Source organism: Streptomyces sp. NPDC003034 (genome assembly GCF_053591375.1).
Genome location: NZ_JBSFTS010000006.1, coordinates 1 through 113,220 on the forward strand (window position 1 = coordinate 1; position 113,220 = coordinate 113,220).

A 113,220-nucleotide genomic window follows, 5' to 3' on the forward strand; every position below is an offset into this window, starting at 1 on the left:
CGGCAGCCTCACCAGGACGCAATAGCCGACCGAGCACCGTGACAGCCTGCCCCAGCCTCACCCGGAAATGGACATCAACTCACGAACCGCCCTCTCACATTCAGATCTTGGCCCTGAGGCCCCTGAACGGAGTCAGAACTGACCTACCGCTGGAGTGAGTTGTCACTGACGCAGCCATGCGGTCGTAGTAGGCACGTGACTCGGGCTGGGACAACGAGGCGAACGCGGCGAGGTAGAAGGCCCGTTTGAGCTGTTTGTTGCCTCGCCTGGAAGGATGTTCGCCGGGGACGGACGAGCCCGAGGCTCTGGTCACGGGTGCCAGGCCGGCGTAGGCGGCGAGGTGGCCGGCGGTGGCGAAGCTGCTGCCGTCACCGACGTCGACGAGGATGCGGGCGGCGGCCTGCCTGGCGGCGTGAGCGTGCGGCTGGCGCGAGGAGGCCTATCGTCCATCGCCACAGGCGCCGCCCTCCTCGTGATTGCGGTACTGAGGCTCGTCACGGCGGGAGTTGCCGGTGTGTCAGGTCAGCCCCAGCGCGTCGGCGATGCCAGCGGCTACCTCGGGGTGGGCCAGGTAGCGCTCGATGGCATGGGGCTCTTCTTTGTTGTCGACCTCGATCTCCTCGAGCGGCTGTCCCCAGCGGGGTGTCAGGGGATGGCCGGTGGCGACGAAGTCGTTGACGTCGAAGGTGTCCAGCCAGGGGGTACCCGGATGCGTCCGCTCGTCGGCTGGGAGGTTCCTGACGACAGCGTCCAGGCCCAGCGGCGAGCCCGCGGTGATCCAGAGCTTGGTACGGGCACGAAGGCCGTCGTCGGCGAGGAGGTCTCGCGCGACGACCGAGCCGAGGCTGTGCGATACGAGGACCACCGGTCCTGTCGCCGGGACGAACGTCCGTACCTCTGCCAACACCGGGGCGCGGCCATGTGTCAGGTAGACGGCGACGTCGCGCAGGAACAGTTCGATGATCCCCGTGTCAAACTTGGTGTTGTCGGCGAACCAGCGCAGGACCCGGCGGGCGCCGCGCCACGAGAGCAGATCCTGCAAGCCTTCGCCTTGCGTCTCCCGCTGCACGAGGGTGGCACCTTCGTCGCTCCTCGCGGACGCCAGGTCCTGCAAGAGCTCGCGCTCGACTCGGCCGACCTTGGTGCCGAGTTCCGGGTGGAACGGGTCGGCGCCGTCGGTCCGGTCGCGGCGCAGGCTTTCGAGGTCGATGTCCGTGTCGCTCACGGCCAGTTCGCCCTCAAGCTGCTTCAAGAGATCGCCGTAGAAGGGGAACGCGACCGGCACTTGGTTGGCGGGGGGGCGCCCGGCCAGGACGAGGCCCGCGGCCAGCCCAGCCGACCACTTGCGTTGCAGCTTGCCGGGATCCTTGCCGTGCTGGCAGCGGCCGTGCACGAACAGCAAGGTCGGCGTCATGAATTGCCTGCGTCGTTCCTCGTGAGCGCCTCGTCGACGAGGGCGCGCATGTCGGGGTTGAGAGCGGCCCTCGCCTCCTTGAGGCGCTTGACGATGCGGTTGACTCTCAACCCCTCGTTGGCCAGGTAATGGATGGCTTCCTCACCCATGTCGCGCGTCCAGATCTCGCCGGTACGGGTGAGGAATCTGTCGCCCTTCATGGCCGCGAAGCCTCGACAGTGCAGGGCGACCATTTCCCATTGGTCGTTGAACACCGGTGATCCCGAGGAGCCGTCGCGGGTGTCGCTCGTGTAGCGCAGCCACTGGACGTCCTTTGACACCACCCGGTTCTCGCGGATGCTCACGCGCTTGCGCTCGCCGTCGGGGTGGTGGATGACGTTGACCGCTTCGCCGTTGAGGCATTTGCCCTGTTGGCCGATCAGGCGTACCCAGCCCTGCCTTTCGCCGGGCGGCGCACCGTCGAGGTCCTTGAGGGCGACAAGGGAGAAGTCCAGTTCCTCGTCGGTGAACCAGAACGTCCGGCGGTCGAACGGGACGCTTGTGAACGGCTTGTCCGTGCCGTCGTCGCTGTGCTCGTAGTCGAACTCCGCCGCGCCTTGCGACGGAGGGAAGTCGTTGGGCGTGACATGGTTATTCGTCATGAACAGGCGGGGCGAGACCAGCACTCCGGACCCGTATGCGACAGCCGGCTGACCCGGCTCCTTGTGCACCACACGCCCGACCGCCCGGGAGACGACGAGGCCGCGGCTGAGGAATGTGACCCACAGAGAGTCATCCGCACCGATGTGCACCTCGTTGCGGGGGTCGTGCGCCTTGCGACGCTTGCGCCTGCGCTCGACGGCGCTCTTGTCGTTGGCGATAGTGGGGTCGTTGGCGGCGATGGCCGCGTAGGACCTGGAGATCTGGTCGGTGTCGGCCGCCCACCGCGCCGCGGCGCCGTCGGTCTCGTCGGGCATGTCTCCCCCAAGGGCAGGAATAGACCCAGGTTGCATCAGGGACGTCGTCACCCACGGAGGCGCGCGCGGGCAAACGGGTGATGCTCGGCTGACGCTCTTACCAGTGCGGTCTGCAGCGGCGAGCCGCGCCCCGCGGACCTCGTCCGTGCGGCCTTCGGCGCCCAGGAGCTGCGCGGCTTGGAGCGCGGTGTCGGTGACGTCCACGCATACGACCTGGTAGGGGGCACAAATTCCCCTGTCGATGGTCTCCGAGAGCGTCAACGTGAACGCCCTGCTGCCGAAGGGCCCTTCGGGGTCGTCTTCCATGCTCGCGACCAGCTCGCCCGGTGCGCCCTCGTCCCCGAGTTGCCACAGCCGCCGTACCGACACGCCTTCCTGCTCGTTCTCGACGGCGGCCTGCTACGTCCGGGCATGTACGGGCGCATCCCCGTGATCCGTGACCTCGCCCGTGCGAACTCCCTGCTGTACCGGCAGAGCACTGCCCTGCGGACCCGAGCGGTCGTCGAGCGCTTCCAGCGGGGCCGGGCGGCCGGGCCCGACGGGGAGACGCCACTCGGTGCACGCCGGGGAATCCTGGTGGGATTGTCCACCCACTTCTCGCCGGACGCCCTGGGGACGCTCGACCGGTGGCGTGGCGCCTTCGAGGAAAAGCGGAGCTTCGAGAATCGAGACCTGTCGCTCGTGCCGACCGTCTTCGACCGGCTGGACGTACGCCTGTGCCGGGCCCTGGTGTACCGCGGTTGGTGGCTCGCGGGTGCCGCACTCTGCGCCTATCACCCGGAGCTGCTCCCCGATGCCGCATCACTGACACCGCCGCCGACACCCTGACGTGCGAAAGTCCGCGCCTCATCTCGGTCTCGAGGTGCAAGCGCACCGTCATCCCCCTAGTGTGGTTTTTGGGGCATTTTTTCTCGTATGCCCGGGGGCTAGTCGTGGCCGCAGAAGCCGCTCTGCACTCCAGGGAGACACCATGGCCAAGCAACGCCCGGCCCGCCGTCCGGCCTCGGTCTACGCACTGGCCGGCATCCGGCTCTTCAACGGCGTCACCGGACTGCTGACGCCCACCCTGCTCATCCGGCGCCTCGACCCGGACCGTGACCTCAGTCCGGCGGCCGTCTACGCTTTCCGGCTCTTCGGGATCCGTACGATCCTGCTCGGTCTCGATCTGCTCACCAACCGCGGCCGGCGGCTCCAGGAAGACCTTCGCGAGGGCGTCCTGATCCACGGCAGCGACACCGCGACTGCCGCCCTGCTCGGCATCCGCGGCCAACTGCCGCCCCGTACCGCGGCCCTGACGACGCTCATCTCGGCCGTCAATACGACCCTGGCCGCCAGCGCGGCCGACTTCGGGAAGAGGAAGGGGAAGTGACCACGGAATCCGGTGCCCCGTCGGCCGAGACGGGCTTCGACTACGTCGTCGTCGGCGCGGGCGCCGGCGGTGGACCGCTGGCGGCCAACCTCGCCGAGGCGGGCATGCGCGTCCTGCTGCTCGACGCGGGTGGTGCCGAGGAGAACGACAACTACCTGGTGCCCGCCTTCCACGCCGATGCTTCCGAGGACCCCGTCCAGCGCTGGGACTACTTCGTACGGCACTACGCGGACGAGCAGCAGCACCAGCGCGACAGCAAGCTCGTGCCCGAGGGCATCCTCTATCCGCGGGCCGGGACGGTCGGCGGCTGCACCGCGCATCACGCGCTGATCACCGTCTATCCGTACAACCACGACTGGGACGACATCGCGCGGGAGACGGGCGACGCATCCTGGCGCGGCACTGCCATGCGCCGGTACTTCGAGCGGCTGGAGCGCTGTACGTACCGGCCCCGGCCCAAGAAGCCGCCCGGCAATCGGCTGCTGGCCGCCTTGTTGGAACTTCTCCCCTTCGCCGCGGCCCGGTACCGCAACGACTCGCGGCACGGGTTCGACGGCTGGCTGCCGACCGACCTCGCCGACCCCGAACTGATCATCCAGGACAAGCAGTTGTTGTCGGTCATCTTGTCCGCCGCGCAGGACACGCTCGCCGGCTTCATCGGCCGGCCGCTCTCCCCTCTGGAGGGGCTCGGATCCTTCGTCGATCCCAATGACTGGCGCGTGCAGACCGAGGGCCTGCAAGGGCTGTGGCAGATCCCGATCTCCACAGCCGACGGGCGGCGCAGCGCCGCCCGGGAACGTGTGCGGGCCGTACAGCGCAGCCACCCGGACAACCTGGTCGTCCGGACGAACGCCTTGGTGACGCGCGTCGTGCTGGACGAGGAGGGAGCGGCGACCGGCGTCGCCTACCTGGACCAGCCGCACGCCTACCGGGCCGACCCCGGCCACCACAACGGTCCCGCGTCGCCGGTCCCGCGCAGGGTGCTCGCCTCCCGTGAGGTGGTCCTCGCCGCGGGGGCTTTCAACACGCCTCAGCTGCTGATGCTCTCGGGCATCGGCCCACCTGAGGAGCTGGAACGGCACGGCATTCCGGTACGCGTCCCTCTCCAGGGCGTGGGCGCGAACCTCCAGGACCGGTACGAGATCGGCGTGGTGAGCCAGATGGACCGCGAGTTCCCGGTCATCAAGGACTGTGACTTCCACGCACCGAAGCCGGGAGCCGAACCGGACCGCTGCTACCGGGCCTGGCAGCTGGGCGAGGGCCTGTACACGACCAACGGTGCCGTCGTCGGCATCACCCGCAAGTCCCGCCCGTCGCTGGACGCCCCCGACCTGTTCATCTTCGGCGGCCCCTTCGACTTCCGCGGCTACTACCCCGGCTACTCGCGCGACCTGACACGCCACCGGGACCGCTTCACGTGGGCCATCCTCAAGAGCCGGACCCACAACACCAACGGCCGGGTGCGACTGCGCTCCGCCGACCCCCGGGACACCCCGCTGGTGAACTTCCACTACTTCACCGAGGGCACGGACGACGAGGCTCGGGACCTCAACGCGATGGCCTCCGCCGTGGAGTTCGTACGCAGCATGAACCGCAGTGCCGACTCCGTGATCCGCGAGGAGCTCTGGCCCGGCGAAGAGGTCGGCGACACCGAGAGCGTCCGCCGCTTCGTACAGGACGAGGCATGGGGCCATCACGCGTCCTGCAGTTGCAGGATGGGCCGGGCCGACGATCCCTCGGCCGTCGTGGACAGCCGCTTCCGGGTACGCGGTGTGGACCGCCTGCGGATCGTCGACGCCTCGGTCTTCCCCCGCATTCCCGGATTCTTCATCGCCGTTCCGATCTACATGATCAGCGAGAAGGCGAGCGACGTGATCCTCGGCGATGCGTCGCGCACGCGCAGCCCTGTGGCCGCATCGCGACACCCGACCTGACCGGGAACCGATCCTAGGAGACCACGATGAGCACGCAACGACGCACCGCCCCCCGGCGATCCCGCTCCGGGTACCGCTCATCCCTACCCTGGCGGATCATCACCCGTATCGCCGAGTTCGTCGACCGACGCACCGGCTGGAACAACCTGGCGGTCACGCCCGGCCTGCTGGCCCTTCTCGGCCTGCGCGTCAAGCTCCGTCAAAAGAACCTCCACGACACCTCCCGACTGCCTTCCGCCAACCTTCCCGATCCCGCGCCGCCCTCCCCGAGTCACCGGGTCAACCGGACTGCCGACGGCAGCCACAACGACCTCGACGAGCCGCGGATGGGCATGGCGGGGACCCGCTTCGGCCGCAACATCCCGCTGGACAAGATCGCCCCGGCCACGCCCGAGAACGTCCTGTCGCGGCCGAACCCGCGCGAGGTCAGCCGCGCCCTCCTCACCCGCCACGAGCTGATCCCGGCCGAGTCGGTCAACTCCCTGGTCGCCGCCTGGCTGCAGTTCATGGTCCGCGACTGGTTCAGTCACGGAACAAGCCCCATGGAACGGCCCTGGGAAGTGCCACTCATGGACGACGATCCGTGGCCGGAACGCCCTATGCGGATCATGCGGACACCGGACGACCCGACCCGGGACCCCCAGTCGCCCGCCGGCACTCCCGACACCCGCGTCAACGTCTCGTCCCACTGGTGGGACGCGTCCCAGATCTACGGGACGAACGAGGCGGAACAGCTCCAGGTGCGCACGGGCAAGACGGGCAAGCTGCACCTCTTCGGCGACGGGTCGGCCCCGCTTCCGTCCGACCCTTCTCGCGATCCCTCGCGCGTTCCCGGCTTCTGGCTGGGCCTCGTCCTGATGCAGAACCTGTTCACCCAGGAGCACAACGCGATCTGCGACCACCTGCACGCCGCCTACCCGTCCTGGGACGACGAGGAGCTGTTCCAGCGGGCTCGGCTCGTCAATGCCGCACTCCTCGCCAAGATCCACACGGTGGAGTGGACGCCGGCAGTGATCAGCCACCCCACGACCGTCAAGGCCCTGCGGGCCAACTGGTGGGGCCTCGCGGGCGAGCGCGTCCACAACCTCTTCGGCCGGATCTCGGAGAGCGAGACCGTCAGTGGCATCCCCGGCAGCAAGACGGACCACTACGGCGTCCCGTACGCCCTCACGGAGGAATTCGTGGCCGTCTACCGCATGCACCCGCTCGTCCGCGACGACTGGCACCTGCGCTCCGTCACCGACGACTCCACCCTCAGCGACTGCACCTTCCGCGACATCGCGGGACCCGAGGCGCTCAACATGCTGAAGACCAAGGGGATGGCCAACCTGCTCTACAGCTTCGGCACCCTCCACCCGGGACTGGTGACCCTGCACAACTTTCCCAAGTTCCTCCAGGACTTCGAGCGCCCTGACGGACAACGGCAGGACCTCGCCGCCACGGACATCCTGCGCAACCGGGAACTGGGCGTCCCCCGCTACAACGAATTCCGGCGACTGCTGCGGCTGAAGCCCGCGGCGAGCTTCGAGGACCTCACGGACAACCCCGTGTGGGCCAAGGAGATCCAGCGGCTCTACGACGACGACATCGAGAAGGTCGACCTGATGGTCGGGATGTACGCGGAGAAGCTTCCGACCGGATTCGCGTTCAGCGACACGGCCTTCCGCATCTTCATCCTGATGGCCTCGCGCCGACTGAACAGCGACCGCTTCTTCACCGACTACTACACGCCCGAGGTGTACTCCAAGGCCGGCATGGCCTGGATCGACGACAACAGCATGATCACCGTGCTGCTGCGCCACTACCCGGAGCTGCGCACAGCCCTCGCGGGGCTGAAGAACGCGTTCGTGCCTTGGCACACCGCCCGCGGCGGCACTCATTCCTGACGGGTGGTGACGCACCCGCTCCACGGGGTTCGACACTCCGTGGCACGCCGGCGTACTGAGCCAGGAGAGGCTTGGCCTGCGTAGCGGCCGTCCCGTCGGTCCAGGGGCGCGCCGGCCTCGGCATGCGCTGGCAGGAACTGATCGAACGCCGTGGGCGGGCTGTTGTACTGCGCGTATGCCAGATCAGAAGCAGTGCACGGTGGTGCGGACCGGTCAGTACGAGGGCGTGCAGGGTGGCACGTTCGGCGCGGGCATCAGCGCCCAGTCGGCGGGAGCGGAGCGACTGTGTCTCCACCGCCTGGTGATGCCTGCCGGGACCCGGGGGCGTCCTCACCTGCACGAGGGGCACGAGTCGGCCATTTTCATCCAGCCCGGAGAGGTCGAGGTCTGGCACGGGGAGGGACTGACCGAGCATGTGGTGCTGCGGGCGGGCGATTACCTCCACATCCCCGCGGACACCCCGCACATGCCGGTGAACACCGGTGCCGAGGACATGGTGTGCCTGGTAGCGCGGACCGATCCCGATGAGCAGGAGGGCGTCCGGCTGCTGGACCTGCCGGGGTGGCTGGAGTCCAGGGTCAGTCCGCTACGCGTCGGGGCCGGCTGAGTTGCGGGCGGCCAGGTTGAACCCGCGGTCGTAGACGTTCACCGTCTCCGGTTTCCGCCGCCGGTCGGCCCGCATGATCTCCTCGGTGCTCGCGCCGTTCAGACTTGCTTGAATGGCATGACCACCTCGCAGACGGTGGAAGCCGTATGCCGAAGGATCGATCCCGGCCTCTCCCATGCGCCTGTGTTGCGTCGAGTGCAGCGCGGCGCCGCTCGCACCGGCCTTGTGGATCTGCGCGTCCCTTGAGTGAGGTGCTTCGCCCGTAGCCAGGAGCGGACGACGAGGTCCGCGCTGCTGATCAGCACCGTGTGGCTGGCGCTGCCGTAGGCAGGCGCGTGAATTGGTGCCCGTACAGCTGCCGCATGATCGTCCGCCGACGTGCACGGGCGTCTTTTGTCGTAGACGCCGCCACCATTGCCTCCCCATCGGTGAACCGTGCGCGGAGCGCAGGTTGATGGCGTCGGCTCGAATGGCGTGACAGCGGCGTCGAGCAGCTCATTTGTCCTGGTTGACCTTCGGCTGACTGCGGGCCCGTAGATCCGTCGATCGGATGTAGCTCCCGGCTGTGCAGCCACAGGGTCGCAGTGTCCCGCATCGCCGATGCACTCGAGCGGTGCAGATAGGCTCGTAGGTATGGGAATTGACTGGGAGAACATGCTCGGTACAAGCGGGAACGGCCTCGACGATGCATACGACGAGGCTGTCTCCTCGGTCATTTACAGCGAGACCCCGAGGGACGACCATCGGCCACTCCCAGTCGGCGAAGAGTGCGACGACACAGATGGCCTGCGTTGACCTGAGGACAAGCGCAGACTGCCCCATGGGCGGGGGGTTTGCCGGGCTTGGTCGGCGCTTTGACAGGCATTGGAGCTTGAGGCCTTGGCCCCGGAGCGAATCGGTGGTCAACCGTGACATCAGCAACTCCGCCTCGCTGTGCTCGGATGAGCGCGCCATGGGTAGCGATCGGAGACTCGCTATTCGTGACCGTGGTAGCCGAAGGGTGGTGCCCTCGCCACCAGTTCTTCCTTGGCTGTCTGTGCTGACGGCTGGGCAACGCCGTGCGCACGTTTCCGGACGATGCCTGAAGTGAGGCTGGGCGCGCTGACCGACGAGTCAACGTCGACCGGAGAAGCATGGGTCTGCAACTGGGCGGCACACACCCGAGCCCTGGTTCGTACCCCTGGGTCCTGCGACTACGAGGACTGGTGCCACTCGCGGGGTCGGGCCAGCGCACCAAGGTGATCAACTCGGCGTCAACATCACCAGTTCAACTTCAGTAGGATTCGCCCAGTCGAGGAGTTCGCGGGCCGCGTCCCGGTCGGTCATGTCGGCCGGGGTCACCATGATCATGACGGGCATCCCTTTGGTGTCGACCACGATCTGTCTCTTGCGGCCGAGCCTGTAGCTGGGGCCGTTGATGGAGATCACGTCGCAGTGGTGCAGGAGGCGGTCGAGGATGGCGGTGGCGAGGACCTCGTCGCCGAACACCTGTCCCCATTCGCTGAAGGTCTTGTTCGAGGTCAGGATGATGGGGCCCTTTTCGTAGCGTTGCTGCACATGCGGGTGCGGCACCGCCTACTTCGAACTCGACACCAGCGAGGTAGAGCCCGCACCCACCGGACCCAGCACGGTCGTGGCGGCCGAAGCGCAGCTCGTCACCGAAGCTGGCGAGTGCCCAGGCGAGGTCCTGGTCTTCACGCAGGACGGCTACCTGTCGTGGCTGGAAGTCTGTTCATGGAGCGACGACATCGAAGTGACACTCGCCGCCGCGCGTCACTGGTTGCAGACACGCTCTTGATCTCGAACGACCAGCGTCCAGCGGCCTCCGCGACACCACCGACATCACAAGTTCAAGTTCAGTAGCTGCGGCTCCCCGAAGCTACGGGGTGTTTACGACTTGGAGACGGAGCACACCGGACGGGGCGAACGCCCCGTTTGACGGCGACGACCAGGGCGCCGGCTGGGACGAGTAGCAGCACCGACCGCGTCATCAGCGCCATCGATGGCTACCGCGCGTCCTACGCGACTTCGCCGCCTATAGGAGGTCAATCACGCCTACGCCCGCGCACGCACAGCCGCGCGACGAAGCCGATCATGAGCGCTGCCGCTTCGACGTTCCGCGCGGGCCGCGTCAGACTCCGGGCGTGGGCGAGGCTGAGAATGCCCGACGGATGGGGCGACGGTAGCCCTGCAGTCTGGTGCGGCGGTTATCGCAGGACTGTCCTGTCACACAACCGGACTCGATGGCCCACTTGCAGCTGTCCGATGGGGCGTGGTCGTGCAGCCTGCCTGTCGGAGAGACGGGGTCAGGGCGGCAGCTGGCGCAGTTGCGCTTGTAAGCGTTTCCCGCGGCGCAGCTCACCTCTGACGGCGCACCCGGCCTGGCTCAGTTCGAGGTTACCGTGACTCGCATGGGCAAACCGCCATCTGGTCAAACTAAATGGGGTGCTTCCCCGCCGAAGCGAAGAAGCACCCATTGGGCAACTTTAGGCTGTGGTGTACACCCAGCTGGTGCAGGTGCTGCTCGGTATCGCGTGGTCCGTGTGGTCTCCGAGGCACAGCTTAAACCTGAGCTGAAGGCCGTCGGTGAACGACTTGTTCTGCCATCCTAGTTCGTTGGCGCCCATGCTATGCCAGATGTAGCCAAACCGGACTCGATCCGTAAAATCGCCCGCATAGTCCCGGTCGTACAGCTCCCACATTACGACCGGAGACTTACCGTCTGCCGCGTAATCGTCCACCGAGAACCACTCCCCATATTCGGCGAAGCAGCCCTGCCCATACGACGCGACTCGGCATGCGTCAAATCCGTGACTGCCACCGCTGTCGACGTCGGTGTGATCGTGTTCAGCACTTACTGCAGCTGCGGGCAAAACTGCGACTGCCCATGCGGCGGCGGCGGCCGCTACGACAGCCATGAACTGTGATCGGCGTTTCATACGTTCTCCCAGTGTTCGCTTAGGACGAGAGATCCCGCCGGAACCATATCGGGACCTACCTCTTGTGGAATGCTTCGCGATTACACGTGTGCCATGCGCTTGCGTGTCACCATTGCGCCGGTTTCATCCGGGCAGGATCAGGCTTGTGGCGTCGGCCCTGATGTACGGGTAGCGGAGTTCCCGCCGGTCCTCGCAACGCCATCCCTGCTAGGGGTAGAGCCACCGCATGGTTCTCATCCGGTGGGGATTCCTGCAGGCGCTGCACCTTATCGAGTGCGGCAGTTCGCGGCAAACCATCGAGTGGTAGGACAGGCAACAGCGAGTGCCTCGGCCCGGATCCACCGATGACCATGGGGGGCAATCTGCGTCTTCCCAGGTCAACGTCGCTCACTGCGGCCTGGACCTGCTGGAGCAGGCGCTCCCGGGTCCCGTCGGCCGACCATAGGCGATGGCGTTCATAGACCGTTTTCCATGGGCCGAACCGTTCGGGCAGGTCACGCCACTGCCGGTCCGCACCTGTGCAGAATCCCGTCGATCCCCTGCCGATGATCCCGCCACCTGCCACAACGCCCGTTGCTGACCGGGAGGAACGGCCACAGCCGTTCCTACTCCGCGTCACGCAGATCACCCCGCCCCATGTCCACATCAACGACACGACTGTGGAGTAGCCACATGATCGGCCGGACAAAGTCCTAGACGGGTGTCAGGGCGGTGAGGGCTTGGCGTAGTTCGCGGACGGCGGGTCTGCGTGCGTGCGGGCGCAGGTGTCCTACGGTGCGGCGGATTTCTCCGAGGGCCTGGCCGAATCCGGGTCCGGCGGCGAGCCGGAGGGCGGTCAGGCCGGTTGCGGCGGCCTGGTCGGGTTCGCCTGCTGCGGCCAGAGCGCCGGCCAGGTGTGCGCTGAAGAACGCACGGTCTCTGGGTGCGAAGACCCCACGGGCCAGGTGCTGGCGCAGCAGGTCCACGGCTTGGGTGGACTGGCCGGCTTCCGGTAGCTGATGGCGCTTTGGGCCATGAGCCGGTCGGTGTTGTACCCGGCGCACAGGGGACCGGTGCAGGTTGACGGTTCGGCTGGTCCGGCCTCGCCGAGTGCGTCGTGTGCCTGGTCGAGGCTCTGAGCGACGGTGTCCGGGCGAGCGCCGGTCACAGCGAGGGCCCGCGCGTGCTGCTGGAGGGCTTCGGCGCGGGCTCGGGGCGGCAGTTTCCAGGGGCCGTGAGCGGCTGCGCGGGTGAGGTCGAGCATGCGGGCGGCGTCGCGGCGGTCGGTGGCCTGCGCCTTGCGCAGGAGTACGTAGGCCTGCATGGGGCCGTCGCCGGTGAGGGTCGCCCATTCCGCGGCGCGGTCGTAGAAGTACAGGGCGACGTGGGGCGGGGCTCCGGCGTCGCGGTGGAGGAAGGCCGTGAACTCCGCCGCCCGGGCGCCGATAGCCAGCAAATCCTTGCGCACCGCCTCGGATGCGTTGTGTGCAAGCGCGTCGATGACACAGAGGATGTCCGTCGCCTTCGGCAGGGCGTTGCGCGGCCCGGTGCTTCCGTCGGCGCGGGCGGCCTCGTCGAGGGCGGTGCGCAGGTGGTCGACCAGGGCGCGGTCATTGTAGCGGCCGGCATCGGCGAGAGCCGCCGTCAGTTGACCCCTACCGGCGGTGCTCACGACGGGTGTGGCACCGGCGAGTACGCCGTGCAGAAATGAGCGTCGCCGCACCGCGGCTTCCCCTTCCTCGATAGCGGATTGTGCCTGGCCGCGGTGCGGGGTGAAGCCCAGTTCTTGCAGGGGGACGCCGAACATCGTGCGCAGCACACGCCTGGCCGACCGGGTCGGCCAGCCCGGTCGCGCGGACTCCCAGCGGCGCACTTGCCGCACGTCGATGCTGGTCGGCTCGCCCAGCGCCGCGGCGTGCCGAGCGTAGGCCTCGGCGACGTCGGCCTGGCTGTGCCAGCCCCGTTCCAGGCGGGCCGTACGAAAAGCCGGGTTTCCTGGGATCTGCGACATGGCTACCCCCGGCCAGGACGGTGCAGCGAAGGTCGGCCGTCGACTGCGGCCGCGACCAGTGTCCCGCTGACGGTACTCCCGTGGGATGTCCTCCAACATGTCCTCGCTGCCTTCCACGGCCACTCGTACGGTCCTTGGGCGAGGCCTGGTTCCGCCAAGCGTCCAGCCCTCCGCTTGTTGACCACTGCCAGGAGGGACGCGCATGGCCGTATCCACACAGTCCACCGGCTTCTTCGTGGCGCCGGAGGGTGAAAACCACGATGACGCGCTTCTGGACATCACCGTCATCAGCGAGTCCGTCGCCATCGTCCTCGAACCCCGCGACACTCCTCCGCCCGCTGCGTTGCCTGTGGTTCGCATGGCTCAGCGGCCACCTCAACCTTCTGCTGGACGTCATCGGCACCGGCCCGGCCGCAGACCCCGCAGTGGCCGGGGACGACCAGCTGGTGGCCGAAGCCGTAGCCGATACCCGCCGCGTGCTGGAAGCCGGACTCCCTACCGGTGCGGACCAGGCCTACGTCCGGTTGCAGGAGCTGGCCCGCACCTGCCGATTCCTGCTGGGACTGGCCCACGACCGCGCTGTTAACGGCCGACCCCACACGCAGCCTCACTGAACCGATCAACGGCGCCGTCCGCGCCATCCACGGCAAAACGCACCTACACCGCGTGTCTCGGCCCGATCCCGTGCCGAGTGATCAGCCAGCCCGTGTAGAGGGCCAGACCTGGAGCTCCTTTTGACCACCACCCCGTCCAGCCCCGCCGTCGAACTCCTCGACGCACGCCACATCCATTTCGTGGAAACGGCGCCGCCCCAGCTGAACGCCGCCCAGAGCGCGGCGATGAACCGCAGGTGGGAGGCGATGACCGGAGACAACCCCTCACTCTTCGACGGACCGGTCGTCGTGTGCACCGGGGTGGAGTGGAAGGACCCCCTGACGATGGTGCTGTCGTGGTGCCGCGCCACCTATCGTCTCCTCACCTTGCGCCTGGACACCGAACACGCTGCCCCGGCGCCGTCCGTCTTCGTCACGGTTGGCCAGCCCACCAGCGACGGGGCTCTGCTCGTGGGACGGATGGCGGCCTCCACCGTCGCCTCCGGGCGGTGGCAGCTGCCCGGAGGCACGATCGAGCCGCCCACCGCAACCGGCAGGCTCGACCAGGACGCGCTGGCCCGGCATGCCGGCCGGGAACTCGCCGAAGAAGTCGGCTTCACGGTTGCGCATGAGAAGTTGACGCTGTGGGCGGTGACACGCGGAAACTGGGGGAACATCGGCCTGCACTTCCGCGCGCCCGCCCAGCCGGCCGCCACACTTGAAGACGCCTACCGCAGGCTCAGCACCCGTCCGCGGGCACAGGGCTTCATCCCGGAACTGGACCGGATCGCCTTCATCCGCTCACGAGCCGACCTCGCCGGGCTCGGCGGCCCCACGGCCGACTTCCTCGCCCTACTCGCCGCACTGCACGCGCAGGCAGGCCAGCAAGGGATCGGGGGATAGACTCTGGCGGCCAGCGGCACTGAATGGGTCAGGCGAGCCAGTAGGCGCGTGACCCACGTCTCACTGGCTAACAGTGCCGGTGATCCGTTGTCACCCGGCCGCCTCTTGTCCTGGGGCCGGTCCATGAGCTGAACAACTGGCCGCTATAGGTGATGAGAGGTGTAGGACACCATCGCTGGTGAGGCGGCGGAGTTGATTGCGGGGGCGATGGGGCCCGGTACGGTCCACCTGCCTCCGTTTTGGGCGGAGGACCAGACTTTCTGATCCCCGAGTCCCTTCCAGGAAAGCCTCGGCACCCCGTCCTGTGTACCGATGGCTGGCCCGTGGCTGGTATGGATGGCCCCGTCGGTCGGGACGGCCGGACGGGGCGCCGACCAGCTACTTCCCGGCTGAAAGTCCGACAGCCAGATGCGCGCATCGCTTTGGGTACCTTTGTAGGCCATGGTCAGGCCGGTCAATGACGGGATGAGGGCCGGAGTGTCGCTGAGCAGCACGGTGCCTGCGGCGACCGGTAGCGGTTTGATGGCTGACCAACTGCTGCCGTTGAACTGCACCCAGTACGGGGACTCGTCGCCGATCGCCTTCCACACCATGAAGACGGTGTTGCCGAACGTTGCCATGGCGGGGCCGTGGCTCGTTTGGGCTCCGATCTGCCGGGGCTGGGACCATCCCGGGCTGCCGTTGGTCGACCACATCAACGCATTGTTGTTGGGCTCACGCCAGGCAATCACCTCACGGCCGCTGAGGATCGCAATGCCTGGCCGACCCGTAGTCTGGAACGGACCGGACTGCGTGCGCACGACGTAGTGCACTCCGAGACGGCTGTGATAGATGCGCTGGTCAGTTCCGGACCCCTTGTGGACCATGTGCACGTCGCTCGACGCCTTGGCGACGGCCAGTGAGGGTGCGTGGGTGCTGCTGAACCCTCCGCCAAGCTCTCGGGGGCCCTTCCAGCCGCTCAGCCTTGACCAACTCGCAGACCACAGGCGCTCGTCTCCGGAGACGCCACGCCACACCATCTTGAGCTCATTGTTCTGGGGGAACACCAGTCACTGCCCTTCTATCGGATGGAGCCAGTCCTGACGTCTCTTTGAGTAGCCGCCCGTGACCGGTCGCTAACCAACAGCCCAGTGGGTACGACCGAACGCGTCACGTCTCCATGTGGCAAAGTCACCGCGCGGGCGTATGCCGCCACACGCCGATCGTTATTTAGGGGGCGAAGGCACTTCGTCCAGGTCCGGGTCCGCGCAGTTGGATCGCGTCATGCATGGTGCCCGTGTTGTCATTGAGCCGCGTACGTGCGGCCGACGGAGAGCTCCCTGTTCCGCTTGGCCGCCTTCGTACGCGGGTGCCGGAGGCAGTGCGATGCCGCCCCAGCGCGCTTGGAAGGCCGCAAACGCGGCCGCCCTCCGGATCACCGCCGCCCCGTGGAGGATGCCGACAGCCTGCACCAGCTGTCGTGAGGTCCGTGCGGCGAATCCCCGTGCAGGCGAGAATGGAGGAAAATGGGGGTAACGGAAATGGAATACCTGGTAGTCGTGGGGATCGGTCTCAGCTGGGGCCTCTTCCAGGCCTGGCGCGGCGGCGCATTCGGCGGCAGGTCATCGCGAAGGCAGCAGCGTTCCGGATCGTGGCAGAACGACGGCGTCAGTTTTTCCTGCGGTGGCGGTTCCTCCTGCGGTGGCGGTTCCTCCTGCGGTGGCGGCGGAGGCGACTGACACCACGACCCGTCCGCCAGCCGTCACACGCCGCCGGACCGCAAGGGTTTCCTGCGGCGTCAAGGGCTGGCCCGCCGGCCCTGAACCCAGGGACCAGCGAGCCAACCGTCAACGACGGGGCAGCAAGGGCGGTCGGCCCACCGGCTTCGATACAACGGTCTACCGGCGCCGAAATGAGGTCGAGCGCACCATCAACAGGCTCAAGACGTTCCGCGCGGTCACCACCCGCTACGACAAGAGGGCCTCGTCTTCCACGGGACGGTTACCGTTGCGGCGATCCGTCTGTGGCTCCGTCCGTGACCACCGCGGTCTCGCCTACTCGTCTTCCGGGACCATTACGCCGAGCTCGACTTCCTGGAAGACGCGTGACCACCAGGCTTCTTCGTCCTCGAACGCGCTTGGATCGCTCTGCCGTGCCCGTTCGATCACGTCCTCGGTGAAGTCCTCGTAGTCGTCGTCCGCGTCGCTCTTTCCCGAGCAGACGAACGCCTCCCACACCTCCAGGACCTTCTGCAGACCCGCAACCGAGGAGTTGACCAGCCCGTACTGCTGGTCACCATCGCCTTCATAGCCGCGGACCATCCAAACTTCGCCACTGTCGATCAGCAGCCAGTACGTGTTGACGCCGTCCTCGAACGCACCGAGAAACGCTGCCCGACCCGGCGGAAGGTCGCGGACATCCAGCTCCCGCCCCGAGTCCCGCACGAACATGCCACTGCAGTCGGCCGGCAACCCATGCTCGATCAGCCCAGACACTGCCTCGGCGCTCACACACAGGCGCGTGAGAGAAGTCGCTTCGTATGGCAGCCACAGTGCGCTCGGCAACCGACACCCCCGTACTTGATCCGTCCATCCGATCCTCTCAGACGCGTGAACGACCCATCGGACACGACCTAGAGCCGTTCGACACCGCAGCCGCCCTGACCGCCACCAAACTGCTGCGGGCCGGGCACCCCTGGACGGCCGTCCACGCCATCCACGCGGCCCGCCCCTCGGCAGGCTTCCCCGCCGGCCGCTACCTCCTCGCTCTGGAACCTGAGCTGTACGACGGCACCGGCGTACAGGCCGTCCATCCGGATCACTGAGCGGCATGCGGTAGACGATCCCCGGTAGAGAGACGGGCCCAGCTCGACAGTGGCGCAGACCGGTCGGCTGGATGCGAGCGTGTCGGCGCTGCCGAAGGCGCTCTCTGGCCGCGATCACCGACGGTTTCCGCCACGTCGGCTGACCGTTTGGCCGCCGCGACGCCCTCAGCAACCGCGCGCCGTCCTCTGCCGCGAATCGGCATGCTGGGATGCCGAGGCCCGGAGGCGGTCCGGCTGTACCAGAGCGCGGGAAAGCGGTCCGGGCCCGCGCACCCATATCGGCGCGGACTGATCATGAACCTCGCCGGGACAGCGCCACGCTGTATCCCGGAGAGGAAAAGACGAGGCGACGCGCACCGTGTGGCGCTGCCGCTCCCCTCCCGTGTCTCAGGAGACCGAACGCCCCTACGCCGATGCCCTCGCAGGCCCGGACAGCAGCAGGACCGGGTGGGTTCGAACGCTTCTTCCGGAGTTCTACCCGCCTGGGCCTCCTCAGCCACTGAGGCTGATCCTTTGGAGTGGACACCCTGACAATCGATCTTGATGGTCCAGGGAGGGATGCCCAGGTGGGACGCAAGTCTCCGTATCCGGAGCAGTTCAGGAAGGACGCGGTCGCGCTCTACCGCGCTGCGGCCGGCAAGCGGACGTACGCGGTGGTGGCCGCGGATCTCGGCATCACTGCGGAGTCACTGCGGACGTGGGTCCGCAAAGACGAGGCCCAGGCCGCGCCCGTGGGCCGTGACGGCAGCGTGAGCGCGGTGGAGGAGCTGCCCCGGCTGCGGGCGGAGAACGCCCGGCTGTTGAAGGCGGAGAAGGATTGGCACTTGGAGCGCGAGATCCTGCGCCGGGCAGCCGCCTATTTCGCTCGGGAGGTGAAGTGAGCCCCCGCCGCTGGGGCTTCATCTCCGAGAATCGTGCCGACTTCGGCGTCAAGCGGATCTGCCGGGTGCTCGGGGCGTCCCGCGCCGGTTACTACCGGCACCTGGCCACCGAGCAGGCCCGCGCCGAGCGCCAGGCCGAGGAGAAGCAGACAGTGAGCGAGATCCGCGCCATCCACACCGAGCACCAGGGGGCGTATGGGGCTCCGCGCGTCCATGCCGAGCTGCGTGCGAGGGGGCGGAGAATCAACCGCGAGCGCGTCACCCGGCTGATGCGGGTCAACCACATCGTCGGGCGGCACCTGCGGAGGAAGAAGCGGACGACGATCGCGGGCAGGACCGCGCCGCCCGCGCCGGACCTGGTGATGCGCGACTTCACCGCCAACACGCTGAACACCAGGTGGTGCGGTGACATCACCTACATAGCCGTCGGCGCGACGTGGCTCTATCTCGCCACGGTGATCGACATCTGCTCGAGGAGGGTGGTCGGCTGGTCGATCGCCGACCACATGCGCACCTCGTTGGTCACCGACGCCATCGAGATGGCCGTGGCCGCCCGCGGCGGCCGGGTTCGCGGCGTCGTTTTCCACACCGACAGGGGTGCCCAATACAGTGCGGCCGCCTTCGCGGCGGTGTGCCGCCGGCACGGTATCCGGCGCAGCATGGGCCGGGTCGGTTCGAGCTATGACAATGCCCTCGCCGAGTCGTTCTTCCAGGGCCTCAAGCGCGAGTTGCTCCACGGGAGGCGCTGGACCTCGAAGGCACAAGCCCGGCTCGAGCTGTTCCGCTGGCTGTCGTACTACAACCGGCGCCGCCGCCATTCCGCGCTCGGCTACCTCGCACCAGCCAAATTCGAACAACAACTGATCACGACACGTACGCTGTCACTCGTCGCATGAAACGCGGTGTCCACTCCCCGGGATCAACCTCACGGGTCCGTGCTCCCGCGCGGGTGGACGGAAGCCACGGGCCCCATCTGGTGTTCTGGGGAGCAGTCCCCCAAGGCTATTCGTCGTCCTCGTCCTCGGGTTCGGATTCCCTTACGAACCAGAGATCGAGGGTGTACTGCTCGGTAACAGGGTTCTGCTTCCAGGCCTGACCGATCCGCTCGGTAGTCCAGTCGGTGTCAATCCGGCTAAGGGTCTCGGCGTAGTAGGCCGCCGTGGCGGCACGTCCCGTCCAGGATGCGTGCCCCTCATACACGCCAGGGCGGGGCAGTGTCATCTCTCCGGCAGGACCGAGGGTGAGTTGGCCGACCACCAGGATCCCGGTCTCCGACTCGATCGTCACCGGCAGGGTTCCTTCCACGTCAGTGGGTGGTTGCCGAGGGGCGTCCCAGACGCGGATCGCCACCTCAACCGTCACATCGGGCTGCAGGCTGTACAGGTACAGGTGGTAGCCGTTTCCGCCGACGACATGCTGGTGGGCCAGGTCGACGGCGGCGCTGTCGGTGAGGTAGGCGTCAGCATCGTAGACCTCGACGAGGCGGTAATTCGGGCGGGCGGGAGTGCGGTACTCGGTGATGAGTGCCATCGCCGTCTCCATCGGTCAGGGGTTGATCTTCACGTAGAAGGGATCACCGTCGAGGATCCGGTTCTCTTCATACACCTTCTGTATCAGCAGGCCTCCTCTTCCGTTGTCTCCTCCGTCGACGGGCGTACCGAGAAGCGGTTGTCCCCCTTCGTCGAGCCTTCGTAGGTTGAGGCGAAGGGATATTCGTCGCACTCCAGGGGGGTCCCGCTGTAGTCACCCCACACTTCCCTGCACTCCCTGATCGACTTGTCCCGGTTCTCGTCCTGCTTGGTCTTGTTGATGCGGCGGTGGAGGGGTTCCGTCGATCCTGGCACGGTCTTGCCGGCCCAGGAGGGGAAGGTGCGTTCGGGGAGCTGCTGGGCATCGAGTATGTGCCGGGCGCTCTGGTCCACGGAGGGGTCCTTGAGGCTCATCACGAGTTCCACGCGCGCTTCTGTGAACACGGTGCCCTTGTACTTGCCTGCCGCGCGGCCGGTGTAGTCGAAGCGGACGCTGGAGTAGGCCATGACGGGATCCGTCCAGGGCACCGCGGTGGGTGAGCTCACCCGCATGTCCAGGGAGACCATCCCGGTGACGATCTGTGCGTTGGCGGGATCGAGTTTGCCGGTGTCGGGCGAGGTGTAGTTGAGCTGCCAGAAGGGTTTTGCGGTCCACTGCGCGATGTTCTCGCTGCGGGTGGTGACGGCCGGTTTGGTCATCTGGGGGTTGGGGCCGCTGGCCGAGGCGTTGATCGTGTGGCTGAAGTTCTGTTCGATCTTCCACGTCGCGGGATTTTCACCGGCGACCGCCTTGGTGCGGATGTTCTCGATGCTGCTGGTGTAGTCGACACGGCGGGATCCGTCGTAGGAGAAACCGAGGATCCACAGGTCGAACCAGAGTTCGCCTCTCAGGTGGCGCTCTTTGTCCATGAGCTTGAGGGTCACGGGCTGGTGCACGCACGTCTCGAAGCGGCTCTTTACCCAGCCCTTGCGGGTGTTCGCTTCCGGATGGGTGGCGCACTCGGTGCGCAGGTCCTTCTCCTGCTGGCTGACTGCGGCCGTGGCGTTCGGACCGGTCTGCGGAATCGTTTCTGCATTGACTGGGCCAGCTGTTCCGAGGCCGGCTGCGAGCATGAGCACGGTGGACAGGACCATCGTCGCGGTTCGGCGCCGACGGGCTCGGCCGGGCAGGGACGGGCGGCCGTCAGGCACGGAAGGCTCCTCGGCTATGGGCGGGGCGGTCACGGCAGTGGTTGGTCAGGAGCGGCACATCTGCCCCCAGCAGGCATCCAAGAGCTGGCCGGTGCTGGCGGAGTAGGTGGCGCGGAAGCCCTGGAAGGTCAGACCACGCTGCTCCAGTCCGTGGTTCGGCGCCGAGGACTCCACGGTCACCACGTTGGTGTCACCGGCGACAGGCGACTGCGAGCTGAGACCGAAGGTGGCTGCGGCGCCGGGCGCTCGGGTTTCCGTGGTAACGCGCAGGGTGTTCTGGACAACCCCGAAGGACTCGGCGGCGTGGACGCCGATGTCAGCCACCTCCCCCGGGGCGCTGTCCGCGCGCGCGGAGGAGCGGGGGGCGCTCTGGAGCGCGGCGGCGTTGCAGACCTTGGCGGTCTGCACGCATTCGGACAGGCCTGGTACCGAGGTCAGACAGGCGTCGGGGTCGGTGGCCAGGCACCGCGACAGCGCCTTGTGGTCGACGCCGTTGAGCGTTCCTGTCGACCGGGGAGGCACTGGGCTCGCCTGCGCTCGGGTGGGGCCGGGCTTGCTCACGGTCCACTGGGTGAACTTCGTGGCGTCCGTCAGCTTTGTGTTGAAGCAGTACGGCGCGGTGTAGACGGCCGTCGGGTCGGAAGGCAGTCCCTTCGACTGTCCGCAGATTCCCAGAGTGGCGACCTGGGCCGTGTCCGCGGTAGCGGCCCGGGACCAGGCCTTGTTCTCCGCCATGAACTGGACCCGGTTCGCGATCTCCGGGACCGTCACGTGCTGGGGTCCCATGACCTCCAGACCGATGTCGATCCGGTTGGAGTTCCCGCGTGGGACCTTGAGCTGGTCTGTGGTGCTGCCAACCCAGTTGAAGTCGTACAGCACGTCCCACTGGTCACCACTGGCCTGGCGGACCGTCATGTAGGTGTGGTTCATGTTGTCCGCGGCCCCCGGGTTGATTCCGGCCGTGATCGCCTTCGTCTTGCCCCCGCTGTTGCCCAGCTCGGTCCATCGTGGTCCGTATGTGCTGGTCGTCGCCCCGGTCTTCTCGGCGTAGAGACCGACCTCGATTCGGTTGGCGAACATCCCCCCTTCGGTGTTGGGCACCATGGTCAGGTAGTTCGACGCCTGCGCAGACCCGGCGTCCCCGCCACTGCCGAAGGTGATGGGCACGTTCCGCCAGGTGCCGAACGCACCGATCACCGGCTGACCGGGCTGGGTACAGGCCACCGCCCAGAAGAAGATGCGGGCCTGATGGGTTTCGTTACAGCTCTGCACCGGCGCGCTGGCACTGGCCGGCGACGCCGACGCCAGTGGCAGAACCACGGCCGACGCCACCGCCGACAGAGCCGCGAGCAGTCTTCCCCGTAAATGCAAGATTCCCCCTACTGAAGCATGATCATTTATATGACCAGGCGACTCCAGCGAATCGATGCATGCAGCAACCGGTTTGTCGCCAACTTGACCGGAACCGGAGGAAGGCTGCCTCAACCACCGCCCCGGGCCCACGCGGAGACCGTTTGCGGGCAGACAGCGGCTGCCAGGCGGAACTCAGCAGGCGCGCCAATCATGGCGACGAACTCCTGGCGGGCGGGCCCGGCGATGGCGTCCCGGCGTGGGTGGGCTACGAGGACGCGGCCGAACACGCCGGCGCCCGCGCGGTCTCCGCGCGCGACCTCGCCGGACTCGGCCGTGGCCACCGGTCCGCGAGGATCCACTTCGAGGACGCGGTCGCGCTGCGTAAGCCGGGGTTCGAGCGCGTCCGCGTCATGGACCGCGTCGGTCTGGCCGCCGCGCTGTTCGAGGAGGGCGAGGCCGAGCGGGGCGCCGAGGCGGCCCAGGCGGCGCTCGATCGCGCGGCGAAGATCGAACAGCGTCCCGTCGCAGGCCGCCGCCCTGTCCGGGCTGGTGCGCGGGATGGAACTCGTTTCCTGACATCGGGGCGCCTGGCAGGTGCAGCCGGAGCCGGTGCGCTGGCGGTGTCCGATCGCGACGGGCCAGCCGAGCCGGTCGTACGCGGCGGCGCTCTCGACGGTGTCGCGGCCGTGCAGGACGTGCAGGATGTCGCCCATGTCGCCCCCCGTGCCCGGTTGGGAACCTTAGGTGATGGTCACGGCATGAGGGTCCCCCTCAACAGGAAGGGCGACCCACAGGATTTCTGTAGGCCGCCCAACTGGCATATGGACTACCCCGCGGCGACGCCCTGCGTCACCCCGGGCGCCCACCCGCTCGCCGGGGCCGTGGAGCCGCTGGCAAGCGGTGACCTCACCGCGGAGTTCGCGGTCGCGCCCGGTGCCGGAGTCATCGTCCCGTGCACGCAGTTCGACGCCCTGGTCGTCGCCCACGCGATCGGCATGGGTGTCATGCTCCGCGCCGACGCGAAGAACCTGCACATCCCCTGCCTGACCGCCGGGCACACCACGGCGACCCTGCTCGTAGAAGCAGGCACCGGCAGCCTTCTCGCCGACTGCCCCCAGGTCCACGTCCGCTCCGGACCGCAGAGCTGGGTGGCGATGCCCCCCTCGTACGGCATCCGCTGGGACACGGCACCGGATGACGAACTCCCTCTCCCTCCCGCGGCTGCGGTGCGCCCGCACCTGGCGCAGGTGCTCAAGCTCGCCCTCGCCGCACGCGCACAGGGATGACCGCGGTGGCCGGCCGCACCGGACGCCGCCCCGGCGCCGTATCCGCGCCGTACCAGGTGGGAGATGTGGTGCGCGGACCCGAAGCCCTTCCCCCGGGCGACTACCGCACCCCCGCCATGTACGAGGGGGAAGTCGTCCAGGTCGGCAGCGGCTGGAAAGGTGTCGACGCGGACAACGCCTACCTCTGGTACGTCACCCCCGGCCCCCGCGCCTTCGACGTACAGCCGGTCCTCTACGACCTGACCCCCTTCGCTGCTCAACGACGGGCTCCAGCACCGGATCGAGGTGTCCGTCGCCGGCGTGCCGGCCGGACAGAGCGGCTGGAGCACTCCCACCAACCTCCTGCTGTGGCTGGACGAATCCCGAGAGGTCGTCACCGGCGCCCTGACCCGCCACGAGGAGAGCGAACCGACGGGCTCCTCCCGCTGGACGCCCGGCGCGCCCGGGGCCGAACACCGGCTGGACACCGAGGGCGCCCACCGGCTGACGGTCGCCGGGCACCTGGACACCTCCCACGGCCGGATCACCACCACCGTCACCCGCGCCGTACGGAACACATCCCTCCACCGCTGGGCAGACGGAGAGAACCACGACGCGCTCACCGCTCACTGGACCGACGAGGAGAGCGTGACCCGGGGGCCGACCACCACCCGCACGACGCGCACCTACACCATGGACGGTGAGACCACCCTCGGCGCGGGCGACCGGCTGCGCACCGTGCTCTCGCTCGGAGACCGGGCGGACACCGTCACCCTGCGCGGGGGCCGGAGCCGACCGCTCCCGGCTCCACGACGCCTACACCGGCGACGCCACCTACACGGCGAACGTCCCGCGCGACCAGCGGCACGCGGTCGCCACCACGTCGGCCCGCTACCGGCTGTACGGCTCGGACGCCGTGGACGGCTGCCATGACCGTACGGTGGCCACCGTGCAGGGAACGGTCACGGTGGACCGCCGCCGCTGCTGATCCCGGCGACGCCGGACGCCGAGAGGCCGCGCACGGGGAGGGGAATCCGGCCCATGGCACGCGGCTGTCATGCTGATCTCCGTACGTTCGCGGAGATCAGCCCCGAGGGAGCACGACCACCATGCCCAGCTGGCGCACCACCCTGACCGCGGCCGGGATATCGGGACCGCGACTGCGGGACGACTACACCCGTGCTGCCCGCCGGGTGCTGCACCGCGAGCCCGCCCCGTACCTCGCACTGCGCCTGCTCGCCGCACCGCCCCTGGTGCCCTCGCTCGCCGCGGGCCTCGCCTTCATGAACCTGGTCGACGACGTGGCCGAGACCGGCACCGCGCCCCAGCGGGCCGCCGGTCTCGCCGCGCTGGCCGAGCGCGTGGAGGCGGCCCTGACGTCCGGGGACAGCCCCGACCCGCTGCTGCGCGCCTACGCTCACGCCGTGACATCGCGCGGGCTGCCCGTCCACTGGGTCTCCCGGTTCCTCGCCGGGGCCGCCACCGCCGAAGCGAACTTCGACGGTTTCGCCGACGAGGCGCAGTTCCAGGGCTACCTCGACGCCTACGCCTGGCCCGGAGTGCTCGTCTTCACCGGACTCCAGTACCAGGGCGGGCCCACCGCCGAACAGGCCGAGGGCTGGCGGCCGTTCGTGGATGCCGCCCAGCGCGTCGACTTCCTGGCCGACCTCGCCGGTGACCTCGCGGAGGGCCGCCTCTGCATCCCGCGCGACCGCCTCGCCGAGCACTCCGTGACCCGGGCCGATCTGGAACAGGCCCGGGACACCGGGGCCGTACGGGCGCTCCTCGCCGCGGAGGCGGGACGTGCCCGCACCGCGCTCGACGCGGCCGTGGACGCCGCCATCACCGTCGGTACCGTGCGCACCGCCGGCATCCTCGCGCTCGCCGAGCCGGGGCTGCGGCCCGTCATCAGCACGATGGTGGAGCTGATGGCGCACCAGCTGAGCGCCATGGAGCGGGCGGGCGCCGGCGCCCTGCGCCGGGACGTCGGCTACGGGGTGGCGGCGCCCCTGCGCATCCTGCTCCGGGCCCGGGCCCGGACCCGTTCTAGTAAGGCCCGTTGACGTTGTCGATGGAGCCGTAGCGGGCGGCCGCGTAGTTGCAGGCGGCGGTGATGTTCGCGACCGGGTCGTAGGCGTTCTGCGAGGTGCCGGGCACGTGGTAGGCCTGGAAGGTCGGGGCGATGACCTGGAGCAGACCCTTCGAGGGGACGCCGTTCTTGGCGTTGATGTCCCAGTTGTTGATCGCCATCGGATTGCCCGAGGACTCCCGCATCACATTGCGGTGAATTCCGTTGTAGGTGCCGGGAATACCGTGCTTGGCCATGACGGCGAGCGATTCGCGGATCCACCCGTCGAGATTGTTGGCATAGGTGGTGGTGCTCGCCACGGCGGTCTTCGCCTGGGCGCCGAGGGCCAGTTTGATGCCGGGCCGAATGATCGCCGGGTTGTCGCCGACGACGCTGCGGTTCGCCTCGTAGAGCTTCTTCCAGCCGCCGCTGACCGAATGCTTGGCCGCGATCTGGGAAAGCGTGTCACCGGAGACCACGGAATAGGTGGTGGGGGCGGCGGCCTGAGCGGCGGCCTTATAGGCCTTCGGAGCGGCGGTGGTCTCCGCCGCACCCGCGGTGGTCGCGCTGATCAGCGGGAGGGCGAGAGCCGCGCCTCCGGTGCCCGCGAGGGCCAGCCTGCGGGTGATCGGGTGGTGCTTCGGCCGACGGTGCTTACCCTTTGCAGGCATGGCGCAATTCCTCACGTGGGGGGACGGGAGAGCCCGGGCGGCGCTCTGGGGGGACTGTTGGCCGCCGGGAACGAGGGTGACCGTAAGCGAGTGGGCGGGGCCTGAACAAGGCCGGAATTCCGGCGGGAGATCGACTTCCCGCTATCAGGGCTGTAAATGACCATGGTGGCGCCTTCGGGTAATTGCCGATTCCCTTTCCGGGAAAAGGAATCGGCCTCTCGGCCGGAAATGATGTTGACGTCGTCGGCGTGACTCACATCACGACCCGGCGGCCCGGCGGGCAATACGGGCAAGTCCCCGCTCCGCATGCCTCATTCGGGCGACTCGGACGACTGGGGCGTTGGTGATGGAAACGCCCATGAAGGACGCTTTCCGGCGTGTCCTGGGCCCGTGCGGCTGCTCGCGCCGTCCCCTCGTGCCGTGTCCTCCTGCCGTGCTCGCCCTGCCTGCTCCGCTCAGGCGGGTTCCGCCAGCTCCTTCAGCTCCGCCAGTCGCTCCAGCGTGTCCGCCACCGCCTCCGGGGAGGCCGGCAGCAGCGGGAGCCGTACGGCGGGAGTCGGGATCCTGCCCTGCGCGTGCAGCACGCCCTTGACGACCGAGGGGTTGGGTTCGGCGAAGGCCGCCGCCGACATCCGGGCCAGCGCGTGTCCCAGGGTCCGCGCCCGCGACGCGTCGCCCGCCCGCCACGCCGAGGCGAGCTCCACGAACGACTTCGTGCCGGGGCCGCCGGAGCCGGGGCTGGCCACCGAGCCCCTGTACCAGGAGGCGATGTACCTGGCCGCGCCCACGGCCCCCGCCGCCGTCCCCTGGGCACACCGAGCCCCAACTCCCGGGTCCGGTACGGGGTCCGGCCCCGCGTCGGGTTCCGCGGCCGCGGTCGGCGGGGAGCAGCGTGCGGTCCTCCGTACGCACGCGGAAGCGCCCTGGATCACCGCCGGCCCCGGCACCCTCTGCCACGCCATGACCGTCCGGGCCTGCCAGGCGGCCGGTTTCACGCCGCGGATCCGGCACCGGGTCGACGAGTTCGCCACCGTGCTCGCCCTGGTCGCGGCCGGCCAGGGGGTGGCCGTCGTACCGCAGCTCGGGATAGGTGAGCCCGCCGACCCGGGCGTCACACTGACCCGCCTGCTCATGCAGCGCCGGACCAACCTCGCCTTCCGCAGAGGAGCGGGCGCCCACCCGGCCGTGGCGGCCTTCGGCGCGGCCCTGCGGGCGGCCGTACCACCCGAACTGGCCGGACCGCCTGAACTGGCCGGACCGCCCGCCGGGCAGTGACGCGACTCCCGTACGGGAAGGCCCGGGCCGTGTACGTTCTGAGGGGAGCCGACGAGAGCGGAGTAGGACGTGACGCATCGCGTACGAGGGGTCATCGCCCGAAGCAAGGGCGCCCCGGTGGAGACGACGACGATCCTCGTGCCCGACCCGGGGCCGGGTGAGGCGCTCGTACGGGTCCAGGCGTGCGGGGTCTGCCACACCGACCTGCACTACCGGGAGGGCGGCATCAACGACGCGTTCCCCTTCCTGCTCGGCCACGAGGCCGCCGGGATCGTCGAATCGGTCGGCCCGGACGTCACCTCGGTCGCGCCCGGCGACTTCGTCGTCCTCAACTGGCGTGCGGTGTGCGGAAGCTGCCGGGCTTGCAGGCGCGGCCGCCCCTGGTACTGCTTCGCCACGCACAACGCCACCCAGCCCATGACACTGGAGGACGGCACCCCGCTCTCGCCGGCGCTCGGCATCGGAGCCTTCGCCGAGAAGACCCTCGTGGCGGCCGGCCAGTGCACCAAGGTGGACCCGGCCGCCTCCCCGGCCGCCGCCGGACTCCTCGGCTGCGGAGTGATGGCCGGCCTCGGCGCCGCCCTGAACACGGGCAACGTCGGGCGGGGCGACTCCGTCGCCGTCATCGGCTGCGGGGGAGTGGGCAATGCGGCGGTGGCGGGGGCCCGGCTGGCGGGCGCGTCCAGCATCATCGCCGTGGACCTGGACGTCCGGAAGCTGGAGTGGGCCCGCGAACTGGGCGCCACGCACACCGTCAACGCCCGCACGCAGGACGTGGTGGAGGCCGTCAAAGGCCTGACGGACGGAAACGGCGCCGACGTGGTCATCGACGCCGTGGGCCGCCCCGAAACCTACCGCCAGGCCTTCTACGCGCGCGACCTCGCCGGAACCGTGGTCCTGGTCGGCGTGCCGTCACCCGAGATGCAGCTCGAACTCCCGCTCCTCGACGTCTTCGGCCGCGGCGGAGCCCTCAAGTCCTCCTGGTACGGGGACTGCTTGCCCCAACGGGACTTCCCCGTGCTCATCGACCTCTACCTGCAAGGCCGCCTGGACCTCGACGCGTTCGTCTCCGAAACGATCCCCCTCGACGGGGTGGAGGAGGCCTTCGCGCGGATGGAACGCGGCGAGGTCCTCCGCTCGGTCGTCGCGTTCTGACGGCGGACCGCCGTACCCACACCCGTACCCGTACCCGTACCCGCATCCCTACCCGTAGCCGTACCCCCGTCCGCGATCCGGCCGGAGCTACGGGTCACCACCGCACCACTCACCCCGGGGGCCGTCCGTGACCACAGCGCACATCTACCGTCAGCCCGGTGTCGTCCTCACCGACCACCACTTCACCGTCCCGCTCGACCACGCCCGCCCGGACGGCGAACGGATAGAGCTCTACGCCCGTGAGGTCGTCGCCGCCGGCAAAGACCCCGCGAGCCTGCCCTGGCTGCTCTACCTGGAGGGCGGACCCGGCTTCGGCGCCCGGCGGTTCACCGGCCGTCAGGCCTGGCTGGAGCGGGCCCTCGCGGATTACCGGGTCCTGCTTCTCGACCAGCGCGGGACCGGCCGTTCCACGCCGGTGAACCGGCAGACCCTGCCGCTGCGCGGCGGCCCCGCAGAGCAGGCCGAGTACCTCACCCTTTTCCGCTCGGACTCCATCGTGCGCGACGCCGAGGCCATCCGGCCCGGCCTGACCGGTGGCGCGCCATGGACCGTGCTCGGCCAGAGCTTCGGCGGCTTCTGCGCCACCCGCTACCTCTCCACGGCGCCCGAGGGCCTCACCGCCGCCCTGATCACCGGCGGCCTCCCCTCCCTGACCGCCACCGCGGAGGAGGTGTACGAAGCCGCGTACCCCCGCATCGAGCGCAAGAACCTGGCCCACTACGCCCGCTACCCGATGGATGCCGACCGCGCCCGGCGCGTCGCCGCCCACCTCGCGCAGCGCCCGGCCGAACTCCCCGGCGGGTACCGCCTCACCGTCGAAGGCTTCCAGTCCCTCGGCATCCTCCTCGGCGCCGGCGACGGCAGCCACCAGCTGCACTACCTCCTCGAAAGCGCCTTCGTCCCCACCACCGCCGGTCCCGCACTCTGCGACGCCTTCCTGGAAGGCGTCCGCGGCCTCCTCTCCTTCGCCGGGCACCCCCTCTACGCCCTGATCCACGAGTCGATCTACGCCCAGGACCCCGCCGCGTCCACCGGCTGGGCCGCCGAACGGGTCCGCGCCGCCCACCCCCGGTTCGACGCCGCCAAGTCCCTGGCGGGAGACGACCCCGTCCTCTTCACCGGCGAGACCATCCACCCCTGGCACTTCACCGTCGACCCGGCCCTGGCCCCGCTGCGCGAGACCGCCGAACTGCTGGCCGCCCGTACCGGCTGGGAACCCCTCTACGACCCGGCCCGGCTCGCCGAGAACGAGGTCCCGGTGGCGGCCGCCGTCTACCACGACGACATGTACGTCGACACTGCGCACTCCCTGAGCACCGCCCGCGCCATTCGGGGCCTGCGCACCTGGGTGACGGACGAGTTCGAGCACGACGGCGTCCGCGCGGGCGGCCCGCGCGTCCTGGACCGGCTGCTGGCCCTCGTACGCGATGAGGCGTAGGCCTCGGGGAGACGCGGCCCCCGGCGGCTGGCGCGTGAGGGCTCTCGCGCCGCCGCATCCGTGCCCGGCCGGCTGCCGCCGGCATCGGGCGGACGCCGGACCTGACGGAATCCTGACAAAAAGCCGACGCGATGTGAGTGAACCTGAAGGATTTCCGGCCCCGATTCCGGGCCCGGAATCCTGGCGGGTCCCGGCACGGACCGCACCGCAGCGGCTTCGTACGGACAGGTCGGCACGGCCGCCGCCACCTCGGCGGGAGCCGTCCTGCCCCCGGTCCATTCGCCTATTGTGCGACGCATGACCGAACAACTTGATCAGCCCGTGCCTTTGGAGCCCATGCCGACCGACTGGCAGCGCGCCCTCGCCGTGGTCGCCCACCCCGACGACCTGGAGTACGGCTGCGCGGCAGCGATCGCGGACTGGACGGACGGCGGACGGGAGGTCGTCTACCTGCTCGCCACGCGCGGCGAGGCGGGCATCGACACCATCGCCCCCGCCGACTGCGCGCCCCTGCGGGAAGCCGAGCAGCGCGCGAGCGCGGCCGTCGTCGGGGTGTCCGCGGTGGAGTTCCTCGACTACCGCGACGGGGTCGTCGAGTACGGCCTCGACCTGCGCCGGGACATCGCCGCGGCCATCCGCCGCCACCGCCCCGAGCTGGTGATCACGCTCAACCACCGTGACACCTGGGGCGGCGCGGGCGGCGGTGGCGCCTGGAACACCCCCGACCACAAGGCGGTGGGCCGGGCCACCCTGGACGCGGCCGCCGACGCGGGCAACCGGTGGATCTTCCCCGAACTCATCACGGAACAGGGCCTGGAGCCGTGGGACGGGGTGCGGTGGGTCGCGGTCGCAGGCTCCAACACGCCGACGCACGCGGCCGACGCCGGTCCGGGACTTGAGCGTTCGGTGAAGTCGCTGCTGGAGCACAAGGCGTACATCGAGGTCCTGACGGAGCAGGATCCCGAGGAGTACGTCCGCGCCTTCCTCACCGGCTACGCCCAGCAGGCCGCGCCCCGGTTCGGCGGCCGCCCCGCGGTGACGTTCGAGGTCTTCCCCCGCTGACCGGCGCACCCCACGACTGACGCTCTCGGCCGGTTGAACCATTGCGTGGCGGGGAGACCCGGGGGCCTTCCATCCTGTTTCCGTTCCGTCGGTGCCCGTTCAGGGGTCCGGCGCTGTGTTTCGAGGTGATGACGTATCTCCCAGGCCAAGTAGCCGCTCGTTCTGAGGCGCTCTTCCGGTCGTCCGCCATGGCGGGCTCCTGACGCATGCCTCGACGGCGGTGTTCCCGATGGCCCGGGCTCCGTTGCACCTTGCTTTCCCCTGTCGCGCTGTCGGCGTGCGGGGGCATGCCGAGGCCTGCCCCCGCCCCCTCTCTTCCGTCCGCGAACAGGAAACTTCCTCGTGTCAACCGACACCCATACCCCCGGTCGTCCACGCCCCGCAGGGGCCGGCGGTGCTGACGCGTGAGGGGCGACGGTGGCTCACACCGTCGTCCCTTCCCATTCGGGATCCGGCGGGCAGCCTGATGGTGTAGACCTCTCAGGGAAGTCCCGCCAGCGGTGGACCGAGTGGTTCCCGAGTGGTTCCCAGATGTGCAAGCGACCGCTTAGTATGCCAGCGGAGTGTGGTTCCTCGACGGCGGCTGGAGGCCCCGGATGCAGGCATGGCGCGTACATACCCCCGGCGAACCCCGCGAGGCCATGCGCCTCGAAGAGGTTCCCGAACCCGTACCGGGTGCGGGCGAGGTCCGGCTCAAAGTGCTTGCGGCCAACGTCAACTTCCCGGACGCGCTGCTCGTCAGAGGCCAGTACCAGATCCGCCCACCGCTGCCCTTCACCCCCGGCGTCGAGATCTGCGGCGAAACCGAGGACGGCCGCCGGGTGATCGCCACCCCGAGCTTGCCGCACGGCGGTTTCGCCGAGTACGTCACCGCCTCCGCGGGCGCCCTGCTCCCCGCGCCGGACAGCCTCGACGACGCCGAGGCGGCCGCCCTGCACATCGGCTACCAGACCGGCTGGTTCGGCCTGCACCGCAGGGCCCGTCTCCAGCCCGGGGAGACGCTCCTCGTGCACGCCGCCGCAGGCGGAGTCGGCAGCGCCGCCGTCCAGCTCGGCAAGGCCGCCGGGGCCACCGTCATCGGCGTCGTGGGAGGCAAGGCCAAGGCGCGCACGGCCGAAGAGCTCGGCTGCGATCTGGTGATCGACCGGACGAGTGAGGACATCGTCCCCCGCGTCAAGGAGTTCACCGGCGGACGCGGCGCCGACGTCATCTACGACCCGGTCGGAGGCGACGCCTACACCGCCTCCACCAAGTGCGTGGCCTTCGAGGGCCGCATCATCGTCGTCGGTTTCGCCAGCGGCACCATCCCCGCCCCCGCCCTCAACCACGCCCTGGTGAAGAACTACGCCGTACTCGGCCTCCACTGGGGCCTGTACGCCACCAGGGAACCGGCATCCGTCCCCGCCTGCCACGCCGAGCTCACCCGGCTCGCCGCAGACGGCGTGATCAAGCCGCTGGTCACCGAACGGGTCCCGCTCGCCGGAGCCGCCGACGCGGTGCAACGCCTCGCGGACGGTGCGACCACCGGCCGCCTGGTCGTCGTACCGGCCCTCGACGGAGGCGACGCCCGATGACCGTCACCGCCGAGGAACTGCGGGCCCGCGTCCGCGCATTGCTCGCGACGCACGCCCCCGCCACGCCCCCGCCCACGGACGCCGCCCGTACGGCCTTCCTCCGCGCCCGCTTCGACGCCGGACTGGCCTGGGTCCACTACCCCGAAGGCCTGGGCGGCCTCGGCGCCCCCCGCGCCCTGCAAGCCGTCGTGGACAGCGAGTTGGAGGCCGCGGGCGCCCCCGACAACGACCCGCGCCGGATCGGCATCGGGCTCGGCATGGCCGCGCCCACGATCCTCGCCTACGGCACCGAGGAGCAGAAGCAGCGCTTCCTGCGACCCCTGTGGGTCGGGGAGGAGGTCTGGTGCCAGCTCTTCAGCGAACCCGGCGCCGGCTCCGACCTGGCCGCGCTCGGCACCCGCGCCGTCCTCGACGAGGACTCCGGCGAGTGGGTCGTGGACGGGCAGAAGGTGTGGACCTCCAGTGCCCACACGGCCCGCTGGGCCATCCTGATCGCCCGCACCGACCCCACGCTCCCCAAGCACCAGGGCATCACCTACTTCCTGTGCGATATGCACGCCCCCGGCGTCGAGGTCCGGCCGCTGCGCCAGATCACCGGCGAGGCCGAGTTCAACGAGGTCTTCCTCACCGGCGTCCGCATCCCCGACAGCCACCGCCTCGGCGCCGTCGGCCAGGGCTGGGCCGTCGCCCGCACCACCCTCATGAACGAACGCGTCTCCATCGGCGGTATGCGCATCCCGCGCGAGGGCGGCATGATCGCACCGGTCGCCGCCACCTGGCGCGAGCGCCCCGAGCTGCGCACCGCCGCCCTCCACCAGCGCCTGCTGGAGCTGTGGGTCGAGGCCGAGGTCGCCCGCCTCACCGGCGAGCGGCTGCGCCAGCAACTAGCGGCCGGGGCGCCGGGCCCGGAGGGATCCGGAATGAAGCTCACCTTCGCCCGCCTCAACCAGGAGATCAGCGCTCTGGAGGTGGAACTCCTGGGTGAGGAAGGCCTGTTGTACGAGGACTGGACCATGCGCCGCCCGGAACTGGTCGACTTCACCGGCCGCGACGCCGGCTACCGCTACCTGCGCGCCAAGGGCAACAGCATCGAGGGCGGCACCAGCGAAATCCTCCTCAACATCGTCGCCGAACGCGTCCTCGGCCTGCCCGCCGAGCCGCGCGACGACAAGGACCTCGCCTGGAAGGACCTGGCCCGATGACCGACTCGACAGCCCCGAGCGCCCCGAGCGCTCCGAGTGCCCCCTTCGACCTGCTCTACTCCGAGGCGGAGGACGAGCTGCGGGCGGCCGTACGCGCACTCCTCGCCGACCGCTGCGACCCCGCGAGCGTCCTCGCCCGGGCGGAGACCGGCCGGCCGCACGACCCCGCCCTGTGGCACACCCTGGCCGCCGGGATCGGCGCCGCGGGCCTCCTCGTCCCCGAGAAGCTGGGGGGCCAGGGCGCGAGCCACCGCGAAGCGGCGGTCGTCCTGGAGGAACTGGGCCGGGCGGTGGCGCCCGTCCCGTACCTGACCAGCGGAGTGCTGGCGACCGAGATCCTGCTCGGATGCGATACGGCGGTCCCCGAAGTCGGCGGCCTGCTGCGGGAGATGGCATCCGGCCGGCAGGTGTGCGTACCGGCCGTGCCGCTGACCCTGGCCACGGGCGCGCCCCTGTCGGCCACCGTCCGGGAGAGCGGCGGGACCCTCACGGGCACCGTCACCTCCGTCGCGGACGCGGTGGCCGCCGATGTGCTGCTGGTCCTGGCCGACACCGGCCTGTACGCGGTCCCGTCCGCCTCCTCTGCCTCGTCCGACGCGTCCGCCGCGGCCGGTCCCTCCAGCGAGGCGGCGTCCCCGGCGGCGGTACGCCTGACCGCTCTGGTCCCGCTGGATCTGACCCGCCCCCTTGCCACCGTCACGCTCGACGCGGCCGCGGGCATCCGGCTCGCCGACCCCGGCACCGCCCGCGCGGCCATCGCCGGAGCGCTGCTCTCCGGGGCCGGACTGCTCGCCTCCGAGCAGCTCGGGCTCGCCGAGTGGTGCCTGACCCAGACCGTCGCCCACCTCCGCACCCGCCACCAGTTCAACCGGCCCATCGGCTCCTTCCAGGCCCTCAAGCACCGCCTGGCGCGGCTCTGGCTCGATGTGGCCGCCGCCCGGGCCGCCGCCCGGGCCGCGGCCGACGCCCTCGCCACCGAGGCGCCCGACGCACCGCTCACGGTCGCGGTCGCCCAGGCCTACTGCTCCGGCGTCGCCGTCCGCGCCGCCGAGGAGTGCGTCCAGCTGCACGGCGGCATCGGCATGACCTGGGAACACCCGGCCCACCTCTACCTCAAGCGGGCCAAGGCCGACTCCCTCGCGCTCGGCACGGCCGGCCACCACCGCAGCCTCGTCGCGGACTTCGCCGAACTCCCGGCCGTGTGAGCCGCGGCGCCGCCCGAGCCCCGGCTCGTCCCCCGGGTCGGCGCCGCTCTTCTCCCAGCACCAGGCCCCACTTTTCCCACCACCCTCACGTGTGACCTCGCCCGCCGCCCGGCGTTAGACCCGTAGCCGCCGGCCACCGAGCGAGGGAGACCGTATGTACGCAGCAACCGCCGCCGCACCTCCGACCCGCCGTGCGCTCCTCCGTACGGCTTTCACCGCTGCCGTGCTCGCGGGCACGGCAGCGGCCCTGGCCCCCGTACTGCGTGCCCGGCGTCCCCGGCAGACGCTCACCCCCGCGCCGCTCGCGGAGGAGACGTACCGCGGCCGGCACATCGCGGTCGACCGCAGCGGGGTCCGCATCGACGGCCGTCCCCTGCACGTCATGCGGCGTGCCGACGGCAGCTATCTCAGCGGGATCAACCACTTCCAGTCCTTCGCGACACCGCTGGAACTGGCCCGTGCCGCCGTCGACGAACTGGGCACGGCCCAGCTGGCCATGGCCGCCCCGCACCAAGGCTGACGGGAGGAGCCCCGCCTTGTACATCCGGCAGAACCAGAAGAACCTGAGCAGTGCCCAGAAGAAGCGCTTCACGGCGGCCGTACTGGAGCTCAAGCGCAACGGCGTCTACGACGAGTTCGTGCGCACCCACGACAAGTACTTCGTGCCCGACCGGGACCGCAAGCTCCGCGTCGGACACATGTGCCCCTCCTTCTTCCCGTGGCACCGGCGGTATCTGCTGGAGTTCGAGAAGCAGCTGAGGAGCGTGGACTCGGGCGTCTCCATCCCCTACTGGGACTGGACCACCGACACCAGCCCGGTCTCCTCCCTCTGGGCCGACGACTTCCTGGGCGGCACCGGCCGGGCCAGCGACCGGAAGGTGACGACCGGACCCTTCGCCTACGACCGGGGGAACTGGACCGTCACCGTCGGCATCACGGAATCCCGCTTCCTCACCCGCAACCTCGGCCGCCCGCAGAACCCGATCAGCCTGCCGACCCCGGCCGAACTCCAGTGGGCGATCGACGATCCGACCTACGACGTCTCGCCCTGGGACTCCACGGCCACCGCCGGCGGCTTCCGCAACAAGCTGGAGGGCTGGGCAGCCCCCAGGAGCGAGCGCTGGCGCAACCACAACAAGGTCCACCAGTGGATCGGCGGCCACATGACGGGCGGCACGGCGCCCAACGACCCCGTGTTCTGGCTGCACCACGCTTTCGTGGACCTGATCTGGGACCGCTGGCAGCAGAAGCATCCCCGGTCCGGCTATCTGCCCGCGGCCCCCCTCCGTCTGGGGGACCCCCAGCGCGGCCGGGTCATCGCCCTGGACGAGCCGATGCCCCCGTGGGACGTCACCCCGCGCGAGATGCTCGGACACCGGGGCCTGTACCGCTACGAATGACCGCCGTGAGGCCGTGAGGCCGTGAGCCGGCCGGCTGCCAGGTGCCCCACCCGGCAGTCGGCACCACCGCCCGCCACACGGCCCCGGCACACGGGGAAGGGCCCCCGCCCATACGGCGGGGGCCCTTCCGTCGGTCAGGTGACCAGGCGCTCAGCCGATCAGTGGCCGTAGCCCGAGGTGTGGTGGCCGCTGTCCGACTGGTTGACGCAGGTGTTGCCGAACGCCGGGTTCAGCAGAGCGATCACGTTCACGGTGTTGCCGCAGACGTTGACCGGGACGTGCACCGGCACCTGGACCAGGTTGCCCGACAGGACACCGGGGGACCCGACCGCCGCACCGTGCGCTCCGGCATCGGCGACGGCCAGACCCGCACCGGCGGCCACGGCGCTACCGGCGACAGCGGTGATGGCGAATGCCTTCGCGATACGCGACATCAAGATCTCCTCGTGAGGATGTGGGGTGCCGCGCATTCCGCGGCGTATGACATGGCGTACAACGCATCAATGGCCCAAGGGTCACGGTCCATGGGCCTACCCGGTGACGGGAAAGCGCACGGAGGCGAAGTACGGACGCACCTGGGTCACGGCGCCCGGCCGCAGGACCTCCACCGGAGGGCCCGCGCAGCCCGGCTCGCGGTAGAGGGTCGCGGTCCCCGAGGTCTTGTTGGTGACCGCCCGGGCGCCGCCGCCCTCCGCCTCGACGCAGCCCTTCGGCGCGGTGAGGCCGTGGACCCGGTCGTCCTGGCCGACGTACTGGAAGTCCGGCTCGGCGGCGTGGGCCGGGCCGCCGGCCAGTGCCGCGGCCGCCAGCAGCAGGACGGGGGCCGAGCCGGCCAGGACGGTGCTTCGCACGGTGTGGATACGCAGGAATCGCATGCCGGTCCAACCCCGATGGGCCGGGGCACGGTCACGCCTTGTCACCCGTTGGACGTCTGTGCGACCGTGCGCAGATCCCGGCCTCAGCCCTTCGCGGGTGCCGGGGTCCAGGATTCGGGGACAGGGTGCCGGGAAGTCGGAACTGAGGAGGACGCGATGAGCACAGCGGGCGGCGGTGGCGGTCGGCCGCGGGTCCGGACCGGGTACGGAGTGGTCGAGGGCCGGACCGGGGCCGGCGGCAGCGCCGTCTTCCGGGGCATCCCGTACGCCGCCCCGCCCGTCGGCGCGCTGCGCTTCGCGGCGCCCGCGCCCCCCGCCGCCTGGGACGGCGTACGCGACGCCGGTGCCTACGGCCCCACCGCCCCCAAGGCGGCTTACCCGGAACCCTTCGCGGCCCTGCTCTCCGACCCCGAGATCCCGGGGGACGACTGCCTGAACCTCAATGTGTGGACCCCCGATCCGGCGCCCGGGGCCCGGCTCCCCGTCATGGTGTGGATCCACGGCGGCGCCCTCACCCGCGGCTCGTCGGCCGTACCCGTCTACGACGGTTCGGCCTTCGCCCGCGACGGGGTCGTACTCGTCTCCGTCAACTACCGCCTCGGCGTCCTCGGGTACGGCCTCTTCCCCGACGCCCCCGCCAACCGCGGTCTGCTGGACCAGATCGCCGCCCTCACCTGGGTCCGGGACAACATCGAGGCCTTCGGCGGAGACCCCGGCCGCGTCACCGTCTTCGGCGAATCCGCCGGGGCCATCAGCATCGGCTCCCTCCTCGCCGCCCCGCGCGCGGCCGGGCTCTTCTCCCGGGCCGTACTGCAGAGCGGAGCCCCCGAAGTCCTGCCGCGCGACCGGGTCCGGGCCATGGTCCGGCGCATGGCCTCGCTGCTCAAGGTCCCCGCCACCGCCGAGGCCTTCGCCGCCACCGGCCTGCCCACCCTGCTCGCCGCCCAGGCGGCCGTGCTGCGCAAGTCGAACCCGTTTGTCGGCGGTCCCGCCTTCGGGCTGGTCACCGACCCCGACACGATCCCCGGCGACCCCCTCGACGCCCTCGCCGGCTCGGCCGCTTCGGGTCACGTACCTCTGCTGCTCGGCTGGACCGCCGAGGAGCACCGGCTCTGGCTCGCCCCCACCGGCGCCGTGCGGCTGCTGGACCGGCTGGGCCCCCTCGCCGTGGCTCTGGCACGCGCCCGCAGCGGCAAGGACCGGACCGCCGTACGGGCGCTGCGCGCCGCCCTGCCCGGGGCCGGCCCGGCCGACCTCGCGGGGCACCTGCTCGCCGACCGGCTGCTGCGCGACCCACTGCGGCGGATCGCGGGGTCCGGGCGGGCGGCGCCGAGCTTCGTCTACGAGTTCGCCTGGCCCTCCGGCGTCCCGGGCCTCGGCGCCTGCCACGCCCTGGAGCTGGGCTTCGTCTTCGACACGCTCGACGTCCCGGAGACCGCCTGGCTGGCCGGTCCGCACGCTCCGCAGGCGCTGGCCGATGAGATGCACGCCGCGTGGGTCGCCTTCGCCGTAACGGGCGATCCCGGCTGGGCGCCCTGGGACGGCGAAGGCCCGCCGAAGGTGTTCGGCGGGCCGGAGCTGGTTGCGGCCGGGCACGGGCGAGCGGTGCCCGGGGGAGCGCAGGCGCCGCCGGTTACTCGACGGGTCCTTCCATGACCTTGCTGATGAACTGGATGGGCCCCTCGCCCATGTTCGGCACGTACGTCTTGGCGTTGTGCTGGCCGCCCTTGATCACCCGCAGCTCGGTGTGGACCGGCCCCTTGTTGCCGTAGGCGGCGATGAACTTCTGCACGTCCGGCAGCGTCTTCTTGTTGTTCTCGCTGTCGCCGACCTGGAAGGCGAGGTACACGTCCGGACCCTTGCGGTCGATGAGCTGCTTCGCCAGCACCTCCGGATTGTTCTGCGCCTTCTCCTTTTCGTGGCCCTTCCACAGCGGGGAGTCCGGGACGATGTCCGGGCCCGAGGCGATCACGGCCTTGAACTTGTCCGGGTGCTTCAGTACGGCCTTCAGCCCCGCGAACCCGCCCGTGGAGGAGCCCATGAAGGCCCAGCCGTCGCGCGACTTGACGGTGCGGAAATTCGCTCGCACCAGGTCCGGCACGTCCTCCGTGAGCCAGGTGCCCATCTTGGGCTGCCCGGGGATGTCGGAGCCGTCCCAGTAGATGCCCTTGTCGTCCGGCTCCGGGTTCAGCACGGGCATGGCCAGGATGAAGGGCTTGCTCTTGCCCTCCGCGTACCACTTGCCGATGCTGCTCTGGAGGCCGAGGTCGGTGCCCATCCAGTAGTTGTTCGGGAACCCGGCGCCGCCCGGGAGGGCGATCATGACGGGGAAGCCGCTCTTGGCGAACTTGGGGTCGTTGTACTCCTTGGGCGCCCAGACCCAGACCTTGCCCTTGAACCCGGACTTCTTGCCGTCCAGCGTGGTGACGGCGACGTGCGTGCCGTCGGGCAGCGTCATGGAGTTCTTGAACTCGGCGGCCGGGCCGGTGGGCATCAGCATCCTGGAGCCGGCGGCCTGCTGGGCCGCGCCGCCGGCCTGGCCCGAGCCCGCGCCGCCGGCGGGCGGCTGCCCGAAGGACACGGCCTCGCCCTTGTCGGTGAACGGCGGTATCTCGAAGTGGTTCATGACGAGAGCCCCGACGCCCGCGAGCGCGAGGACGGACGCGCCCGCGATCACCCAGCGCCGGACCCGGGACTTCTGCCGCTGTACGGGTTCCGCTCGCTGCGGCGGCCGCGGCCCGCCCGGGGGCTGGTACGGCTGCTGGTACTGCTCGTCCGGCCGGTACTCCTGATGCTGTCCGTCGGGTGAATACGACATGTGCGGTTGCTCTCCGGCTGGTGCTGCCCCGTAGGGCGGTGGGTGCTGGCGGCTGGGCCCTTCCGTTCGGAGGATGCACATGTGAGCGACCGGGTTCCGCTCTTTCCGCTTTCTTGGGGCGCCCTAGATGAGGTCATTGCGCGCCCCCCGGGGAGCGTTACGCCGGGACCAGCGTCCTGCGCCGCCGCTTGCGCTGTACGGCGGCCGCCATCCTCAGCTCGATGACCGACCGCACGGCCGGCCACTCCTCGTCGAGGACCGAATAGAAGGCGGTACTGCGCACCGCCCCGTCGAGACCTCGCGAATGGGCCCGGCGGACCCCTTCGGAGGTGAATCCCAGCCGCTCCATCGCGGCTCGCGAGCGGGCGTTGCGGGCGTCGGCGCGCAGCGAGACGCGCCGGACGCCCCAGGTCTCGAAGGCATGGCGGAGCATGAGCAGCTTCGCCTCGGTGTTGATGCCGGTGCCCTGGGCGCCCGGGGACAGCCAGGTGTTGCCGATCTCCGCGGCATCGGGGACCGCCGTCGCCGGGTCGCCGAACGGGACCCCCGGCACGGCGGGCCACACCAGCGGCCCCTGCCAGTAGTCGAGCTCCAGGAACCGGGTCGAACCGACGACCCGCCCGTCGGTGGCTCTGACCACCGCGAACGGGAGCGACCGGCCCGCCGCCTGATCGGCGAGGGCACGGTCGATGTACTCGTGGGACGCCTGCACGCCGTGGGGTACGGGAGTGAAGGCGTAAGTCGTACGATCCTCGGCCCCGGCCATGGCCAAGGCCTCGGTGTGGTGGGGGGCGAGGGGCTCAAGCCGCACGGTGCGGCCGGCGAGGAGTACGGGTACGGGCACGGAGCCTTCGGTCTTTCTGGGCGGTGGGGTGGTTGCACAGTCTGCGTTTCTGACGTCGCCCCCCGTGCAAAACACGAGTGAAAGGCAACAGGCGGTCAGGTGAACGCGAGTGGCTCAATGTAGCCCCTCACCCCCGTTCCATGAACCCCCTTGAGGGCGACGACGCGACACTGTTTTCCGACGGTTTCTTCGCCCGTCGCCCACTGCTCATGCTCCTTCTCCACGGAGGTTCCACCGAGGCTTCCTCGGCGGCCTCACAGCCGCCCTCACCGGCTTCGCCGCCTGAGATCATTCCCGTATGGATGACGTACTGGGGCGGCTCGCCGCCGTGGGGCCCTTCTTCACCGCGGCGTACGGGAAGGAAGCGCCCGGGCCGGGCTTTCTGTCGCTCACCGACCTGTACGGGGAGCACCTCGGTTCCTACGTCGCCGAGGTGGGGCGGCGGATCGGCAGCGGACCGGGGCGCGTGGCGGCCTCGACGGCGCAGTTCGGGATCGCCTCGCGGCTGTGGTCGCTCGGTCTCGGGTGCGCGGCGCTGTGCGGGAAGGTGCCCGATCTTGCGGCCGACCGGGTGTGGTGGCGGCTGCCGGAGGGGGGATCGCTGGAGCTGTGGTTGCCCGAGCCGGGGGAGCTTCCGGCCGAGGCGTTCGGGGACAGCGTCCTGGCACATCTCGCGCAGCTCGAAGCGGGACTGCGGGAGCGGTTCGGGGTCTCGCCGAAGGTCCTGCGGGGGAACGCGGCGTCGGGCCTGGCCGGAGCGGTGCGGATGCTGACCGACCGGATTCCCGGCGGCCCGGCCGTGACCCTGGCGGCGGGCCTGCTGGCCGACGGCGGAGTCTTGGCCGGCACCGGCACCTTCATCCACGAGGAAGGGCTCGGGGTGGCCTTCGTACGGCGCAGCTGCTGCCTCTACTACCAGGTGCCGGGCGGCGGGCTGTGCGGGGACTGCGTGCTGCGGACCAGGTAGCCGGGCGGAAAAGGGAATGGGAACGGAAGGAGCAGGGGGGCGGGGGACGGCGAGGAGGAGCGGAAGGGGGTGCGCGCAGACGGCGGGGGCCACCGGGGCGCGGTCGTACCGCTCCCCGATGGCCCCGGTGGAGGCGGGAGGTCCTCGCTAGAAGGTGAGGTTCCAGGAGTCGATCCTGCCGATGTCGCCGCCGCCGTTGTCGTTGACACGGAGCTTCCAGGTGCCGTTCGCGACCTCCGCGGAGGCGTTCACGGTGTAGACGCGGTTGATGTTGTCCGCGCTGCCGCCGGCCCGGTTGTGCAGCGTGTACACGGTGCCGTCGGGGGCCAGCAGGTCCACCTTCAGGTCGCCGATGTAGGTGTGCACGATGTTCACGCCGACCGTGAGGGTGGCCGGAGCGTTGCCGGTCACCCCGCTGACGGTGAGGGGGCTCTCCACGGTGGTGTTGTCGCGGATGGCGAAGTCACCGAGGTTCTCGAAGTACTTGCCGGCCGGCGGGGTGGAGCCGCCCACCGCCTTCAGCGCGTCGACCTGGCCCTCGCCGAAGAAGGCGTTCTTCGCGGTGGTACCGGTGCAGCGGCCGTCCGACGGGCAGGCGATGTCGGTGGCCTGCACGGCCAGCTTGTCCCGGATCTGCGCCGGGGTGATGCCCGGGTTGGTGCTGGCCAGCAGCGCGGCGACACCCGCGACGTGCGGAGAGGCCATCGAAGTGCCGCTCATGCTGCCGTACTTGCCGCCCGGCAGGGTGCTGTAGATGCCGACGCCGTCGCCGCCCGGGGCCGCCACGTCGATGACGTCCTTGCCGAAGTTGGAGTACGAGGCCTTGGCGGTGGCGCTGCCCATCGAGGAGACCGTCACGACGCCGGGCAGCTCGGTCGGAATGTCGATGCAGGCGTTGGTGATGGTGCGGGTGACCGGCGTGGAGTCGTTGGGGCTCTCCGAGTCCGTGGTCTTGTTGGCGAGGTCGTAGTTGGAGTTGCCCGCCGCTGCGACCTGGAGCGAGCCCTTGCCCTCGGCGTACGCCTGGGCCCGCCGGGTGCCCTCGATGATGGCGGCCTGGTCGACGTTGTCCGGGCAGTTGAACTGCCACGGGTCCGTGTAGTAGCTGTTGTTGGTGATCTTGAAGCCGTGGTCGCCCGCCCACATGAAGCCGCAGATGGTGTTCTCGGCGAAGAAGAGCGAGGAGCCGGGCTCGGCTATGCGGACCGAGGAGATCTTCACCCCGGGGGCCACGCCGATGACGCCCTTGCCGTTCTTCGCGGCCGCCACCGTGCCGGCCACGTGTGTGCCGTGGGTGCCCACGTCCCGCCAGGCACCGGCGCGGGTGTCGGCCTTGCCGTAAGCGCATGACGCGGAATCAGCCGCGTTGAAGTTCGGCGCGAGGTCCTGGTGCTGGTCGTCCACACCGGTGTCCAGGATGCCGACCTTGACGGTGGCGGAACCGGTGGTGACGGCCCAGGCCTGGTCGGCCTTGATCTGTGTCATGTCGGCGCGGACCGGCTCACCCGTCGGGGTGGTGGACTGCGCCGGGTTGGCGGGCAGCGCCGGGTTGTAGGCGTCGGCCGGTACGTCCGAGGTGCGGGTGGCACCGACCTGCTGGACGCCGCTCACACCGCGCATGGCCGAGGCGAAGCCGCTGGACGCGGAGTGGGCGACGATCACGCCGATCGCGTCGTAGGACGCGAACACCGTGCCGCCGTTGGCGGCGACGGCGGAGCGCACCGCGGAGCTGTCACCGGGCGCGGTGATCACGAGGTAGGCGCGGGTGCCGGCAACCCAGGTCGCACTCTGGGAAGTCGGCGCCGCGGCCTTGGCGGCCGGCGCGGGAACGGCGGCCGCGGCGGAGGGCGGGACCGGGACGGTGGGCGGAACCGGGGCGGTGCCGGCGAGCGCGGCGGGAGCCCCGAGAGCAAGTGAGGCGCCGAGTGCGGCGGCCAGCACCAGAGTACGTCGAGGTCGGCTGGATATGTGGGGTATCAATGCGTCCTCCGATGACCCGGTGGCGCGGGTGGCACCTACCGGGTCGTACGAAACGAGTGGTGGACGCAAGATGTCAGACGCATGCCCCGGTGTGGAAGTACCTTTTCCAACACGGCCGTTCGTTTACCGGTGGCGCAAAACCGACTATGGGGACGAGCTCGGTATGAGGGCGCGGTATGAGGACGCGGATGAGGGGCGGTGTGCAGGGGCGGTATGAGCCCGCGGCCCGACGCTGGGGGAGCACGAGCCCGACCGGGCTGGGCACCGTGGGGGCGAGCCCTGCCCGGCCGGCGCGTGCGCGCCGCCGGTTACACCGGGACGCCGTCCTTACCGCTGTCCGGCCGGACCGCACCGGCCTTCGCCGTACCGCCGGTTGGGACGCATTCGGACGCCTCACCCGATGCCGCGGACCCGGTGGGCTCGGTGGGCTCGGTGGACCCGGCAGTCGGCGTCGTCCCGTGCGCGTCGTCGAGGAGCGTCGTCTCGTCGAACGGCAGCCGTCCCGCGAGGACTTCGGTGGCCCGCTCGCGGTCGAACTCCTTCGTCCAGGTCCCGATGAGCACCGTCGCGACGGCGTTGCCCGCGAAGTTCGTCAGCGCCCGCGCCTCGCTCATGAACCGGTCGATGCCCACGATCAGACCGACCCCGTCCACCAGCTCGGGACGGTGCGACTGGAGCCCACCCGCGAGGGTGGCCAGTCCCGCGCCGGTCACCCCGGCCGCGCCCTTGGAGGCGATGATCATGAAGAGCAGCAGGGAGATCTGCTCGCCCAGCGCCAGCGGCGTGCCCATCGCCTCGGCGACGAACAGCGAGGACATCGTCAGGTAGATCGCGGTTCCGTCCAGGTTGAAGGAGTACCCGGTCGGTACCGTGATCCCGGTCACCGGGCGCGATACTCCCAGGTGCTCCATCTTCGCGATCAGCCGCGGCAGAGCCGACTCGGACGAGGAGGTGGACAGGATCAGCAGGAGCTCGCGGCCCAGATAGCGCAGCAGCGCCAGGACGCTGACCCCCGTACAGACCCGCAGCAGCGTTCCCAGCACCACGAACACGAAGAGCAGGCAGGTCGCGTAGAAGCCGATCATGATGACGGCGAGGGATTTCAGCGCGTCGATGCCGGTCGCCCCGACCACCGCCGCGATCGCCCCGAAGGCACCGACCGGAGCCACCCACATGATCATGGCGAGCACGCGGAACACCAGCTTCTGCACATGCCCGATCCCGCGCAGCAGCGGTTCGCCCGCCGAGCCCATGGCCTGGAGCGCGAACCCGCAGAGCAGGGCCACCAGCAGCGTCTGGAGCACCTCGCCGCCGGTGAAGGCGGACACCAGCGTGGTGGGGATGACGCCGAGCAGGAAATCGGTCGTGGACTCGGCCCCGCCCGCCTTCGCCTGGGCCTCACCGGCACTGCGCGCCGCCTCGGTCAGGTGCAGTCCGCTGCCCGGCTCCAGCAGGTTCCCGACCAGCAGGCCGATCGCCAGCGCCACCGTGGACATCGCCATGAAGTAGCCCAGGGCGAGCCCGCCCACGGCGCCCACCTTGGCGGCCTTGCGGACCGAGCCGATGCCCAGCACGATCGTGCAGAAGATCACGGGCGAGATCATCATCTTGATGAGGCTCACGAAGCCGGTGCCCAGCGGCTTGAGCTCGACGGCCACGCCGGGAGCGGCGAAGCCGGTGGCGATGCCGAGCAGCACCGCGGCGATCACCGCGATGTAGAGATAGTGGGTCTTGTCGCGCCTGGCGGCCACGTCGCCTCCTGGTGGTGAAATACGTTCCGGGAGACCATCACCCGCCGCTGTGACCCCGGTCACCCTTGCGTTCATTGAGTTCACGGCCGGGTGCACACTGAGCGTCATGTTCCGGTGTCCCCGTCCCCCGCGCAGCCTCGCCGGCCAGCTCTTCGCCATGCAGGTGCTGCTGGTCGCCGTGGTCGTCGCCGGGTGCGCCGTCTTCGCGTACGCCACCGCGCGCGGCCAGGCCGAGGAAGCCGCCCGGCGGCAGGCCGCGGCGGTCGCCCACGCGGTCGCCGACTCCCCGTCGGTGCGCGAGGCCGTACGGGACGCCGGGCGCGGGAGCGACCCCTCCGGCGAGCTCCAGCCCTACGCGGAGAGGGTCCGTACCGACTCCGGGGTCGACTTCGTGACGATCATGGCTCCCGACGGGCGGCGCTGGACCCACCCGGACCCGCGCCGCATCGGCGAGCCCTTCCTCAGCAACACCGCGCAGGCCCTGCGCGGCAAGACCTTCAGCGAGACCTACACCGGCACCCTCGGGCCCTCGATCCGCGTGGTCACCCCGCTGACGGACGGGGGCCGGGTCGTCGGCCTGGTCAGCGCCGGAATCACCGTCCGGGCGATCAGCGACCGCCTCGCGGAGCAGCTCTCGGCGCTGGCCTGGGTCGCGGCGGGCGCCCTCGCCCTCGGGGGCCTCGGTACCTATATCGTCAACGCCCGGCTGCGCCGCCACACCCACGGCATGAACGCGGCCGAGCTGAGCGGTATGTACGACTACCACCAGGCCGCCCTGCACGGGGTCCGCGAAGGTCTGCTGATGCTCGACGGGCGGCGCAGGATCACCCTGATCAACGACGCCGGGCGGGAGCTGCTGGGTCTGCCGGGCGGGATCAGGGGCCGAGGCGTCACCGATCTGGGACTCCCCGCGCCCCTGACGGGCGCCCTGCTGGCGGACCGGCCGCGGGTCGACGAGGTGCACCTGACCGCGGACCGGGTGCTGGTCGTCAACAGCGCGCCCGTCGCGGGCGGCGGCCGCCGCGGCACCGTGATCACCCTGCGCGACCACACGGAACTCCAGGCGCTCGCGGGGGAACTCGACCACGAACGGGGCTTCACCCAGGCGCTGCGCTCCCAGGCCCACGAGGCCGCCAACCGGCTGCACACCGTCGTCTCCCTCATCGAACTCGGCCGCGCGCAGGAGGCGGTGGACTTCGCCACGGCCGAACTGGAACTCGCCCAGGCCCTCACCGACGAGGTGGTCACCGCCGTGGGCGAACCGGTGCTGGTGGCGCTGCTGCTCGGCAAGGCCGCGCAGGCGCACGAACGGGGCGTCGAACTCGTCGTCACCCCGGACAGCAGGGCCATCGACGGCAGCGGGGCACCTCCGGCCCGCGACCTGGTCACCGTCCTCGGCAACCTCATCGACAACGCCGTCGACGCGGTCACCGCCGTCCCGGGTGCCAGGATCGCGGTCACGCTGCGCCCGGAAGGGGATGAGCTGCTGCTCCGGGTCGCCGACAACGGCCCGGGTCTGCCCGAGGGGGTGGACGTGTTCCGCCGGGGCTGGTCCGGAAAGGGGCAGGGCCGCGGGCTCGGCCTCGCGCTGGTCCGTCAGGTGGCCCGGCGCCACGGCGGCGAGGTGAGCGCCGCCCAAGGTCCGGACGGGGGCGCGCAGTTCACCGTACGCCTGCCGGCGGCGCAGCAGGACCCGTCGGCTACGCAGCACGCGTCACCGCAGGATCCGTCGAGGCGGCGCCCGTCCCCGCAGCATCCGTCGACTACGCGGCAGTCGTCGCCGCAGGAGCCGCGCCGGGGCTCCGCGCACGCCACGCCGCCGCCGAGCGTGGGCGGGTCCGCGTGAGCGGCGGCGCCGAGGTCCGGGTGCTGGTGGTCGAGGACGAACCGGTCGCCGCCGACGCCCACGCCCTGTACGTCGGCCGGGTGCCCGGCTTCACTGCGGTCGGCGTCGTCCACTCACTGGCCGGGGCGACGCGGGCCCTGGAGCGGACCCGCGTCGACCTGCTTCTCCTCGACCTGGGGCTGCCCGACGGCCACGGCTTGCGCTTCGCCCGGGGGCTGCGGGCCGCCGGACACCCCGTCGACGTGATCGTGGTGACCTCGGCGCGGGACCTCGCCGTGGTCCGCGAGAGCGTCTCGCTCGGCGTGGTGCAGTACGTGCTGAAACCCTTCGCCTTCCCCACCCTGCGCGAACGTCTCCTGCGCTACGCCGAGTTCCGCGCGACCGCGGGCGAGGCGGCCGGCCAGGACGACGTGGACCGGGCCATGGCGGCCCTGCGCGCGCCCCGTCCCGCCGAACTGCCCAAGGGGCTCAGCGCGCCGACCCTGGACCGGGTCGCCGCGCTGCTCCGGGCGGCGCCGGAGGGGCTGACGGCCGCCGGGGCGGCCGAGGCGGCCGGGACCTCCCGGATCACCGCCCGCCGCTACCTGGAGCACCTGGTGGACACCGGCCGCGCCGACCGCACCCCCCGGTACGGCCAGGTCGGCCGCCCCGAGCTGCACTACCGCTGGCTCGTGGCGGCGGGACCGGCGGCCGGCTCGGGTCCGTAGCGGCTGAGCACGCCGCACCGGCCGCCGGGTCGGGGCAGCGCCGACCAGCGGGCGGGCGCCGGGTCGGCGCGCGTCGGACGGTCGGTCAGCGGGCGCCGAAGTTCTGCGTCCACCACGGGCCGCCCGCACCCCGGTGGATGCCCACGCCGATGTCCTCGAAGGCGCAGTTGAGGATGTTCGCCCGGTGCCCCGGGCTCTTCATCCAGGCGTCCATGACCTGCTGCGGAGTCTGCTGCCCCTTGGCGATGTTCTCCCCGTACGTCGACCAGCGGTACCCGGCATCCGTCGTCCGCTTGCCCGGGTCCTCGCCGTCGGGGTTGGTGTGCGAGAAGAAGTCCCGCGCCGCCATGTCCGCGGAATGCCCCTGGGCGGCCGCACGCAGCTGCGGGTCCTCCTTGACAGGGCCGCAACCGGCCGCCGCCCGCTCCTCGTTGACCAGGGCCACGACCTGACCCGCCGGGCCCTGCGGCGCGGGAGCCGGGGACGGCGCCGAGGTGCGCGGTGCCGGGGAACTGCTGCGGGTCTGCGCGGGGGTCGGGCTGGAGCTCGTACTCGGGCTCCCGGCGGACGGGCCGGCAGACGCGGAGGCCGAGGGTGAGGGCGAGGCCGCGGTGGACGGCGAGGCGGAGGAGGAAGCGGACGGCGAGGATGAGGGCGAGGCCGCCCCCGAGGCCGCGCCGGGCGATTCGGTGGCCGAGAGCGCCGCCAGGGGCGAGTCCGGGCCCGTGTCCGCCCCGGAGCCGGAACCGGGGAGCCCCCCGAGGTAGGCCAGCCCGCCGCCCGCGACGCACGCGGCGATCACCGCGCCGCCGATCACCCTGCGGCGCCCGCGCCGGCGCTTGCGCACCGCCCCGCGGCCGGCCCCGCCCGGATCGCCGCCGTCCGGCGAGCCCGGGCGGCCCCCATGGCGCCGGGCCGTCCGGCCCGGGCCCGACACGGCCGGGGACAGCTGGGTCGCCGCGTCGGCGAAGTCGGCCGCACCACCGAGGTCCGCCGCACCGCCGTCGGCGAAGTCCGCGCCAGCGAGCTCGAAGCCGCCCGCTCCGGCCGAGCGCACGCTCGCCAGCAGGCCCGCCGAGACCGGTACGAGGGCCAGCCCGGCCAGCAGCCCCTCCGCGGGCACCAGACCGCTCCAAAGACCGGAGCACCGTACGCATTCACGCGCGTGCCGGGCTATTCGCTTGCGCCACAGCGCCGAGGGCCGCCCGTCCCAGCCGGCCGCCACGTCCCGCAGCCCGTCGCACGGCGGCTGCTCCTCCAGGGCCCGCTCCACCACCCGCGCCGACTCCAGCTGCGCCTTCATCCGCTGCACCCGCACGGCCGTGTGCTGCGGGGACAGCTCCAGCGCGGCGGCCACCTCCGCCCGGGTCAGCTCCCCCGCGCACTCCAGCCACCACAGGGACAGCAGGGCGCGGTCGTCCGGATCCAGCCAGCGCGTGGCGCGGGCCGTCTCCCGGCGCTGCCCCGCCAGCTGGAGGCGGACGATGGTCAGGTCGGCGAAGTCGGCACCCGGGTCGGCGACGTCCCCGGCGGCCTCCAGGCCGCTCGCCCCGAAGCCGCTCTGCCGGGCCTGCCAGTGCGCCCGTACCCGGTTCATCGCTATCGCCACGAGCCAGGGCCGGAAGCTCTCCTCGGCGCGCAGACCGGCCAGCCCGTCGAGCGCCCGCAGCATCGTGTCCTGCACCACGTCGTCCACGTCGCAGGACCCGTTCAGGGCCCGTCCGACGATGTTGTAGACCAGCGGCAGATGGGCGCTGACGAGCTCGTCCTGCGCGCGGGGATCGCCCGCGCGGGCCGCAGCCACCAGCGCTGCCGTGTCCTCAGTACTCATGTGATGTTCCCTGTCCGTACCGGCGGTCGATGATGCCCAATGCTTCGGAGACCATCTGGGCCCGCCTCGATAACAGTTATCCGGAACACTTATCAGGAAGTCCGTTCGGGCGGCGTACTGATGTCGTCACGGGCGAGGCCGCCGGGCCGGGACGGACCGCGCCGGAACGGCTCGCTCCGAGGCGGGTGAGCCGGAGAAACGGCCGCCAGTGGCGCGGTGAGGGCAGCGCGCGCATCAGGCGGGTCGCGGCGGTGGCGTAGGCGACGCCGAAGGCGAGCGAGGCCAGGAACGCCAGGTGCCGGGAGAACCCTTCGACGAGCGGGAAGACCTGCCAGTGGGTCAGGTAGATGTACAGGGAACTGGACGCGAGCAATCCGGCCATTCGGTTGACTCGCTCCCGGCTCGGCAGGGCGGGGACCCACACCAGGAGCGCGAATCCGGCGGCGATGATCGCCTCCCGCCCCGGGTCGCCCGGGAAGAAGCCGGGCACCGTGGCCACCGCCGCGGCGGTGACCGCCAGGCGCCGGGGTACGGTACCGGCCTTGGCCGCGGCCCAGCCCAGCGCGAACAACCAGAAGACGGTGATCGCGTCCGGGATCAGCGTACGGTCCGGCAGGCCCAGGAGGTCGTACCGCGTGAGCAGTCCCACGGCCGCCAGCGTCAGCGGCAGCGCGTACGGGAAGCGCCGTTCGGCCCGGTCCACGACCGGCAGGCTGAGGACGGCGACGGCGGTGATGAGGATGTAGACGAGCGCTTCGATGAACCAGAAGTGCATGCCCGTCTTGCTGTCCTGTGGCCCCAGCACGCTGTCGAGCAGCAGGAGGTTGGCCAGGGTGTAGTCGTCGGAGAAGAGGCGGACGAAGCCGATCCAGGCCATGGAGGGCAGCGCGACGCGGGCCACGCTGACCCAGATCCGCCGGATCCGCTCGCCCCGTCCGGCGGGGGTGAGGTGGAAACGCGCGAAGTTGTAGCCCGCGAGGGCGAGCAGCAGGTGCGCGCCGCCCTTGATCCCGAAGACCTGGATGTGGGAGCCGACGATGCAGAAGATCGCCATGGCGCGCAGCGCGACCCCGGTCTCCAGGGCGCGGCCGCGGGACCGCGCCGGCCGCCCGGGGGAGGTGAGTTCACGGATGGGTGTCGTGTGCCAGTGCGGCGGCAGGTGGCCGAGCCGCTGCTCCAGGTGGAGTGACATCTCGACGTACGAGAGGGAGTCGCCGCCCAGGCTGACGAAGGAACTGTCCGGCGTCACCTCGGCCGCCGACCGGTCGAGGACCAGGGCGTACAGGGCGCACAGGGATTCGGGAGCCGCGCCGGGCGCGGGGTCCGGCCCCGCCGCGGGCTCTCGGGCGGCGGGGCGGGCCGCTTCGCGCACGGCCCGGTAGTCGGGCTTGCCCGTCGGCAGGCGGGGGAGCTGGGACACGACGCGGACCCGGACCGCGTGCGCGGGCAGACCGCACGCGCCCGTCACGAGTTTCCGTATCCGGCGGGCGTCGCCAGCGCCGGCGGGTATCTCGCCGACCCGGACGGAGCCGGGACCGGTCACGCCGGGACCGGTCCCACCGGCCCCACCGCCGGGGGAGCTGACGGCGGCGATGGCGAGCGCTTCATCGTCGCCGGCGCACAGGGCGGTGAAGCCGTGCCGGGCGAGCAGCGCCTCGACCTGTCCGGGGTCGATGCGCAGGCCGAGGATCTTCACGAAGCGGCTGCGGCGGCCGATGATCTCGTAGAGGCCGTCCGCCGCGAGCCGGGCCACGTCGCCGGTGTGCAGCTCGTCCACCGTCCGGCCCAGTGCGAGGTCCTCGGGGGTGCGGGCGTAGCCCAGCATGACGTTGGGTCCGGAGTACACCAGCTCGCCGGTGCCCTCGCCCGGCCAGTCCGGCAAGGGGCGGAGGCGGAAGGAACCGCCGGGGACGGCGATTCCGGCGGCCTCGGGGCGTTTCTCGGCGAGGGCCGCGGGGAGGTAGGCCATCCGGGCCGTCGCCTCGGTCTGGCCGTACATCACGAACAGGTCCCACCCCGCGGCCCGGCCCAGGGCGGCGTACCGCTTGACCCGGTCGGGCGCGAGCCGCCCGCCCGCCTGGGTGACGTAGCGCAGGTCGGGCAGTTCCATCGCGGCGAAGCCGGCCCGGTCGAGCAGGTCGAAGGTGTACGGGACGCCCGCGAAGGTGGTTCCTCGGGCGGTCCGGAAGAGGTCCCAGAAGCAGGGCTCGGAGACCGACAGGTCCGTGACGATCAGGCCGGCGCCCCGCAGGAGATGGCTGTGGATGACGGAGAGGCCGTAGCAGTAGTGCATGGGCAGGGTGGTGGCGGCGCGGTCGGTGTCCACGATGCCCAGGTAGGAGGCGATCGACTCCGCGTTGGCCTGCAGGTTCTCGTGCGACAGCCGGACCAGCTTCGGCGATCCGGTCGAGCCGGAGGTGCTGAGCAGCAGGGCGAGGTCGGGGTGCAGGACGTGCGCCGAGACCGGGCGCCGCTCGTCCAGGACCCACTCGCCGCCCTCGGGGCGCGCCACCACGTCCGGGTCGTACGCGTCGACGAGCGCCTGCACGGCTTCGGGGTGGTCGCCCGGCACGAGCAGGACGGGGTGCCCGGCGGCGAGGGCCGCGAGGTGGACGATGAGAGCGCCGAGGGTGTTGGCGCCGACGAGCAGGACCAGCCGGCGGTGCGGGCCGAGGCGGCGGGCCGTCGCGTCCACGTGCGCGGCGAGCTCGCTGTACGTCACCGGCCCGTCGGCGGTGAGGACCGCCGTGCGGTCGCCGTGGCCGGCGAGGCCGACGGCGAACGGGACGGTTTTGGCGCCTGGGAGCAGGCCGGAATCGGCAATCACGCACCGAATCTTAGGAAAGGCTTACCTCATTGGATAGTCACAGAGATGTCACATCTCACCCATTGAAGATCCACAGGGAATTCACCTGTAGGGTCGGCTCCGCCGCCTGCGCGCAGCGATCAAAACGTTGTGTGCGTCACCCTTGACCTTTAGGTTAGCTTTACCTTACTTATTGGGCGTTCACCGGTTCACGCTGCTCGCGTGGTCCACGCTGCCCACGCAGGAAGGCATCCCATGCGACGCCCCTTGGCCCGACGGCTGTCCGCGCTCTTCGCGGCAGCGCTCCTCCTCCCCGCCGTCGCGGGCTGCGGCAGCGACGAGGACGACGCCGGGCTCGTGATCTATTCGGGCCGCAACGAGAAGTTGGTCAAGCCCCTCCTCGACGAACTGGAGAAGGCAGTCGGCACCACCGTCGCCGTCCGCTACGGCGAGAGCGCCGAACTCGCGGCCCAGATCCAGGAAGAGGGCGGCAAGACCAAGGCGGGCCTGTTCTTCTCGCAGGACGCCGGCGCCCTCGGCGCGCTCTCCGGCAAGGGCCTGCTGGAGAAACTGCCCCAGGAGTCGCTGGACAAGGTCGACCAGGCCTTCCGCGGCGGTGCGGGTGACTGGGTCGGCACTTCGGGGCGCGTGCGCGTCCTCGCGTACCACCCCGGCCAGGTCTCCAAGGTGCCCGACAGCGTGCACGACCTGGTCAAGCCCGAGTGGAAGGGCAAGATCGGCTACGTCCCGACCAACGCCTCCTTCCAGGCCTTCGTCACCGGCATGCGCGTACTGGAGGGCGACGACGCCACCCGTACCTGGCTCAAGGGCCTCAAGGCCAACCAGCCCAAGGTGTACGACAACAACCTCAAGGTGCTGGAAGGCGTCGGCAAGGGCGAGGTCTCCCTCGGTCTGGTCAACCACTACTACTGGTACGAGCAGGTCGCCGAGAAGGGCGCCGACAAGGTCCGTGCCAAGATCCACTTCCTGCCGGGCGGCGACCCCGGAGCCCTCGTCAATACGGCGGGCGTCGGCATCGTCAAGGGCAGCCCGCAGACGCCGGCGGCGCAGAAAGCCGTCGATTTCCTGCTCTCGGAGAAGGCGCAGAAGTATTTCGCCGACGAGACGAAGGAATACCCGCTGGCCGCCGGAGTGAACAGCTCGGTCAAGGACCTCCCGCCGCTGGCTTCCCTCGACGCCCCGAAGATCGACCTCGGCAAGCTCGAATCCCTTCAGGAGACCCTGAAGATGCTGCAGGACGTCGGGATGGTCTGAGCCGTCATGCACTCCCCGGATCCCGCCGCGCCGGCGGGTCCCGCCGCGTCCCCGCTCGCCCGCCCGGCCGGCGCCACCCCGCCGGCCGGGCGGCCGCGCGCCGAACGCCGCCCGTCCGCCGCCCTGTTGATCCCCGCGGCCGTCGCCGCGCTCTTCGCGCTGCTGCCCCTCGGATACCTCGCCGTCCGCTCCCTGGAGCGCGGCCCCGCCTTCGCCTGGGACGTCGTCGCCAACGAGCGGACCGCCCAACTGCTCGGCCGGAGCCTCGGCCTGGCCGCCGTCGTCGTGACCGCCTGCCTGCTGCTGGGCGTGTCCCTGGCCTGGCTGACCGTGCGTACGGCCCTGCCCGGCGCCCGCGCCTGGTCGGTCCTGGTCACCCTGCCGCTGGCCGTGCCCAGTTACGTCGCCGCCTTCGCCTGGCTGTCCGTACTCCCCGGCCTCGCGGGCTTCACCGGCGCGGCCCTCGCGCTGACGCTGGTGAGCTTCCCGTACGTCTACCTGCCCGTCACCGCCGCACTGCGCGGCACCGATCCGGCGCAGGAGGAGGTCTCCCGCTCGCTCGGCCACGGACCGGTGCGGACCTTCCTGCGCGTCACCCTGCCGCAGGTGCGCCCCGCCGCCGCGGGCGGCGCCGTACTCGTCGCGCTGTACGTGTTCTCCGACTTCGGTGCCGTGTCCCTGATGCGGTACGACACCTTCACCCGCGGCATCTACACCTCCTACCGGGCGAGCTTCGACCGCACGCCCGCCGCCGCGCTCAGCGTCGTCCTCGTGGTGCTGACCGTCGCACTGGTCGCCGCCGAGGCATACACCCGCGGCCGCGCGGGCCACGCCCGCACCGGCGGCGGCACCGCGCGGCCGGCGCTCCCGCTGCCGCTGGGCCGCTGGCGGACGCCCGCGCTGGCCTGGTGCACGGCCGTCACCGCCATCGCCGTCCTCACCCCGCTGGGCACGCTCGCGTACTGGCTGGCCGTCGGGAACTCCGCGACCTGGGACCCGGCCGGCCTCCTCGACACCGCGGCCACGACCCTCGGCGTCGCGGCCGCGGGCGCCGCGCTCACCACCCTCCTCGCGCTGCCCGTCGGAGTGATCGCGGCCCGCTACCGCGGCCGAGCGGCGCACCTCCTGGAACAGTCCGCCTACGCGGGCCACGCGCTCCCCGGCATCACCGTCGCCCTGTCCCTGGTCTTCTTCGCCGTCCGCTACGCCGAGCCGCTCTACCAGGAACTCCCGCTGCTGGTCTGCGCGTACGCCGTGCTGTTCCTGCCCGTCGCGGTGGCCGCCACCCGGGCGGCGGTCCTCCAGTCCCCGCCGGTGCTGGAGGACGTCGCCCGCTCGCTCGGCCGCAGCCCGCTGCGCGTACTGCACGAGGTCACCGTGCCGCTGGCGGCCCCCGGCGTCGCCGCCGGCGCCGCGCTGACCTTCGTCGTGTGCATGAAGGAACTCCCCGCGACGCTCGTACTGCGCCCCACCGGCATGGACACCCTGGCCACCCGCCTGTGGACCGAGACCGGAACCGGATCGTTCGCCGCCGCCGCGCCCTACGCCGCGGCCCTCATCCTGCTGGCCGCCGTCCCGTCCTACCTCCTCGGAAGGCACCGCACATGAGTGACCTGCAGATCACGGGACTGACCAAGGCGTACGGCGCCGGCCCCGCCGTCCTCGACGGACTCGACCTCACCGTCCCCGCCGGCGCGCTGACGGCCGTCCTCGGCCCCTCGGGCTGCGGCAAGACCACGCTCCTGCGCATCGTCGCCGGGTTCCTGCGCGCGGACACGGGCACCGTCGCCATCGGCGGGCGCACCCTCGGCGGGCCCGGCCTCCATCTCCCGCCCGAGCGGCGCCGCATCGGCATCGTCCCCCAGGAAGGCGCCCTCTTCCCGCACCTCGGCGTGGCCGGCAACATCGCCTTCGGCCTGACCGGCCTCGACCGCGGTGCTCGCCGCCCGCGCGTCGAGGAGATGCTGGAACTGGTCGGGCTCGCCGGCTACGGCGACCGCATGCCGCACGAGCTGTCCGGCGGCCAGCAGCAGCGCGTCGCCCTCGCCCGCGCACTGGCGCCGAGCCCCCAACTGGTACTGCTCGACGAGCCGTTCAACGCCCTCGACAGCGCCCTGCGGGCCGGCGTACGGGCCGATGTGCGGGCCGCCCTCCAGGCCACCGGGGCCACCGCCGTCATGGTGACGCACGACCAGCAGGAGGCCCTGTCCACGGCGGACCTCGTCGCCGTCGTCCGGGACGGCCGGGTGGCGCAGTGCGGCAGCCCCGAGGACGTGTACCGCCGCCCGGCGGACCCGTGGGTGGCCGCCTTCGTGGGCGACGCGGTGATGGTCCCCGGCACCGCGAGCCGGGGGGCGGCGGCGACCGCCCTCGGGCGCGTCCCGCTCGCGGGCACGCACGAGGGCGGCCTGCGGGAGGGACTCGTGCTCCTGCGGCCCGAGCAACTCCGGCTGACCGACGCCGCCTCGGCGGAGGCCGCGGGCACGGTGACCAGCGTCCGCTTCTACGGTCACGACGCCATGGTCACCGTCGCCGTGGACGGCCTGGCGGAACCGGTCGAGGTCCGGGTGTCCGGTCCGGCGCCCGTACGACCCGGCGGGCGCACCGGCGTACGGGTGACGGGCGAGGCCACCTTGCACCCGGCCGGCGCCTGACGCGGGGCGCGTCGCGGTGCGGGTCGGCGCGGGTCGCCAGCGCGGGAGGCCGGCGCGGGCGGCCGGCCGCGCCGGGACTCAGGCGGCGGACGACAGCCGGGCGACGTCCTGCGGTGAGAGCTCGATCCCGGCCGCGGCGATGTTCTCCACCAGGTGGTCCGGGTTGCCGGTGCCCGGGATGCCGAGCACGTGCGGCCCGCGGTTCAGCGTCCAGGCGAGCCGCACCTGCGCCGCGGACACCCCGAGGGACTCGGCCACGGCGCGCACCTGGGCGGAGTCGTCCTCCGTACTCGCCCCCGCCTCTTTGCCCGCCCCCGCGATGGCGAAGAAGGGCACGAAGGCGATGCCCGCTTCCCCGCACGCGTCGAGGAAGGCGTGGTCTTCGGCAGGGGAACCGATTCCGTACGGGTTCTGCACGCACACCACGGGCGCGATGGCCCGCGCCTCGGCGAGGTGGTCGGGCCGGGCGTTCGAAATCCCCAGATGCCGGATCAGCCCCGCGGTGCGCAGCTCGGCGAGGGCCCCGAAGTGCTCGGCTATGGAGCCCGTGGTCTCCCGGCGCTTGATGCGCAGGTTGACCACGTCCAGGTGATCGCGGCCCAGGTGGCGCAGATTCTCCTCCACCTGCCCCCGCAGCTGCCCGGGCTCGGCCCACCACCACTCGCCGGCCGCGTCCCGGCCCGGACCGACCTTGGTGGTGATGACGAGCTCGTCGGCGTACGGGGCGAGGGCCCGGTTGATCAGCTCGTTGGCCGAGCGCAGCGGGGAGAAGTAGAAGGCGGCGGTGTCGATGTGGTTGACACCCAGTTCGACGGCCCGCCGCAGCACGCCCGTCACCCGCTCGCGGTCGCTCGGGGAGCCGTCGGCGAGGTGCGTCAGGCGCATCGCGCCGAAGCCGAGGCGGTTGACGGTGAGGTCACCGAGCTTCCAGGTGCCCGCGGCGGCTGCGGTGATCTTCTCGTGGGTCATCCGGGCACTTTCGCACAGCCCCGATACCCGCGCGTACCCGGCGGGTACTTGGCGGGTAAGCCTGCGACTACGCGAGTCCGGCGCGGGCCTCCGCGAAGGGCTCCCGCCCCGGCGGGCAGCACCAGGGGTGGCCATACGTCGGGAGGTCCCGCCGACTCGCCGCCCGGTCTGTTGCCTCTCGGCCTCCGTAGGCCTCGTCGTCAAGGTCCCTGCTGGTGCAGCTAGTTTGACGACAGGACCTAGGCTGGTCGCCGGGCTCAGGAAGGACGTGCATGGACTCCCTCGCATCCGGCGACCCGCTCGCCGTCGCCGTCACGGCCGCGATCCGGGGTGGCGATCGGGCCGCACTGCGACGGCTCTTGGAAGCGCACCCCGGCCTCGCGGCCGCCCGGATCGTCCAGCGCGGTGCGGGCGCGGGTGGGCGCGCTCTGCTGCACGTCGCCACCGACTGGCCCGGCCACTACCCCCACACCGCGGAGGTGATCGGCATCCTGGCCGCCGCCGGAGCCGACCCGGGCGCCCGTTTCGACGGAGCGCATGCCGAAACACCGCTGCACTGGGCCGCGAGCAACGACGACGTGGCCGCGATCGACGCCCTCGTCGCCGTGGGAGCCGACATCGAAGCTCCGGGCGCCGTCCTCGGCGGCGGCTCACCCCTCGCGGACGCGTGCGGGTTCGGACAGTGGCAGGCGGCGCGCCGACTGCTCGACCACGGCGCCCGCCCGAGCCTCCAAGACGCCGCGGCCCTCGGTCTCCTCGACCAGGTCGAGGAGTTCCTCGCGGCGGGCGCCTGTGCGGAGGAGGTCACCAGCGCCTTCTGGGGCGCCTGTCACGGCGGCCGGTTGCCCACCGCCCGCTGCCTGCTGTCTCAGGGGGCGGACATCGACTGGATCGGCTACGACGGGCTCACGCCGCTGGACAAGGCGTTGACCGGCAAGAACGCCGACCTGATCGCATGGCTGACGTCCTCCGGCGCGCACACCCGCGCGGAACTTCCACCCGGTTGATCGAGGAATTCGGTGGATCTTCGGCGTGCGCCATGCCATGGTTGGTCTCGCCGAAGGGGTGTAGCTCAGCTGGCCAGAGCGCCGGTCTCCAAAACCGAAGGCCGCAGGTTCAAATCCTGCCGCCCCTGCTGTTCAGCCCGCGGAGCGCAGAGCTCCCGTGCTGGGTGAACGTAAGAGCCCCGTCGACCATTCGACGGGGCTCTTCCCTCTGGCTCTTCCCTCTCTTTCGCGCGCCGAAGACATCCGGGATCCGAGCATGGTGAGGAACGCGGTCGCCGCGGGCGTGCGGCTGGCGCGGCTCCGGATGACGTACTCGACACGGACCACGGCCATGAGCCGGTCGCGGGCGAGTTCACGGGCGTGGACGCCTTCGACGCGCGCCGTGGTGGGCAGCGCGAGGAAGGCCACCTCAATGGCCCCCTGCTTGACCTGCTCGGCGAGTTCGTCGCTCGCCCCCACCCCGCGTGCAGGTTGATGCGCACGTGCGGCTACTGCTGGTGGAAGTCCCGCAAAGCTCCGGCTATGTCCACCGCGGCGATGGTGGGGATCAGGCCCACGGCGAGCTGTCCGCGTACCTCGCCGACGGCCGCGGCGACGTCGGTGGCCGCGCGCTCGGCGGCGTCCAGACACTGACGGGCAGCGGGCAGGAACGCCGCACCGGCTGGTGTCAGCGGTACCCGGCGGCTGGGCGCTCGAAGACCCGTGCGCCCAGCCGGACCGGCCTCTGCTGGCGACCACCGTACGGGCGCTTCCCGCGGGCCTGCGCCTCTGTTGGCCGTCCGCACCCTGTGGGACGCTGAGTCGCACCGCCCACAGCGAGCCGGGTACGACACGGAGTGGAGCCCATGCCCCGGATGTTTTCCACGCGCCGCCCGAACGTCCTCCTTGTACGCGGCGCCCCCGGTGTGGCACTCCTCCTGGCGGGGTGCGGGAGCGAGGGTACGGACAAGGCCGCCCCGGTCCGTCCGTCGGCCGCCCCGACCTCGGCGAGCACGGCTGCGCAATCGCCGGGTCCGTCGGCGACCCCCGCCGAGCCGTCCACCGCAACCCCCGTCCCGACGGACGACGGTCTGCCGGCGGGCCCCGCTCCGGACGCGAGCTCCCCAGTCGAGGAGGCGTTCCGCGCCGCACGCGTCGTCGCGCTCCAAAGCAACCTGCGCTACATCGACCCCGCACTCGGCACACCGCAGGACACCGGTAAGGCCGATGCCCAGTGCGCGGACCTCCAGCGCAATGTCGCCAACCCGGACCAGGTCGCCGCCCGGCGGTTCAGCACCGACCAGCACAACGTGACTGAGGCTGACGGCAAGCGGATCAACACGCTGTTGCGCAACACCTACTGCGGCTGAACCGCAGGCTTTGAGTTGAGACTCCTGGCCGGAGGCGGGGGCTGATCAAGGCGGCCCCCATCCCGCCGCTACAGCCCCCATCCCGCCGGTAGGCTAAGGCCGGCATTGCGCAGGTGATCTTGGGCGGGCAGCATGTCCTACTGATGGGGCACCGCGGTCGTCGGGGAGGCGCGGCGACCGGACGCAGGGGAGGGGCACGCCATGATCAGGCTGTCGGACGGACCTATGACGTGGGTGGCGACCGGGGACAGCATCACCCAGGCCGTATTGCACACCCATGGCGCCCGCGGCTGGGTCGAGCACCTGCACGAGCGGGTCCGGTGGCAGCTGGGCCGGCTCAGCGACGTCGTGATCAACACCGGGGTCTCCGCGTGGGGAGCCGCCGACGTACTGGCGGCGCACGACCGCCTCATCGGCCGCTTCGAGCCGGATGTGCTCTCCGTATCCCTCGGCACCAACGACTGCCTCGCCGGGGAGGCCGGGCTCCCCCAGTTCCGCGACGCGATGCGCCGGATCAGCACCGGAGCCGGGCGGCGTACGCAGGTCGTGCTGCACACGCCGGCCTTGGTCAGCTTCTCAGGCCGTGACCGGCGCGCGGCACTTCCCGCGTACTGCCAGGCCGTACGGGAGATCGCAGCGGACACCGGCGCGCTGCTGGTCGACCACGAGGCCCACTGGCTGGAGCACCACGGCACGGACGATCCGATTCCGTGGCTCGACGATCCGGCCCACCCGAACGCGGCCGGCCACCTGCACATGGCGAATCACACCCTGCGCGCCATGGGCCTGGGCGAGCTCGACCCTTTCTAGTCGGGGCCCCATGAGCTGTCAACCGGACCCGACGGGAGAGACCATGCCTTTTGATCCGCAGCTTCAAGCCCTGTACGACCAGCGTGCCGCGCAAGGCGCCAGGCCGTTGTACGAGATGACACTCGCCGAGGCCAGAGCGGCCGACCTGGCCGCTGTCCAGGCCGACGCGGGAGAGCCTGAGCCCGTGCGTGAGGTGTGGGACGAGTCGATACCGGGCCCCGCCGGACCGCTGCCTGTCCGGGTCTACCGGCCGGAGGCCGGCCAAGGCCCCCTGCCCGTACTGGTCTACTTCTTCGGCGGCGGCTGGACACTGGGCAGCATCGAGACGAGCGACGCCATCTGCCGGAGCCTGGCCAATGCCGCCGGCTGCCTCACCATCGCGGTGGGATACCGCCTCGCACCGGAGCACAAGTTCCCCGCCGCGGTCCAGGACTGCTTCGCGGGCTTGCGCTGGACCGCCGAGCACGCCGCGCGGCTGGGCGGTGACCCCTCGCGTATCGCTGTCGGCGGTGACAGCGCCGGTGGGAACCTCACCGCCGCCATGACCCTCATGGCGCGGGACGCGGGCGCCCCGGCCATCCTGGCCCAACTGCTCGTCTACCCCAACACGGACTACCTCGCGGACACCCCGTCCCGGCGCGAGAACACCGATCCGCTGCTGTTCAACGACCGATCCGTGCAGTGGTACTGGGACAACTACCTGACCTCCCCCGAGGACGGAAAGAGCCCCCTCGTATCCCCCCTGCGCGCATCCTGCCACGCCGGTCTGCCACCGGCTCTGGTCATCACCGCCGAGTACGACCCGCTGCGCGACGAGGGCGAGCAGTACGCCCAGCTGCTGCGCGACAGCGGTGTCCCGGTCGAGTCCACGCGCTATCCGGGCGTGGCCCACGGCTTCTTCGCCATGGCAGGCGCTCTGGACGCGGGTAGCCGTGCCCTCCAGCAAGCAGCCGCGTACCTGCGGACCGCCTTTGCCGGGGACGCCGAGGCCCAGGGCGAGGCCCAGAGCGAGGCCCACGGCGAGGCCTGACGGCCGGGCCCCATCGGGAGGCGGCGTTCCTGCGGCTTTCGGCCGTGTTGGCGACACCGCGGCGTCGAGCGGGTTGTTTATCAAACGGGTCGACCCGTAAAGTAACGCTATGAGTTCCTCTCCGCCTGCCCGTGGGCGCCCCAGGGATCGCCGCTCGCACGAGGCGATCGTCCGGGCGGCCGCAGATCTCGTGGTCGAAGTCGGCTACGCCGCCACGTCGATCGGCGCGGTGGCCGCCCGTGCCGGCGTAGGCAAGGACACGATCTACCGGCGTTGGCCGGGCAAGGCCGAGCTGGTCTTCGAGGCCGTGTTCACGACCACCGACCAGGCTCCGGTTCCGGACACGGGAACGCTGGCCGGAGACCTGACCGTATTGCTGCGTGGCCTGCTCGACGAGTTCCGCGCGCCTGCCGCCGTGGCGGCGCTCCCCGGACTGCTCGCTGACTTCGCCGCCGATCCGGTGCTCAAGCGGCGCATCCGCGCCGACTTCCTCGCCCCGTCGAAAGAACGACTGCTGATCGTCTTCGAACGCGCCGTGCTGCGCGGGGAGATGGCGGCCGGCACGCCTGCGGACCTGGTCCTGGACGCCCTGGCCGGAGCCGTGTTCTTCCACGTCGGTCTGGTCGGGGAGCACCCCGACCCGCAGCTGGCCGACCGGCTGGCTGCCGTGATAGCCAAGGGAATCGAGATCCGATGAACGGCTGGCTCCTCGCAGCGGGTATCACCGCGTCCGGTGTGGCCGCGACACACGTCATCGCCGGCCACCGGGATGTGGTCCGCCCGCTGCTCTCCTGCGCACTGGCAGACGAACCCAAGCGCGTCCTTCATGCCGTGTGGCACATGGTGAGCGTCGACCTGACGCTGTCCGCGGTCGCTCTCGTCTACCTCGCGCTGACGGACGGTACGTCGAACACGGGCCCGGTGGCGTGGTTCGTGGCCGCACACTTCATCGCCTACGCGGTCGCTTTTCTCGTCGTCACACTCTCGGTCGGCTGGCCAAAGCCATTGCTGCGGCTGCCGCAGTGGATGCTGCTCTTGCCGGTGGCGGTGCTGACGGTGGCGGGCGCCGCCTAGCGACTCCCGCTCGCCGCCCCGGCCGTTGTCACTGGCCCACTCTTCCGTCGATGCACTCGCGCAACAGGTCGGCGTGGCCGCAATGACGGGCGTACTCCTCGATCCTGTGCACCATCAGCTCCCGGACCGCGATCCCGTCCTTACCGAGACGCTCGCCCAGATCGGGGTGCTCGGCCAGCGCGGCGTCGGTCGCGGCCTGCTCGCGCTCCAGCGCGGAGTACGCGGCGTCGACCTCGGCCCGGGCGGCGACAGCTCCGTTGAAGTCCGCGTCGCGCTCGCCGTACAGCTTCGGCACCGGATCACCGTCGCTGATCCAGTTGCGCCAGTCCCGTTCCACCTCCACGAGGTGCCGAAGCAGCCCGAGCAGCGACATGGTCGACGGCGGAACCGACCGCCGGGCCAGCTGCTCCGCATCCAGGCCCTCGCACTTCATGCGCAGGGTGGTGCGGTAGTTCGTCAGGTAGTCCTGCAGCGTCGCCAGCTCGCCGTCCGGACTTGCTCCGTTGCTGTCGCGGGGGTCGTCGTCCGGGTCAGCCCACATGTCGGGGTAGACGGTTGCCTGGCTCCATCGTGCTGGCTGGTCACTCATGCGTTCATATTGATCGGTGACGGCCCGAGCCCGCCAGTCATATTGACGCACAGGGATGTTCACGCGGACGTATGCCGGCACGTCGACTTCGGCAGGCGGACATAAGAGGTCGTCATGCCCCTGCTCACCGGCGGCCGGCAGAGCCGAGGGCGGCGTTGGCCTTCATCAGGGCGGGGATCAGTACGTAGGCGGCGATCGGAATGACGACCACCGTCAGGATCATGGTGCGCAGGACCAGCGGCAGATCCTCCATGGCCGGTCCGAGCAGGGCGATGACGAGGGTAATGGTCGGGTAGACGGCCAGCCACGTGATGAAGGCGCGGCGGTGGACCGACGGCCCGGTGGGAGCGGTCGGTGCCGGCGGGGTCGTGGACGGCGTGGTGGAAGACATGGCGGTTCCCCTGGGTTCATATGCCGCGGTCGGAGTTCATATCCAACCAGATGGTTGGAGTCTGGCACAGGGCGTGATCCAAAGTCCAACCGTACGGTTGGATCCGTGGGCGCGGCAGTAGAGTGCCCCCATGGCCTGGGACACAGCACGCACCAAACAACTCCTGCTCGACGCGGCGGTGGAGGAGTTCGCCGAGTTCGGGCCGGACGGGGCCAGGGTCGCCCGGGTCGCCACGCGCGCGGGTGTGAACAAGGAGCGGATCTACCAGTACTTCGGCAGCAAGGAGAAGCTGTTCGTCGCCGTGCTCGAAGCAGAGCTGGAGAAGCTCGCCGCGGCCGTCCCCCTGGATCCGGAACAAGCCGTGGACCTCGCCGACTACGCCGGCCGGGTCTTCGACTACCACCGCGCCCACCCGCACTTCATGCGCCTCCAGGCCTGGGAGGGCCTCCAGTGCGCAGACCGCGTCGCCGCCCAGTGCGAGCGCACCGACCACTACGCGCAGAAGCTCGCGGCCATCACCCACGCACAACGCACCGGCGCCCTCACCGGCGAACTGAGCGCCGGGCAGCTGCTGCACGCGGTGGTCTCGCTGACCGCCGTCTGGTTCACCATGCCGCAACTGGCCCGGATGCTGCTGCCGGCCGCGGTCGAGGCCGGCCCGGACGCCGAGCGCTCCGCCCTGGTCGGGCTGGTACGGCGCCTCACGGCCTGACCTACCGTTGGCGCGCCTACGCGAAGACGGGGCCGTACGGAAAGCGCGCAAGCGAAGGGTCCGTGGACTGCGCCGCGGCCACGCTCGGACGTCGCGCGACCGTGGGGCACCGAGAACCCTCTCGGGGCTGTCTTTCGAATCTTGTCGGGCTCGGGAAGATCCGAAAGACACGCTGTGGTGGGGCGGAGTTACTCGGCCGCCTCTTCCTGGTATCCGTACGGGCGGGTGATGATCTCCATCCAGTGGCCGGTGGGATCCGGGAAGTACACGCCGCGGCCGCCGTCGTTGTGGTTGATCTCGCCCGGATGCCTCCGGTGCGGATCGGCGAAGTACGCGATTCCCGCTGCCCGGATCTTCTCGAACGCCGTGTCGAACTCCTCCTCGGAGATGAGGAAGGCGTAGTGCTGCGCGGTGATGGACTCGGCCGGAATGGTCGCGAAGTCCAAGGTGACGCCGTTGGCAGTGACGACGGGGATGAAAGGGCCCCATTCGGTTCCGACCTCAAGGCCGAGGATGTGCCCCAGGAATTCTGCGGATTCCCGGTTGTCACGGCAGTGGATGATCGTGTGGTTCAGTTTGACTGACATGTGCGGATGCCTCCGAAAGGCACGTCACGGCGCCTCCATGCCTCACCCGGCCGGTGACGACACGCGATGCCGTGATCGCGATCTTAAACACGCCTTCCGGGACAAGTCCACCCCATTTCGGCTGCTACGCCCCGATCGCGTAAACCCGTACCTCGCTTCGGCGTTGACCCGGGGGCGGAGTCACAGCAGCCGTACGACCACCTCCTGGACTGCCCCCGCCGCTTCGGTCAGAGCTCCGAAGCCGAGCCGCAGCCGGCTGCCGGCGGCCGACGAGATCAGGCTCGGCGGGTGGGACAGCACCTGCGCGACCGGCCGGTTCCACACCAGCGTCAGCCCGGTGAGGGTCCGCATGGGGTCGGATACGCAGACAGCGGCAGTGCCGTCGCTTCTCTCCCGCACGGTCACCGAACAGGGCGCGCTCACCTCCAGCGGGCCGGCCGTGCCGGCCTGCCAGAAGTTGACGCCCGTGAACCCGAGCGAGCCCACGGTCAGACCCTGAGCCGTCTCCGTGTTGGCCAGGACCGTCAGCCAGCCCTTGGCGGCGGCCCGCGCCGCGGTCTGGGCGGGCGTTGCCCCCGGAAGCACCTGGCAGAGGTACCCGGCGCCGACCGGATCCGTGCCGTGGTCGTACCAGAGGGTGAGGTAGCGCCGGGTCAGCTCCGTCGTCGACCCGTTTCGGTTGATATCGCTCCATCGGCCGGTACGGGCCTCCCGCAACGCCTTGAACGATCCCGAACCGGACATCACATAGCCGCCGAAGCCCGCCACGTGCGCCCAGCTCGGCGCGGCGAACGTCGCCGACCAGCCGAGAGCGGGCGGCTGTACCACCCCGGCGACGGTCAGGCGGTGCGTGCCGGTCGCGCCCAGATTGCGGTTGTCCACCACGGACTCGACCACGGCTCCGTCCGTGCAGCGGATCCCCGCGCCCAGGCACACGACGCTGTCAGCGAGGAAGAACCAGGACTTGCGGGCAGTGAGGAAGCTGCCCAGTCCCCGCAGGTGCTGGCCCACGGAGGCGAACTCGCCGTCGGTCGTGCCGCCCACCCACGCCGCATCCGGCCGCGAGGCGCCCCAGTCACCGCCGGCGCCGTCGGCGAGCACGGTGCGCGAGACGGTCGTGCCGGGCAGCCGGTAAGGGTCCACCGTGGGCCAGAAGGCGTCCGCGTACTGGCCGTTGCCGTAGGTAGAGCCCCACCAGGAGAGCATGCCGCTCCTGGTGTGCCAGCCGCGCGGATTCTCGCCGTTGCCCGTCTCGTAGTGGGCTATCCGCTTCGAGGCCATGGAGAGCGAAGCCGTCCACGCGGGCCGCCGGTGCGTCGCACGGTCCATGGAAGCGAACAGCCGGTGCCCGACCGGTTCGGGGATCGCCGCCACCGAGGCGTCCGCCTCCACCTCGGCCAGTCGGGCGAGCGCGGACAGGGCGAGCGCCCGGTCCGCGAGGGGGCGGCTGTAGTAGTCCCGTTCCATCCACCCCTTCACCAGCCCCCTCCAGCGCGCCCGCTCGATGCTGCTCGCCCCTTCCGCGAGCAGCAGGATCCCGGCGAGCACCGCGTGCCCCCGGACGTGGTCGTCCTGCTGCACCTGCCGGGGATCCGCGGCAGTCAGGCCCCGGCTGACCGCCCGTCCCGAGACCCCGTCCATGATCAACCCGTTGAAGAGGAACGGCGCCCAGGCCTTCTCGACGGCGTCGAAGACGATCTGGGCGTTGGGGTCGGTGACCTCCCACGGTGTTCCCTTCAACAGCCTGAACAGCATGCCCAGGCCACCGAGGAGCACCGCCCCGTACGAGCCGGTGTACGGGATCCAGGTGTGCTGGATGAAGGACCCGTCCCGGTAGAGACCGTCCCCCGAAGTGACGTACGGGAACACCGGCGACAGCGCGTCCCGGGCCAGGGACACCTTCGCGGAATTGCGGCCGACCACGCCCCGCACGGCCAGGACCCGGCACAGGTCCACCCGGTTCGCGCCCGTGCTGGTACCGGTGTACGAGCCGACCGTCGAATCCGGCACGAAATGGTCGACGGCCGCGCAGAAGTCTGCGACCTGCGCGGGCGACAACTCCCCGTACAGCAGCACGCAGGTATCCAGCAGTGCCTGCGGAGCACCGATCTGCCAGCAGTACCAGTTGCCGTACCGCGTCCGACCGGAGTGATAGACCTGCGCGTGCAGATGGTCCAGCCCGGTCAGCAGCGCCGAACGCAGCCCGCTGTCTCCGGTGACCCCCGTCCCGGGCCTGACATAGGCCTCGGCCATGGTGCGCAGCCGGAAGTAGCTCTGCATCATCTTGTCGGGGTCCGTGGTGAACCCCATGCCGGGCCAGAGCGAACCGGCCTCCGCAGCCATGGCCGACCGCCACTCCTCCGCCAGCGCGCCGAGATCGGCGAGCCGGGAGCGGAAGGGCTCCGCGTCGGCGGGGAACTCACCGCCCAGGAGGAGTCCCCGCCACACCGCTCGCATGACGTCGTGGGTATCCTGCACGGTTCCCTCGAACGCCCCCGGGGCGGACGCGCCGAGCAGGAACGCACCTCCGCCCGCCGCGGAAAGGAACGCGCGCCGACTCCACAGGTCTGTCATCGCTTCTCCCTCGTCTGATGCGTACCCGCTCCCGTTGCCCTGCCGTTCCCCGCACTCGACCGACTCCACGTCCCTACTGGACGTGCGCGCGGTAGCGCTCGATCACCTCCCGCAGTACCTCTGAGCCGTCCCGGGCCCACAGCCCCGGCTGAAAGATCTCCACTTCCACCGGGCCCCGGTAGCCGGCCGCGTCCGCCAGCTCCCGAAAGGCCCGCAGGTCGATGGATCCGTCGCCCAGCTGTCCCCGGCCGAGCAGCACGCCTTCGGGGAGGGGGGTCACCCAGTCGGCCACTTGGACGGCGACGATGCGCCCGCCCTCACCGGCCCGGTGCAGGTCGGCGGGAAGCCGCTCGTCCCACCACAGGTGGTAGGAGTCGGCGACCACTCCCACCTGCTCCGCCGGGAACTGCTCGGCCAAGTCCAGGGCCTGGCCGAGGGTGGAGACCACACAACGGTCCGAGGCGTACATCGGATGCAGTGGCTCGATCCCGAGCCGTACCCCGTGTGAGGCGGCCCATGGAGCGAGCTCGCCCAGAATCCCGGCGATCCGCCCGCGCGCGCCCACGAGGTCCCGCTCGCCCGAAGGCAGTCCCCCTGAGACCAGGACCAGCGTGTCGGCGCCCAGTTCAGCCGCCTCCTCCACGGCCCGGCGGTTGTCATCGAGCGCCGCCGCCCGCCCTGCCGGGTCGGCAACTGTGAAGAAACCTCCGCGGCAGAGCGAGCTGACGCGCAACCCGGCCTCCGCCACCAGCTTCGCCGTCTCCCGCCGGCCGAACGTCCGGACCGGGTCACGCCACAACCCGACGGCGCCCACTCCGGCCGCTGTGCATCCGGCGACGAGCTCGGGCAGCGACCACTGCCGGATGGTTTCCTGGTTGAGGCTCAGCCGGGCCGGAGCACCAGTCACGGCGCCACCCCGTGCACCGTGAGCAGCCGACGCATCCGCTCCTCCGCGAGCTCCGGATCCGGGAACAGGCCGAGCCGGTCCGCCAACTCGTACGCGGTGGCCAGATGGGGCAGGGAGCGGGCCGAATGCATGCCGCCCACCATCGTGAAGTGCTCCTGGTACCCGGCCAGCCAAGCCAGCAGGACCACCCCCGTCTTGTAGAACCGCGTCGGCTGCGCGAAGAGGTGTTTGGACAGGGGCACCGTCGGATCCAGCAGTTCCCGGAAGGCCGCCGGATCCTCCCGATCGAGCGCGAGCGCCGCACGGGCCGCGACGGGGGCGATCGGGTCGAAGATCCCCAGCAGTGCGTCGCTGGCCCGCTCACCGTCCCCAGCGATCAGTTCCGGGTAGTGGTAGTCGTCGCCCGTGTAACAGCGCACGCCCGGCGGCAGTCTCCGCCGGATGTCCACCTCGCGCTCCGCGTCGAGCAGCGAGACCTTGACCCCGTCCACCTTCCGCGGGTACTGGGCGATGACCTTCAAGAAGACTTCCGTGGCGGCGTCGAGGTCGTCATGGCCCCAGTACCCTCCCAGTTCCGGGTCGAACATCGGCCCCAGCCAGTGCAGTACGACCGGCCGCGCGCTCTGCCGGAGCAGCCCTGAGTACACCTCCAGGTAGTCCTCCGGGCCGCGCGCCGCTTCGGCCAGGGCCCGTGAGGCCATCAATACGGCCTGCGCCCCGCAGGCTTCGGTGTGCGCGAGCTGCTCCTCATACGCGGCGGTGATCGCGGCAAGGGAATGCGTTCTGCCCCGGGTGAGCTGGTCGGTACCCGCACCGCAGACGATCCGGCCGCCGACCGCCCGGGCCTCGGCCGCGGAGCGGCGGATCAGTTCCGCCGCCGTCGGCCAGTCGAGGCCCATCCCGCGCTGTGCGGTATCCATGGCCTCGGCGACACCGAGGCCTTGCTCCCACAAGCGGCGCCGGAAGGCCAGCGTCGATTCCCAGTCGAGCACCGGACGCGATTCGGCTGATGCGGCCAGCGGGTGGGCGACGACGTGCGCGGCGGCATAGAACCTACGGGTGAGGGCCGGAGCGCGGGCCGGCGGCGTGAACGGGGCGGGATTCGGGCGGTGCAGGCGGTAGCCGCCGTCCGCACCGGGGAGCCGGATGCTCACAGGACCACCTCCGGCACCGGAAGCCGTCGGCCCTCGGCCGAGGAGCGTATCCCGAGCTCCGCGAGCTGAACCCCCCGCGCCCCGGCCAACAGGTCCCACTGCCAGGGCTCGTCGAGCACGACGTGGCGCAGGAAGAGCTCCCACTGTGCCTTGAAGCCGTTGTCGGCCGGTTCGTTGTCCGGAACCTGCTGCCACTGCGAGCGGAAAGCATCGGTCGGCGGCAGGTCGGGATTCCACACCGGCTTGGGTGTCGCCGCGCGGTGTTGGATGCGGCAGCCGAGCAGTCCGGCGACCGCCGAGCCCCGCGTACCGTCCACCTGGAACTCCACGAGCTCGTCGCGGTGGACCCGCACCGCCCAGGAGGAGTTGATCTGAGCGACGACGCCGCCCTCCAACTCGAAGGTTCCATACGCGGCGTCGTCGGCGGTCGCCTCGTACGGCTTGCCCTCCTCGTCCCACCGGCGGCCTATGTGGGTACGGGCAAGGGCCTGCACGGTGCGCACCGGGCCGAAGAGCTCGTGCAGCAGGTACTCCCAGTGCGGAAACATGTCCGTGACGATGCCGCCGCCGTCCTGCGCCCGGTAGTTCCACGAGGGCCGCTGGGAGGGTTGCCAGTCACCCTCGAAGACCCAGTACCCGAACTCCCCCCGCACCGACAGGATCTCGCCGAAGAACCGGCCCTCGATCAGCCGCTTGAGTTTCAGCAGTCCCGGCAGGAACAGCTTGTCCTGGACGACTCCGTGCTTGACGCCGGCAGCCGAGGCCAGCCGGGCGAGCTCAAGCGAGGACTCGAAGGTGAGGGCGGTCGGCTTCTCGCAGTACACGTGCTTGCCCGCCGCTATCGCCTGCCGCACCGCCATCTCCCTGGCACCCGTGACCTGCGCGTCGAAGTAGATCTCGACTTCCGGATCGGCGAGCACGGACGCCAGGTCCGTGCTGACGTGCTCCAGATCGTGCTGCTCGGCGATGGCCCGCAGGGCCGACCCCCGGCGTCCGACGAGGACCGGCTCGGGCCAGAGCACCGTGCCGTCGCCGAGCTCCAGGCCGCCCTGCTGGCGCAAGGCCAGCAGGGACCGGACCAGGTGCTGCCGGTACCCCATCCGCCCGGTCACGCCGTTCATGGCGATCTTGATCGTCCTGCGCTCCACGGTGTCCCCCTCCTCCGGTCGAGTGTCGAAGCGCGATAGAAAGCGCTTTCACTGCCTTCAGACTAGGCCTGCTCATCCGGCTTCGGCAACACTCTTACGGGTGATGGAAAGCGCTTTCTTTCTGGGGCAGTATGGAGGCGACCGGAACGAATGACACGATGACTTGGAATCCAAGGGAGGTGTGCAAGATGGCGGTGACCCTCGCCGAGGTAGCGGCGCACGCGGGCGTATCGCCCGCCACGGTCTCGCGCGTACTGAACGGCGGCTATCCGGTGGCCGGGGGCACCCGGACCCGAGTGGAGCACGCAGTCGAGGAGCTCGGTTACATCGCCAACGGGCCCGCCCGCGCGCTCGCCGCCGCCACCTCCGACCTCGTAGGCGTCCTGGTCCACGATGTCGCGGACAGCTTCTTCGGCATCCTCGCCGGCTCCCTCCAGGGCGCCCTAGCGCCTGCGGGCCGGGCGGACGCCCGTCGGCTCGCCGTCGTCTGCAACACCGAAGGCGCGCCCGCGGCGGAACTGGCCTACCTCACCCTGCTGGAAGGCCAGCGCGCCGGCGGTGTCGTCCTCACCGGCGGGGCCGTCGAGGAGCCCGAGCACACCACCGCGCTAGCCGCCCGGATCGCGCGGATAGCGGGGACCGGCGCGCCGGTGGTCCTGTGCGGGAGACCGCCACTGCCCGTACCGGCAGGTCTCCCCGTCACCACGGTGCTGTTCGACGACCACGGCGGAGCCTTCCGTCTCGCCGAGCACCTCCTGACTCTCGGCCACCGGCGCATCGCCTACGTCGCGGGCCCAGCGGGACTGAGCACCACCCGGGAGCGACTCGCCGGCCACCAGGCAGCGCTGCTCCAGCACGACCCCGCCGTAGCCGAGGACTGCGCCGCCCTCACCGTGCACGCCGGCTTCGAGCGCGCCGCCGGATACGACGCCACCCGGGAACTGCTGCGACGTGCGAGGCCCTTCACCGCCGTGGCCGCGGCCAACGACACCGTCGCCACCGGTGTCGCGGCCGCCCTGCGGGAAGCCGGCATCAGGATCCCCGAGGACGTCTCGATAGCCGGCTTCGACGACCTGCCCTTCTGCGTGGACACCGCCCCCGCCCTCACCACCGTCCGGGTACCGCTGCGCGAGGCCGGAGCGCTGGCCGCACACCTGGTCACCGGCCGCCGTCCGCCACCGCCGGGCGGTATCACCACCCTGCCCACCGAGTTGATGGTGCGCGGCTCCACCGCGCCGCCCCCGAGGGAAGGCGGCCCACCGTGAAATACGCCTTCTCCACGCTCGGGCTGCCCGGCACGCCGCTTGACCGCAGCGCCGGCCTCGCGGCTGAGCACGGCTTCGACGGGCTGGAAGTGCGCGCCCACCCTGAGGAGCCGCTGCATCCAGACAGCTCGGCCGCCGTGCGGGCCGCCGGTCTGCGGACGCTGACGGCCGCCGGTGTCGCCGTCCTCGGGGTCGCCGGATACGCACGGGTGGCGGCGCCCGGCGCGGACGAGCCCGTCCGCGGCCAACTGCACGACCTCATCGGTCTCGCCGCGGATCTCGCAGCCCCCTACGTCCGGGTCTTTCCCGGCGGCGGGCAGGACCTGGCCGGGGCGGCCGCCGACGCCCTCGCCGTCCGCAGACTGGCGGCCTCGGCGCCGTTCGCCGAGCGGCACGGTGTGCGGATCCTGCTGGAGACGCACGACTCGCACCGCACCGGGGCCGCGGTCGCGCGGGTGCTGGACCGGGTCGGGCATCCCGCCGTCGGCGCGTTGTGGGACGTACTGCACACCTGGTTGGGGGGCGAGCAGCCTGCCGAGTCACGGCGAGTTCTCGCCGCGCACCTCGGCTACGCACAGGTCAAGGACGTGGCGTCGGCGCAGGAGCTCACCCCGCTCGGGCTGGGCTCGGGCGTGTTGCCGCTCGCCGATGTGGTGGCCGTCGCGCCGAGGGACGGCTGGCTGTGCTGGGAGTACGAGAAGCGCTGGCACCCCGCAGCCGCCGAGCTGCCGGAGCAACTCACGCACGGCCGTGAGTTTCTGGCCCGGCTGGTACGGGAGGCGGCGCGGGCGGAGGAGGCGGAGGAGGCGGTCGAGACCGGGTAGGCCGCCGCCGGGCCGAGGCAGGGCAGAGGGCGCAGCGGAGATCCGGGCCCTGCGCGCCGGTCCAGCGGGCGACACCCGCCCCGGTCGCCGGCGCACGCGACCGTGGGGTGTCCCGCCTTGCCCCGCCGGGTGCGGGTGTGTCTTGCCGGGGTTCTGATCCGCCCGGTATTTCTCCGTCCCGCCGGGGAATGTTCCGCCGCCGGGTGCCTTTCGTCTTCGCCCGGGTGTCTTCCCCACCGGGTGCGCCTGCGTGTTGGTGGGGCGTCTTCTGCGGTTGAGTGTGTCTTCGTCTCCGCCGGGGTGCCTCCCTTCACCGGGTGCGTCGGTGTCTTGGCGGGGTGCCTGGTGCTGCCCGGCGGATCTTTGCCTTCGGCCGGGCTTGTGGGCACGCCGGTGCGCCTGCTTCTGGGCAGGGCTGCCGGTTCCCCGCCGCGCATGTGTTCTGGAGGGGATACCCTGTCCTGCTCAGCCGGCCTTTGTCTGCGCCTCGATTTATTGGCCGCCGGGGTATGCCCGCGCCGGGGCGCGCGGTTCGTCCGGGCGGCCGGTGTCTTGGTGGGTGGCATGCTCCGCCCGACGGACCCTTGTCTTCGTCCGGGCTTGGCCCGTCGGGTGCGCCCGCCTCTGGGCTGGGCTGGCTGCTCCGTCCGGGGGCCTGTGTCTGGCGGGGGTGGGTTGCTCCACCCACGGACCTTTGTCTTCGTCCGGGCTTCGCGGTCCGCGGGGTGGGGCTGCCTCTGGGCTGGGGTGCGTGTTCCGCCCGGCGTGCCTGTGGCCTGGCGCGGGTGCCTTTGTCTGCGCGTGGGATTCTTGGCCGCCGGGCGCGCCTTGGTTGGGACGGCCGATGGCGGCCGTCTTGACAGGCGGGAATGGGTAATTGATCGAAACAGTCAGTTCGGGGCTTCGCCCCGGCGCTCATGGGCGGATCGTCAGGCGAGGGAGCAGTTCCAGATGCTGGCGCGGTCCGTCCTCCGTCGTGCCGCTCGGGTCCCGGGGTGTCAGGCGGTCCAGCAGGAGTCCGGCTGCCCGGGCGCCCACCTCGTATTTGGCCGGGGCCACCGACGACAGCGGTACGTCGGCCATGCCGGCCACCTCGTCGTCGTAGGTGATCACGGTCAGGTCCTCGTGCACCCGCACCCCGCGAGCCTGAAGGCGCGGGATCAGCATGATCGCGTCGGTGTCACTGTGGATCAGCGCGGCGGTCACACCGCCAGCCGTCACCGCCTCGCACAGGTAGTCCAGCGTCCGGGCGAACAGTTCGGCGTCCGAGAGCGGGCCCGGGCCGGCCGGCGGCCACGGCGGCGCGGGTTCCAGCCCGAGCGCGGCCACGGCCGCCTCGTACCCGGCCCGCAGTCGTGCCGAGGTCGGGGTGGTCCGGCTGGCCAGAGCGATCCGCCGGTGGCCGAGCCCCGCGAGGTGCTGCACCGCCCGCGCCGCGCCGTGCGCATGGTCGGAGGCGACCCGGTCCAGCGCCGCCGCCGGATGCCCCGGTGGCACCCACCGCTCCACCAGCACCGTCGGCACCGGCAGTTCCGCCGTCCATTGACCCTCGCCGGGACCGGGTGACCCGGCCTCCCAGTTCGGTGTCAGCAGCAGCCCGTGCGCGCCGGTGGACAGCAACCGGTCCGCCTGCGTCCGGTCCTCGCCCGGCAGGTACCGCGTCAGCCCTACGGTCAGCCGCGCCCCCCGCGCTTCGACCGCCTCGCGCGCTCCGCGTACGACATCGGCGTAGTAGTAGTCGGTCGTGGGCACCACCATCCCGACCACCAGCCCCTCGCCGTCGCCGGCCGTACCCGCCGCGCCAGAGGCGGACCACGACGGCCCGGCCGCACGGCCGGCAGCCGGCCCGTCGCCGCCCCCAGGTCTCCGGCCGGACTCCACGCGGCTGATCACGCCGTGCATCCGCTGGATCTCGCCCCGCGCCGCCATCGCCTCGATGTCCCGCCGCAAGGTGACGGGTGAGACGCCGAGCTCCTCGGCCAGCTCCGCCACACGCACGCTGCCCCGGGCCCGGACGAGCGCGAGCACCTGTGCCTGGCGCTGGTCTACGTGTGGTCTCACAGTCTCCCCCTGCTCTTCCCACGGCCTACGGCCTACGGCCCCTGCCACGGCCTCGCCACGGTCGGCACCTCCGCGGCCGGTGTCCCGCGCCGTCAGCGCCATCAGCGCCATCATAGGCAATGGAACCGATCGATTCGATCGATTCTGATCACCTGGTCATTGACGGTGTGGTCCAGCCGTTCATATATTCGGCGGGGTCCCGCACGTCACGGCATCTCGACCTCTCTCGGGAGTCAGCGCATGCTCACGCACGACCAGGACGGATTCCGGCGCGCGGAGCGCCCCCACCGCATCGTCTCGGGCGCCCTGCACTACTTCCGGGTCCACCCGGACCTGTGGGAGGACCGCCTGAAGCGGCTGCGCGCCCTCGGTGCGAACACGGTCGACACGTACGTCCCCTGGAACTTCCACGAGACCGCCCCCGGCCAGGCCGACTTCACCGGCTGGCGCGACCTCGGGCGTTTCCTGCGCATCGCCCAGGGCCTGGGCCTCGACGCCATCGTCCGCCCGGGCCCGTACATCTGCGCCGAGTGGGACCTCGGCGGACTGCCCGCCCGCCTCCTCGCCGTCGACGGCCTGTACCTGCGCTGCTCGGACCCCCGCTTCGAGGCCGAGGTGGACGGCTGGTTCGACCTCGTCGTCCCGGAGCTGCTGCCGCTCCTCGCCAGCCGTGGCGGCCCGGTGGTCGCCGTGCAGATCGAGAACGAATACGGCTCGTACGGCGATGACGCAAGCTACCGCGCCCATGTGGAGCGGGCCCTGGTCGAACGCGGCGTGGACTGCCTGCTGTTCACCGCCGACGGCCCCGAGGACGCCATGCTCCAGGGCGGCATGATCCCCGGCCGCCTCGCCACCGCCACCTTCGGTGCCCGCCCCACCGAACGCCTCGACGTCCTGCGCCGCTACCAGAAGACCGGCCCGCTGGCCGCGATGGAGTTCTGGATCGGCTGGTTCGACCACTGGGGCGAGGACCACCACGTGCGCGCCGCCGACGAAGTGGCCGACGCGCTGGACGAACTCCTCGCCACCGGCGCCTCCGTCAACCTCTACATGGCGCACGGCGGCACCAACTTCGGCTTCTGGGCCGGCGCCAACCACACCGGTGCCCGCCCCGGCGAGCCCGGCTACCAGCCCGCCGTCACCAGTTACGACTACGACGCGCCCATCGGTGAGGCCGGAGAACTCACGCCCAAGTTCCACGCCTTCCGCCGGGTCATCGGCAAGTACGTGCGCCTGCCCGACGAGCCGCTGCCCGAACCGCCGCCCCGCATCACCCCGGCCCGCGCCACCCCGGCGGGAACGGTTTCGCTGCTCGCCGCCCTGGCCACAGGCGTCCTCGGCGGCCCCGCACTCCTGCGTCCCGCACCCGAATCCATGGAACGGCTCGGCCAGAGCCACGGCCTGATCCACTACCGCACCACCATCACCGGCCCCCGCCCCGCCATGCCCGTCAGGATCGACGGACTCGGCGACCGTGCGTACGTCTTCGCTGACGGCGAGCCGCTCGGCATCCTCGACCGGAACAGGCCCGACGAAGGACTCGACCTCGCCGTCGGCGCGGCCGGCGTGGTCCTCGACGTACTCGTGCGCGCCCAGGGCCGCGTCAACTACGGGCCGCTGCTCGATGACCGCAAGGGCATCTGGCGCGGCGTACGCCACGGCCACCAGCAACTCTTCGAGTGGGAGATCCGCCCGCTGCCGCTCACCGACCTGACCGGCCTCGACTGGTCGGCGTCGACGCGGCCCGGCGCCGCGCCGGTGGACGGCCACCCTGCATTCCACCGCTTCACCCACGCCCTCCCGCACGAGCCGGCCGACGCCTTCCTCGACGTGTCGGGCTGGGGGACCGGCCTCATCTGGCTGAACGGTTTCCTCCTCGGCCACTACGACACTCCGCGCGGCCCGCAGCGCACCCTCTACGCCCCCGGGCCGCTGTGGCGCACCGGCCAGAACGAGATCATCGTTCTCGAACTGGAGCGTCCCGGCACCGGCTTGCCGCTGCGCGACCAGCCCGACCTCGGCCGCCCCACGGTCGTCACCCTCCAGTGAGAGAAGCTCCTCACATGAAGCGAACGAGTGCCCGTCTCGCCGACGGCCGCGAAATCCTCTACTACGACGCGGACCACACCGACGGCCCGCAGGCGACGGCCGGTACGGAGAGCAGTACGGAACGCGCCGTCCCCGACACCCGCACGCTCGACGCGTCCGCCACCGTCTCCGAAGTGCGCCGCGACCCCATGCTCGGCGATCCCGTCGTCATCGCCTCGCACCGCCAGGACCGCACCCACCTACCGCCCGCCGACGCCTGCCCGCTGTGCCCCTCCACCGAAGGCCGCGCGAGCGAGATCCCCGCCCCCGACTACGAAGTGGCCGTCTTCGAGAACCGCTTCCCCTCCCTCGCCGGCGACACCGGACGCTGCGAGGTCATCTGCTTCACCCCCGACCACCTGACCTCCTTCGCCGACCTCGACGAGGAACGCGCCGCGCTCGTCCTGGCCGCCTGGACCGACCGCACCGCCGAACTGTCCGCCCGCAAGGGCGTCGAGCAGGTCTACTGCTTCGAGAACCGGGGCGCCGAGATCGGCGTCACCCTCGGGCACCCGCACGGGCAGATCTACGCCTTTCCCTTCATCACCCCGCGCACCACCCGCATGCTGGCCACCGTCGCGGCCCACCGCACGCGCACCGGCGGCAACCTCTTCGAGGAGGTCCTCGCCGCCGAGCGCGCCGCCCCCGCCGCCCGCAGCCGCGTCGTCCTCGCCGCGGAGCACTGGACCGCCTTCGTCCCCTACGCGGCGCGCTGGCCGTACGAGGTCCACCTCTACCCGCACCGACGGGTCCCCGACCTGCCCGCCCTGGGGGAGGCGGCCCGAGCCGAGTTCCCCGGGGTGTATCTGGAACTGCTGCGCCGCTTCGACCGGCTCTTCGACCGGCCCGATCCGACCCCTTACATCTCCGCCTGGCACCAGGCACCCACCGGCGAGGGCCGCGCCGACTTCGCGCTCCACCTGGAGCTGTTCACCGTCCGCCGCAGCGCGGACAAGCTGAAATACCTCGCCGGTACCGAATCCGGGATGGAGGCCTACATGAACGACGTCCGGCCGGAGGACGCGGCCGCGCGCCTGCGGGAGGTGGCAAGCCGGTGAGCCGCACCGCGCGGGAGTTCCAGGAGCTGTACGGGTACCCGCCCGAGGGGGTCTGGGCGGCCCCCGGCCGGGTCAACCTGATCGGCGAGCACACCGACTACAACGACGGCTTCGTCCTCCCCTTCGCCCTCGCGCAGCGCACCGAGGTCGCCGCCGCCCGCCGCACCGACGGCGCCCTCCGGTTCCACTCCGCCGACATCTCCTCCGGTGTGGTGACCCTCGACCTGGCCGGACTGGATCCCGAGCGGCTCCCGCAGGGCGCCGCCCGCTGGGCCGCGTACCCGGCGGGTGTGGTGTGGGCCTTCCTGGACGCCGGTCTTCCGGTCGAGGGCGTCGATCTGCACGTACGCTCCGAGGTGCCCGCCGGGGCCGGCCTGTCCTCCTCCGCGGCGCTGGAGGTGGCCACCGCGCTGGCCCTCAGCGAGCTGTGCGGGCTGCGGCTGACGCGGCCCGAACTGGCCGCGCTGGCCCGGCGCGCGGAGAACGCGTACGTCGGCGTCCCCTGCGGGGTGATGGACCAGATGGCCTCCGCGTGCGCCACCGAGGGGCAGGCCCTCCACCTGGACACGCGCACGCTCGAACAGCGGCACATCCCCTTCGACTGCGCGGCGGCGGGCCTGCGCCTCCTCGTCATCGACACCCGGGTCCAACACGACCTCGCCGACGGGGCGTACGCCGAGCGCCGGGCCTCGTGCCACGAGGCGGCCGCGGCGCTGGGCGTACCGGCGCTGCGCGACCTGGCGTACGAGGGGCTGGAGCGGGAGCTGGCCCGCCTGCACGACCCGGTGGTGCGCAAGCGGGTGCGGCACGTCGTCAGTGAGAACCAACGCGTCGAGCGGATGGAGGAGTTGCTGCGCGCGGGGCGGCTGCGGGAGACGGGCCAGCTGCTCACCGAGGGGCATGCCTCGCTGCGCGACGACTACGAGGTCTCGTGCCCGGAGCTCGACTTGGCGGCGGACACGGCTTCTGCGGCGGGCGCGTACGGGGCCCGGATGACGGGCGGCGGCTTCGGTGGCTCGGCGCTGGCCCTGATCGACGCGGACGCCGAGACGGCGGTGGCGCGGGCGGTGACGGAGGCCTTCCGCACGGCGGGCTTCACGCCGCCCCGCATCACGGCGGCGGCGCCGGCCGCGGGCGCGGAGCGCATCGCCTGAGCCGCCGGGCCGCGTCACTCCGGACCGGGCGGCGGGGCGGCACTCAGGCGTCCGCGGCTCAGCGACGCACCCCCGCCACCCCGCCCGCGCCGGGCGGCCCTCCCGCTCAGGACACGATGTCCTTGCGGGAGAAGCCCCGGAACGCCAGAGCGAACAGCACCAGCGCGTACGACACCGACACGGCCGTCCCCTTGATCATCCCGCCCCACTCCAACTGCGGCTGCAACGCGTCCGCCCAGGCGAACTGCCAGTGCGCCGGCAGGAACTCCCGCCACGAGCCGAGCGCCGTCACCGCGTCCAGGACGTTGCCGACGATCGTCAGCCCCACCGCCCCGCCCACCGCTCCCAGCGGTGCGTCCGTACGCGTGGACAGCCAGAACGCCAGGCCGGCCGTGACCAGCTGCGACAAGAAGATGAAGGCCACCGCCAGGGCCAGCCGCGGCACGGTGTCCGCGGTCGCGAGGGCCCCGCCCGTGGGCAGCTTCAGCGGTCCCCAGCCGTACGCCGCGGTGCCCGCGGCCAGCGCCACCACCGCCAGCAGCACCATCGCCGCCAAGCTGAAGGCCAGCGCCACCACCAGCTTGCTCCACAGCAGCCGCGCCCTCGGTACCGGCGAGGCCAGCAGGTAGCGCAGCGAGGACCAGCTCGCCTCCGAGGCGACCGTGTCCCCGCAGAACAGCGCCACCGGCACCACCAGCAGGAACCCGGCCGAGACGAACAGACAGGTGGCGGCGAAATTCCCGCCCGAGGCCGTGGCCGTGTCGATCAGGGTGATCCGGCCGTTCCCGCCGCCCGGACCCTCATCCGGCCCGCCGCCCACCGCGAACGCGATGATCATGATGAAGGGCAGCGCGGCGAGTACCCCGCCCATCACCAGCGTCCGCCGTCGGCGCCACTGCCGCAGCGCTTCCACGCGCAGCGGCAGCGTACGGCCCGCCCGGTAGCCGGGGGCCACCTCCCGCACCGTCCTCGTGCTCGTGCTCGTGCTCATGCCGAACCTCCGATCAGGGTGAGGAAGGCGTCCTCCAGCCGTCGGTGCGGCCCGACTCCCGTCACCGGCACCTCCAGCCGTACGAGTTCGGCGACCAGCCCGGCGGGCGTCGCGCCTTCGAGCCGTACGAGCAGCCCGTCCTCGGCGGCCACCACGGAACCCACTCCTTCCAGCGCCGCCACCTTCTCGACGCTGACCCCGTCCACGGGGCCCGCCACCGTCACCAGCAGGGTGTCCCCGCCGCCGGTGATCTCGGCGACCTCGCCCGCCGCCACCCGCTGCCCGCGGTCCATGACCACCAGGTGCGTACAGGTCTGCTCCACCTCCGACAGCAGGTGGCTGGAGACGATGACCGTCCGCCCGCCCGCCGCGTAGCGGATCATCACGTCGCGCATCTCCCGGATCTGCGGCGGGTCCAGGCCGTTCGTCGGCTCGTCGAGGATCAGCAGGTCCGGCATTCCGAGCATGGCCTGCGCGATCGCGAGCCGCTGGCGCATGCCCTGCGAGTACGTGCGCACCGCGCGCTCCAGCGCGTCGCCCAGCCCGGCGATCTCCAGGGCCTCTGCCATGTGCGAGTCCTCGGCCGGGCGCCCCGTCGCCTGCCAGTACAGCTCCAGGTTGGCCCGGCCCGTCAGGTGCGGCAGGAAGCCCGCGCCCTCCACGAACGCCCCGACCCGTGACAGCACCGGAGCTCCGGCCCGCACCGCGTGGCCGAACACCCGGATCTCTCCGGCGTCCGGAGAGATCAGCCCCATCAGCATCCGCAGCGTGGTGGTCTTCCCGGCCCCGTTGGGCCCGAGCAGCCCCAGCACCTGCCCCTTCTCCACCCGGAAGGAAAGGTCCCGCACCGCGTAGCGGTCCTGCGCCTTCGCGTACCGCTTCGTCAGTCCGGTGATTTCCAGCGGTACGTCGGCCAGCGCGGCCTCCGGCTGCGGTACCCCGGCCGGTGCCCCCGCGGCCCCGCGGCCGGTCCTGCGGATCCCGAGCAGCGCCGCGGCCAGCGCCGCCGCGCCCAGCGGCAGCCCCCAGGTCCAGGCGGGCAGCGTGGCCGCGGCCGTGCGCACCCCGGCGGCGACGGGGACGGCCAGCGGGCCCTCCACCGACACCGTGTAGGCGGCCGGCGCGGCCGGGGTCGCGTAGGCCAGGTCCGTCGCGGCGACCACCAGCCGCAGCCGGTGGCCGGCTTCGACGGAGTGGTCGATCGCCGGCAGCCTCAGGGCGACGCTCACGCCCTGCCGCGCGTTCTCCACCCGCACCGGGGCGACCAGCTGGCTCGGCAGCACCTGCTGCCGGCCGTCCGGCCCGACGTCGTACACCTTGCCGAACAGTACGGCGGAACCGTCCGCGGCTGTCGACCTCACCTTCAGGGTGACGGTCGGGGTCCCGGTGATCCGTACGTCCTCCGCCAGCGGCTCCGACTGGAAGCCGGCGTGCTGGCCGGGGAAGTCCAGCGAGAGCCCGGCTCCGAAGGCGGCGAGCTGGCCGCCGATCCCGGGCAGGGAGGACAGGGCGGGGGGCGCGCCGCCCGCCGGATTGGCGAAGGTCTGCTCGCGTCCGCTCAGCGCGAAGTCCCGCGGGCCGGAGGTGAGACCGGGGTAGCGCTCGCCGCTCGCGCCGCGCAGTTTCACCTCCCCGTCGGTGGAGTCGATGCCGCCGGAGCGCGAGACCCGGAAGGCCGGTCCCGGGTCGGCGCCCGCGTCCCCCTTGAGGTAGCGGTCGAACCAGGCGGCCACCCGGGCCTCGGCACGGCCGGCCTCGCGCATACCGCCGTCGTGACCGCCGGCCGCCCAGTCGACGGAGACGGGAGCACCGTTCGCCGCGATGGCCTGCGCCATGGCATCGGCCTGGTCCAGCGGGAAGAGGGAGTCGTCCTGGCCCTGGATGATGAGGGTCGGCACCTTGATGGAGGCCGCGACGGCGGACGGGCTGCGCTGCTCCAGCAGGTCGCGGGCCTCGGGGTCGGGTTTCCCGGCCACGGCGACCCGCTCGTACATGGCGCACAGCTCGGGCTGGAACCGCCCGCAGCCCGGGGCGGCCGCCGCATCGGGGCCCTGGGCGTCGGGGCCTTGGGCGTCGGGACCTTGAGTGTCGGGGCCCTGGGGTGCGGTCCCCGGAGCCGTCCCCCGTGCCGGGCCTTGCGGTGCCATCCCGCCGGACGAGCCGGTCGTGAAGAAGATGCCGGCCCACAGCTTCTTGAAGACGCCGCTCGGGAAGAGGGAGTCCGCGAGGTTCCAGTAGGTGATCTGCGGAGCGATCGCGTCCACCCGCCGGTCGTATCCGGCCGCCAGCAGCGACACGGCGCCTCCGTAGGAGGCCCCCGACACGCCGACCCGCGGATCGCCGTCCGCGTCGAGCCGCACCTCGGGGCGGGTCGCGAGCCAGTCGATGAGCCGGGAGACGTCCTTGACCTCGTGTTCGGGGTCGTTGAGCCCGATCCGGCCGCCGGAGCGGCCGAAGCCGCGCGCCGACCAGGTCAGTACGGCGTACCCCTCGCGGGCCAGCGCTTCCGCCTGCTTGCGCAGATCCTCCTTGCTGCCGCCGAAACCGTGCCCGAGGAGCACTGCGGGACGTTTTCCGTCCGCGCCGTCCCCGGAGCCGTTTCCCGCGCCGTCCCCGCCGCCCGCGGTGAAGTACGAGGTGTCGATCCCGGCACCGGGCATGCTCAGTACGTGGTCCTCGCGGTGTACGGCGGGCGCGTCGCCGGAGGCGGCGGTGGCCGTCCACGTACCGGCTCCCGCGACGACGGCGAGCGCGGCGACCCCCGCGAGGAGGCGGCCTCGGCGTCGCCGGAGCAGTCGTGGCTTCAGCCCGGTCAGTCGTGGCTTCATACGGAAACCCTAAACGCACGGACGCCCGTCCCCCGAGCGCCCGGAGGGGGAAGTCCCGACCTCCTCAGGGACTACGCGGGCCGCCCCGTGTACCGCGCCTGCTGTACACCGCCGTCCCCGGTCCGACCTGCGGGCTACGCCGACGGGCGGGAGGATGGCCGCATGCTGCTGGCCGACGTCGCACGCGTGTCCCGGGAGGTCGCCGAAACCTCCGCCCGGTCCCGGAAGACAGCCCTGCTCGCGGAGTTGTTCGCCGCCGCGCCCCCCGAGGAGGCCGGCCTGGTCATCTCCTACCTGGCCGGGAGCCTTCCCCAGGGCCGCCCGGGCATCGGCTGGCGGGCCCTCGGCCGAGCCGTCACCCCGGCATCGGCCCCCTCCCTCACCCTGCGCGCCGTCGACGCGGCGGTGAGCGAACTCGCCGCCGTCGCGGGTACGGGGGCGCAGGCCGAGCGGTACCGGATCCTCGACGCCCTGCTGGGCGCGGCCACCGAGCCGGAGCAGGCGTTCCTGCGCAGCCTGCTGTCGGGCGAAGTGCGCCAGGGCGCGCTCGACGCGGTGGCCCTGGAAGGTGTGGCCGCTGCCGCCGGGGTACCGGCCGCGGACCTGCGCCGCGCCGTGATGCTCGACGGCTCGCTGCCCAGGGTCGCGGTGGCCGTGCTCGCCGGGGGAGCGGAGGCACTCGGCGGCTTCACCCTCCGCGTCGGGCAGCCCGTACAGCCCATGCTGGCGAACACCGCGAAGTCCGTGACGGAGGCCCTCGCCGCACTCGGGCCCTGCGTGGTGGAGGAGAAACTCGACGGGATCCGGGTCCAGGTCCACCGTGAGGGGGACGCCGTACGGGTGTACACGCGCTCCCTGGACGAGATCACCGACCGGCTGCCGGAAGTGGCCGAGCTGGCCCGGTCGCTGCCCGGGGAGCGGTTCATCCTCGACGGCGAGGTCATCGGCCAGACGGCGGACGGGCGTCCGGTGCCGTTCCAGGAGGTAGCGAGCCGGGTGGGCTCCCGGGTGGACGTCGAGGCGGCCCGGCGGACGCTGCCGGTGCTCCCGTACTTCTTCGACGTACTGGCCGCCGGGCACGACGTCCTGCTCGACGCCACGGTCCGCGAGCGCTACCAGACCCTCGCCGGCCTCGTACCCCCCAGCGCCCGGGTCCGCAGGCTCGTCGTCGACGATCCGGGGACGCAGGTGGCCGAGGCCGAGGAGTTCTGGGCGCAGACGCTGCTGCGCGGCCACGAGGGGGTGATGGTCAAGTCCCTCGACTCGGCCTACGCGGCCGGCCGACGCGGCAAATACTGGCTCAAGGTAAAGCCGGTCCACACCCTGGACCTGGTGGTGCTCGCCGCCGAATGGGGCCACGGGCGGCGCACCGGACTGCTGTCGAACCTGCACCTGGGCGCGCGCACCGCCGACGGCACGTACGCGATGCTGGGCAAGACGTTCAAGGGGCTCACCGACGTCATGCTGCGCTGGCAGACGGACCGGCTGCGCCGGCTGGCGGTCTCGGACGACGGCTTCACCGTGCACGTACGACCCGAGCTGGTGGTGGAGATCGCCTACGACGGCCTGCAGCGCTCCCCGCGCTACCCGGCCGGCGTCGCCCTGCGCTTCGCACGCGTGCTGCGCCACCGTCCGGACAAGAGCGCCGCGGAGGCCGACACCGTGGAGACGGTGCTGGGGGAGGGCAGCACCGGATGAGTTTGCCTCAGAGGCAAGCTGATTTGCCCACTAGGTAAACGGAGGGCTCAATGGGCGTATGACATCCGGTCCCGACCCCGCCCGGTCCGCGACTGCCGCCCACGCGGATGCGGCCGCCGACGACGCAGCCACCGAAGGCGCGGCCGCCGAAGACGGCCTCGACGCGTTGCCCGCCGTGGCGCCTCAACTGCGCGAACTGCGCCGCCGCGCCGGACTCACCCTCGAAGCCGCCGCCGCGCGGGCCCGGCTGTCGCCCGCCCATCTCTCCCGCCTGGAGACCGGCCGCCGCCAGCCCTCGCTGCCGCTCCTGCTCGGGCTCGCCCGCACCTACGGTACGACCGTCTCCGAGCTGCTCGGCGAAACCGCGGCCGTCGCCGATCCGATCGTACGGGCCGGCGGCCCCGGCGCCCGCGAGGCCGACGGGTGGACGTACTGGCAGGCCGGCGGCTCCGGCCGGGGCATGCAGGCGCTGCGCGTGCACGTCCCGCTCCCGGCCGCCGGCGGCAGGGGCGCGCGGGGCCGCGGCCAGGGGGAGCTGGTCCGCGTACATCCCGGCGAGGAATGGCTGTACGTCCTCGGCGGGCGGCTGCGGCTGCACCTGGGGGAGACGGAGTACCTGCTGGAGCCGGGCGACAGCGCCCATTTCGACTCGCTCACCCCGCACCGGATCGCAGCGGCCGACTCCGGCGGCGCCGACCTGCTGTTCGTCCACACCTTGCTGCAGAGCAGCCTCGCCGGGCTGTGCCTCGGCGGCGGCGCCACCACGTCCCACTGAGACCCGAGGAGTCCCCCCATGTCGCGCATCGAGTCCAGGTTTCCGCGCGGTCTGGTCATCAGGCTGATCGCCTACCTGTTCGTCGGCCACCTCTTCGCCTTCTTCGTCTACCTCCTCTTCGTCCTGGGCGCCGCGAACCAGTGACGAGGCGCCCCGTCCCCGCTCCCGGGTCGGGCGCTCGCCGCTCTGGAAACCTGCAGGTCCTGTCGCTACCCTCCGCGCATGATTTCCACGGTTGTCTGGGGTACCGGCAATGTCGGCCGTTCGGCCATCCGTGCCGTCGAGGCCCATCCAGCGCTCAGGCTCGTCGCCGTCATCGTGCACGACCCGGCCAAGGTGGGCCGCGACGCGGGTGAACTCGCCGGGCTGGCATGCCCCTTGGGCGTCGCGGCCACCGACGACAGCGAAGCCGTACTGGCCGCCCGCCCCCAGGCCGTCGTGTACGCGGCCTCCGGGGACCTGCGCCCCGACGAAGCCCTCGCCGACATCACCCGGGCGATCCGGTGCGGGGCGGTGGTCGTGAGCCCCGCGCTGTACCCGCTCTACGACCACCGCGGCGCCCCGCCGGAATTCCGGGATCCGGTGCTGGCCGCCATCGCCGAAGGCGGCGGCTCGCTCTTCGCCTCCGGCGTCGACCCGGGCTGGGGCAACGACGTACTCCCGCTCCTGCTCAGCGGATTGGGCACCAGCATCGACGCCATCCGCTGCCAGGAGATCTTCGACTACTCCACCTACGAGCAACCGGACTCCGTCCGCGACCTCGTCGGCATGGGCCGGCCCATGGACTACCAGCCGATGATGCTCATGCCGTCGGTCCCCACCATGGTGTGGGGCGGGCAGATACGGATGATGGCCCGCGCCCTCGGGGCCGAACTCGACGGGATCCGCGAGACATCGCAGCGGCGCGCGCTCGACACCACCGTGACCACCCGATCCATGGGGGCGTTCGAGGCCGGCACCCAGGGCGCGATCCGGTTCGAAGTACAGGGCATCGTCGAGGGCGAACCCCGCATCGTCATCGAACACGTCACCCGCATCCACCCCTCCTGCGCGCCGGACTGGCCGCTGCCTCCCGGCGGCGGTGACGGCGCCCACCGGGTCGTCATCGAAGGCCGCCCCCGCATCGAGGTCACCGTCGAAGCGACCGACGAGGGGGAGAACCGCTCCGCCGGAGGCAACGCCACCGCCGTCGGCCGCCTCGTGAGCGCTATCGACTGGCTCATCGAGGCGGAGCCCGGACTGTACGACGCCCTCGACGTCCCGCTGCGCCCCGCCATCGGCAGACTCGGAAGGAAACAGCGATGAGAATCGACATCCCCGAAGGCCGGCACCCGATCGAATACGTCTGGGGCGACATGGTGCCCGGCATCGGGACGGCCGCCGCGAACTTCTCCCTGTCGGTGTACGCCCACACGACGCTGGGTCTGCGCGAGTTCGAAGCCGCCCGGCTGCGGGTGGCGCAGATCAACGGATGCGTCTTCTGCCTCGACTGGCGCACCGAACGGGAGGGCGAGAAGGTCGAGGAAGGATTTTCCGACGCCGTCACCGACTGGCGCACCACCGACGCCTTCGACGACCGGACTCGGCTGGCGGCGGAATACGCCGAGCGCTACACCCTCGATCACCACGGCCTGGACGAGGCATTCTGGGACCGGATGACCGCGCACTACAGCCAGCTGGAGATCGTGGAGCTGACGATGAGCCTCGGGTCCTGGCTGGCCTTCGGCCGCCTCAACCACGTGCTGGGTCTCGACAGCGTCTGCGTACTGCCGGGGCACTGACATGCCGCCGGGGCCGTGACGGGTCCCGGTACCGGCATGGGTTCGGTGCTGGGACGGGTCCGGTACCGGTATGGGCCGGGGCCGCTCGGGGTCTCCGATCGGCCCCGGCTCCTGAGCGCACGCGCGCAGGGCTACAAGTCGGTGGCGATGATCTTCTCGATGTTGCGTTCGGCGAGCGCCGTGATGGTGACGAACGGGTTGACGCTGGTGTTGCCGGGGATGAGCGCGCCGTCGATCACGTACAGACCCGGGTAGCCGTGCAGGCGCCCGTAGTTGTCCGTGGCCTCGTTCAGGACCGCGCCGCCGAGCGGGTGGTAGGTGAGGTGGTCGCCCCAGATCTTGTGGGTGCCGAAGAGGTCCGTCCGGTAGATCGTCCCCTCCTTCGAGTTGATCCGGTCGAAGATGGTCTTCGCCATGTCGATCGAGGGCTGCTTCCACGCCGTCTGCCAGTCCAGTTCCACCTTGCCGGCCGCCGCGTTCCAGGAGAACTGGGCGCGGTGCGGGTTCTTGGTGATGGACAGGTAGAAGGAGGCGTAGGTCTCGATCCCCGTCGGCAGCGGTGCGACCTCGGCGAAGGCGCCGCCCGCGTCCCAGTTGTCGATGCCTCCGCAGGGGATGGCGGACTGGACCTTGCCGGTCGCGTCCCACATGTGGTTGGCGCGGCCGCACATGACGTTGCCGTTGTCTCCCCAGCCCGTGCCGACCCGGCCGTTCAGGCGGGGGAGGACGCCGGTGGCCTTCAGCTTGACGAGCAGTTTGCTGGTGCCGATGCTGCCGGCCGCGAAGAACACCCGGCCGGAGGTGACGGTCTTGGTGGCCGTGACGTCGCCGCTCGTGTTCAGCTGCTCGATGGTGACGGTGAAGCCTCCGCCGGACCCCGGGGCTACCGAAGTCACCCGGTGCAGGGGCGAGATGGTGACCTTGCCCGTGGCCCTGGCGGCCGCGAGATAGGTCTGCTGGAGCGACTTCTTGCCGTAGTTGTTGCCGTAGAGGATCTCTCCGCCCACCGCCGACTTGGGGACGGTGCCGGCGGCCTCCTTCTTCATGTAGTCCCAGTCGTACACGTCGGGGACGAAGACGAAGGGGAAGCCCGAGCGCTGGGCGTGCTTGCGGCCGACGCGGGCGTACTGGTAGCAGTCGACGGTGTCGAACCAGGCCGGGTCGATGAGGCTGACCCCGAGCCCGGCGTTGGCCCGCGGGTAGTAGGTGCCGTACATCTCCTCGGCGTCCACCGACGGCAGGATACTGCTGAAGTTCCGCCTCTTGGGGGTCACGGCCATGCCCCCGTTGACGAGCGAGCCGCCGCCCACGCCCCGGCCCTGGTAGACGAGGATGCCGCCCATCTCCTCGGCGTCGAGGATGCCGGTGTACTTGGGCACGTCCTTGTCGATCGGGAAGCCGAGGAAGTTGCTGAGGGGCGCCTTGGTCCTGGTGCGCAGCCAGTAGGACCGGTAATCCGGTGCGGTGGTGTGGGCGAAGATCTTGCCGTCACTGCCCGGGGTGTCCCAGGCCATGCCCATTTCGACCATGTGCACGTCGACCCCGCCCTGCGCCAGGCGCAGGGCGGCGACGGAACCCCCGTACCCGGTACCGATCACCAGGACGGGGACGCTCGCCCCGCTCTTGATCGTGACGGGAGCAGCGGTTCCGGCGGCATGCGCCGCCCGGGCGGCGCTGACGTGGCCGGCGAGAGCGGCGGCCCCGAGGATAGAACTCGTTCTAGTGATGAATCCACGGCGTGAAAACCCGTTGGGGTCGCGACTGCCGTTGTGGGGAACGGCGCTTTCGTTCATGTGATGTTCCTCACTCTTGCTGAATGGGAACGAGTTCTACTGCCGGGTGGCTGAAAAGTCACTACATACCTCTAGGTAACTTGGCGAGGCGCGGCCGACTGCTGCATCGTTGAGCAGTGGATGCCCCCGCCGCCGCCCATCAGGCGGTCCACGTCGAGCTGGACCACCGTGCGGCCGGGGAAGGCGGCGGCCAGGGCCTGCCGAGCTCCCGCGTCCGCGGCCCGGTCCCCGAACTGCGACGTGATCACCGCGCCGTTGACGAGGTGGAAGTTCAGGTACGAGTCGACGAAGCCGGGGTCCGTGCGGCGGGGGGTCCGGGGGCCGTCGACCTTGATGACCCGCAGGCGGCGGCCCTTCGCGTCGGTGGCGGCGGAGAGGACGGCGAGCTGTTCACGGGCGTCCCGCGCCCAGATGTCGGTGCGGTCGGCGGGGGGCACCTGCACCATCACCACTCCCGGCCGGACGAACCGGGAGGTGACGTCGATGTGGTCGTCGGTGATGTCCTCACCCCTGATTCCGGGGACCCAGAGCATTTTGTCCGCGCCGTAGGCGGCGAGCACGCGTGCCTCGACCTGCACCCGGCTCAGGCCCGGATTGCGGTTCTCGTTGACCAGGCTGCTCTCGGTGGCGAGGAGGGTGCCGTCGCCGTCGGTCTGCACCGCGCCGCCCTCGCCGACGAATCCGGCGGCGATGAACGGCATCGATGCGTGGGCGGCGAGCTGCCGGGCCACTTCGGCGTCCTTGTGGTGGGTCTGCTTGCCGCCCCAGCCGTTGAAGTTGAGGCCGATCGCGTCCGCCCGCCCCGCCCCGTCCCGGCGGAAGACGGCGCCCGTGTCCCGCATCCAGAGGTCGTCTACGGGGACGGAGGAAATGACGGTGACGTTCGAACCGCAGCGGGCCCGCGCGGTGGCGGCGGCGCGCCGGTCCGCGGCGCACATCACCACGGGCTCGTAGCGGGCGACCGTACGGGCGACGAGGGCGATGTCCTCCTGGACCCCGGCCAGGGCGGGTCCCCAGAGCGCACGGCTGGACGGCCAGGCCATCCAGGTCCGCTCATGCTGCACGTCGTCGGCCGGCACCCTCATGCGGGGGGCGGCGGTGGCCCCGGCCGGGGCCACCCCGAGGGTCCCGAGGGCCAGACCGGCGGCGCCGGCGCCTGCCGAGCGCAGCACGGTTCTGCGGCTGCGGTTCATGTGGGGCTCCAGGCTGGGGTGGATGAGGATCTTGTGCCGTCTCGTGGCAACTTCTGGAAACTTCTGGCAACTGTGACACTGACTGAATTTTCAGTCAAGATGCTTCAAGGAGTGCGAAGCGCCGCCGCCCACGGCTCCGGCCGGGCATTCGGGTGGCCGGGAAGGGGCTTCCGCGAGGTGTACGGGAGAGCACGCCCGGCCCCGTTAGCTTGGGGAACCATGACCTCCCAGAGCGACCTGTCAGACCCGGCCGGCCAGGTGCGCGTAGGCGGGGCCTGGCCGGGCGACCGGATCCGGGCCCTTCTGGAGACCGCCGCCCCGGAGGCCGTGTGGGCCGTGGGCGGACCCGACGGAGTCGACGCGGGCTCGGAGGGGGCCGTGCCCGAGGTCAGGGGAACCGAGGTGGTCAGCGGGACCGGCAGGGCAGACGGGACCGGCGGGGCAGATGGGACCGGCGGGGCAGATGGGACCGGCGGGGCAGATGGGACCGGCGTGGCGGACGGGACCGGAGGGCTCAACGCAATCCCCGGCGCGGAGGGGCTGGACGTGAGCGGGCTCGCCGACGTCCTGGCGGTCTGGCCCGTCATCGGTCACCTCGTGGAAGAGGGCGCGCTCCAGCTGCACACGCCCCTCGCGGCCTACGGGGAACCGGCGGCCGGCGACCTCCCGGCCGGCGCCACCGCTCACCACCTGCTGACGCACGCGACGGGTACGGCCACGCTCACCCGGCTCGCCGAGCACCTCACCGGCAGTCCCCTCGCCGCATTCGCCGCCGCCCGGATCTGGCGGCCTCTCGGCATGACCCGCACTCGGTTCGCCGACGGCATCCTCCGCGCGCCCCTCGCGGACCTCGTCCGCTTTGCGTGCCACCTCTCGGCTCCGGCGCGACCGGGCCGGTCGGTGGGCATCAGCCCCGCCTGGACCGCCGAGTCCCTCCGCATCCGCACCGGCGAACTCACCCCGCCCCGCGGCCTCCTCTGGCACCCGGCTCCCCACGGCGTCTGGGCTCACCACGCTCCGGAGGACGGAGCTCCGGCCGTATGGGTATCGCCCCGCCACCGCCGCTGGGCGGTCCTCCTCCCGGGCTCCGCGACGCCAGGCCCCGCCGTGCCGCTCCGCACCGCTTTCCGCGAGGCCGCCTTCAGCTCAAGCCCACTGCGTTGAATGCCGATGCGTATCCGAGGTACCAGCCCGGGGAGTCCTGTGGCCGGAGCCGGGCGCCACGGGTCACAGCACGAGTGACAGCAGCAGGACGAAGCCCAGGCCCACCACCGAGATGACGGTCTCCATGACCGACCACGTCTTGAGCGTCTGGCCGACGGTCATGCCGAAGTACTCCTTGACGAGCCAGAATCCGGCGTCGTTCACGTGGCTGAAGAACAGTGAGCCCGCCCCGATCGCCAGGACCAGCAGTGACGTCTCCGTAGTCGACATGCCGGCGGCGAGCGGCGCCAACAGACCCGCAGCGGAAATCGTCGCCACCGTCGCCGATCCCGTCGCCAGGCGGATGGCCACGGCGATCAGCCAGGCCAGCAGCAGGGTCGGTACGGCCCAGTCCTTCGACAGGTCCAGGATCATCCGGCCGACGCCTGCGTCGATCAGCGTCTGCTTGAAGCCGCCGCCCGCGCCCACGATCAGCAGGATGCCGGCGATCGGACCCAGGGACTTCTCCACCGTGCTCGACAGCCGTGCCTTGGTGAAGCCGGCCGCCCTGCCGAGGGTGAGCATGCCCACCAGGACGGCCGCGAGCAATGCGACCAGCGGCGAGCCCGCTACGTCGGTGACGCGCTGCACCGCGTTGGCCGGGTCGTTGACGACGATGTCGACCAGCGCCTTCAGCAGCATCAACACCACAGGCAGCAGCACGGTGAAGACCGTCGCGCCGAACCGGGGGCGGTGCTCCGGCTCCGCCGGGGGCCGCTGCGGCGCCATCTCCTCCGGCGGCCGGATGTCCACCCAGCGGGCGGCGTACCGGGCGAACAGCGGTCCCGCGATGATCACCGTCGGGAGGGCCACGAGCACACCCAGCGCGAGGGTGACGCCGAGGTCGGCGTGGAGCGCGTCGATGGCGACGAGGGGGCCGGGGTGCGGCGGGATCAGCCCGTGCATCACGGACAGGCCGGCCAGTGCCGGAATCCCGATCCGCATCAGGGAGTAGTTCCCCCGCTTGGCCACCAGCAGCACCACCGGGATGAGCAGCACGATGCCGACTTCGAAGAAGAGCGGCAGACCGATCACGGAGGCGATCAGCACCATCGCCCACGGCATGGCCCGGCCCTTGGCGCGGGCGAGGATCGTGTCCACGATCGCGTCCGCGCCGCCCGAGTCGGCCAGCAGCTTGCCGAGGATCGCGCCGAGCGCGATGAGTACGCCCACTCCCGCGACCGTCGAGCCGAGGCCGGCGGTGAAGCTGGCGAGGGTCTTGGCCGGTGGGGCGCCCGCGAAGGTGCCGAGGGTGATCGAGCCGAGCGTCAGGGCGAGGAAGGCGTGCAGCTTGAGCCGGGTGATGAGCAGGACGATGACGGCGATACCGGCGACGACGGCGATACCCAGCTGGGTGTTGCCGGCCGATGTGATCGGTTCGGCGGCGGCCGCTGCCAGTGTCTCGACGCTGAGACTGGTCACAGTGACTGTTTCCCTCAGTTTTCGGGTGTGCGGAGCCGACGCAGGGCGTCCAGCGCCCGTTCGGTGATCTCTTCCGGGGTGCCGAACACGTCGACGGCGACGCCGAGCTCGTCCGTCTGGAGCGGCTCCAAGGTGGCGAACTGCGACTCCAGCAGCGTGGCGGGCATGAAATGGCCCTGACGTGCCGCCATGCGCTCCTCGATCAGCGGGCGTTCACCGGTGAGGTGGACGAAGACCGTACGGGGTGCGGCGGCGCGGAGCCGGTCGCGATAGGCGCGCTTGAGGGAGGAGGCCGCGATCACTCCGCCGCCCAGCCGCGAGCGGTTGCCGATCCATGCGCCGACGGCGTCCAGCCACGGCCACCGGTCCGCGTCGTCCAGCGGGATGCCGGCGGACATCTTGGCGACGTTGGCCGCCGGGTGGAAGGCGTCGCCCTCCGCGTACGGAAGGCCGAGGGCCTCCGCAAGCAGCCGGCCCACGGTCGTCTTGCCCGTGCCGGCCACGCCCATCACCACCATGACGCGCTGGGTGCTCACCCCGTACCTCGCTTGCCCTCGTCGACATCGATTCGTGTGGGCACACTCAAGCGTATTAAGTAGTACTTATTCAAGAGTGCAGCCGGAAAAATCACATCTTTTGTCGGTGAAGGCGTCACCGTACGCTTACGCCCATGACCACCGAAGGCAGTCCTGGCACGGGGCTCCACTCCCACGTACTGGACACCCTCGGGCTGGCGATCACGGCGGGGGAGTATCCGCCCGGCAGCGTCCTGCGCACCGACGAGATCGCCGAGCGCTTCGCAGCCTCCCGCACCGTGGTGCGGGAAGTCGTCCGCGTGCTGGAGTCCATGTGCCTGGTGGAGTCCCGCCGCCGGGTCGGCGTCACGGTGCGTCCCACCGAGGACTGGAACGTCTACGACCCCCGCGTCATCCGGTGGCGCCTGGCCGGCCCCGACCGCCCCCGCCAGCTGCGCTCCCTCACCGTGCTGCGCTCGGCGATCGAGCCGGTCGCCGCCGGACTCGCGGCGGCCCGCGCCACCCCGGAGCAGTGCGCCGAACTCACCGAGGCGGCCCTCGGCATGGTCCGCACCTCGCGCGGCCACCAGTTGGAGGGCTACCTGCGCCACGACATCGCCTTCCACCGCGTCGTGCTCAACGCCTCCGGCAACGAGATGTTCGCCCGGCTCGGTGATGTCGTCGCCGAGGTCCTGACCGGCCGTACCGAGCACGCCGTGATGTTCCACGACCCCGACCCGGCCGCCGTCACCCTCCACGTCCAAGTGGCCGAGGCCGTACGGGAGGCAGACGCGGCCCGCGCCGAGGCGCTGACCCGGCAGATCGCGGTGGGCGCCCTGGAGGAGCTCGACGTACTCGCGCCCTGAGGGCGCGTCGACCGCCCGGCGGCCTACCGGATGATCCTCAGCCGTCCGCGCGAAAGCCCGTCAGCCGGCCGAGCAGGGCAGGGCCACCGGCATGACCAGCGTCGTGAAGCTGCCCTGGTCGGCGGAGCGCACCAGCACCAGCTGATCCACGGCGGAAACCCCCAGCAGGACGTCCGGGCCGACGCTCGCTTCGAGGGCCGGGGCCAGCGCCGCCGGGTCGAAGTCGATCCGCACCGGCTCGGCCTGCGCCCGTACGGCGCTCAGCGCGGTGTCTCCCACGAGCAGGCGGTTTGGACCCAGTTCCAAGGCGACGGCCCGGGTGTCCCCGCAGGCGTCGAGGGCGGCGAACAGCGCGGCCCGGTTCACGACCAGGCGCTCGCCGGGCGCGGCCCCGCCTCGCGCAGGCCGCGCGTGAAGGTCAACTGCTCGAAGGGTACTGGTGGGAGCCGAGCAGCCCAGCCGTCCGGCGAGGGGCGGTGGCGGCTCAGCCGGCCGTCGTGCGGGGCTTGGTCTGCTGGACCGCCCAGCCGTTGCCGTCCGGGTCCGAGAAGTAGACGAAGGACCCCCAGGGCATGTCCTGGACCTCGGTCACCTCGATGCCCCGGCCCCTGAGGTCCGCGTACGCCTCCTCGATGTCGCCGACGACGACCTGCATGTTGTCCAGCGATCCCGGGGTCATCCGGGTGAGTCCCTTGCCGATGGCGATCGAGCAGGCGGATCCCGGCGGGGTCAGCTGGACGAAGCGGATGTCGTCGCTCACGGTGACGTCGTGGTCGGTGACGAAACCGACGCGCTCGTAGAAGGCCTTGGCCCGGTCGACGTCGGTGACGGGCACGGCGACCAGTTCCAGTTTGATGTCCATCGAGAAACTCCCGGATCGTCCAACGGCGCGGGTGTGGCGGCGGCCGGAGCAGCGGTATGCGCAGGGCACGGGCAGGCCGGGGCGCACTGCGTCCGCCGTGCGCCCCGGCCGCCATCATGCTCCGGAGCCGGCCGCCGCGCCCCCTGGAACGGGCTCGGCGGTACCGGCCGCCGCCGCGTCCGCCGCCGCGAACTGGGTGCGGTACAGCTCCTCGTACCGCCCGCCCGCCGCCAGCAGCTCGGCGTGCCCGCCGCGTTCCACGATCCGGCCCTCCTCGACCACCAGGATCAGATCCGCAGCCTGTACGGTCGACAGCCGGTGCGCGATCACCACCGCGGTCCGGCCCGCCAGAGCCTCCGCCAGGGCTTCCTGGACGGCCGCCTCGGAGGTGGAGTCCAGGTGGGCGGTGGCCTCGTCGAGGATGACCACTCGCTGCCGGGCCAGCAGCAGCCGCGCGATGGTCAGCCGCTGCCGTTCACCGCCCGACAGCCGGTAGCCTCGCTCGCCGACGACCGTGTCCAGGCCGTCCGGCAGCGAAGCCACGAGCCCGTCCAGGCGCGAGCGCCGCAGGGCCTCCCAGATCTCCTCCTCGGTCGCCTCCGGCCGGGCCAGCAGCAGGTTCGCCCGTACCGACTCGTGGAAGAGGTGCCCGTCCTGGGTGACCATGCCGAGCGTCTCGCGGATCGAGTCGGCGCTGAGGTCCCGTACGTCCACCCCGCCGAGCCGGACCGCGCCCGCGTCGGCGTCGTACAGCCGGGGCAGCAACTGGGCGATGGTCGACTTGCCGGCGCCGGACGAGCCGACCAGGGCGATCATCTGACCCGGTTCGGCACGGAAGGACACCTCGTGCAGCACCTGCGTGCCGCCCCGGGCGTCAAGGCCGGCCACCTCCTCCAGCGAGGCGAGCGAGACCTTGTCGGGGGAGGGGTAGCCGAAGGAGACCCGGTCGAATTCGACGGCCACCGGACCCTCCGGGACCCGGCGGGCATCCGGCTTCTGGGCGATGAGCGGCTTCAGGTCGAGGATCTCGAAGACCCGCTCGAAGCTCACCATGGCGCTCATCACCTCGACGCGGGCGCCGGCGAGCGCGGTGAGCGGTGCGTACAGCCGGGTCAGGAGAAGGGCGAGGGCGACGACGGAACCGGCGTCCAGGCTGCCGCGCAGGGCGTAGTACCCGCCGAGCCCGTAGACGAGGGCGAGCGCCAGGGCGGAGACGAGGGTGAGGGCGGTGATGAAGGCCGACTGGGCCATCGCCGTACGGATCCCGATGTCCCGGACCTTCGCCGCCCTGGCCGCGAACTCCGCGGACTCCTCCGACGGCCGTCCGAAGAGCTTGACCAGGGTCGCGCCCGGCGCCGAGAAGCGCTCGGTCATCTGGGTGCCCATCGCGGCGTTCAGCGTGGCGGCCTCGCGCTGCATCGCGGCCATCCGCGCTCCCATGCGCCGGGCCGGCAGCACGAACACCGGCAGCAGGACCAGCGCCAGCAGGGTGATCTGCCAGGAGATGCTCAGCATCACGACGAGGGTCAGCAACAGCGTCACGGTGTTGGAGACGACCCCGGAGAGGGTGTTGCTGAAGGCTCGCTGAGCGCCGATCACATCGTTGTTGAGCCGGCTGACCAGCGCCCCGGTCCGGGTCCGGGTGAAGAAGGCGACCGGCATCCGCTGCACGTGGTCGAAGACGGCCGTCCGCAGATGCAGGATCAGCCCCTCGCCGAGGGTGGCGGAGAGCCGGCGGGTCAGCAGGCCCAGACCGGCCTCGGCGACCGCGATCAGTGCGATGAGGAGCGCGAGCCGGGTGACGGTACCTGCCTCCCGGCCGTCGACGATCGTGTCGACGACCTGGCTGGCGAGCACCGGAGTGGCCACCGCGAGCAGTGCGGTCACCACGCTCAGCAGGAGGAAGAGTGTCAGCCCGCGACGGTGCGGGCGGGCGAAGGCGGCGATGCGGCGCAGGCTGGCCCGGGAGAGGGGCCGCCGGTCCTGCTGGGCGGTGATCGTACTGTGCAGCGATGTCCAGGCGGTGACTTCCATATCCATGAACCGCACGCTAAGACCTCGACCTTGCTTGAGGTCAAGGGATCGGCGGAGCGTCACTCGCGGACGTCGGCAATTCTCGTCCGCCGCAACGTCATTGACGGTCCCTCCCCTGTCGGTGCCCCGTGGGATCGTCCGGAAGGCGCGGAGATCCGAAAGCCATCCGTCTCCGGCCGTGCGGGCCGGCGCCTCCTCGGTCCGCACGGCCCTGACCTCTGCCACTTCCCCGGCCTCCCCATGGTCCACCAGGAGGCGGTGCGATAGATTCGGCCTCCCCACGGCACGTACTTTCCCAACCAAGCGGAGACAGGCTTCTCAATGAGCGACATCATCAACGGACTTGGCCGCACCAGCGCCTTCGGCGCCCTCGGCCTGGTGCTGCTGATCCTCGGCATCGTCCTCGTGGACGTGCTGACGCCCGGGAAGCTCCCGAAGCAGATCTGGGAGGAACGCAACCGCAATGCCTCCCTCTTCCTCAGCTCGGCGCTGCTCGGCATCGGCGGCATCGTCTTCACCTCCATCTGGACGACGTACCACGACTTCGGCAAGGGGCTGCTCTCCACCGCGGCCTTCGGCCTGCTCGGCCTGATCCTCATGGCCGTCGCCTTCCTGGTGCTCGACCTGGTCACCCCCGGCAGGCTCGGCGCCATAGTGGTCGATCCGGAGCCCCACCCGGCCGTCTGGGTCTCGGCCGCCTGCAACCTCGCCGTGGCCGCCATCGTCGCGGCCTCGATCGCCTGACGCGAGCACGACCGAGAGCGCCGCTTCCCCGGGGAGCGGCGCTCTCGGCGTACCCGGCCCCGTCGTTACGCCAGGCCGAGCGCGAACACGGCGAACCCCGCCGCCAGCAGTCCCGCCGCGGTGCGGCGCACCGCCGCGGCCTGCCGCCACGGCTCCTCCGCGGGGCGGCCCGCTCAGGCGCAGGGCGCGCCTCCCAGGAAGGACAAGCGGACTTGGCGCCGGGGGTTGTCCCGGTTGGTGTCCACGAGGGTGACCGACTGCCACGTCCCGAGTTCCAGGGCTCCGTTGATCACGGGCAGCGTCGCGTGGGGCGGGATGATGGCGGGCAGGACGTGGTCGCGCCCGTGGCCGGGCGAGCCGTGCCGGTGCTGCCAGCGGTCGTCGGCGGGCAACAGGGAGCGCAGGGCGGCCAGCAGGTCGTCGTCACTGCCCGATCCGGTCTCGATGAGGGCGAGGCCGGCCGTCGCGTGGGGTGTGAAGACGTTGAGCAGTCCGTCGCGCCCCTGGGCCACCTCCTGGAGGAACGCCGCACAGACCTCGGTCAGGTCGTGGACGGTCTCCCTGTCCCCGGTCGTCACGTCGACCGTCCGTGAAACGAATGTGTCAGCCATGGACCCATCCTCGGGCACGGGCGGCCCGTGGGCGCGCAGCCTCGGCCGATGCCGGCCGAGCTGGAATCGCGGGGCACACCGGGGATCGCGCGGTCGGCCGGTGCGGTGGTCAGGGCGGCCGGGCTCGTTCCTCCGGCGCGTTCCGCTCGTTGATCCGGCATGGAACTGCCGACCATCGCGGCGCCCGGCGTCGGGGAACTGGCCGACGCCGCGGCCGATGCCGCTTGCCACCTCTACGACGCCGTCACCCCTTGGGGGCCCGGCGCGCCCGGCGGATGGAGCCGCGGCGCGGCCGAGGACGCGGCCGAGGTGATCGAGACCACCGCCCACGCCCTCGCCCACACCCACCCGCGCGCGGAGGTCCTCCTCGCGCCGGTCCACACCGCCGTCGCCGACCTGCGCCGGCAGCTCGGGCTGGCGCCCGCCGACCCGCTGACCGCCGACGGGGTCCCGGCCACCCCGCGTACGGTCGGCAACCCGCGCCGCACCCGGTGGGTCAGGGTCCGGGAGCTCAGCCCGCCTTCGCCGCGGCAACCGCTTTCTCGTACAGCTTCCTGACCGCCGAGCCGAAGTAGGAGCTGTACGAGACGTCGGGAGTGTCGCCGCCGGTCTTCCAGCCGCCGATGACGCCGACCACGTCACCCGTCCCCTTGCGCCGGTCGTAGCGGGTCAGGAACGGTCCGCCGCTGGTGCCGCCGGGATAGCCGGTGCAGCGGATCCGCAGGAACGATCCGGGAATCCGTGCGTCGGCGCTCGTGAACTTCGTCGTGCGGTTGACGCACAGGCGCGGGCGCGCGGCGGACGCCGGGTAGCCGATGAGCGAGACCCGCCCGTGTGCGTACCCGGAGCCCGTGACCAGGCGGTTGCCGCCGACCACCTTCTCCACCGGGCGGCCCTGGGCGTCCGGCCCCACCTGGGCGAAGGCCACGTCCAGCGCGGCCGCCCGGTCCGGGCCCTGGGACCGGTAGCGCGGGTCGATCCACACCTTCGAGCGTCCCCGGGCGTCGCGCAGGACGGGGAACTTGCCGTACGGCTGCGGATCGGCCCGCGTGTACTTCGGTACGAAGGCCACTTGGCGCGAGTCCGTTCCGAGCAGGCAGTGCGCGGCGCTGAGGACGAGGTCGCGGCCGGGTGAGGAGACCACGCTCGCCGTGCAGAAGTACGCGCCGCCGCCCTTCATGACGAACATCCGGCCGACCACCGGGACCCCGTCGAAGTTCTGGCCGACGCCCGGGCGGGCGGGCGTCGGTCTCTGCGCGGTGACCGGCCGGAGCCGGACGGGCCCGGACGGCGAGGGCGCGGGCCTGGACGCCGAGGACGCGGGTGCGGGTGCGGGTGCGGGTGCCAGTGAGGGGGCGGCCGTCACGGGGTGCGGGGCCGTCCCGGGGGGCGCGGGGGCGGAGGCTGGCAGCGGGACGGCGGAGGCCATCCGTTCGGCGGTCCAGAACGACTCCGCCTCATGGGCGGTCCAGCGGCCGACGGCCGCCCGGGCCGCGCCCCCGGCCCCGGCGGCGGGCAGCTGCCCGCCGGAAACCAGCAGCGCGGCCGCCGCCGCGGCCATAGTCAACGTACGTCGTCGCATGCGGAGCTCCTCTAGAGGGCCTGGGGGAAGCGGAAGAGCCGGTCGGGATCGTAGGCGCGCCGCACCGCTTCGAGGCGGGGGCGGTTGGGCCCGTAGTAGGCGTCGCGCCAGCCGGTGAGTTTCGGGTCGGTGTAGTTCTGGTAGGCGCGTCCGCTCGCCCAGGGGCGCAGGTCCTGCCAGAGTCCGTCGAGCCAGCCCTGGTGCCGGGCCACCTCGGCGGCCGGAGCGGCCTTCGGCCAGTGGACGAGGTACTGGGCGAGGAAGGCGCTGTCGCGGTGCGCGAAGGCGGTGCCGGCCACCGGAACCCGGTTCACGGCGCCTCCGCAGACCCCGTCGAACTGCACCACCGCGAGGCCTCCGGGCGCGGTGCCGGACGCGTAGCGCCGGACGGCCTCCAGCACGACGCCGACCGCCGCGTCCGGCAGTCCCGCTCCGGCCCAGAAGTCGGAGCGGGCGGCGTACGAGTACCGTCCGAGCCGCCCCCGCGGGTCCCTGCCGGGCAGGCTGCCCGGCAGGTGGCACTGCGCGGCGCTCCGCTCCAGGCAGCCGGCCATCGCCCGTACGGTGTCCCCGTAGCCGCGCACCGTGATCCAGCTGTCCCGCGCTGGTTTGCCGACGAGGTCGGACAGCCGGGTCAGCTGCCGTTCCAGTTCGCGGCGTCCGTCGAGGCAGACCACGCGGAGGGCGGGGGCGGAGGCCGCCGAGTGCCCGGACTCGACGGCGAACTCGGCCTGGCTCCAGAAGGGGTCGGGCAGTGCGCCCAGCCAGCGCTGCCAGCCGCGCAGGACGGCCGGGGAGTCGGCGCCGGGCCAGTGCAGCTCGGCGAAGGCGCAGTCGCCCGCCGGGTGGGCCCGGAAGCGGAGCTCGGTGACGATGCCGAAGTTGCCGCCCCCGCCGCCGCGCAGGGCCCAGTAGAGATCCTGATCCCGGTCTGCGGCGACCTCGCGGACGGTCCCGTCGGGGGTGACGACCCGGGCGCCGGTGAGCCGGTCGCAGGTGGCGCCGTAGGCCCGCGAGGCCAGACCCAGGCCGCCGCCGAGCGTGAGCCCGGCGATGCCGACGGACGGGCACAGGCCGGTCGGGACGGCCAGGCCCCGCCCGGCGAGGGAGGCACTGACGTCGCCGAGCCGGGCTCCGGCGCCGATCCGTACCGCGTCCCCCTCGACCGCCACCGAGGCCATGGCCCCGGTGTCCACGACGAGCCCGCCGGCGCGGGTGGACCAGCCGGCGTAACTGTGGCCGCCGCCGCGCGGGACGACCCCGGTGGCGCAGCGGCGGGCGAAGTCCAGGCAGACCGCCACGTCGCCGGCGTGGGCGGGATAGGCCACCGCGCCCGGTGCGAGGGCGTCGTAGCGCGGCTGGAACAGCTGCCGGGCCTCGGGGTAGTCGCGGTCACCGGGGAGTACGACGCGCCCGTCGATGGCGCGGGCGAGCGCTCCGTAGTCCGGGACCCGGGGCGCCGCCGCGCCCAGGCAGGCGAGGGCGGCCGCGGCCGCGGATCCCAGGAGGCGGCGGCGAGGGAGGGTCATCCTCCCTTCCTGCCATCGCTGGGGCGGATCGGCGCGAAGGCGGGCCCACACGTGTCCGGGCGCCGCCCGAACGGCCCACGTGCGGGCCGGCCGCACTCGCCGGCCGGGCATCTGTACGGCGCTTAGCGGCGGGGCGGCGGCGGGGCGCCGGCGGGGGCCCCGCACCCCGGCGGCGGACGCCCGCCGGGCCCGGGCCGCGACCCGTCAGAGCAGGTCGTCCGCCGGGAGGCCCACCGCGCCGGCTCCACGGGACGACGACGCGTCCCCGTCCCCGGCCTCGTCTTTGCCCTCAGCCTTGCGCGCCAGCAGGAAGCCCTGCGGGGAGCTCTCGCCCGCCCCGGGTGCCCGGAGCAGGCGGGCCACCTCGGCGAGCCCGGCACCGGCCAGCAGGGCGGCGATCCGGTCCGGCGGTGTGCGGTACACGTCCAGTTCGACCGGATGGCCGTACGCGTGCTCCAGCCGGATCCGCTCGTCGCCCGCCTTGAACGCGACCAGTGCGCAGCCTCCGGGGGCCAGCACGCGGGAGAACTCCGCGAACACCGCCGCCAGCTCCGCGGGCGGGGTGTGCACCGTGGAGTTCCAGGCCAGGACCCCGCCGAGCACGCCGTCCGCGATGTCCAGCGCGGCCATCGAGCCGACCTCGAAGCGCAGCCCCGGATAGGTACGGCGGGCCACCGCGACCATCGCCGGGGACAGGTCGACCCCGAAGGCCCGTGCACCGAGCCCGTTCAGATGCGCCGTCACCCGCCCCGGCCCGCAGCCCAGATCGGCCACCGCCCCACCCCCGCCGGCCCTACCGCGCACGTACTCGGCGAAGGCGGCGAGGACGGCACGGTCCAGCGGCTTGGCGGCGAGTTCCGAGCCCAGCAGCCGGGCGTAGTCGACGGCGACGGCGTCATAGGACGCCGGCACGGCATGCAGGTACGAGGTCTCTGTCATGCCCCTGAACAGTAGCCCGCCCACCGCCGGGCCTCAGCCCGGGCGTCCTGGATCAGTGGCCGGACATTATTCGGCGAGTTCGGCCTTACGGCGGTGGGTCTCCCGTGCGTGTGCGCCAGCTTTGTCCTTCTCGATCCGCATCGCTCGCCGGATCTCCCGGCGGACCGGCTGGTAGGCCTCACTGGCCTCCTGCATGACCCGCTCGTAGCGCTGCCGGGTCTTCTCCCAGTTGCGTAGGGCGAGGCGTGCGGCGAGGACCCTCCACCGAGGGATGGACCTGGCGCGATGGCTGGCGGCAACCAGCTTGGCGCTGATGTCGTCCACTGCGGTGGCATAGGCGAGGGCAGCTTCGACCCAGCGGCGGCAGGTGTGCGCCGTGCACGGTACGAGGCAGCTGTCTCCGTTGGTGTCGATCAGGAGGGGGCGACCCGCCGTGTCGAACCGGAACCCTCGGGTTGCTTCATGGTCGCGACCGCGGTGATCACAGTTTCGCGATGACCCATCAGTGCCGCGGCAGCCCCCACGCCGTGCCGAACGACTGCACAGGCCGGTCAGCAGGGCGGCGATGCTGGACGGGACGATCACGTGCCAGCCGATCACGTCCATGGCCAGGTATGAGCCCCGCACCGTCTGGGGCACACGGCTGGTCAGCCCGGCGACGGCGAGGGCGAGAAAGGCCGCGGCCGCGCCCAGCCAGCCGACCGAGGCGGTGACGTCGCCGCGCCGTTGCAACCGCCCCTGGAGCCGGGGCGGTCAGCGGCGGATCGTCAGCGGATTGGGCAGCTCCGCCCATTGGTCACCCGGTACGCCCGGACTCAGCCGCATCAGGGTGAGCGCCTTGGTGGGCAGCGGCCCGGTCAGCAGGGCCTCGGTATCGGTGGTGGGGGAGATCCCGCTGATCGCCTCCGCCAGGACGTCGGCGAAGGCCCCGGCCGACCCGGCCGTGGCGCCGAGCGCGCCCGCCAGCAGGGATCCGAAGAGCTTGCGCCGCAGTACGCCCTCGTCGTCGGTGACCAGCCGGCCGGACAGCGGCGGCGCCGGCAGACCGTGCCGGGCCAGCCGGGCCGGGCTGATGCGGATGTCGGCGAGGTCCCGGTAGACCAGCCGGAGCGGGGCGCCGGTGGCGGAGACGACGACGAGGAGGTTCTGCCCGTGGGCCTCCAGGGCCACCCCCAGCTCCAGGGCCCGCAGGCAGACGGAGAGCGCGAGGCGGGCGAACGCGGTCTGCCAGCCTGGTGAGCGCGCCGGCGGGAAATCGGCCAGGGCCGCCACCGGGACGACCCGCTCGCCCGCGGATGCGTCCGCGTAAACCTCCGGCGGTTCGCGCAGCACGGCCGCCAGGTCCGCGCTGTCCGCGGTGGCCGCGCCCAGGGTGCGCGTGATGTGCAGCCGCCCGTCGAGCCGCCCGCAGAGCGCCTGCGCGAAGGAGGAGAGGACGGCCGCCGTCTCGACGGAGTAGACGGAGATGTCCCGCACGGAGGAGGTCAGCCGGGTGCTCAGCGCGGTTTTGACGTGCACCCCGTGAGCTCCGCCCGCTCCCTCGCCCCGCCCGGCTGCGGGTGCTTCGTCCGGTCCAACGGGCCCGTCTGCCGCGAGGGTGCGCAGGGCCATCAGCGGGCGCGCCGCGAAACCGGCCCGGACCTGCTCCCGCCCCAGTACGTGTGCGGCCTGCCAAGGATGCACCGGCACCAGGATCCGGCCCCCGTCCCGCAGCCGCGCCGGCCAGGCGCCGGTGACCAGGCACGCGTCGGCCCGTACGGCCACCAGCCCCAGCTCGACCACCGGCCGGTGCTCGGGCGCGTACGCCAGCTGCTCGGCCACCGAGAAGCCGGGGCGGGAGCGGCAGTTCGGATGGTACGGATGGCCGTCGACCACCCGCTGCTCCCACTCCCAGGCGGCTAGCGGCGCCGCGTCCGTCGGCCCCGCACGATCCGCCTGCGCCGCCCGGCCCGCCCGGGAGAGCGCCAAGGAGGCCGTACTGCCATCCAGCTCGGCGGCGAACTCCGCCCCGTGCGGCACGTCGAGGGCCGCCATCAGGCGCGCGGCCTGCCGGTACGCCCGGCCGTCGAGCAGCAGCTCGCTCACGTACGGCCCGGTCGCGTAGGGATCGGCCGCCGGGCCCTCCAGGCGGGCGCCCCCGGCCAACTGGAGGGCGAGGCCCCCCGGGCTCTCGTCCCGGCGCACCACCCAGGGCAGCGGCTCGAAGGCCAGGGCCCGCCACAGCCGGGTGAGTACGGCCGCCCGGGCACCGCTCAGCGCCGCGGCGTAGGCGGGCCCGAGTGCGGGGCGTACGGCGGACAGTTCGGTGGCGACGGCCTCTTCGGCCGGGGAGGCGGGGAGGTGTGCGCTGGTGTCCAGGGTCTCTTCCTCTCGGGTGTGGTACGGCGATGCGGGGGGAGGGGGGACGGGCCTGCCGGGCCCTGGCTCCGAGGCGTCGGGACGAGTGCGGGGTGTGCGGGCGGGAGCGTGCGGGTACATCGCCACGAGATGATGATCACCTCATCATCACGGATCTCGCGGAAACCGACGGTCACGGCCGGTGGTAGGCCCCGCGAGCCTCCGGCGCACGGGATGGACCGATTGGAACCAGTGGACTTCAACGCCGCCGCCGACGCGTACGCCGCCACACCCCTCCTGAACTGCCTCCTGCGGGAGGCCGCCGAGCCCGCCGGGGAACACGGCGCGGGCACCCACCGGCTGCGCGGCAGCGGGCGGCTGCTCCGCGTGCACGGCGCGCGCCGCGCCGTGCGCCCCGAACTGCGCGGAGCGGACGGTTGGCATCCGCTCACCCACACCGAACTGGTCAAGCTCACCTCCGACGAACTGCGCCAGTACACCGGTCTGTCGAACGACGAGCTGCCGGTCGAGATCGCCGACAGCCGCGAGGCCATTCTCGCGCTGCTGGCCGCCCGCGCCGCGACCCCGCCCCCCAGGGACCCGTACGTCCTGTCCGAACAGTCCCTGGTCATGGGTCATCCGCACCACCCCGCCCCCAAGGCGCGCGGGGGAGCACCCGCCGCGAGCTGGCTGCCGTACGCACCGGAGGGCCACGCCCGTTTCCCGCTGGTCTTCCTGGGGTTGCGCGAGGACCAGACCGCGGAGGAGGGCGGCCCCCGCGCGGCCCACGCGATCGACTCGCTCGCCGGCGCCCTCGACGGTCCCCGGCCGCCCGCCGGCTACCGGCTGCTTCCCGCCCACCCCTGGCAGCTCGACCTGGTCGGGGCCCGGCCCGAGATCCGCGAGGCCTTCGCCGACGGGCGGCTGCTCCGGCTGGGCCCGGGCCGGCGGCCGGTCTGGCCCACCGCCTCCGTGCGGACCGTGTACGTGCCGGAGCCGGGCGCCGACCTGTTCGTGAAGTTCAGCCTCGACGTCCGGATCACCAACGACGTCCGCCGGCTGTGGCGGCACGACCTGCTCGGGACCCGCCGCACCGACGCGGCGGTCACGGCCGGCTTCGCCGCGCTGCGCCGCACCGGTTCGCGGGCCGCCTGGCTCAGTGACCGCGGCTACCGCACCGCCGCCTTCGCCTTCGAGGAGCTCGCCGTCCTGGTCCGCGACGGCCTGCACGCCCATGTCATGCCCGGGGCCACGCCGCTGCTGGCCGCCTCGCTCGCCGAGGGCTACCCCGCGAGCCCCCTGGCCGGCACCACCGAACCGGCCGCCTGGTGGCGGGCGTACCTGCGCCATGTCGTGCCGCCGGTGCTGGAACTGTTCGGCCGGCACGGCATCGTGCTGGAGGCCCACCTCCAGAACACGCTGGTCGCCGTCGACGCCTCGGGCATGCCCGTACAGGCCCTCTTCCGCGACAGCGAGGGGGTGAAACGCCTTCCCGAGCTGGAGCGTGCGGCCGCCTGGCAGCGCTTGGTCTACTGCCTGGTTGTCAACCACCTGACCGAGATCGCGGGGGCGCTGGCCGAGCGGCATCCGGGCATCGCGCCGGTCCTGTGGCAGGCCGTACGGGAGGAGTTCGAGAGGTACGACGCCACGCGCGGGCTCCCCGAGACGGCGGAGCTGCTCGCGAGCCCGACGCTTCCGGCCAAGACCAATCTGCTGCTGCGCTGGACACGGGCGGATGGTGCGGACGCCCGCTATCTGCCCCTGCCGAACCCCCTGCTGGCGTAGGGCCGGTTGGGCGGCGCTGCCGGGTGCGCACGGCGCCGGATGCGCGGTGCGGGGCCTCGGGCGAGGGGGTTCGGAATCGGCCAAGGTGCTTCAGGGAAGCGGATAGCCCCCACTGAGAGGTATAGACCAATGCTAGGTTGGTCGGGCAGACCGCGCAGTCCTTGACCACCCGTCAGAGGAGAAGCCATGCCCTCCCCTTCGCGGGGCGGCGGCCCGGCCGCCACGCCCAAGTACCAGCGGATCGCCGCAGCGTTGCGGCACGAACTCACCCGTACCGCGCACACCCCCGGCGGCCGGCTGCCCTCAGAACGCAGCCTGGCCGCCCGTTACCAGGTCAACCGGCAGACCATCAGGGCCGCGCTCCAGAACCTGCGCGAGGACGGCCTGATCGTCACGGGCCGACGCGGCACCCGGTCCGTGGCAGTCGCCGCCGATGCGGCCTGTGCCGATGCCGCGCCCGCCGAGCCGGTCGCGGCGCGCCGCCCGTCGCTGTCCGCTGCGGCCCACACCCAGAGCTGGCTGACGGTGGTCACCGTGCCGCCCTCGCTCGCCGGCCTCCTCGGCATGGCCGGCGGGGAGCGCACCGTGGTCCACCACCACCGTGAACGCGGCCCGGCGGGGGAGACCCTCCAGCACGCCGTCACCTACCTCAGTCCAGGCGCCCTCGCCCGGGTCCCCGAGCTGGCCGGATACCGCGACCGGGCTGCGGCCGTCCGCGACGAGGACCTGGGGCCTTTGCACCGCTGGCTCGAACGGGCCGCGGTGGAGGGCAGGGTCGCCGAGACCCTCACCATGACCCTCACCACCCACCACCCGGTCGCCTCGGCGGCCTGCGGCCTCACCGTGCGCCGCACCCTGCACGATGCCACCGGCCGGCTGCTGGCCGTCACCGACCTGGCCTTCCCCACCTGGGACCGCCTGACCTTCCACCGCGACCAACGGGGCAACGCGGTCTCCGGCTTCCGCGTCACGTGAGGACGCCGCCCGGCGCCGTCGCCCGGCTCGCGACCGGGCCGGCCTCGCGGGTTCGCCCGGGGTGATGCTCGTCACCCGGCAGTGCCGAGGCCCTGTGCGGGAGCTAGTCGGACGCGGCGCTCGAAAAGGAGGAGGCGCCGAGGAGGCCCGCGGCTCCGGCGTCCTCCATGTCCCGCGCCGGGGCCGCGGCCGGCGCGGGGGCCGGCGCCGTAGCAGGGGCGGGCGCGGGGGCCGGCGTCGTCGCGGCGGCGGGTGCCGGGGCCGGGGCCTCCGGGTCCGGGGAGGCGCCGGTGAGCAGGGCCAGCAGGCCCGCCACCTGGACTCCGGCCTCAGCCGGGTGCCGGAACACGGCGCCCGGGGAGATCTCGTACCGGTTGCGCCGCCCGTCGCGGACGCGCCGAAGGTACCCGTCCGACTCAAGGTCGGTGACGATCGTCTGAACAGTGCGCTCGGTCAGCGCGCAGACCTCGGCGACATCTCTGAGTCGTACGGCCGGGTCCCGGGCGATGGTCACCAGAACGCGGGCGTGATTCGTCAGGAATGTCCAATTCTCTCGTCGCGACATACTCCCCATGCACTCATGATGCGGCATTCGATTCATGTGATGCAAGACGCGAAACGTATTTCACGTATTGCTTGACGTATGACCAGAAGAGGGCCAACATCTACCGCAGTCAAGGTCCCGCGCCGCAAGCCGAGCAGCCCAAGGAGCGAACCCCATGCCGGTCCCTGCCCCGTTGTCCAACGCCGCCACCGCCACCACCGCCCCCGCGGTGGTGCCCCCGCCGAGTCGGCGCGCCCAAGCCGCGCAGATCGCGGGTGTCCCGCGGATCGACGAGCCCCGTGAGGTGGCCCCCGCGGACGCGAGGGAACTTTCGAAGGTCTTCTTCCAGCGACTGCACGAACTGGAGGAGGGCACCCCGGAGTACCAGTACGTCCGCAACACCCTCATCGAGATGAACGCCTCGCTCGTCCAGTACGCGGTGCGCCGCTTCCGCAGCCGCGGCGACGGCGGTGACATCGAAGACATCGTGCAGGTCGGCACGATAGGACTGATCAAGGCCATCGACCGCTTCGATCCGGCCCGCGAGAACGAGTTCTCCACCCTCGCCATGCCGTACATCACAGGCGAGATCAAGCGGCACTTCCGCGACACCTCCTGGGCCGTCCGCGTCCCGCGCCGGCTCCAGGAGCTGCGCATCGACATCGCCAAGGCGAAGGAGGAGCTGACCGCCGCGCTCGACCGTTCGCCCACCGTGGCGGACCTCGCCGAACACCTCTCCCTCTCGGAGGAGGAGATCATCGACGGGCTGGTCGCGGCCAACGGCCACACCAGCGGCTCCCTGGACGCCCCGCACGCCGAACACGGCGACGGTCCGGCCGAGGCGCACACGCTCGCCGACGTCATGGGCGAGGAGGAGCCGGCCATGGAGATGGTCGAGGACATCCAGACCCTGGCTCCGCTGCTGGAGCAGCTCACCGACCGCGAGCGCCGGATGCTGCAGATGCGCTTCGGCGAGGAGCTCACCCAGGCCCAGATCGGCGCGGCCCTCGGTATCTCGCAAATGCAAGTTTCCCGCTTGCTGAGCCGGCTCCTCGCTCACCTGCGCTCCTCCATGCTGGAGGACCCCGCGGAGCCCGAGGGTGCCGCTCGGACCGCCCCGGGCCAGCGCTGAAGACCGCCCGCAGTCGTTGTCGGGTCGGTCACACCGGGCGCCGCGCACCCCTTTGCGGCGGGCCTCGACGGGGCGCCTGGTGCGTGAGGTGGGTCACCTCAACGTTTGCTGTGGCGAAGGCAGGGCATCGTTGCAGCTGGAGCGGACCCTGACCCTCCGGGCGGACACCCGGAGGGTCAGGCGCATGCGGGCAGATCCCGTCCCGCTCCGCGGCCCGCCGGCCCGTCCGGGCGCGCCGCACCCGTTCGACCCACGAGGTGTTTGTGTCCACGCTCCAAGCCGATCACGTGTACAAGGTGTTCGGAAGGCGTCCCGGCGACGCCGTCCGCGCACTCAAGAGCGGCACCGGCCGCGACGAGCTGCGCGCAGGCGGTACGACTGCCGCGGTCATCGACGCGTCCTTCCGCGTCGATCCCGGCCAGATCTTCGTCGTCATGGGCCTGTCGGGCTCCGGCAAGTCGACGCTCCTGCGCATGCTCAACGGATTGCTGGAACCCACCTCGGGCCGGATCCTGTTCGACGGTGAGGACCTCACCGCGCTGAGCCCGCGCGAGCTGCGCCGCGTACGGTCCAAGAAGATCAGCATGGTCTTCCAGCACTTCGCGCTCTTCCCGCACCGCAACGTCCTGGAGAACGCTGCCTACGGGCTGGCCGTCCAGGGCGTCCCCCGGGCCGAGCGCGAGGAGCGCGCCGCCGAGGCCCTGGCGCTGTGCGGGCTGTCAGGGTGGGAGAAGTCCTGGCCCGACGAGCTGTCCGGCGGCATGCAGCAGCGCGTCGGCCTCGCCCGCGCCCTGGCCACGGACGCCGACCTGCTGCTGATGGACGAGTCCTTCAGCGCGCTGGACCCGCTGATCCGCCGGGACATGCAGGATCAGCTGCTGGAACTCCAGCGACGGCTCAAGAAGACCATCGTGTTCATCACCCACGACCTCAACGAGGCCATGCGCCTCGGCGACGGCATAGCCGTCATGCGCGACGGCCGCATCGTCCAGCAGGGCACCGCCGAGGACATCCTCACCCGCCCCGCCGACGATTACGTCGCCTCCTTCATCCAGGACGTCGACCGCTCGCGCGTGCTCACGGCCGACGCCGTCATGGACGAGCCGCACGCCGACGCGGACGCCTGCGCCTGCCCCACCGTCACCGCGGACACCCCGCTCGCCGACCTCTGCGCCGTCAGCGCCCGCGTCCCGCACGCGGTCGCCGTCACCGGCCGGGACGGTGAAGTCGTGGGAACCGTCGCCCAGGACCGGATCGTCGCCTTCATCGGAGACGAACAGCGGCCGCCGGTGGCCTGCGCGGAGGTGGCAGCCTGATGCCGCGCCTGACTCTCGGAGCCTGGGTCGACAGCGGAGTCGACTTCCTCCAGCGCCACCTGTCCTGGCTGTTCGACGCGATCAGCTCGCTGGTGACCGGCCTCTACGACGGCATCGACGCCGTCCTGTCCGCCCCCGCCCCGCTGCTGTTCGCGGGCATCCTCGCCGTCGCGGCCTGGTGGCTGCGCGGCCTGCTGGCAGGTCTGCTGGCCTTCGCCGGTTTCGCGCTCGTCGACTCCGTCGACCTGTGGGCCGACGCCATGTCCACCCTGTCGCTGGTCCTGGTGGCCACGCTGGTCACCCTGCTGTTCGCGGTGCCGCTCGGCATCTGGGCCTCGCGCTCCGACCGCGTCAGCGCCGTGCTGCGGCCCGTACTGGACTTCATGCAGACCATGCCGGCCATGGTCTACCTCATCCCGGGCATCATCTTCTTCGGTGTGGGCGTCGTGCCCGGCATCATCGCGACCATCATCTTCTCGCTGCCGCCGGGCGTACGGATGACCGAGCTCGGCATCCGCCAGGTGGACGGGGAACTGGTCGAGGCCGCCGACGCCTTCGGCACCACCCCGCGCGACACCCTCTTCCGCGTCCAGCTGCCGCTGGCGCTGCCCACCATCATGGCGGGCATCAACCAGGTCATCATGCTCGGCCTGTCCATGGTCGTCATCGCCGGCATGGTCGGCGGCGGAGGCCTCGGCGGCGCCGTCTACCGCGCCATCGGAAACGTCGACATCGGCCTCGGCTTCGAGGCGGGCGTCTCCATCGTCATCCTCGCCATGTACCTGGACCGGATGACCGGGGCGCTCGGCCGGCAGGTGTCCCCGCTCGGCCGGCGCGCGCTGGCCAAGACGCGGGCCGCCGCGACCGGCGCCACCAAGCTGTGGAACCACCGCCCGCAGCCCGCCCTCGCCGTCACCGGAGCCGTCGTACTCGCCCTCGTCGCGGGCGGCCTGGCCACCTTCGGGGGCGCCGCCCGCGACGACGCCCCGTCGGGCGCCGCGAACATCGGCAAGGGCCGCACCGTGTCCCTCGGCTACATCCCCTGGGACGAGGGCATCGCCTCCACCTTCCTCTGGAAGGAGCTGCTGGAGCGGCGCGGCTTCAAGGTCGACGCCCGCCAGCTGGAGGCCGGCGCGCTGTACACCGGCCTGGCCGGCGGCCAGCTCGACTTCCAGACCGACGCCTGGCTGCCGGTCACGCACGCCCAGTACTGGGAGAAGTACGGGAACAAGCTGGAGGACCTCGGCTCCTGGTACGGCCCCACCTCGCTGGAGCTGTCCGTCCCCTCGTACGTGAAGGACGTGCGCTCCCTCGCCGACCTCAAGGGCAAGTCGGGGCAGTTCAAGGGCCGGATCATCGGCATCGAGCCGAGCGCCGGCGTCATGTCGATCCTGAAGGACAAGGTCCTCAAGGAGTACGGCCTGGACGCCGAGTACCAGGTCGTCGACGGCTCCACCCCCGGCATGCTCGCGGAGCTCAAGCGGGCCTACGACAAGCAGGAGCCCGTGGTCGTGGTGCTGTGGTCGCCGCACTGGGCTTACTCCACCTACGAGCTGACCAAGCTGGAGGACCCGAAGGGCGTCTGGGGCGCGGGTGACGGCATCCACACCCTGGCCCGCAAGGGCTTCGCGGCGGACGAGCCCGAAGTCGCCGAGTGGCTGCGCTCCTTCAAGCTCACCGAGGAGCAGCTGACGAGCCTGGAGGCGAAGATCCAGCAGACCGGCAAGGGCAAGGAGCAGGAAGCCGTGCGCGCCTGGCTGGCGCAGAACCCGGAGATCGACCAACTGTCCTGACCTCCGAGGCGCCGGCGGGCGCGGGAACCCTCCAGGTACCGCGCCCACCGGATGGCTCTCTGCCGGTTGGTCACCAAGTGCCCGTAAGAAGACCGGAATGCTTCTGGTGACCGCACCTCTGACCAGCCAGAACCCTGGATGATCGGCCCGTGCGGACCGGGGCCGGTCCGTGGCACAGTGCGGTGAGCCCAACCGCACGAGCAG

The 113,220-nt window shown here is 71.5% G+C and carries 98 protein-coding genes, 1 tRNA gene and 6 pseudogenes; 57 read left to right on the plus strand and 48 right to left on the minus strand.

The window, feature by feature from the left end:
- Positions 1-151: 151 nt before the first annotated feature.
- From ACWDX7_RS09180 to ACWDX7_RS09190, 3 genes and pseudogenes are all read right to left on the minus strand, one after another.
- Positions 152-403, minus strand: a pseudogene (locus ACWDX7_RS09180) (IS110 family transposase); the annotation flags it as partial.
- A 114-nt stretch (positions 404-517) separates the two neighbouring features.
- The gene (locus ACWDX7_RS09185; RefSeq protein WP_451490902.1) at positions 518-1,414 is read right to left on the minus strand and encodes a hypothetical protein; all 897 of its coding nucleotides are present in this window, start codon (positions 1,412-1,414) and stop codon (positions 518-520) included.
- On the minus strand, positions 1,411-2,370 hold the full coding sequence (locus ACWDX7_RS09190) for a trypsin-like serine peptidase (protein ID WP_451490901.1): 960 nt from the start codon (positions 2,368-2,370) through the stop codon (positions 1,411-1,413). The genes ACWDX7_RS09185 and ACWDX7_RS09190 overlap by 4 nt, the downstream gene beginning before the upstream one ends.
- Before the next feature lie 345 nt (positions 2,371-2,715).
- On the opposite strand from ACWDX7_RS09190, the gene ACWDX7_RS09195 reads away from it, so the two are divergent.
- From ACWDX7_RS09195 to ACWDX7_RS09215, 5 genes are all read left to right on the plus strand, one after another.
- Positions 2,716-3,198 carry a hypothetical protein gene (locus ACWDX7_RS09195; RefSeq protein ID WP_451490900.1) on the plus strand — a complete coding sequence of 161 codons (483 nt, stop codon included), beginning with the start codon at positions 2,716-2,718 and terminating at the stop codon, positions 3,196-3,198.
- 142 nt (positions 3,199-3,340) lie between these two features.
- Positions 3,341-3,739: a hypothetical protein gene (locus ACWDX7_RS09200; protein WP_451490899.1), complete on the plus strand. Its 399-nt coding sequence runs from the start codon at positions 3,341-3,343 to the stop codon at positions 3,737-3,739.
- A complete protein-coding gene (locus tag ACWDX7_RS09205; RefSeq protein WP_451490898.1) occupies positions 3,736-5,673 on the plus strand; it encodes a GMC family oxidoreductase in 1,938 nt (645 codons plus the stop codon). Before ACWDX7_RS09200 ends, ACWDX7_RS09205 begins: the two co-directional genes overlap by 4 nt.
- Before the next feature lie 26 nt (positions 5,674-5,699).
- The gene (locus ACWDX7_RS09210; protein ID WP_451490897.1) at positions 5,700-7,559 is read left to right on the plus strand and encodes a peroxidase family protein; all 1,860 of its coding nucleotides are present in this window, start codon (positions 5,700-5,702) and stop codon (positions 7,557-7,559) included.
- A 175-nt stretch (positions 7,560-7,734) separates the two neighbouring features.
- Positions 7,735-8,166, plus strand: a complete 432-nt coding sequence (locus tag ACWDX7_RS09215) for a cupin domain-containing protein (protein ID WP_451490896.1) — start codon at positions 7,735-7,737, stop codon at positions 8,164-8,166.
- Positions 8,167-9,408: 1,242 nt separating this feature from the next.
- Here ACWDX7_RS09215 and ACWDX7_RS09220 read toward each other — a convergent pair.
- Positions 9,409-9,723: pseudogene (locus ACWDX7_RS09220) on the minus strand (ATP-binding protein); the annotation flags it as partial.
- A gap of 76 nt (positions 9,724-9,799) precedes the next feature.
- Here ACWDX7_RS09220 and ACWDX7_RS09225 point away from each other — a divergent pair.
- The gene (locus ACWDX7_RS09225; protein WP_451490895.1) at positions 9,800-9,964 is read left to right on the plus strand and encodes a hypothetical protein; all 165 of its coding nucleotides are present in this window, start codon (positions 9,800-9,802) and stop codon (positions 9,962-9,964) included.
- 1,538 nt (positions 9,965-11,502) lie between these two features.
- Here ACWDX7_RS09225 and ACWDX7_RS09230 read toward each other — a convergent pair.
- Positions 11,503-11,704: pseudogene (locus ACWDX7_RS09230) on the minus strand (transposase); the annotation flags it as partial.
- Between the two features lie 236 nt (positions 11,705-11,940).
- Positions 11,941-13,095 (minus strand): XRE family transcriptional regulator, encoded by a 1,155-nt coding sequence (locus tag ACWDX7_RS09235; RefSeq protein WP_451490894.1) that lies wholly within the window; start codon positions 13,093-13,095, stop codon positions 11,941-11,943.
- A 260-nt stretch (positions 13,096-13,355) separates the two neighbouring features.
- Here ACWDX7_RS09235 and ACWDX7_RS09240 point away from each other — a divergent pair, with 260 nt between their 5' ends.
- Positions 13,356-13,709: a DUF6415 family natural product biosynthesis protein gene (locus ACWDX7_RS09240; protein WP_451490893.1), complete on the plus strand. Its 354-nt coding sequence runs from the start codon at positions 13,356-13,358 to the stop codon at positions 13,707-13,709.
- Positions 13,710-13,829: 120 nt separating this feature from the next.
- Positions 13,830-14,591: an NUDIX hydrolase gene (locus ACWDX7_RS09245; protein WP_451490892.1), complete on the plus strand. Its 762-nt coding sequence runs from the start codon at positions 13,830-13,832 to the stop codon at positions 14,589-14,591.
- A 143-nt stretch (positions 14,592-14,734) separates the two neighbouring features.
- Here ACWDX7_RS09245 and ACWDX7_RS09250 read toward each other — a convergent pair whose 3' ends face one another.
- Positions 14,735-15,637, minus strand: coding sequence for a hypothetical protein (locus ACWDX7_RS09250; protein ID WP_451490891.1), 903 nt, complete (start codon positions 15,635-15,637; stop codon positions 14,735-14,737).
- 751 nt (positions 15,638-16,388) lie between these two features.
- Between ACWDX7_RS09250 and ACWDX7_RS09255 the strand changes: the two are divergent.
- Positions 16,389-16,609 (plus strand): annotated as a pseudogene (locus tag ACWDX7_RS09255) (IS5/IS1182 family transposase); the annotation flags it as partial.
- 15 nt (positions 16,610-16,624) lie between these two features.
- On the opposite strand, the gene ACWDX7_RS09260 reads toward ACWDX7_RS09255, so the two are convergent.
- Positions 16,625-17,080, minus strand: a complete 456-nt coding sequence (locus ACWDX7_RS09260) for an SUKH-4 family immunity protein (RefSeq protein ID WP_451490890.1) — start codon at positions 17,078-17,080, stop codon at positions 16,625-16,627.
- Positions 17,081-17,109: 29 nt separating this feature from the next.
- Between ACWDX7_RS09260 and ACWDX7_RS09265 the strand changes: the two genes are divergently transcribed.
- The gene (locus ACWDX7_RS09265) at positions 17,110-17,394 is read left to right on the plus strand and encodes a hypothetical protein (RefSeq protein ID WP_451490889.1); all 285 of its coding nucleotides are present in this window, start codon (positions 17,110-17,112) and stop codon (positions 17,392-17,394) included.
- Positions 17,395-17,960: 566 nt separating this feature from the next.
- Positions 17,961-19,171 (plus strand): IS3 family transposase gene (locus ACWDX7_RS09270; RefSeq protein WP_451490888.1). Its coding sequence is split into 2 segments (ribosomal slippage): positions 17,961-18,207 and positions 18,207-19,171, totalling 1,212 coding nucleotides; the frame shifts between segments, so codons are not numbered across the junction.
- Positions 19,172-19,277: 106 nt separating this feature from the next.
- Here the strand turns inward: ACWDX7_RS09270 and ACWDX7_RS09275 are convergent.
- The 4 genes from ACWDX7_RS09275 to ACWDX7_RS09290 all read right to left on the minus strand — a co-directional run bounded on the left by ACWDX7_RS09275 (position 19,278) and on the right by ACWDX7_RS09290 (position 23,061).
- Positions 19,278-19,805 (minus strand): hypothetical protein, encoded by a 528-nt coding sequence (locus ACWDX7_RS09275; protein ID WP_366865467.1) that lies wholly within the window; start codon positions 19,803-19,805, stop codon positions 19,278-19,280.
- Positions 19,806-19,888: 83 nt separating this feature from the next.
- On the minus strand, positions 19,889-20,995 hold the full coding sequence (locus ACWDX7_RS09280) for a NucA/NucB deoxyribonuclease domain-containing protein (RefSeq protein ID WP_451490887.1): 1,107 nt from the start codon (positions 20,993-20,995) through the stop codon (positions 19,889-19,891).
- A 45-nt stretch (positions 20,996-21,040) separates the two neighbouring features.
- Positions 21,041-22,267, minus strand: a complete 1,227-nt coding sequence (locus ACWDX7_RS09285) for a hypothetical protein (RefSeq protein WP_451490886.1) — start codon at positions 22,265-22,267, stop codon at positions 21,041-21,043.
- Between the two features lie 209 nt (positions 22,268-22,476).
- On the minus strand, positions 22,477-23,061 hold the full coding sequence (locus tag ACWDX7_RS09290) for a hypothetical protein (protein ID WP_451490885.1): 585 nt from the start codon (positions 23,059-23,061) through the stop codon (positions 22,477-22,479).
- Between the two features lie 108 nt (positions 23,062-23,169).
- Here ACWDX7_RS09290 and ACWDX7_RS09295 point away from each other — a divergent pair, with 108 nt between their 5' ends.
- The 3 genes and pseudogenes from ACWDX7_RS09295 (at position 23,170) to ACWDX7_RS09305 (ending at position 25,676) form a co-directional block, all read left to right on the plus strand.
- Positions 23,170-23,634 carry a hypothetical protein gene (locus ACWDX7_RS09295; RefSeq protein WP_451490884.1) on the plus strand — a complete coding sequence of 155 codons (465 nt, stop codon included), beginning with the start codon at positions 23,170-23,172 and terminating at the stop codon, positions 23,632-23,634.
- Between the two features lie 149 nt (positions 23,635-23,783).
- A pseudogene (locus tag ACWDX7_RS09300) lies at positions 23,784-24,601 on the plus strand (peptide-N4-asparagine amidase); the annotation flags it as partial.
- Positions 24,602-24,722: 121 nt separating this feature from the next.
- Positions 24,723-25,676 carry a phytoene/squalene synthase family protein gene (locus ACWDX7_RS09305; RefSeq protein ID WP_451490883.1) on the plus strand — a complete coding sequence of 318 codons (954 nt, stop codon included), beginning with the start codon at positions 24,723-24,725 and terminating at the stop codon, positions 25,674-25,676.
- Here ACWDX7_RS09305 and ACWDX7_RS09310 read toward each other — a convergent pair.
- Complete coding sequence (locus ACWDX7_RS09310; RefSeq protein WP_451490882.1) at positions 25,660-26,352, minus strand: LysM peptidoglycan-binding domain-containing protein; 693 nt, start codon at positions 26,350-26,352, stop codon at positions 25,660-25,662. The genes ACWDX7_RS09305 and ACWDX7_RS09310 overlap by 17 nt on opposite strands.
- Before the next feature lie 455 nt (positions 26,353-26,807).
- Entirely contained in the window at positions 26,808-27,056 is a 249-nt protein-coding gene (locus ACWDX7_RS09315; RefSeq protein WP_451490881.1) for a dihydrodipicolinate synthase family protein, read from the minus strand.
- A 10-nt stretch (positions 27,057-27,066) separates the two neighbouring features.
- Between ACWDX7_RS09315 and ACWDX7_RS09320 the strand changes: the two genes are divergently transcribed.
- From ACWDX7_RS09320 to ACWDX7_RS09360, 9 genes are all read left to right on the plus strand, one after another.
- Positions 27,067-27,627 (plus strand): LysR substrate-binding domain-containing protein, encoded by a 561-nt coding sequence (locus ACWDX7_RS09320; protein ID WP_451490880.1) that lies wholly within the window; start codon positions 27,067-27,069, stop codon positions 27,625-27,627.
- A gap of 69 nt (positions 27,628-27,696) precedes the next feature.
- Positions 27,697-28,782 carry an S-(hydroxymethyl)mycothiol dehydrogenase gene (locus ACWDX7_RS09325; protein ID WP_451490879.1) on the plus strand — a complete coding sequence of 362 codons (1,086 nt, stop codon included), beginning with the start codon at positions 27,697-27,699 and terminating at the stop codon, positions 28,780-28,782.
- A gap of 127 nt (positions 28,783-28,909) precedes the next feature.
- Positions 28,910-30,220, plus strand: coding sequence for an alpha/beta fold hydrolase (locus tag ACWDX7_RS09330; protein ID WP_451490878.1), 1,311 nt, complete (start codon positions 28,910-28,912; stop codon positions 30,218-30,220).
- A 297-nt stretch (positions 30,221-30,517) separates the two neighbouring features.
- A complete protein-coding gene (locus ACWDX7_RS09335; protein WP_451490877.1) occupies positions 30,518-31,282 on the plus strand; it encodes a PIG-L deacetylase family protein in 765 nt (254 codons plus the stop codon).
- 596 nt (positions 31,283-31,878) lie between these two features.
- The gene (locus ACWDX7_RS09340) at positions 31,879-32,856 is read left to right on the plus strand and encodes an NADPH:quinone oxidoreductase family protein (RefSeq protein ID WP_451490876.1); all 978 of its coding nucleotides are present in this window, start codon (positions 31,879-31,881) and stop codon (positions 32,854-32,856) included.
- Entirely contained in the window at positions 32,853-34,058 is a 1,206-nt protein-coding gene (locus ACWDX7_RS09345) for an acyl-CoA dehydrogenase family protein (protein ID WP_451490875.1), read from the plus strand. The genes ACWDX7_RS09340 and ACWDX7_RS09345 overlap by 4 nt, the downstream gene beginning before the upstream one ends.
- Positions 34,055-35,263: an acyl-CoA dehydrogenase family protein gene (locus tag ACWDX7_RS09350; protein ID WP_451490874.1), complete on the plus strand. Its 1,209-nt coding sequence runs from the start codon at positions 34,055-34,057 to the stop codon at positions 35,261-35,263. The genes ACWDX7_RS09345 and ACWDX7_RS09350 overlap by 4 nt, the downstream gene beginning before the upstream one ends.
- A gap of 154 nt (positions 35,264-35,417) precedes the next feature.
- Positions 35,418-35,783: a tyrosinase family oxidase copper chaperone gene (locus tag ACWDX7_RS09355; RefSeq protein ID WP_451490873.1), complete on the plus strand. Its 366-nt coding sequence runs from the start codon at positions 35,418-35,420 to the stop codon at positions 35,781-35,783.
- A 16-nt stretch (positions 35,784-35,799) separates the two neighbouring features.
- The gene (locus ACWDX7_RS09360; RefSeq protein WP_451490872.1) at positions 35,800-36,663 is read left to right on the plus strand and encodes a tyrosinase family protein; all 864 of its coding nucleotides are present in this window, start codon (positions 35,800-35,802) and stop codon (positions 36,661-36,663) included.
- A 158-nt stretch (positions 36,664-36,821) separates the two neighbouring features.
- Here the strand turns inward: ACWDX7_RS09360 and ACWDX7_RS09365 are convergent, their stop codons facing one another.
- Together ACWDX7_RS09365 and ACWDX7_RS09370 are read right to left on the minus strand one after the other, a co-directional pair.
- A complete protein-coding gene (locus ACWDX7_RS09365) occupies positions 36,822-37,097 on the minus strand; it encodes a chaplin (protein ID WP_451490871.1) in 276 nt (91 codons plus the stop codon).
- A 96-nt stretch (positions 37,098-37,193) separates the two neighbouring features.
- Complete coding sequence (locus ACWDX7_RS09370) at positions 37,194-37,538, minus strand: hypothetical protein (protein WP_451490870.1); 345 nt, start codon at positions 37,536-37,538, stop codon at positions 37,194-37,196.
- Positions 37,539-37,694: 156 nt separating this feature from the next.
- On the opposite strand from ACWDX7_RS09370, the gene ACWDX7_RS09375 reads away from it, so the two are divergent.
- Complete coding sequence (locus tag ACWDX7_RS09375) at positions 37,695-39,194, plus strand: carboxylesterase/lipase family protein (RefSeq protein ID WP_451490869.1); 1,500 nt, start codon at positions 37,695-37,697, stop codon at positions 39,192-39,194.
- Here the strand turns inward: ACWDX7_RS09375 and ACWDX7_RS09380 are convergent.
- Both ACWDX7_RS09380 and ACWDX7_RS09385 read right to left on the minus strand, forming a co-directional pair.
- On the minus strand, positions 39,172-40,356 hold the full coding sequence (locus tag ACWDX7_RS09380) for an alpha/beta hydrolase (protein ID WP_451490868.1): 1,185 nt from the start codon (positions 40,354-40,356) through the stop codon (positions 39,172-39,174). The two genes, ACWDX7_RS09375 and ACWDX7_RS09380, sit on opposite strands and share 23 nt — an antisense overlap.
- Before the next feature lie 157 nt (positions 40,357-40,513).
- Positions 40,514-41,200, minus strand: coding sequence for a GNAT family N-acetyltransferase (locus tag ACWDX7_RS09385; RefSeq protein ID WP_451490867.1), 687 nt, complete (start codon positions 41,198-41,200; stop codon positions 40,514-40,516).
- 298 nt (positions 41,201-41,498) lie between these two features.
- Between ACWDX7_RS09385 and ACWDX7_RS09390 the strand changes: the two genes are divergently transcribed.
- Positions 41,499-42,167 (plus strand): (2Fe-2S)-binding protein, encoded by a 669-nt coding sequence (locus ACWDX7_RS09390; protein WP_451490866.1) that lies wholly within the window; start codon positions 41,499-41,501, stop codon positions 42,165-42,167.
- Between the two features lie 147 nt (positions 42,168-42,314).
- On the opposite strand, the gene ACWDX7_RS09395 is transcribed toward ACWDX7_RS09390, so the two are convergent.
- Positions 42,315-44,108 carry a S8 family serine peptidase gene (locus tag ACWDX7_RS09395; protein ID WP_451490865.1) on the minus strand — a complete coding sequence of 598 codons (1,794 nt, stop codon included), beginning with the start codon at positions 44,106-44,108 and terminating at the stop codon, positions 42,315-42,317.
- Between the two features lie 347 nt (positions 44,109-44,455).
- Positions 44,456-45,898 (minus strand): cation:dicarboxylate symporter family transporter, encoded by a 1,443-nt coding sequence (locus ACWDX7_RS09400; protein ID WP_451490864.1) that lies wholly within the window; start codon positions 45,896-45,898, stop codon positions 44,456-44,458.
- Positions 45,899-46,004: 106 nt separating this feature from the next.
- On the opposite strand from ACWDX7_RS09400, the gene ACWDX7_RS09405 reads away from it, so the two are divergent.
- On the plus strand, positions 46,005-47,744 hold the full coding sequence (locus ACWDX7_RS09405) for a sensor histidine kinase (protein ID WP_451490863.1): 1,740 nt from the start codon (positions 46,005-46,007) through the stop codon (positions 47,742-47,744).
- Positions 47,741-48,451 carry a response regulator gene (locus ACWDX7_RS09410; protein WP_451490862.1) on the plus strand — a complete coding sequence of 237 codons (711 nt, stop codon included), beginning with the start codon at positions 47,741-47,743 and terminating at the stop codon, positions 48,449-48,451. The genes ACWDX7_RS09405 and ACWDX7_RS09410 overlap by 4 nt, the downstream gene beginning before the upstream one ends.
- 85 nt (positions 48,452-48,536) lie before the next feature.
- Here the strand turns inward: ACWDX7_RS09410 and ACWDX7_RS09415 are convergent, their stop codons facing one another.
- Together ACWDX7_RS09415 and ACWDX7_RS09420 are read right to left on the minus strand one after the other, a co-directional pair.
- Positions 48,537-50,282: a sigma-70 family RNA polymerase sigma factor gene (locus ACWDX7_RS09415; protein WP_451490861.1), complete on the minus strand. Its 1,746-nt coding sequence runs from the start codon at positions 50,280-50,282 to the stop codon at positions 48,537-48,539.
- Between the two features lie 76 nt (positions 50,283-50,358).
- Positions 50,359-53,109 (minus strand): AMP-binding protein, encoded by a 2,751-nt coding sequence (locus ACWDX7_RS09420; protein ID WP_451490860.1) that lies wholly within the window; start codon positions 53,107-53,109, stop codon positions 50,359-50,361.
- A 234-nt stretch (positions 53,110-53,343) separates the two neighbouring features.
- Here ACWDX7_RS09420 and ACWDX7_RS09425 point away from each other — a divergent pair, with 234 nt between their 5' ends.
- From ACWDX7_RS09425 to ACWDX7_RS09435, 3 genes are read left to right on the plus strand one after another with little or no spacing between them, the layout of a single operon-like run.
- On the plus strand, positions 53,344-54,363 hold the full coding sequence (locus ACWDX7_RS09425) for an iron ABC transporter substrate-binding protein (RefSeq protein WP_451490859.1): 1,020 nt from the start codon (positions 53,344-53,346) through the stop codon (positions 54,361-54,363).
- A gap of 6 nt (positions 54,364-54,369) precedes the next feature.
- Positions 54,370-55,971 (plus strand): ABC transporter permease, encoded by a 1,602-nt coding sequence (locus ACWDX7_RS09430; RefSeq protein WP_451490858.1) that lies wholly within the window; start codon positions 54,370-54,372, stop codon positions 55,969-55,971.
- Entirely contained in the window at positions 55,968-57,017 is a 1,050-nt protein-coding gene (locus ACWDX7_RS09435) for an ABC transporter ATP-binding protein (RefSeq protein ID WP_451490857.1), read from the plus strand. The genes ACWDX7_RS09430 and ACWDX7_RS09435 overlap by 4 nt, the downstream gene beginning before the upstream one ends.
- A 78-nt stretch (positions 57,018-57,095) precedes the next feature.
- On the opposite strand, the gene ACWDX7_RS09440 is transcribed toward ACWDX7_RS09435, so the two are convergent.
- A complete protein-coding gene (locus tag ACWDX7_RS09440; protein ID WP_451490856.1) occupies positions 57,096-57,986 on the minus strand; it encodes an aldo/keto reductase in 891 nt (296 codons plus the stop codon).
- A 272-nt stretch (positions 57,987-58,258) separates the two neighbouring features.
- Between ACWDX7_RS09440 and ACWDX7_RS09445 the strand changes: the two genes are divergently transcribed.
- The gene (locus tag ACWDX7_RS09445; RefSeq protein ID WP_451490855.1) at positions 58,259-58,993 is read left to right on the plus strand and encodes an ankyrin repeat domain-containing protein; all 735 of its coding nucleotides are present in this window, start codon (positions 58,259-58,261) and stop codon (positions 58,991-58,993) included.
- Positions 58,994-59,047: 54 nt separating this feature from the next.
- Positions 59,048-59,121: transfer RNA gene (locus ACWDX7_RS09450), tRNA-Trp, on the plus strand.
- Positions 59,122-59,125: 4 nt separating this feature from the next.
- Here the strand turns inward: ACWDX7_RS09450 and ACWDX7_RS09455 are convergent.
- A pseudogene (locus ACWDX7_RS09455) lies at positions 59,126-59,705 on the minus strand (LysR family transcriptional regulator); the annotation flags it as partial.
- Positions 59,706-59,838: 133 nt separating this feature from the next.
- Here ACWDX7_RS09455 and ACWDX7_RS09460 point away from each other — a divergent pair.
- The 5 genes from ACWDX7_RS09460 (at position 59,839) to ACWDX7_RS09480 (ending at position 63,256) form a co-directional block, all read left to right on the plus strand.
- Positions 59,839-60,342, plus strand: a complete 504-nt coding sequence (locus tag ACWDX7_RS09460; protein WP_451490854.1) for a hypothetical protein — start codon at positions 59,839-59,841, stop codon at positions 60,340-60,342.
- Positions 60,343-60,543: 201 nt separating this feature from the next.
- Positions 60,544-61,152: an SGNH/GDSL hydrolase family protein gene (locus ACWDX7_RS09465; RefSeq protein WP_451490853.1), complete on the plus strand. Its 609-nt coding sequence runs from the start codon at positions 60,544-60,546 to the stop codon at positions 61,150-61,152.
- Positions 61,153-61,195: 43 nt separating this feature from the next.
- On the plus strand, positions 61,196-62,182 hold the full coding sequence (locus ACWDX7_RS09470; RefSeq protein ID WP_451490852.1) for an alpha/beta hydrolase: 987 nt from the start codon (positions 61,196-61,198) through the stop codon (positions 62,180-62,182).
- A 109-nt stretch (positions 62,183-62,291) separates the two neighbouring features.
- Entirely contained in the window at positions 62,292-62,879 is a 588-nt protein-coding gene (locus ACWDX7_RS09475; RefSeq protein WP_451490851.1) for a TetR/AcrR family transcriptional regulator, read from the plus strand.
- On the plus strand, positions 62,876-63,256 hold the full coding sequence (locus ACWDX7_RS09480) for a hypothetical protein (RefSeq protein ID WP_451490850.1): 381 nt from the start codon (positions 62,876-62,878) through the stop codon (positions 63,254-63,256). The genes ACWDX7_RS09475 and ACWDX7_RS09480 overlap by 4 nt, the downstream gene beginning before the upstream one ends.
- Positions 63,257-63,284: 28 nt before the next feature.
- Here the strand turns inward: ACWDX7_RS09480 and ACWDX7_RS09485 are convergent, their stop codons facing one another.
- Together ACWDX7_RS09485 and ACWDX7_RS09490 are read right to left on the minus strand one after the other, a co-directional pair.
- Positions 63,285-63,845: a DinB family protein gene (locus ACWDX7_RS09485; protein ID WP_451490849.1), complete on the minus strand. Its 561-nt coding sequence runs from the start codon at positions 63,843-63,845 to the stop codon at positions 63,285-63,287.
- A 124-nt stretch (positions 63,846-63,969) separates the two neighbouring features.
- Entirely contained in the window at positions 63,970-64,236 is a 267-nt protein-coding gene (locus ACWDX7_RS09490; protein WP_451490848.1) for a hypothetical protein, read from the minus strand.
- A 130-nt stretch (positions 64,237-64,366) separates the two neighbouring features.
- Between ACWDX7_RS09490 and ACWDX7_RS09495 the strand changes: the two genes are divergently transcribed.
- Positions 64,367-64,948, plus strand: coding sequence for a TetR family transcriptional regulator (locus ACWDX7_RS09495; protein ID WP_451490847.1), 582 nt, complete (start codon positions 64,367-64,369; stop codon positions 64,946-64,948).
- A 188-nt stretch (positions 64,949-65,136) separates the two neighbouring features.
- On the opposite strand, the gene ACWDX7_RS09500 is transcribed toward ACWDX7_RS09495, so the two are convergent.
- The 5 genes from ACWDX7_RS09500 to ACWDX7_RS09520 all read right to left on the minus strand — a co-directional run bounded on the left by ACWDX7_RS09500 (position 65,137) and on the right by ACWDX7_RS09520 (position 71,291).
- Positions 65,137-65,535: a VOC family protein gene (locus tag ACWDX7_RS09500; protein ID WP_451490846.1), complete on the minus strand. Its 399-nt coding sequence runs from the start codon at positions 65,533-65,535 to the stop codon at positions 65,137-65,139.
- 180 nt (positions 65,536-65,715) lie between these two features.
- Positions 65,716-68,109: a polysaccharide lyase 8 family protein gene (locus tag ACWDX7_RS09505; RefSeq protein ID WP_451490845.1), complete on the minus strand. Its 2,394-nt coding sequence runs from the start codon at positions 68,107-68,109 to the stop codon at positions 65,716-65,718.
- 73 nt (positions 68,110-68,182) lie between these two features.
- Positions 68,183-69,016, minus strand: a complete 834-nt coding sequence (locus ACWDX7_RS09510) for a sugar phosphate isomerase/epimerase family protein (protein WP_451490844.1) — start codon at positions 69,014-69,016, stop codon at positions 68,183-68,185.
- On the minus strand, positions 69,013-70,170 hold the full coding sequence (locus ACWDX7_RS09515; protein ID WP_451490843.1) for a dihydrodipicolinate synthase family protein: 1,158 nt from the start codon (positions 70,168-70,170) through the stop codon (positions 69,013-69,015). The genes ACWDX7_RS09510 and ACWDX7_RS09515 overlap by 4 nt, the downstream gene beginning before the upstream one ends.
- Positions 70,167-71,291: a Gfo/Idh/MocA family protein gene (locus ACWDX7_RS09520; protein WP_451490914.1), complete on the minus strand. Its 1,125-nt coding sequence runs from the start codon at positions 71,289-71,291 to the stop codon at positions 70,167-70,169. The genes ACWDX7_RS09515 and ACWDX7_RS09520 overlap by 4 nt, the downstream gene beginning before the upstream one ends.
- A gap of 215 nt (positions 71,292-71,506) precedes the next feature.
- Here ACWDX7_RS09520 and ACWDX7_RS09525 point away from each other — a divergent pair, with 215 nt between their 5' ends.
- Complete coding sequence (locus ACWDX7_RS09525; protein WP_451490913.1) at positions 71,507-72,583, plus strand: LacI family DNA-binding transcriptional regulator; 1,077 nt, start codon at positions 71,507-71,509, stop codon at positions 72,581-72,583.
- Complete coding sequence (locus ACWDX7_RS09530) at positions 72,580-73,407, plus strand: sugar phosphate isomerase/epimerase family protein (protein WP_451490842.1); 828 nt, start codon at positions 72,580-72,582, stop codon at positions 73,405-73,407. Before ACWDX7_RS09525 ends, ACWDX7_RS09530 begins: the two co-directional genes overlap by 4 nt.
- A gap of 915 nt (positions 73,408-74,322) precedes the next feature.
- Here ACWDX7_RS09530 and ACWDX7_RS09535 read toward each other — a convergent pair.
- Positions 74,323-75,468 (minus strand): substrate-binding domain-containing protein, encoded by a 1,146-nt coding sequence (locus tag ACWDX7_RS09535; RefSeq protein ID WP_451490841.1) that lies wholly within the window; start codon positions 75,466-75,468, stop codon positions 74,323-74,325.
- Between the two features lie 240 nt (positions 75,469-75,708).
- On the opposite strand from ACWDX7_RS09535, the gene ACWDX7_RS09540 reads away from it, so the two are divergent.
- The 3 genes from ACWDX7_RS09540 to galK are packed head-to-tail and all read left to right on the plus strand — an operon-like array spanning position 75,709 to position 79,768.
- The gene (locus ACWDX7_RS09540) at positions 75,709-77,517 is read left to right on the plus strand and encodes a glycoside hydrolase family 35 protein (RefSeq protein WP_451490840.1); all 1,809 of its coding nucleotides are present in this window, start codon (positions 75,709-75,711) and stop codon (positions 77,515-77,517) included.
- Positions 77,518-77,531: 14 nt separating this feature from the next.
- Positions 77,532-78,614, plus strand: coding sequence for a galactose-1-phosphate uridylyltransferase (galT, locus tag ACWDX7_RS09545; RefSeq protein WP_451490839.1), 1,083 nt, complete (start codon positions 77,532-77,534; stop codon positions 78,612-78,614).
- Positions 78,611-79,768: a galactokinase gene (galK, locus tag ACWDX7_RS09550; protein WP_451490838.1), complete on the plus strand. Its 1,158-nt coding sequence runs from the start codon at positions 78,611-78,613 to the stop codon at positions 79,766-79,768. Before galT ends, galK begins: the two co-directional genes overlap by 4 nt.
- A gap of 106 nt (positions 79,769-79,874) precedes the next feature.
- On the opposite strand, the gene ACWDX7_RS09555 is transcribed toward galK, so the two are convergent.
- Together ACWDX7_RS09555 and ACWDX7_RS09560 are read right to left on the minus strand one after the other, a co-directional pair.
- A complete protein-coding gene (locus tag ACWDX7_RS09555) occupies positions 79,875-80,759 on the minus strand; it encodes an ABC transporter permease (protein ID WP_451490837.1) in 885 nt (294 codons plus the stop codon).
- Positions 80,756-83,587: an alpha/beta fold hydrolase gene (locus ACWDX7_RS09560; RefSeq protein WP_451490836.1), complete on the minus strand. Its 2,832-nt coding sequence runs from the start codon at positions 83,585-83,587 to the stop codon at positions 80,756-80,758. Before ACWDX7_RS09560 ends, ACWDX7_RS09555 begins: the two co-directional genes overlap by 4 nt.
- A gap of 162 nt (positions 83,588-83,749) precedes the next feature.
- Between ACWDX7_RS09560 and ACWDX7_RS09565 the strand changes: the two genes are divergently transcribed.
- The 5 genes from ACWDX7_RS09565 to ACWDX7_RS09585 all read left to right on the plus strand — a co-directional run bounded on the left by ACWDX7_RS09565 (position 83,750) and on the right by ACWDX7_RS09585 (position 87,841).
- On the plus strand, positions 83,750-85,285 hold the full coding sequence (locus tag ACWDX7_RS09565; protein WP_451490835.1) for an ATP-dependent DNA ligase: 1,536 nt from the start codon (positions 83,750-83,752) through the stop codon (positions 85,283-85,285).
- Positions 85,286-85,343: 58 nt separating this feature from the next.
- A complete protein-coding gene (locus ACWDX7_RS09570; RefSeq protein WP_451490834.1) occupies positions 85,344-86,060 on the plus strand; it encodes a helix-turn-helix domain-containing protein in 717 nt (238 codons plus the stop codon).
- An 18-nt stretch (positions 86,061-86,078) separates the two neighbouring features.
- Entirely contained in the window at positions 86,079-86,204 is a 126-nt protein-coding gene (locus tag ACWDX7_RS09575; protein WP_451490833.1) for a DUF6126 family protein, read from the plus strand.
- Between the two features lie 78 nt (positions 86,205-86,282).
- Positions 86,283-87,365 carry an NAD(P)H-dependent amine dehydrogenase family protein gene (locus ACWDX7_RS09580; protein WP_451490832.1) on the plus strand — a complete coding sequence of 361 codons (1,083 nt, stop codon included), beginning with the start codon at positions 86,283-86,285 and terminating at the stop codon, positions 87,363-87,365.
- A complete protein-coding gene (locus tag ACWDX7_RS09585) occupies positions 87,362-87,841 on the plus strand; it encodes a carboxymuconolactone decarboxylase family protein (protein ID WP_451490831.1) in 480 nt (159 codons plus the stop codon). Before ACWDX7_RS09580 ends, ACWDX7_RS09585 begins: the two co-directional genes overlap by 4 nt.
- A 131-nt stretch (positions 87,842-87,972) precedes the next feature.
- Here ACWDX7_RS09585 and ACWDX7_RS09590 read toward each other — a convergent pair whose 3' ends face one another.
- Together ACWDX7_RS09590 and ACWDX7_RS09595 are read right to left on the minus strand one after the other, a co-directional pair.
- Positions 87,973-89,634, minus strand: coding sequence for a GMC oxidoreductase (locus tag ACWDX7_RS09590; RefSeq protein WP_451490830.1), 1,662 nt, complete (start codon positions 89,632-89,634; stop codon positions 87,973-87,975).
- 71 nt (positions 89,635-89,705) lie between these two features.
- On the minus strand, positions 89,706-90,827 hold the full coding sequence (locus tag ACWDX7_RS09595) for an agmatine deiminase family protein (RefSeq protein WP_451490829.1): 1,122 nt from the start codon (positions 90,825-90,827) through the stop codon (positions 89,706-89,708).
- Positions 90,828-91,046: 219 nt separating this feature from the next.
- Here ACWDX7_RS09595 and ACWDX7_RS09600 point away from each other — a divergent pair, with 219 nt between their 5' ends.
- Positions 91,047-91,991 carry a hypothetical protein gene (locus ACWDX7_RS09600; protein ID WP_451490828.1) on the plus strand — a complete coding sequence of 315 codons (945 nt, stop codon included), beginning with the start codon at positions 91,047-91,049 and terminating at the stop codon, positions 91,989-91,991.
- A 63-nt stretch (positions 91,992-92,054) separates the two neighbouring features.
- Here ACWDX7_RS09600 and ACWDX7_RS09605 read toward each other — a convergent pair whose 3' ends face one another.
- Together ACWDX7_RS09605 and ACWDX7_RS09610 are read right to left on the minus strand one after the other, a co-directional pair.
- Complete coding sequence (locus tag ACWDX7_RS09605) at positions 92,055-93,452, minus strand: GntT/GntP/DsdX family permease (protein ID WP_451490827.1); 1,398 nt, start codon at positions 93,450-93,452, stop codon at positions 92,055-92,057.
- Positions 93,453-93,466: 14 nt separating this feature from the next.
- Positions 93,467-93,988 carry a gluconokinase gene (locus tag ACWDX7_RS09610; protein ID WP_451490826.1) on the minus strand — a complete coding sequence of 174 codons (522 nt, stop codon included), beginning with the start codon at positions 93,986-93,988 and terminating at the stop codon, positions 93,467-93,469.
- 134 nt (positions 93,989-94,122) lie between these two features.
- On the opposite strand from ACWDX7_RS09610, the gene ACWDX7_RS09615 reads away from it, so the two are divergent.
- Positions 94,123-94,833 (plus strand): FadR/GntR family transcriptional regulator, encoded by a 711-nt coding sequence (locus tag ACWDX7_RS09615; protein WP_451490825.1) that lies wholly within the window; start codon positions 94,123-94,125, stop codon positions 94,831-94,833.
- Between the two features lie 60 nt (positions 94,834-94,893).
- Here ACWDX7_RS09615 and ACWDX7_RS09620 read toward each other — a convergent pair whose 3' ends face one another.
- From ACWDX7_RS09620 to ACWDX7_RS09630, 3 genes are all read right to left on the minus strand, one after another.
- Entirely contained in the window at positions 94,894-95,199 is a 306-nt protein-coding gene (locus tag ACWDX7_RS09620) for a hypothetical protein (protein WP_451490824.1), read from the minus strand.
- Between the two features lie 118 nt (positions 95,200-95,317).
- On the minus strand, positions 95,318-95,695 hold the full coding sequence (locus ACWDX7_RS09625) for a VOC family protein (protein WP_451490823.1): 378 nt from the start codon (positions 95,693-95,695) through the stop codon (positions 95,318-95,320).
- A 114-nt stretch (positions 95,696-95,809) separates the two neighbouring features.
- Positions 95,810-97,735: an ABC transporter ATP-binding protein gene (locus ACWDX7_RS09630; RefSeq protein WP_451490822.1), complete on the minus strand. Its 1,926-nt coding sequence runs from the start codon at positions 97,733-97,735 to the stop codon at positions 95,810-95,812.
- 315 nt (positions 97,736-98,050) lie between these two features.
- Here ACWDX7_RS09630 and ACWDX7_RS09635 point away from each other — a divergent pair, with 315 nt between their 5' ends.
- Positions 98,051-98,473, plus strand: a complete 423-nt coding sequence (locus ACWDX7_RS09635; RefSeq protein WP_451490821.1) for a DUF350 domain-containing protein — start codon at positions 98,051-98,053, stop codon at positions 98,471-98,473.
- A gap of 173 nt (positions 98,474-98,646) precedes the next feature.
- Here ACWDX7_RS09635 and ACWDX7_RS09640 read toward each other — a convergent pair whose 3' ends face one another.
- Positions 98,647-99,084 (minus strand): secondary thiamine-phosphate synthase enzyme YjbQ, encoded by a 438-nt coding sequence (locus tag ACWDX7_RS09640; protein WP_451490820.1) that lies wholly within the window; start codon positions 99,082-99,084, stop codon positions 98,647-98,649.
- A 159-nt stretch (positions 99,085-99,243) separates the two neighbouring features.
- On the opposite strand from ACWDX7_RS09640, the gene ACWDX7_RS09645 reads away from it, so the two are divergent.
- Positions 99,244-99,642, plus strand: a complete 399-nt coding sequence (locus tag ACWDX7_RS09645; protein ID WP_451490819.1) for a hypothetical protein — start codon at positions 99,244-99,246, stop codon at positions 99,640-99,642.
- Here the strand turns inward: ACWDX7_RS09645 and ACWDX7_RS09650 are convergent.
- The 5 genes from ACWDX7_RS09650 to ACWDX7_RS09670 all read right to left on the minus strand — a co-directional run bounded on the left by ACWDX7_RS09650 (position 99,596) and on the right by ACWDX7_RS09670 (position 105,612).
- The gene (locus ACWDX7_RS09650) at positions 99,596-100,666 is read right to left on the minus strand and encodes a trypsin-like peptidase domain-containing protein (protein WP_451490818.1); all 1,071 of its coding nucleotides are present in this window, start codon (positions 100,664-100,666) and stop codon (positions 99,596-99,598) included. The two genes, ACWDX7_RS09645 and ACWDX7_RS09650, sit on opposite strands and share 47 nt — an antisense overlap.
- A gap of 11 nt (positions 100,667-100,677) precedes the next feature.
- Positions 100,678-102,195 carry an FAD-binding oxidoreductase gene (locus ACWDX7_RS09655; protein ID WP_451490817.1) on the minus strand — a complete coding sequence of 506 codons (1,518 nt, stop codon included), beginning with the start codon at positions 102,193-102,195 and terminating at the stop codon, positions 100,678-100,680.
- Between the two features lie 204 nt (positions 102,196-102,399).
- Entirely contained in the window at positions 102,400-103,134 is a 735-nt protein-coding gene (locus ACWDX7_RS09660) for a class I SAM-dependent methyltransferase (protein ID WP_451490816.1), read from the minus strand.
- Between the two features lie 66 nt (positions 103,135-103,200).
- The gene (locus ACWDX7_RS09665; RefSeq protein WP_451490815.1) at positions 103,201-103,866 is read right to left on the minus strand and encodes a hypothetical protein; all 666 of its coding nucleotides are present in this window, start codon (positions 103,864-103,866) and stop codon (positions 103,201-103,203) included.
- Positions 103,867-103,887: 21 nt separating this feature from the next.
- On the minus strand, positions 103,888-105,612 hold the full coding sequence (locus ACWDX7_RS09670; RefSeq protein ID WP_451490912.1) for an IucA/IucC family protein: 1,725 nt from the start codon (positions 105,610-105,612) through the stop codon (positions 103,888-103,890).
- A 93-nt stretch (positions 105,613-105,705) separates the two neighbouring features.
- Between ACWDX7_RS09670 and ACWDX7_RS09675 the strand changes: the two genes are divergently transcribed.
- Entirely contained in the window at positions 105,706-107,256 is a 1,551-nt protein-coding gene (locus ACWDX7_RS09675; RefSeq protein ID WP_451490814.1) for an IucA/IucC family protein, read from the plus strand.
- A 186-nt stretch (positions 107,257-107,442) separates the two neighbouring features.
- Positions 107,443-108,231, plus strand: a complete 789-nt coding sequence (locus tag ACWDX7_RS09680; RefSeq protein ID WP_451490813.1) for a GntR family transcriptional regulator — start codon at positions 107,443-107,445, stop codon at positions 108,229-108,231.
- A 103-nt stretch (positions 108,232-108,334) separates the two neighbouring features.
- Here ACWDX7_RS09680 and ACWDX7_RS09685 read toward each other — a convergent pair whose 3' ends face one another.
- Entirely contained in the window at positions 108,335-108,832 is a 498-nt protein-coding gene (locus tag ACWDX7_RS09685) for a winged helix-turn-helix domain-containing protein (RefSeq protein ID WP_451750142.1), read from the minus strand.
- Between the two features lie 118 nt (positions 108,833-108,950).
- On the opposite strand from ACWDX7_RS09685, the gene ACWDX7_RS09690 reads away from it, so the two are divergent.
- The 3 genes from ACWDX7_RS09690 to ACWDX7_RS09700 all read left to right on the plus strand — a co-directional run bounded on the left by ACWDX7_RS09690 (position 108,951) and on the right by ACWDX7_RS09700 (position 113,016).
- Positions 108,951-109,907 carry a SigB/SigF/SigG family RNA polymerase sigma factor gene (locus ACWDX7_RS09690; protein WP_451490811.1) on the plus strand — a complete coding sequence of 319 codons (957 nt, stop codon included), beginning with the start codon at positions 108,951-108,953 and terminating at the stop codon, positions 109,905-109,907.
- Between the two features lie 263 nt (positions 109,908-110,170).
- On the plus strand, positions 110,171-111,223 hold the full coding sequence (locus tag ACWDX7_RS09695; protein WP_451490810.1) for a quaternary amine ABC transporter ATP-binding protein: 1,053 nt from the start codon (positions 110,171-110,173) through the stop codon (positions 111,221-111,223).
- Positions 111,223-113,016 carry an ABC transporter permease/substrate binding protein gene (locus ACWDX7_RS09700; RefSeq protein ID WP_451490809.1) on the plus strand — a complete coding sequence of 598 codons (1,794 nt, stop codon included), beginning with the start codon at positions 111,223-111,225 and terminating at the stop codon, positions 113,014-113,016. The genes ACWDX7_RS09695 and ACWDX7_RS09700 overlap by 1 nt, the downstream gene beginning before the upstream one ends.
- Positions 113,017-113,220: the final 204 nt, after the last annotated feature.

Bases quoted from the DNA above. Each gene is read 5' to 3' on its own strand.
- ACWDX7_RS09625 (WP_451490823.1), bottom strand. From the start codon at position 95,695: ATGGACATCAAACTGGAACTGGTCGCCGTGCCCGTCACCGACGTCGAC.
- ACWDX7_RS09675 (WP_451490814.1), top strand. From the start codon at position 105,706: ATGGACCGATTGGAACCAGTGGACTTCAACGCCGCCGCCGACGCGTAC.
- ACWDX7_RS09635 (WP_451490821.1), top strand. From the start codon at position 98,051: ATGAGCGACATCATCAACGGACTTGGCCGCACCAGCGCCTTCGGCGCC.
- ACWDX7_RS09655 (WP_451490817.1), bottom strand. From the start codon at position 102,195: ATGACCCTCCCTCGCCGCCGCCTCCTGGGATCCGCGGCCGCGGCCGCC.
- ACWDX7_RS09575 (WP_451490833.1), top strand. From the start codon at position 86,079: ATGTCGCGCATCGAGTCCAGGTTTCCGCGCGGTCTGGTCATCAGGCTG.
- ACWDX7_RS09365 (WP_451490871.1), bottom strand. From the start codon at position 37,097: ATGTCGCGTATCGCGAAGGCATTCGCCATCACCGCTGTCGCCGGTAGC.
- ACWDX7_RS09200 (WP_451490899.1), top strand. From the start codon at position 3,341: ATGGCCAAGCAACGCCCGGCCCGCCGTCCGGCCTCGGTCTACGCACTG.
- ACWDX7_RS09520 (WP_451490914.1), bottom strand. From the start codon at position 71,291: ATGAACGGCGTGACCGGGCGGATGGGGTACCGGCAGCACCTGGTCCGG.
- ACWDX7_RS09265 (WP_451490889.1), top strand. From the start codon at position 17,110: ATGGCAGCCACAGTGCGCTCGGCAACCGACACCCCCGTACTTGATCCG.
- ACWDX7_RS09335 (WP_451490877.1), top strand. From the start codon at position 30,518: ATGACCGAACAACTTGATCAGCCCGTGCCTTTGGAGCCCATGCCGACC.
- ACWDX7_RS09630 (WP_451490822.1), bottom strand. From the start codon at position 97,735: ATGGATATGGAAGTCACCGCCTGGACATCGCTGCACAGTACGATCACC.
- ACWDX7_RS09495 (WP_451490847.1), top strand. From the start codon at position 64,367: ATGGCCTGGGACACAGCACGCACCAAACAACTCCTGCTCGACGCGGCG.
- ACWDX7_RS09425 (WP_451490859.1), top strand. From the start codon at position 53,344: ATGCGACGCCCCTTGGCCCGACGGCTGTCCGCGCTCTTCGCGGCAGCG.
- ACWDX7_RS09305 (WP_451490883.1), top strand. From the start codon at position 24,723: ATGCCCAGCTGGCGCACCACCCTGACCGCGGCCGGGATATCGGGACCG.
- ACWDX7_RS09355 (WP_451490873.1), top strand. From the start codon at position 35,418: ATGTACGCAGCAACCGCCGCCGCACCTCCGACCCGCCGTGCGCTCCTC.
- ACWDX7_RS09185 (WP_451490902.1), bottom strand. From the start codon at position 1,414: ATGACGCCGACCTTGCTGTTCGTGCACGGCCGCTGCCAGCACGGCAAG.
- ACWDX7_RS09210 (WP_451490897.1), top strand. From the start codon at position 5,700: ATGAGCACGCAACGACGCACCGCCCCCCGGCGATCCCGCTCCGGGTAC.
- ACWDX7_RS09375 (WP_451490869.1), top strand. From the start codon at position 37,695: ATGAGCACAGCGGGCGGCGGTGGCGGTCGGCCGCGGGTCCGGACCGGG.
- ACWDX7_RS09580 (WP_451490832.1), top strand. From the start codon at position 86,283: ATGATTTCCACGGTTGTCTGGGGTACCGGCAATGTCGGCCGTTCGGCC.
- ACWDX7_RS09555 (WP_451490837.1), bottom strand. From the start codon at position 80,759: ATGAGCACGAGCACGAGCACGAGGACGGTGCGGGAGGTGGCCCCCGGC.
- ACWDX7_RS09240 (WP_451490893.1), top strand. From the start codon at position 13,356: ATGACGCGCTTCTGGACATCACCGTCATCAGCGAGTCCGTCGCCATCG.
- ACWDX7_RS09340 (WP_451490876.1), top strand. From the start codon at position 31,879: ATGCAGGCATGGCGCGTACATACCCCCGGCGAACCCCGCGAGGCCATG.
- ACWDX7_RS09350 (WP_451490874.1), top strand. From the start codon at position 34,055: ATGACCGACTCGACAGCCCCGAGCGCCCCGAGCGCTCCGAGTGCCCCC.
- ACWDX7_RS09465 (WP_451490853.1), top strand. From the start codon at position 60,544: ATGATCAGGCTGTCGGACGGACCTATGACGTGGGTGGCGACCGGGGAC.
- ACWDX7_RS09615 (WP_451490825.1), top strand. From the start codon at position 94,123: ATGACCACCGAAGGCAGTCCTGGCACGGGGCTCCACTCCCACGTACTG.
- ACWDX7_RS09685 (WP_451750142.1), bottom strand. From the start codon at position 108,832: ATGAATCGAATGCCGCATCATGAGTGCATGGGGAGTATGTCGCGACGA.
- ACWDX7_RS09660 (WP_451490816.1), bottom strand. From the start codon at position 103,134: ATGACAGAGACCTCGTACCTGCATGCCGTGCCGGCGTCCTATGACGCC.
- ACWDX7_RS09380 (WP_451490868.1), bottom strand. From the start codon at position 40,356: ATGTCGTATTCACCCGACGGACAGCATCAGGAGTACCGGCCGGACGAG.
- ACWDX7_RS09680 (WP_451490813.1), top strand. From the start codon at position 107,443: ATGCCCTCCCCTTCGCGGGGCGGCGGCCCGGCCGCCACGCCCAAGTAC.
- ACWDX7_RS09585 (WP_451490831.1), top strand. From the start codon at position 87,362: ATGAGAATCGACATCCCCGAAGGCCGGCACCCGATCGAATACGTCTGG.
- ACWDX7_RS09470 (WP_451490852.1), top strand. From the start codon at position 61,196: ATGCCTTTTGATCCGCAGCTTCAAGCCCTGTACGACCAGCGTGCCGCG.
- ACWDX7_RS09475 (WP_451490851.1), top strand. From the start codon at position 62,292: ATGAGTTCCTCTCCGCCTGCCCGTGGGCGCCCCAGGGATCGCCGCTCG.
- ACWDX7_RS09430 (WP_451490858.1), top strand. From the start codon at position 54,370: ATGCACTCCCCGGATCCCGCCGCGCCGGCGGGTCCCGCCGCGTCCCCG.
- ACWDX7_RS09600 (WP_451490828.1), top strand. From the start codon at position 91,047: ATGACCTCCCAGAGCGACCTGTCAGACCCGGCCGGCCAGGTGCGCGTA.
- ACWDX7_RS09485 (WP_451490849.1), bottom strand. From the start codon at position 63,845: ATGAGTGACCAGCCAGCACGATGGAGCCAGGCAACCGTCTACCCCGAC.
- ACWDX7_RS09460 (WP_451490854.1), top strand. From the start codon at position 59,839: ATGCCCCGGATGTTTTCCACGCGCCGCCCGAACGTCCTCCTTGTACGC.
- ACWDX7_RS09505 (WP_451490845.1), bottom strand. From the start codon at position 68,109: ATGACAGACCTGTGGAGTCGGCGCGCGTTCCTTTCCGCGGCGGGCGGA.
- ACWDX7_RS09650 (WP_451490818.1), bottom strand. From the start codon at position 100,666: ATGCGACGACGTACGTTGACTATGGCCGCGGCGGCGGCCGCGCTGCTG.
- ACWDX7_RS09595 (WP_451490829.1), bottom strand. From the start codon at position 90,827: ATGAACCGCAGCCGCAGAACCGTGCTGCGCTCGGCAGGCGCCGGCGCC.
- ACWDX7_RS09445 (WP_451490855.1), top strand. From the start codon at position 58,259: ATGGACTCCCTCGCATCCGGCGACCCGCTCGCCGTCGCCGTCACGGCC.
- ACWDX7_RS09190 (WP_451490901.1), bottom strand. From the start codon at position 2,370: ATGCCCGACGAGACCGACGGCGCCGCGGCGCGGTGGGCGGCCGACACC.
- ACWDX7_RS09645 (WP_451490819.1), top strand. From the start codon at position 99,244: ATGGAACTGCCGACCATCGCGGCGCCCGGCGTCGGGGAACTGGCCGAC.
- ACWDX7_RS09310 (WP_451490882.1), bottom strand. From the start codon at position 26,352: ATGCCTGCAAAGGGTAAGCACCGTCGGCCGAAGCACCACCCGATCACC.
- ACWDX7_RS09640 (WP_451490820.1), bottom strand. From the start codon at position 99,084: ATGGCTGACACATTCGTTTCACGGACGGTCGACGTGACGACCGGGGAC.
- ACWDX7_RS09480 (WP_451490850.1), top strand. From the start codon at position 62,876: ATGAACGGCTGGCTCCTCGCAGCGGGTATCACCGCGTCCGGTGTGGCC.
- ACWDX7_RS09700 (WP_451490809.1), top strand. From the start codon at position 111,223: ATGCCGCGCCTGACTCTCGGAGCCTGGGTCGACAGCGGAGTCGACTTC.
- ACWDX7_RS09415 (WP_451490861.1), bottom strand. From the start codon at position 50,282: ATGAGTACTGAGGACACGGCAGCGCTGGTGGCTGCGGCCCGCGCGGGC.
- ACWDX7_RS09405 (WP_451490863.1), top strand. From the start codon at position 46,005: ATGTTCCGGTGTCCCCGTCCCCCGCGCAGCCTCGCCGGCCAGCTCTTC.
- ACWDX7_RS09390 (WP_451490866.1), top strand. From the start codon at position 41,499: ATGGATGACGTACTGGGGCGGCTCGCCGCCGTGGGGCCCTTCTTCACC.
- ACWDX7_RS09295 (WP_451490884.1), top strand. From the start codon at position 23,170: ATGGACTACCCCGCGGCGACGCCCTGCGTCACCCCGGGCGCCCACCCG.
- ACWDX7_RS09525 (WP_451490913.1), top strand. From the start codon at position 71,507: ATGGCGGTGACCCTCGCCGAGGTAGCGGCGCACGCGGGCGTATCGCCC.
- ACWDX7_RS09560 (WP_451490836.1), bottom strand. From the start codon at position 83,587: ATGAAGCCACGACTGACCGGGCTGAAGCCACGACTGCTCCGGCGACGC.
- galT (WP_451490839.1), top strand. From the start codon at position 77,532: ATGAAGCGAACGAGTGCCCGTCTCGCCGACGGCCGCGAAATCCTCTAC.
- ACWDX7_RS09490 (WP_451490848.1), bottom strand. From the start codon at position 64,236: ATGTCTTCCACCACGCCGTCCACGACCCCGCCGGCACCGACCGCTCCC.
- ACWDX7_RS09275 (WP_366865467.1), bottom strand. From the start codon at position 19,805: ATGGCACTCATCACCGAGTACCGCACTCCCGCCCGCCCGAATTACCGC.
- ACWDX7_RS09290 (WP_451490885.1), bottom strand. From the start codon at position 23,061: ATGGGCGACATCCTGCACGTCCTGCACGGCCGCGACACCGTCGAGAGC.
- ACWDX7_RS09590 (WP_451490830.1), bottom strand. From the start codon at position 89,634: ATGAACGAAAGCGCCGTTCCCCACAACGGCAGTCGCGACCCCAACGGG.
- ACWDX7_RS09345 (WP_451490875.1), top strand. From the start codon at position 32,853: ATGACCGTCACCGCCGAGGAACTGCGGGCCCGCGTCCGCGCATTGCTC.
- ACWDX7_RS09440 (WP_451490856.1), bottom strand. From the start codon at position 57,986: ATGACCCACGAGAAGATCACCGCAGCCGCCGCGGGCACCTGGAAGCTC.
- ACWDX7_RS09670 (WP_451490912.1), bottom strand. From the start codon at position 105,612: ATGTACCCGCACGCTCCCGCCCGCACACCCCGCACTCGTCCCGACGCC.
- ACWDX7_RS09690 (WP_451490811.1), top strand. From the start codon at position 108,951: ATGCCGGTCCCTGCCCCGTTGTCCAACGCCGCCACCGCCACCACCGCC.
- ACWDX7_RS09235 (WP_451490894.1), bottom strand. From the start codon at position 13,095: ATGTCGCAGATCCCAGGAAACCCGGCTTTTCGTACGGCCCGCCTGGAA.
- ACWDX7_RS09500 (WP_451490846.1), bottom strand. From the start codon at position 65,535: ATGTCAGTCAAACTGAACCACACGATCATCCACTGCCGTGACAACCGG.
- ACWDX7_RS09565 (WP_451490835.1), top strand. From the start codon at position 83,750: ATGCTGCTGGCCGACGTCGCACGCGTGTCCCGGGAGGTCGCCGAAACC.
- ACWDX7_RS09370 (WP_451490870.1), bottom strand. From the start codon at position 37,538: ATGCGATTCCTGCGTATCCACACCGTGCGAAGCACCGTCCTGGCCGGC.
- ACWDX7_RS09435 (WP_451490857.1), top strand. From the start codon at position 55,968: ATGAGTGACCTGCAGATCACGGGACTGACCAAGGCGTACGGCGCCGGC.
- ACWDX7_RS09540 (WP_451490840.1), top strand. From the start codon at position 75,709: ATGCTCACGCACGACCAGGACGGATTCCGGCGCGCGGAGCGCCCCCAC.
- ACWDX7_RS09570 (WP_451490834.1), top strand. From the start codon at position 85,344: ATGACATCCGGTCCCGACCCCGCCCGGTCCGCGACTGCCGCCCACGCG.
- ACWDX7_RS09215 (WP_451490896.1), top strand. From the start codon at position 7,735: ATGCCAGATCAGAAGCAGTGCACGGTGGTGCGGACCGGTCAGTACGAG.